At 74.0% G+C, this 112243-nt stretch carries 116 protein-coding genes and 1 tRNA gene (1 of these 117 cut by a window edge); 62 read left to right on the top strand and 55 right to left on the bottom strand.

Annotated features, from left to right (window positions below; genetic code table 11):
- From hutH to EV189_RS00545, 6 genes are all read left to right on the top strand, one after another.
- Positions 1-83, top strand: partial view of a histidine ammonia-lyase gene (gene hutH, locus EV189_RS00570; RefSeq protein ID WP_130491018.1) — the end only. It extends 1474 nt beyond the left edge of the window; only the last 83 of its 1557 coding nucleotides appear in the window; its start codon lies off the left edge, out of view; the stop codon is at positions 81-83.
- Between the two features lie 11 nt (positions 84-94).
- A complete protein-coding gene (gene hutU / locus EV189_RS00565; RefSeq protein ID WP_130491017.1) occupies positions 95-1759 on the top strand; it encodes a urocanate hydratase in 1665 nt (554 codons plus the stop codon).
- A complete protein-coding gene (locus EV189_RS00560) occupies positions 1756-3066 on the top strand; it encodes a formimidoylglutamate deiminase (protein WP_130491016.1) in 1311 nt (436 codons plus the stop codon). Before hutU ends, EV189_RS00560 begins: the two co-directional genes overlap by 4 nt.
- On the top strand, positions 3063-4220 hold the full coding sequence (gene hutI / locus EV189_RS00555; protein ID WP_130491015.1) for an imidazolonepropionase: 1158 nt from the start codon (positions 3063-3065) through the stop codon (positions 4218-4220). Before EV189_RS00560 ends, hutI begins: the two co-directional genes overlap by 4 nt.
- 14 nt (positions 4221-4234) lie before the next feature.
- Positions 4235-5440, top strand: coding sequence for an MFS transporter (locus EV189_RS00550; protein WP_231115941.1), 1206 nt, complete (start codon positions 4235-4237; stop codon positions 5438-5440).
- A 133-nt stretch (positions 5441-5573) separates the two neighbouring features.
- Positions 5574-6563, top strand: coding sequence for an aldo/keto reductase (locus EV189_RS00545; protein WP_130491014.1), 990 nt, complete (start codon positions 5574-5576; stop codon positions 6561-6563).
- On the opposite strand, the gene EV189_RS00540 is transcribed toward EV189_RS00545, so the two are convergent.
- Positions 6560-7393, bottom strand: a complete 834-nt coding sequence (locus EV189_RS00540; RefSeq protein ID WP_231115940.1) for a formate/nitrite transporter family protein — start codon at positions 7391-7393, stop codon at positions 6560-6562. The two genes, EV189_RS00545 and EV189_RS00540, sit on opposite strands and share 4 nt — an antisense overlap.
- 56 nt (positions 7394-7449) lie before the next feature.
- On the opposite strand from EV189_RS00540, the gene EV189_RS00535 reads away from it, so the two are divergent.
- Positions 7450-8001: a type 1 glutamine amidotransferase domain-containing protein gene (locus tag EV189_RS00535; protein ID WP_130491013.1), complete on the top strand. Its 552-nt coding sequence runs from the start codon at positions 7450-7452 to the stop codon at positions 7999-8001.
- Positions 8002-8118: 117 nt separating this feature from the next.
- A complete protein-coding gene (locus EV189_RS00530; RefSeq protein WP_130491012.1) occupies positions 8119-8994 on the top strand; it encodes an NAD-dependent epimerase/dehydratase family protein in 876 nt (291 codons plus the stop codon).
- Positions 8995-9041: 47 nt separating this feature from the next.
- On the opposite strand, the gene EV189_RS00525 is transcribed toward EV189_RS00530, so the two are convergent.
- Positions 9042-10526 (bottom strand): MFS transporter, encoded by a 1485-nt coding sequence (locus EV189_RS00525; RefSeq protein WP_165400055.1) that lies wholly within the window; start codon positions 10524-10526, stop codon positions 9042-9044.
- 114 nt (positions 10527-10640) lie between these two features.
- Here EV189_RS00525 and EV189_RS00520 point away from each other — a divergent pair, with 114 nt between their 5' ends.
- From EV189_RS00520 to EV189_RS00510, 3 genes are all read left to right on the top strand, one after another.
- A complete protein-coding gene (locus EV189_RS00520; protein ID WP_165400054.1) occupies positions 10641-11207 on the top strand; it encodes a TetR/AcrR family transcriptional regulator in 567 nt (188 codons plus the stop codon).
- 20 nt (positions 11208-11227) lie between these two features.
- The gene (locus EV189_RS00515; protein WP_130491009.1) at positions 11228-11485 is read left to right on the top strand and encodes a DUF2630 family protein; all 258 of its coding nucleotides are present in this window, start codon (positions 11228-11230) and stop codon (positions 11483-11485) included.
- A 164-nt stretch (positions 11486-11649) separates the two neighbouring features.
- On the top strand, positions 11650-12714 hold the full coding sequence (locus EV189_RS00510; RefSeq protein WP_165400053.1) for a right-handed parallel beta-helix repeat-containing protein: 1065 nt from the start codon (positions 11650-11652) through the stop codon (positions 12712-12714).
- Positions 12715-12856: 142 nt separating this feature from the next.
- On the opposite strand, the gene EV189_RS00505 is transcribed toward EV189_RS00510, so the two are convergent.
- A complete protein-coding gene (locus EV189_RS00505) occupies positions 12857-13729 on the bottom strand; it encodes an alpha/beta fold hydrolase (RefSeq protein WP_130491007.1) in 873 nt (290 codons plus the stop codon).
- A 254-nt stretch (positions 13730-13983) separates the two neighbouring features.
- Between EV189_RS00505 and EV189_RS00500 the strand changes: the two genes are divergently transcribed.
- Positions 13984-14769, top strand: coding sequence for a hypothetical protein (locus tag EV189_RS00500; protein WP_165400052.1), 786 nt, complete (start codon positions 13984-13986; stop codon positions 14767-14769).
- Positions 14770-14773: 4 nt separating this feature from the next.
- Entirely contained in the window at positions 14774-15232 is a 459-nt protein-coding gene (locus EV189_RS00495) for an SRPBCC family protein (protein WP_130491005.1), read from the top strand.
- Here the strand turns inward: EV189_RS00495 and EV189_RS00490 are convergent.
- From EV189_RS00490 to EV189_RS00480, 3 genes are read right to left on the bottom strand one after another with little or no spacing between them, the layout of a single operon-like run.
- Positions 15229-15936, bottom strand: coding sequence for a hypothetical protein (locus EV189_RS00490; RefSeq protein ID WP_130491004.1), 708 nt, complete (start codon positions 15934-15936; stop codon positions 15229-15231). The genes EV189_RS00495 and EV189_RS00490 overlap by 4 nt on opposite strands.
- A gap of 17 nt (positions 15937-15953) precedes the next feature.
- On the bottom strand, positions 15954-16169 hold the full coding sequence (locus tag EV189_RS00485) for a hypothetical protein (protein WP_130491003.1): 216 nt from the start codon (positions 16167-16169) through the stop codon (positions 15954-15956).
- Positions 16170-16200: 31 nt separating this feature from the next.
- Positions 16201-17049, bottom strand: coding sequence for an alpha/beta fold hydrolase (locus tag EV189_RS00480; RefSeq protein WP_130491002.1), 849 nt, complete (start codon positions 17047-17049; stop codon positions 16201-16203).
- Between the two features lie 55 nt (positions 17050-17104).
- Between EV189_RS00480 and EV189_RS00475 the strand changes: the two genes are divergently transcribed.
- Positions 17105-17524: a MarR family winged helix-turn-helix transcriptional regulator gene (locus tag EV189_RS00475; protein WP_130491001.1), complete on the top strand. Its 420-nt coding sequence runs from the start codon at positions 17105-17107 to the stop codon at positions 17522-17524.
- A gap of 86 nt (positions 17525-17610) precedes the next feature.
- On the top strand, positions 17611-18999 hold the full coding sequence (gene glnT / locus EV189_RS00470; RefSeq protein ID WP_130491000.1) for a type III glutamate--ammonia ligase: 1389 nt from the start codon (positions 17611-17613) through the stop codon (positions 18997-18999).
- A gap of 4 nt (positions 19000-19003) precedes the next feature.
- On the opposite strand, the gene EV189_RS00465 is transcribed toward glnT, so the two are convergent.
- Positions 19004-19747 (bottom strand): TetR/AcrR family transcriptional regulator, encoded by a 744-nt coding sequence (locus EV189_RS00465; protein WP_130490999.1) that lies wholly within the window; start codon positions 19745-19747, stop codon positions 19004-19006.
- Positions 19748-19794: 47 nt separating this feature from the next.
- Between EV189_RS00465 and EV189_RS00460 the strand changes: the two genes are divergently transcribed.
- Both EV189_RS00460 and EV189_RS00455 read left to right on the top strand, forming a co-directional pair.
- Complete coding sequence (locus EV189_RS00460) at positions 19795-20778, top strand: alpha/beta fold hydrolase (protein WP_130490998.1); 984 nt, start codon at positions 19795-19797, stop codon at positions 20776-20778.
- Positions 20779-20867: 89 nt separating this feature from the next.
- The gene (locus EV189_RS00455) at positions 20868-22478 is read left to right on the top strand and encodes an amino acid permease (protein ID WP_130490997.1); all 1611 of its coding nucleotides are present in this window, start codon (positions 20868-20870) and stop codon (positions 22476-22478) included.
- A gap of 42 nt (positions 22479-22520) precedes the next feature.
- Here EV189_RS00455 and EV189_RS00450 read toward each other — a convergent pair whose 3' ends face one another.
- The 9 genes from EV189_RS00450 to EV189_RS00410 all read right to left on the bottom strand — a co-directional run bounded on the left by EV189_RS00450 (position 22521) and on the right by EV189_RS00410 (position 31640).
- Positions 22521-23549: a right-handed parallel beta-helix repeat-containing protein gene (locus EV189_RS00450; protein WP_130490996.1), complete on the bottom strand. Its 1029-nt coding sequence runs from the start codon at positions 23547-23549 to the stop codon at positions 22521-22523.
- A gap of 135 nt (positions 23550-23684) precedes the next feature.
- On the bottom strand, positions 23685-24428 hold the full coding sequence (locus EV189_RS00445) for an FAD:protein FMN transferase (protein ID WP_231115939.1): 744 nt from the start codon (positions 24426-24428) through the stop codon (positions 23685-23687).
- Between the two features lie 3 nt (positions 24429-24431).
- Positions 24432-24950, bottom strand: coding sequence for an FMN-binding protein (locus EV189_RS00440; protein WP_130490995.1), 519 nt, complete (start codon positions 24948-24950; stop codon positions 24432-24434).
- An 80-nt stretch (positions 24951-25030) separates the two neighbouring features.
- The gene (locus EV189_RS00435; protein ID WP_130490994.1) at positions 25031-26446 is read right to left on the bottom strand and encodes a ferredoxin reductase family protein; all 1416 of its coding nucleotides are present in this window, start codon (positions 26444-26446) and stop codon (positions 25031-25033) included.
- Between the two features lie 174 nt (positions 26447-26620).
- Entirely contained in the window at positions 26621-27496 is an 876-nt protein-coding gene (locus EV189_RS00430; RefSeq protein WP_130490993.1) for a hypothetical protein, read from the bottom strand.
- A 62-nt stretch (positions 27497-27558) separates the two neighbouring features.
- Complete coding sequence (locus EV189_RS00425) at positions 27559-28830, bottom strand: HNH endonuclease signature motif containing protein (protein ID WP_130490992.1); 1272 nt, start codon at positions 28828-28830, stop codon at positions 27559-27561.
- A gap of 259 nt (positions 28831-29089) precedes the next feature.
- Positions 29090-29968: a 2OG-Fe(II) oxygenase gene (locus tag EV189_RS00420; protein WP_130490991.1), complete on the bottom strand. Its 879-nt coding sequence runs from the start codon at positions 29966-29968 to the stop codon at positions 29090-29092.
- 253 nt (positions 29969-30221) lie between these two features.
- On the bottom strand, positions 30222-31058 hold the full coding sequence (locus tag EV189_RS00415) for a hypothetical protein (protein ID WP_130490990.1): 837 nt from the start codon (positions 31056-31058) through the stop codon (positions 30222-30224).
- A gap of 153 nt (positions 31059-31211) precedes the next feature.
- The gene (locus EV189_RS00410; RefSeq protein WP_130490989.1) at positions 31212-31640 is read right to left on the bottom strand and encodes a MarR family winged helix-turn-helix transcriptional regulator; all 429 of its coding nucleotides are present in this window, start codon (positions 31638-31640) and stop codon (positions 31212-31214) included.
- A gap of 100 nt (positions 31641-31740) precedes the next feature.
- Between EV189_RS00410 and EV189_RS00405 the strand changes: the two genes are divergently transcribed.
- From EV189_RS00405 to EV189_RS00375, 7 genes are all read left to right on the top strand, one after another.
- Positions 31741-32313: an isochorismatase family protein gene (locus tag EV189_RS00405; RefSeq protein WP_130490988.1), complete on the top strand. Its 573-nt coding sequence runs from the start codon at positions 31741-31743 to the stop codon at positions 32311-32313.
- On the top strand, positions 32310-33740 hold the full coding sequence (gene purB / locus EV189_RS00400; protein ID WP_130490987.1) for an adenylosuccinate lyase: 1431 nt from the start codon (positions 32310-32312) through the stop codon (positions 33738-33740). Before EV189_RS00405 ends, purB begins: the two co-directional genes overlap by 4 nt.
- Positions 33741-33835: 95 nt before the next feature.
- Positions 33836-34708 (top strand): RNA polymerase sigma factor SigJ, encoded by an 873-nt coding sequence (sigJ, locus tag EV189_RS00395; RefSeq protein ID WP_231115938.1) that lies wholly within the window; start codon positions 33836-33838, stop codon positions 34706-34708.
- A gap of 50 nt (positions 34709-34758) precedes the next feature.
- Positions 34759-35220, top strand: a complete 462-nt coding sequence (locus tag EV189_RS00390; protein ID WP_130490985.1) for a carboxymuconolactone decarboxylase family protein — start codon at positions 34759-34761, stop codon at positions 35218-35220.
- 139 nt (positions 35221-35359) lie between these two features.
- Positions 35360-36157: an SDR family NAD(P)-dependent oxidoreductase gene (locus tag EV189_RS00385; protein ID WP_130490984.1), complete on the top strand. Its 798-nt coding sequence runs from the start codon at positions 35360-35362 to the stop codon at positions 36155-36157.
- Positions 36158-36248: 91 nt separating this feature from the next.
- Positions 36249-37838, top strand: coding sequence for an FAD-dependent oxidoreductase (locus tag EV189_RS00380; RefSeq protein WP_231115937.1), 1590 nt, complete (start codon positions 36249-36251; stop codon positions 37836-37838).
- Positions 37835-38167, top strand: coding sequence for a 4Fe-4S dicluster domain-containing protein (locus tag EV189_RS00375; RefSeq protein ID WP_130490983.1), 333 nt, complete (start codon positions 37835-37837; stop codon positions 38165-38167). Before EV189_RS00380 ends, EV189_RS00375 begins: the two co-directional genes overlap by 4 nt.
- Here EV189_RS00375 and EV189_RS00370 read toward each other — a convergent pair.
- The 10 genes from EV189_RS00370 to EV189_RS00325 all read right to left on the bottom strand — a co-directional run bounded on the left by EV189_RS00370 (position 38145) and on the right by EV189_RS00325 (position 46784).
- Complete coding sequence (locus EV189_RS00370; RefSeq protein WP_130490982.1) at positions 38145-39227, bottom strand: MSMEG_0565 family glycosyltransferase; 1083 nt, start codon at positions 39225-39227, stop codon at positions 38145-38147. The two genes, EV189_RS00375 and EV189_RS00370, sit on opposite strands and share 23 nt — an antisense overlap.
- Positions 39224-40057: a carbon-nitrogen hydrolase family protein gene (locus tag EV189_RS00365; RefSeq protein ID WP_130490981.1), complete on the bottom strand. Its 834-nt coding sequence runs from the start codon at positions 40055-40057 to the stop codon at positions 39224-39226. The genes EV189_RS00370 and EV189_RS00365 overlap by 4 nt, the downstream gene beginning before the upstream one ends.
- Positions 40054-41328 (bottom strand): MSMEG_0569 family flavin-dependent oxidoreductase, encoded by a 1275-nt coding sequence (locus EV189_RS00360; RefSeq protein WP_231115936.1) that lies wholly within the window; start codon positions 41326-41328, stop codon positions 40054-40056. Before EV189_RS00360 ends, EV189_RS00365 begins: the two co-directional genes overlap by 4 nt.
- Complete coding sequence (locus EV189_RS00355) at positions 41325-41603, bottom strand: MSMEG_0570 family nitrogen starvation response protein (protein WP_130490980.1); 279 nt, start codon at positions 41601-41603, stop codon at positions 41325-41327. The genes EV189_RS00360 and EV189_RS00355 overlap by 4 nt, the downstream gene beginning before the upstream one ends.
- On the bottom strand, positions 41596-42432 hold the full coding sequence (locus EV189_RS00350) for a carbon-nitrogen hydrolase family protein (RefSeq protein ID WP_130490979.1): 837 nt from the start codon (positions 42430-42432) through the stop codon (positions 41596-41598). Before EV189_RS00350 ends, EV189_RS00355 begins: the two co-directional genes overlap by 8 nt.
- Positions 42429-43841 (bottom strand): MSMEG_0567/sll0787 family protein, encoded by a 1413-nt coding sequence (locus EV189_RS00345; protein WP_130490978.1) that lies wholly within the window; start codon positions 43839-43841, stop codon positions 42429-42431. The genes EV189_RS00350 and EV189_RS00345 overlap by 4 nt, the downstream gene beginning before the upstream one ends.
- Positions 43838-44893: an MSMEG_0568 family radical SAM protein gene (locus EV189_RS00340; protein ID WP_130490977.1), complete on the bottom strand. Its 1056-nt coding sequence runs from the start codon at positions 44891-44893 to the stop codon at positions 43838-43840. Before EV189_RS00340 ends, EV189_RS00345 begins: the two co-directional genes overlap by 4 nt.
- A 1-nt stretch (position 44894) precedes the next feature.
- Positions 44895-45431, bottom strand: coding sequence for an MSMEG_0572/Sll0783 family nitrogen starvation response protein (locus tag EV189_RS00335; RefSeq protein ID WP_130490976.1), 537 nt, complete (start codon positions 45429-45431; stop codon positions 44895-44897).
- A 26-nt stretch (positions 45432-45457) separates the two neighbouring features.
- Positions 45458-46285, bottom strand: a complete 828-nt coding sequence (locus tag EV189_RS00330) for an amidohydrolase family protein (RefSeq protein WP_130490975.1) — start codon at positions 46283-46285, stop codon at positions 45458-45460.
- Positions 46286-46403: 118 nt separating this feature from the next.
- Complete coding sequence (locus tag EV189_RS00325) at positions 46404-46784, bottom strand: VOC family protein (RefSeq protein WP_130490974.1); 381 nt, start codon at positions 46782-46784, stop codon at positions 46404-46406.
- Between the two features lie 57 nt (positions 46785-46841).
- Between EV189_RS00325 and EV189_RS00320 the strand changes: the two genes are divergently transcribed.
- Together EV189_RS00320 and EV189_RS00315 are read left to right on the top strand one after the other, a co-directional pair.
- Entirely contained in the window at positions 46842-47366 is a 525-nt protein-coding gene (locus EV189_RS00320) for a DinB family protein (protein ID WP_130490973.1), read from the top strand.
- Positions 47367-47825, top strand: coding sequence for a protein-tyrosine phosphatase family protein (locus EV189_RS00315; protein ID WP_231115935.1), 459 nt, complete (start codon positions 47367-47369; stop codon positions 47823-47825).
- Between the two features lie 143 nt (positions 47826-47968).
- Here EV189_RS00315 and EV189_RS00310 read toward each other — a convergent pair whose 3' ends face one another.
- Complete coding sequence (locus EV189_RS00310; RefSeq protein ID WP_165400051.1) at positions 47969-49222, bottom strand: HNH endonuclease signature motif containing protein; 1254 nt, start codon at positions 49220-49222, stop codon at positions 47969-47971.
- A gap of 395 nt (positions 49223-49617) precedes the next feature.
- On the opposite strand from EV189_RS00310, the gene EV189_RS00305 reads away from it, so the two are divergent.
- Entirely contained in the window at positions 49618-50256 is a 639-nt protein-coding gene (locus EV189_RS00305) for a fasciclin domain-containing protein (protein WP_130490971.1), read from the top strand.
- 85 nt (positions 50257-50341) lie between these two features.
- Here EV189_RS00305 and EV189_RS00300 read toward each other — a convergent pair whose 3' ends face one another.
- Positions 50342-51544 carry a sialidase family protein gene (locus EV189_RS00300; protein ID WP_231115934.1) on the bottom strand — a complete coding sequence of 401 codons (1203 nt, stop codon included), beginning with the start codon at positions 51542-51544 and terminating at the stop codon, positions 50342-50344.
- A 214-nt stretch (positions 51545-51758) separates the two neighbouring features.
- On the opposite strand from EV189_RS00300, the gene EV189_RS00295 reads away from it, so the two are divergent.
- Positions 51759-52544: a class I SAM-dependent methyltransferase gene (locus tag EV189_RS00295; RefSeq protein WP_130490970.1), complete on the top strand. Its 786-nt coding sequence runs from the start codon at positions 51759-51761 to the stop codon at positions 52542-52544.
- On the opposite strand, the gene EV189_RS00290 is transcribed toward EV189_RS00295, so the two are convergent.
- The 5 genes from EV189_RS00290 to EV189_RS00270 form a co-directional block, all read right to left on the bottom strand.
- Positions 52513-53340, bottom strand: a complete 828-nt coding sequence (locus EV189_RS00290; RefSeq protein WP_165400050.1) for a heme-dependent oxidative N-demethylase family protein — start codon at positions 53338-53340, stop codon at positions 52513-52515. The genes EV189_RS00295 and EV189_RS00290 overlap by 32 nt on opposite strands.
- Positions 53341-53361: 21 nt before the next feature.
- Positions 53362-54063, bottom strand: coding sequence for an NADPH-dependent F420 reductase (locus EV189_RS00285; protein ID WP_130490968.1), 702 nt, complete (start codon positions 54061-54063; stop codon positions 53362-53364).
- A 110-nt stretch (positions 54064-54173) separates the two neighbouring features.
- Positions 54174-54851, bottom strand: a complete 678-nt coding sequence (locus tag EV189_RS00280; protein WP_130490967.1) for a DUF3618 domain-containing protein — start codon at positions 54849-54851, stop codon at positions 54174-54176.
- Between the two features lie 25 nt (positions 54852-54876).
- Positions 54877-55326, bottom strand: coding sequence for a phage holin family protein (locus tag EV189_RS00275; protein ID WP_130490966.1), 450 nt, complete (start codon positions 55324-55326; stop codon positions 54877-54879).
- On the bottom strand, positions 55323-56099 hold the full coding sequence (locus EV189_RS00270) for a hypothetical protein (RefSeq protein ID WP_130490965.1): 777 nt from the start codon (positions 56097-56099) through the stop codon (positions 55323-55325). Before EV189_RS00270 ends, EV189_RS00275 begins: the two co-directional genes overlap by 4 nt.
- 138 nt (positions 56100-56237) lie before the next feature.
- On the opposite strand from EV189_RS00270, the gene EV189_RS00265 reads away from it, so the two are divergent.
- Positions 56238-57125, top strand: a complete 888-nt coding sequence (locus EV189_RS00265) for a phosphoribosylaminoimidazolesuccinocarboxamide synthase (protein ID WP_130490964.1) — start codon at positions 56238-56240, stop codon at positions 57123-57125.
- Positions 57126-57177: 52 nt separating this feature from the next.
- On the top strand, positions 57178-58137 hold the full coding sequence (gene galE, locus EV189_RS00260) for a UDP-glucose 4-epimerase GalE (protein ID WP_130490963.1): 960 nt from the start codon (positions 57178-57180) through the stop codon (positions 58135-58137).
- Between the two features lie 65 nt (positions 58138-58202).
- Here the strand turns inward: galE and EV189_RS00255 are convergent, their stop codons facing one another.
- Positions 58203-59627, bottom strand: a complete 1425-nt coding sequence (locus EV189_RS00255; protein WP_130490962.1) for a hypothetical protein — start codon at positions 59625-59627, stop codon at positions 58203-58205.
- An 88-nt stretch (positions 59628-59715) separates the two neighbouring features.
- Between EV189_RS00255 and purS the strand changes: the two genes are divergently transcribed.
- From purS to EV189_RS00235, 4 genes are all read left to right on the top strand, one after another.
- The gene (gene purS / locus EV189_RS00250; protein WP_130490961.1) at positions 59716-59979 is read left to right on the top strand and encodes a phosphoribosylformylglycinamidine synthase subunit PurS; all 264 of its coding nucleotides are present in this window, start codon (positions 59716-59718) and stop codon (positions 59977-59979) included.
- The gene (gene purQ / locus EV189_RS00245) at positions 59976-60647 is read left to right on the top strand and encodes a phosphoribosylformylglycinamidine synthase subunit PurQ (RefSeq protein WP_130490960.1); all 672 of its coding nucleotides are present in this window, start codon (positions 59976-59978) and stop codon (positions 60645-60647) included. The genes purS and purQ overlap by 4 nt, the downstream gene beginning before the upstream one ends.
- A complete protein-coding gene (purL, locus tag EV189_RS00240) occupies positions 60644-62947 on the top strand; it encodes a phosphoribosylformylglycinamidine synthase subunit PurL (RefSeq protein ID WP_196788506.1) in 2304 nt (767 codons plus the stop codon). Before purQ ends, purL begins: the two co-directional genes overlap by 4 nt.
- A 73-nt stretch (positions 62948-63020) precedes the next feature.
- A complete protein-coding gene (locus EV189_RS00235; RefSeq protein ID WP_231115933.1) occupies positions 63021-63977 on the top strand; it encodes a winged helix DNA-binding domain-containing protein in 957 nt (318 codons plus the stop codon).
- 13 nt (positions 63978-63990) lie between these two features.
- On the opposite strand, the gene EV189_RS00230 is transcribed toward EV189_RS00235, so the two are convergent.
- The 3 genes from EV189_RS00230 to EV189_RS00220 all read right to left on the bottom strand — a co-directional run bounded on the left by EV189_RS00230 (position 63991) and on the right by EV189_RS00220 (position 66826).
- Entirely contained in the window at positions 63991-65136 is a 1146-nt protein-coding gene (locus EV189_RS00230; RefSeq protein ID WP_165400049.1) for an alpha/beta hydrolase, read from the bottom strand.
- 86 nt (positions 65137-65222) lie between these two features.
- The gene (locus tag EV189_RS00225) at positions 65223-65561 is read right to left on the bottom strand and encodes a P-II family nitrogen regulator (protein WP_130490958.1); all 339 of its coding nucleotides are present in this window, start codon (positions 65559-65561) and stop codon (positions 65223-65225) included.
- Positions 65558-66826, bottom strand: a complete 1269-nt coding sequence (locus EV189_RS00220; RefSeq protein WP_231115932.1) for an ammonium transporter — start codon at positions 66824-66826, stop codon at positions 65558-65560. The genes EV189_RS00225 and EV189_RS00220 overlap by 4 nt, the downstream gene beginning before the upstream one ends.
- 316 nt (positions 66827-67142) lie before the next feature.
- Between EV189_RS00220 and speB the strand changes: the two genes are divergently transcribed.
- From speB to EV189_RS00205, 3 genes are read left to right on the top strand one after another with little or no spacing between them, the layout of a single operon-like run.
- Complete coding sequence (speB, locus tag EV189_RS00215) at positions 67143-68087, top strand: agmatinase (RefSeq protein WP_130490957.1); 945 nt, start codon at positions 67143-67145, stop codon at positions 68085-68087.
- Positions 68084-69115, top strand: a complete 1032-nt coding sequence (gene tdh / locus EV189_RS00210; RefSeq protein ID WP_130490956.1) for an L-threonine 3-dehydrogenase — start codon at positions 68084-68086, stop codon at positions 69113-69115. The genes speB and tdh overlap by 4 nt, the downstream gene beginning before the upstream one ends.
- The gene (locus EV189_RS00205; protein ID WP_130490955.1) at positions 69116-70300 is read left to right on the top strand and encodes a glycine C-acetyltransferase; all 1185 of its coding nucleotides are present in this window, start codon (positions 69116-69118) and stop codon (positions 70298-70300) included.
- Here EV189_RS00205 and EV189_RS00200 read toward each other — a convergent pair.
- The 3 genes from EV189_RS00200 to EV189_RS00190 all read right to left on the bottom strand — a co-directional run bounded on the left by EV189_RS00200 (position 70297) and on the right by EV189_RS00190 (position 74259).
- Positions 70297-71487: a sensor domain-containing phosphodiesterase gene (locus EV189_RS00200; protein ID WP_231115931.1), complete on the bottom strand. Its 1191-nt coding sequence runs from the start codon at positions 71485-71487 to the stop codon at positions 70297-70299. The genes EV189_RS00205 and EV189_RS00200 overlap by 4 nt on opposite strands.
- A 76-nt stretch (positions 71488-71563) precedes the next feature.
- Positions 71564-72661 (bottom strand): DNA glycosylase AlkZ-like family protein, encoded by a 1098-nt coding sequence (locus EV189_RS00195; RefSeq protein ID WP_165400048.1) that lies wholly within the window; start codon positions 72659-72661, stop codon positions 71564-71566.
- A gap of 2 nt (positions 72662-72663) precedes the next feature.
- A complete protein-coding gene (locus tag EV189_RS00190; RefSeq protein ID WP_130490953.1) occupies positions 72664-74259 on the bottom strand; it encodes a helicase HerA-like domain-containing protein in 1596 nt (531 codons plus the stop codon).
- Positions 74260-74610: 351 nt separating this feature from the next.
- On the opposite strand from EV189_RS00190, the gene EV189_RS00185 reads away from it, so the two are divergent.
- Complete coding sequence (locus EV189_RS00185) at positions 74611-75882, top strand: HNH endonuclease signature motif containing protein (RefSeq protein WP_130490952.1); 1272 nt, start codon at positions 74611-74613, stop codon at positions 75880-75882.
- A gap of 21 nt (positions 75883-75903) precedes the next feature.
- Here EV189_RS00185 and EV189_RS19930 read toward each other — a convergent pair whose 3' ends face one another.
- Genes EV189_RS19930 through EV189_RS00165 form a run of 4 tightly spaced genes read right to left on the bottom strand, consistent with a single transcriptional unit; the run spans position 75904 to position 78941 of the window.
- Positions 75904-76509: a hypothetical protein gene (locus EV189_RS19930; RefSeq protein WP_165400047.1), complete on the bottom strand. Its 606-nt coding sequence runs from the start codon at positions 76507-76509 to the stop codon at positions 75904-75906.
- A 34-nt stretch (positions 76510-76543) separates the two neighbouring features.
- Positions 76544-77353 (bottom strand): hypothetical protein, encoded by an 810-nt coding sequence (locus EV189_RS00175; protein ID WP_130490951.1) that lies wholly within the window; start codon positions 77351-77353, stop codon positions 76544-76546.
- Entirely contained in the window at positions 77353-78645 is a 1293-nt protein-coding gene (locus EV189_RS00170) for a WXG100 family type VII secretion target (protein WP_130490950.1), read from the bottom strand. The genes EV189_RS00175 and EV189_RS00170 overlap by 1 nt, the downstream gene beginning before the upstream one ends.
- Positions 78642-78941: a hypothetical protein gene (locus tag EV189_RS00165; RefSeq protein WP_130490949.1), complete on the bottom strand. Its 300-nt coding sequence runs from the start codon at positions 78939-78941 to the stop codon at positions 78642-78644. Before EV189_RS00165 ends, EV189_RS00170 begins: the two co-directional genes overlap by 4 nt.
- Positions 78942-79076: 135 nt before the next feature.
- Here EV189_RS00165 and EV189_RS00160 point away from each other — a divergent pair.
- The 3 genes from EV189_RS00160 to EV189_RS00155 all read left to right on the top strand — a co-directional run bounded on the left by EV189_RS00160 (position 79077) and on the right by EV189_RS00155 (position 80086).
- Positions 79077-79149: transfer RNA gene (locus tag EV189_RS00160), tRNA-Lys, on the top strand.
- Between the two features lie 17 nt (positions 79150-79166).
- The gene (locus EV189_RS19925; protein ID WP_165400046.1) at positions 79167-79376 is read left to right on the top strand and encodes a hypothetical protein; all 210 of its coding nucleotides are present in this window, start codon (positions 79167-79169) and stop codon (positions 79374-79376) included.
- On the top strand, positions 79343-80086 hold the full coding sequence (locus tag EV189_RS00155; protein ID WP_231116080.1) for a DUF429 domain-containing protein: 744 nt from the start codon (positions 79343-79345) through the stop codon (positions 80084-80086). The genes EV189_RS19925 and EV189_RS00155 overlap by 34 nt, the downstream gene beginning before the upstream one ends.
- Here the strand turns inward: EV189_RS00155 and EV189_RS00150 are convergent.
- Positions 80083-80316: a hypothetical protein gene (locus EV189_RS00150; protein ID WP_165400041.1), complete on the bottom strand. Its 234-nt coding sequence runs from the start codon at positions 80314-80316 to the stop codon at positions 80083-80085. The genes EV189_RS00155 and EV189_RS00150 overlap by 4 nt on opposite strands.
- Before the next feature lie 208 nt (positions 80317-80524).
- On the opposite strand from EV189_RS00150, the gene EV189_RS19920 reads away from it, so the two are divergent.
- On the top strand, positions 80525-80680 hold the full coding sequence (locus EV189_RS19920) for a hypothetical protein (RefSeq protein WP_165400045.1): 156 nt from the start codon (positions 80525-80527) through the stop codon (positions 80678-80680).
- Between the two features lie 50 nt (positions 80681-80730).
- Here the strand turns inward: EV189_RS19920 and EV189_RS00145 are convergent, their stop codons facing one another.
- Entirely contained in the window at positions 80731-81909 is a 1179-nt protein-coding gene (locus EV189_RS00145; protein ID WP_130490947.1) for an ROK family transcriptional regulator, read from the bottom strand.
- Positions 81910-82011: 102 nt separating this feature from the next.
- On the opposite strand from EV189_RS00145, the gene EV189_RS00140 reads away from it, so the two are divergent.
- Genes EV189_RS00140 through EV189_RS00130 form a run of 3 tightly spaced genes read left to right on the top strand, consistent with a single transcriptional unit; the run spans position 82012 to position 85558 of the window.
- Complete coding sequence (locus EV189_RS00140; RefSeq protein ID WP_130490946.1) at positions 82012-83538, top strand: APC family permease; 1527 nt, start codon at positions 82012-82014, stop codon at positions 83536-83538.
- Complete coding sequence (locus tag EV189_RS00135) at positions 83535-84521, top strand: ROK family protein (RefSeq protein ID WP_130490945.1); 987 nt, start codon at positions 83535-83537, stop codon at positions 84519-84521. The genes EV189_RS00140 and EV189_RS00135 overlap by 4 nt, the downstream gene beginning before the upstream one ends.
- Positions 84522-84535: 14 nt before the next feature.
- Positions 84536-85558, top strand: coding sequence for an SIS domain-containing protein (locus EV189_RS00130; protein ID WP_165400044.1), 1023 nt, complete (start codon positions 84536-84538; stop codon positions 85556-85558).
- 65 nt (positions 85559-85623) lie between these two features.
- Here EV189_RS00130 and pstB read toward each other — a convergent pair whose 3' ends face one another.
- The 7 genes from pstB to EV189_RS00095 form a co-directional block, all read right to left on the bottom strand.
- On the bottom strand, positions 85624-86400 hold the full coding sequence (gene pstB / locus EV189_RS00125; protein ID WP_130490943.1) for a phosphate ABC transporter ATP-binding protein PstB: 777 nt from the start codon (positions 86398-86400) through the stop codon (positions 85624-85626).
- 25 nt (positions 86401-86425) lie between these two features.
- Positions 86426-87493 carry a phosphate ABC transporter permease PstA gene (gene pstA, locus EV189_RS00120; RefSeq protein ID WP_130490942.1) on the bottom strand — a complete coding sequence of 356 codons (1068 nt, stop codon included), beginning with the start codon at positions 87491-87493 and terminating at the stop codon, positions 86426-86428.
- Entirely contained in the window at positions 87490-88395 is a 906-nt protein-coding gene (gene pstC / locus EV189_RS00115; protein WP_130491870.1) for a phosphate ABC transporter permease subunit PstC, read from the bottom strand. The genes pstA and pstC overlap by 4 nt, the downstream gene beginning before the upstream one ends.
- A 356-nt stretch (positions 88396-88751) precedes the next feature.
- Complete coding sequence (gene pstS / locus EV189_RS00110; protein ID WP_130490941.1) at positions 88752-89912, bottom strand: phosphate ABC transporter substrate-binding protein PstS; 1161 nt, start codon at positions 89910-89912, stop codon at positions 88752-88754.
- 183 nt (positions 89913-90095) lie between these two features.
- Entirely contained in the window at positions 90096-90983 is an 888-nt protein-coding gene (locus tag EV189_RS00105) for an NUDIX hydrolase (protein WP_130490940.1), read from the bottom strand.
- The gene (locus tag EV189_RS00100; RefSeq protein ID WP_130490939.1) at positions 90983-92578 is read right to left on the bottom strand and encodes a CYTH and CHAD domain-containing protein; all 1596 of its coding nucleotides are present in this window, start codon (positions 92576-92578) and stop codon (positions 90983-90985) included. The genes EV189_RS00105 and EV189_RS00100 overlap by 1 nt, the downstream gene beginning before the upstream one ends.
- Before the next feature lie 122 nt (positions 92579-92700).
- Positions 92701-94971: an RNA degradosome polyphosphate kinase gene (locus EV189_RS00095; RefSeq protein ID WP_407938100.1), complete on the bottom strand. Its 2271-nt coding sequence runs from the start codon at positions 94969-94971 to the stop codon at positions 92701-92703.
- Positions 94972-95021: 50 nt separating this feature from the next.
- On the opposite strand from EV189_RS00095, the gene EV189_RS00090 reads away from it, so the two are divergent.
- Genes EV189_RS00090 through EV189_RS00050 form a run of 9 tightly spaced genes read left to right on the top strand, consistent with a single transcriptional unit; the run spans position 95022 to position 104538 of the window.
- The gene (locus tag EV189_RS00090) at positions 95022-96302 is read left to right on the top strand and encodes an inositol-3-phosphate synthase (RefSeq protein ID WP_130490937.1); all 1281 of its coding nucleotides are present in this window, start codon (positions 95022-95024) and stop codon (positions 96300-96302) included.
- On the top strand, positions 96299-97198 hold the full coding sequence (locus EV189_RS00085) for an HD domain-containing protein (RefSeq protein WP_130491869.1): 900 nt from the start codon (positions 96299-96301) through the stop codon (positions 97196-97198). Before EV189_RS00090 ends, EV189_RS00085 begins: the two co-directional genes overlap by 4 nt.
- Positions 97195-98259 carry a class I SAM-dependent methyltransferase gene (locus EV189_RS00080; protein ID WP_130490936.1) on the top strand — a complete coding sequence of 355 codons (1065 nt, stop codon included), beginning with the start codon at positions 97195-97197 and terminating at the stop codon, positions 98257-98259. Before EV189_RS00085 ends, EV189_RS00080 begins: the two co-directional genes overlap by 4 nt.
- Entirely contained in the window at positions 98253-99305 is a 1053-nt protein-coding gene (locus tag EV189_RS00075) for a Gfo/Idh/MocA family protein (protein WP_407938098.1), read from the top strand. The genes EV189_RS00080 and EV189_RS00075 overlap by 7 nt, the downstream gene beginning before the upstream one ends.
- Positions 99302-100180 carry an MBL fold metallo-hydrolase gene (locus EV189_RS00070; protein ID WP_130490934.1) on the top strand — a complete coding sequence of 293 codons (879 nt, stop codon included), beginning with the start codon at positions 99302-99304 and terminating at the stop codon, positions 100178-100180. Before EV189_RS00075 ends, EV189_RS00070 begins: the two co-directional genes overlap by 4 nt.
- Positions 100177-101016, top strand: coding sequence for a sugar phosphate isomerase/epimerase family protein (locus EV189_RS00065; RefSeq protein ID WP_130490933.1), 840 nt, complete (start codon positions 100177-100179; stop codon positions 101014-101016). The genes EV189_RS00070 and EV189_RS00065 overlap by 4 nt, the downstream gene beginning before the upstream one ends.
- Positions 101013-102503 (top strand): YcaO-like family protein, encoded by a 1491-nt coding sequence (locus EV189_RS00060; RefSeq protein WP_130490932.1) that lies wholly within the window; start codon positions 101013-101015, stop codon positions 102501-102503. Before EV189_RS00065 ends, EV189_RS00060 begins: the two co-directional genes overlap by 4 nt.
- Entirely contained in the window at positions 102500-103747 is a 1248-nt protein-coding gene (locus EV189_RS00055; protein ID WP_130490931.1) for a glycosyltransferase family 4 protein, read from the top strand. Before EV189_RS00060 ends, EV189_RS00055 begins: the two co-directional genes overlap by 4 nt.
- A complete protein-coding gene (locus EV189_RS00050) occupies positions 103744-104538 on the top strand; it encodes a PIG-L deacetylase family protein (RefSeq protein ID WP_130490930.1) in 795 nt (264 codons plus the stop codon). Before EV189_RS00055 ends, EV189_RS00050 begins: the two co-directional genes overlap by 4 nt.
- On the opposite strand, the gene mshD is transcribed toward EV189_RS00050, so the two are convergent.
- Entirely contained in the window at positions 104472-105389 is a 918-nt protein-coding gene (mshD, locus tag EV189_RS00045; protein ID WP_130490929.1) for a mycothiol synthase, read from the bottom strand. The genes EV189_RS00050 and mshD overlap by 67 nt on opposite strands.
- 60 nt (positions 105390-105449) lie before the next feature.
- Between mshD and EV189_RS00040 the strand changes: the two genes are divergently transcribed.
- On the top strand, positions 105450-107198 hold the full coding sequence (locus tag EV189_RS00040) for a bifunctional metallophosphatase/5'-nucleotidase (RefSeq protein WP_130490928.1): 1749 nt from the start codon (positions 105450-105452) through the stop codon (positions 107196-107198).
- Between the two features lie 76 nt (positions 107199-107274).
- Here the strand turns inward: EV189_RS00040 and EV189_RS21055 are convergent, their stop codons facing one another.
- Positions 107275-107985 carry a winged helix-turn-helix transcriptional regulator gene (locus EV189_RS21055; protein ID WP_130490927.1) on the bottom strand — a complete coding sequence of 237 codons (711 nt, stop codon included), beginning with the start codon at positions 107983-107985 and terminating at the stop codon, positions 107275-107277.
- A gap of 268 nt (positions 107986-108253) precedes the next feature.
- Here EV189_RS21055 and EV189_RS00030 point away from each other — a divergent pair, with 268 nt between their 5' ends.
- The 7 genes from EV189_RS00030 to EV189_RS00005 all read left to right on the top strand — a co-directional run bounded on the left by EV189_RS00030 (position 108254) and on the right by EV189_RS00005 (position 112093).
- Positions 108254-108886: an alpha/beta hydrolase gene (locus tag EV189_RS00030; RefSeq protein ID WP_231115929.1), complete on the top strand. Its 633-nt coding sequence runs from the start codon at positions 108254-108256 to the stop codon at positions 108884-108886.
- Between the two features lie 10 nt (positions 108887-108896).
- On the top strand, positions 108897-109145 hold the full coding sequence (locus tag EV189_RS00025) for a MoaD/ThiS family protein (RefSeq protein WP_130490925.1): 249 nt from the start codon (positions 108897-108899) through the stop codon (positions 109143-109145).
- 10 nt (positions 109146-109155) lie between these two features.
- Positions 109156-109851: an LmeA family phospholipid-binding protein gene (locus tag EV189_RS00020; protein WP_165400043.1), complete on the top strand. Its 696-nt coding sequence runs from the start codon at positions 109156-109158 to the stop codon at positions 109849-109851.
- Positions 109852-110265: 414 nt separating this feature from the next.
- Complete coding sequence (locus EV189_RS21075) at positions 110266-110340, top strand: putative leader peptide (protein WP_407938099.1); 75 nt, start codon at positions 110266-110268, stop codon at positions 110338-110340.
- A 55-nt stretch (positions 110341-110395) separates the two neighbouring features.
- The gene (locus EV189_RS00015) at positions 110396-110908 is read left to right on the top strand and encodes a beta-class carbonic anhydrase (RefSeq protein ID WP_231115928.1); all 513 of its coding nucleotides are present in this window, start codon (positions 110396-110398) and stop codon (positions 110906-110908) included.
- A 36-nt stretch (positions 110909-110944) separates the two neighbouring features.
- Positions 110945-111787 (top strand): sulfurtransferase, encoded by an 843-nt coding sequence (locus EV189_RS00010; protein ID WP_130490923.1) that lies wholly within the window; start codon positions 110945-110947, stop codon positions 111785-111787.
- Between the two features lie 3 nt (positions 111788-111790).
- Positions 111791-112093 carry a DUF1416 domain-containing protein gene (locus tag EV189_RS00005; RefSeq protein WP_130490922.1) on the top strand — a complete coding sequence of 101 codons (303 nt, stop codon included), beginning with the start codon at positions 111791-111793 and terminating at the stop codon, positions 112091-112093.
- Positions 112094-112243: the final 150 nt, after the last annotated feature.

Genomic DNA, 112243 nt, shown 5'->3' with positions numbered 1-112243 from the left:
CGGAGATCGAGGCGGTCGTCGACCTCGTCGTCTCCGGTGAGCTCGTCCGCGCCGCGGCCGGCGTGACCGGCCCGCTCCAGTAGGAGGAACCACGATGACGACCGAGGACACCCCCCGCGCCGTCCGCGCCCCGCGCGGCACGACCCTGCGCGCGAAGAGCTGGCAGACCGAGGCTCCGCTGCGGATGCTGATGAACAACCTCGACCCCGAGGTCGCCGAGCGGCCGCAGGACCTCGTCGTCTACGGCGGTACGGGCCGCGCGGCGCGCAGCTGGGCGGCGTACGACGCGATCGTGCGCACGCTCGAGACGCTCGACGCCGACGAGACCCTGCTGGTGCAGTCCGGCAAGCCGGTCGGGGTCTTCCGCACGCACGAGTGGGCGCCACGCGTGCTCATCGCGAACTCCAACCTCGTGGGCGACTGGGCGACCTGGCCCGAGTTCCGCCGGCTGGAGCACCTCGGGCTGACGATGTACGGCCAGATGACCGCGGGCTCGTGGATCTACATCGGCACGCAGGGCATCCTCCAGGGGACGTACGAGACCTTCGCCGCCGTGGCGGACAAGCGCTTCGGCGGCTCGCTCGCCGGCACCCTCACCCTGACCGGGGGAGCGGGCGGCATGGGCGGCGCGCAGCCCCTCGCGGTCACGATGAACGGCGGCGCCGTCATCGTCGTGGACGTCGACGCGACCCGGCTGCAGCGGCGCTGCGAGCACGGCTACCTCGACGAGGTGGCGGACGACCTCGACGACGCGATCTCCCGTGCCACCAGGGCCAAGGAGGAGCGCCGCGCGCTCTCCGTCGGCCTCGTCGGCAACGCGGCGACCGTCTTCCCGGAGATCCTCACCCGCGGGGTCGCGGTCGACATCGTCACCGACCAGACCAGCGCGCACGACCCGCTGAGCTACCTGCCCGAGGGCGTGGGCGTCGAGGAGTGGCACGACCTCGCGGCGAAGGACCCGGAGGAGTTCACGCTGCGGGCGCGCGCTTCCATGGCCAAGCACGTCGAGGCGATGGTCGGCTTCCAGGACGCCGGCGCGGAGGTCTTCGACTACGGCAACTCCATCCGCGAGGAGGCGCGGCTCGGCGGCTTCGAGCGGGCCTTCGCTTTCCCCGGCTTCGTGCCGGCGTACATCCGCCCGCTCTTCTGCGAGGGCAAGGGCCCCTTCCGCTGGGCGGCGCTGTCCGGCGACCCCGCCGACATCGCGGCCACCGACGGCGCGATCCTCGAGCTCTTCCCGGAGGACGAGCACCTGCGCCGCTGGATCACGGCGGCGGGCGAGAAGGTCCACTTCGAGGGGCTGCCGGCGCGCATCTGCTGGCTCGGCTACCAGGAGCGGCACCGCGCAGGTCTGCGCTTCAACGAGATGGTGGCCTCGGGCGAGCTCTCCGCCCCCGTCGTCATCGGCCGCGACCACCTCGACTCCGGCTCCGTGGCCTCGCCGTACCGCGAGACCGAGGCGATGGCCGACGGTTCCGACGCGATCGCCGACTGGCCGCTGCTCAACGCCCTGCTCAACACGGCGTCGGGTGCCACCTGGGTCTCGATCCACCACGGCGGCGGCGTGGGCATCGGGCGCTCCATCCACGCCGGGCAGGTGATCGTCGCGGACGGGACTCCGCTGGCCGCGGAGAAGATCGCCCGGGTCCTGGTCAACGACCCCGGCACGGGCGTGATGCGCCACGTCGACGCGGGCTACGAGCGCGCCGAGGAGGTCGCCCGCGAGCGGGGGCTGCGCGTGCCGATGCAGGAGTCGTGACCAGCGTCTGGTGCCGGACGGCGGCACTGCCGGGCGGTGTCGCCGAGTCGGTGCGGCTGACGACCGAGGGCGGCAGGATCACCGGCGTACGAGCTGGTTCGCCGCCAGAGCCTGGCGACGTGCAGCTCGACCACGTCCTGCCCGGAGCGGCGAACGCCCACTCGCACTGCTTCCACCGCGCGCTGCGGGGACGTACGCACGCCGACGGCGGCACGTTCTGGACCTGGCGCGAGCAGATGTACGCCGTCGCCGAGCGCCTCACGCCCGACTCGTACGAAGCCCTGGCGGCAGCGGTCTTCGCCGAGATGCTCGTGAGCGGCTGGACGGCGGTGGGGGAGTTCCACTACGTGCACCACCGCGCGGACGGCACGCCGTACGCCCACCACGACATGGAGCTGGCCCTCGCTCGCGCCGCCTCGAGCACCGGGATCCGGCTCACCCTGCTGGACACCTGCTACCTGCGAGGCGGCCCCGGCGTGCCGCTCGGCCACGAGCAGCGGAGGTTCTCCGACGCCACCGTGGACGCGTGGCTCGCCCGCTGGCACGCGCTGCGCGACGAGCTCGCGGGCTCGGGAGTCGTACTGGGCGCGGCGGTCCACAGCGTACGAGCCGTCGAGGAGCGCGACATCGCCCGCGTCGTCGCCGGACTGCCTGCGGACGTGCCGCTCCACGCGCACGTCAGCGAGCAGCCGCGGGAGGACGAGGAGTGCCGCGCCGAGCACGGGTGCTCGCCGACGCAGCTGCTCGACCGGAGCGGCGCGCTCTCCGACCGCTTCACCGCGGTGCACGCGACGCACGTCACCCCTGAGGACATCGACCTCCTGGCGTGCGCGGGAGCGGCCGTCGCGCTGTGCCCGAGCACCGAGGCCGATCTCGGTGACGGCATCGGGCCCTTCCGCGCCCTTGCTGACGCCGGCGTACGGGTCGCCCTCGGCTCCGACCAGAACGCCGTCATCGACCCGTACGCGGAGGCGCGGATGCTCGAGCACCACGCACGGCTGGAGTCTCTGCGGCGCGGACAGTTCTCGCCCGCGCAGCTCGAGGGTGCGCTGACCGCGGGGCACCGCGCGCTCGGCCGGCCGGCCGTGGCCCTGGAGCCCGGCGCGCCGGCAGACCTCGTCGAGCTCCGCAGCCGCAGCGTACGGACCGCCGGGAGCGACCCCGGGCAGCTCGTCCTCAGCGCCACGGCAGCCGATGTCGGCACCGTCGTCGTCGGCGGAGAGGTCGTCGCCCGGGACGGTCGGCTGTCCGACGGCACCGATCCCGCGGGGCTCCTCCTCGCTGCCCTGCAGGGGGTCCAGCCGTGAGCGCCGAGCTCGTCACCGGCATCGCCGAGCTGACCACGATCACCGAGCAGGGGGTCCTCCACGACGCCGCGCTCGTCATCGCCGACGGGCGGATCGCGTGGATCGGCCCTGCGGCGCACGCCCCCGCGGCCGACAGCCGTACGGACCTCGCCGGCCGCGCCGTCCTCCCCGGCTGGGTCGACGCGCACACCCACCTCGTGTTCGGGGGGGACCGCAGCGCGGAGTTCGCCGCGCGCATGGCGGGAGGGGCGTACGCCGCGGGCGGGATCGCCTCCACCGTCAGCGCCACCCGCGAGGCCACGACAGAGGACCTCTTGCGGCGCGCGCAGGAGCTGCGCGCGGAGGCGGAGGCCCAGGGCACGACGTGGGTCGAGGCGAAGACCGGCTACGGGCTCGACGTCGAGCACGAGCGGCGGACCGCTGAGGTGGCTGCGGTCGTGGCCGACGAGGTGACCTTCCTCGGCGCGCACCTCGTGCCGCCGGGGACGAGCATGCGCGACTACGTCGACCTCGTCACCGGGCCCATGCTCGCCGCGGTGGCCCCCCTCTGCACGGCGGTGGACGTGTTCTGCGAGCGCGGGGCCTTCGACGAGGAGGCGGCGCGCGAGGTCCTCGCCGCCGGAGCCCGTGCGGGGCTCCGCGCGAAGGTGCACGCGAACCAGCTCGGGCCCGGCCCGGGCGTACGGCTGGGCGTCGAGCTCGGCGCCCTCAGCGTGGACCACTGCAACCACCTCGACGACGCCGATGTGGACGCCATCGCCGGCTCGACGACGGTCGCGACCCTGCTGCCCGCCGCGGACCTCTGCACGCGGCAGCCACTGGCGCCCGCACGCCGGCTGCTCGACGCCGGCGTCACCGTCGCGCTGGCCACGAACTGCAACCCGGGCAGCTCGTTCACCACCTCGATGCCGTTCGCGGTCGCCACCGCCGTGCTGCAGATGGGCATGTCCGTGGAGGAGGCCGTCCGCGCCGCGACCCTCGGCGGCGCGACGGCGCTCGGCCGGCACGAGGGCCACGACGGACTGGGCACGGTCGCCGTCGGCCGGCGCGCGGACCTGCACGCGCTCGACGCACCCAGCGCTGCCCACCTCGCGTACCGGCCTGGTGTCCCGCTGACCCACGCCGTGTGGCGCCGGGGCGTCCGCGTCCGCTGAGCACGTAGCCTCGGTTGGCCGACCGAGACCCCGAGGAGCCCCTGCTGTCCGTCGCCGCTCCCGCCGCCCGCCAGCGGGGTCTGCTCCTGCCGGCCGCCGCACTGCTGTGGGGGCTGCAGGCGGCGTTCCTCAACCCGGCGCTGGCGCTGCTCCTCGTCGCGCTGTACGGCGCGTCCGGCGGCCAGGTCGGCCTCGTCCTGGCCGTCTACAACGCGAGCGGCTTCCTCGCCTCGCTGGTCGTCCCGTCGTGGGCGGACCGCCGGCGCGACTACCTGCGCCCGCTGCTCGGGTGCGGCGTCCTCACGCTGGCGCTCACCGTCGTGCTCGGCGCGGTCACCGCCCTGCCGCTCGCGGTGGCCGGGCTGGTGGTCCTCGGCGGCCCGGCGAGCGTGGGCATGTCGATGCTCTTCGCGCAGCTCAAGCACTCCGGCGCCCAGCTCTCGGACGTGGTCCGCACCCGCGCGGTCTTCTCCTTCGCCTGGGTCGCCGGACCCCCGCTCGCCACGCTCGTCATCGGGGCCTTCGGCAGCCGCTCGGTCCTGCTCGTCATCGGCGCGGTCGCGGTGCTCAACGTGGCGACGACGCTCGCGATGCAGCGGCGGGCGCGCGCCCTGGGCGAGGTCGAGCGCCCGCGCGACGACGCCGCTGCGCCCGTGTCGAAGGTCGGTGTGGGCCTGGTGATGCTGGCGTTCCTCGCCCTCATGGCGACGAACAGCTGCTCGGTCTCCGTCATGGGGCTGTTCGTCACGCGGTCGCTGCACCTCGACGTCGAGTGGGCCGGCGTGGCGCTCGGGGTCGCCGCGGCGCTGGAGATCCCCGCGCTGCTGCTGCTCGGCCGCCTCGGAGCGCGGTTCGGCAGCCTGCCGCTGGTGGCGACCGGCTGCGTCGCGGGCATCGCCTACTACGCCGCCATGGCGTACGCCTCCGGCCCGCTCACGCTCGTCGCGCTGCAGGTGCTCAACGCGTGGTTCGTCGCGGTGGTCGCCGGCGTCGGGCTCGCGCTGTTCCAGGAGGTCGTGCCGCGCCCGGGGCTCGCTTCCGGGCTCTACAGCAACACCCGCCGCCTCGGCGCCATCGCGTCCGGCCCGATCCTCGCGCTCGGCTCGACGAGCGGCGGGTACGCACGGGTGTTCGCCGTCTGCGCCGTCCTCACCGCGCTCGCGCTGGCGGTCGTCGGCGTCGCGGCGCGCGTGGCGCGGCTGGCGCCGCGCCGACCCTGACTCCGGTCCCCGACGTCGTGGCCCTGGTGCGGTGCCAGAGCGCGAACCAGGGCCACGACGTTGGGGGACCGCGCGGGCCGGGAAGGAGGCGACAGGCCGGGTCGAAGGACGACCCGGGGTTGGGAGGCACCCGGTGGACACGCGCACGCTCGGCGACGGGCTCGAGGTGTCGGCGATCGGGTTCGGCTGCATGGGGATGAGCCAGAGCTTCGGGCCGAACCCCGGGAACCGCGACGACATGATCGCGGTGCTGCGAGGCGCGGTCGAGCGCGGCGTGACGCTGTTCGACACCGCGGAGGTCTACGGCCCGTACGTCAACGAGGAGCTCGTCGGCGAGGCGCTGCGCCCGCTGCGCGACCAGGTCGTCATCGCCACGAAGTTCGGGTTCGCCTTCGAAGAGGACGGCAAGCAGACCGGCCTGTCGAGCAAGCCCGACTCCATCCGCCGCGCGGCCGACGGATCGCTGCGCCGGCTCGGCGTCGACGCGATCGACCTCTACTACCAGCACCGCGTCGACCCCGACGTCCCGATCGAGGACGTCGCCGGCACCGTCAAGGAGCTCATCGAGGCGGGCAAGGTCAAGCACTTCGGCCTGTCCGAGGCGGGAGTGGACACCATCCGCCGAGCCCACGCGGTGCAGCCCGTGGCGGCGCTGCAGTCGGAGTACTCGCTGTTCTGGCGTGAGCTCGAGGGCGAGATCATCCCCGCCCTCGGCGAGCTCGGGATCGGGCTGGTGCCCTTCAGCCCGCTGGGCCGCGGCTGGCTGACCGGGACCGTCGACGCGCAGACCGAGTTCTCGGCTGGCGACATCCGCGCCGGTCTCCCGCGGTTCACCGTCGAGGCGCGGCAGGCGAACCAGGCCGTCGTCGACCTCGTCCGCCGGGTCGCCGACGCGAAGGGCGTCACGCCGTCGCAGGTCGCGCTCGCCTGGCTGCTCGCGAAGCAGCCGTGGGTCGTCCCCATCCCCGGGACGCGCCGCATCGAGCGGGTCGAGGAGAACATCGGCGGCGCGGCCGTGGACCTCACCGCCGACGACGTCGCCGAGCTCGACGAGGCGTCCGCGCAGATCCAGGTCGTCGGCGACCGCTACCCCGAGGCCATGCAGCGGATGATCGACCGCTAGTCGCCGTTGCCGGGAGCCTCGGCCCGGGAGCGCTCCGCCTGGACCTTCTCCTTGCTGCGGACCAGGCGGAGCAGGGTGACGAGACCGAGGCCACCGGCCATGTTCGTCACCACGGTGAGGACGAACCAGTGCGCCCAGTCTCCGTAGCCGAACGGCGCACGGCCGCCGGTCAGCGCGACGAAGCACAGCAGCGAGTCGAGGATCGAGTGGAAGAGCGAGGCGCCGGCGAGGACGAAGGCGCCCGCCACCGCGGCCACGAGCTTGGCGGGGTCGGACTCCGTGCCGTGCTGCATGCGCGTCATCAGCGTGATGGCCGCGCCCGCGAGCAGTCCCAGGCAGATGCTCCTCGCGCCGTACGCGGAGGTCGCGTAGACCCGCGCCGCTTCGACCGCCGTCGCGTGCAGCGAGGGGAAGGCGTGCGCCACGAGCCACGCCATGCACCAGCCACCGGCGATGTTGGCCGCGAGCGTCACGGCCCAGAGCCGGACGAGCTGGCGGGCACGCGCCCGCTTCGCCGCCAGAGCGGTGACCGGCACCAGGAACCCCTCGGTGAACAGCTCGCTGTCGGCGAGGAGCAGGGCGACGAACCCGACCCCGAACGCCAGCCCGGCGAGCAGGTGGTTCCCGGTCTCGTGCAGCACGAGGAGCAGGGCGAGGACGCCGAAGACCACATCGACACCGCCCATGAGCCCGGTGCTGACCAGCGCCGCCCAGGACCGGTCCAGCCGCTCCTCGCCCTCGTCCGCCAGCCGGTCGAACGCCGACTCCACCCGCGACTCGAGCCCGGTCTCCACCATGACCGCTGTGCTTCCCCCGCCTGCGGCGCTCATGTGTCGATCACGGGTACGGCGTTTCCGCTCCCGCGACCACCGGGCACCCTCCTTGCATGGCAAACGACACGCTGCAGGGCAAGACGATCGCGTTCCTCGTCGCGAACGAGGGCATCGAGCAGGTCGAGCTGACCGAGCCGTGGAAGGCGGTCCAGTCGGCCGGCGGGACGCCCAAGCTCATCGCCCCCGAGGCCGGTGAGGCCCAGGCCTTCAACCACCTGGACAAGGGTGACGCGTTCCCGGTCGACGTCGTGGTCGGTGACGCGGACCCCTCGTCGTTCGACGGGCTCGTGCTGCCGGGCGGCGTGGCGAACCCCGACAACCTGCGGACCCACCCCGAGGCCGTCGCCTTCGCCAAGGCGTTCGTCGAGGCGGGCAAGCCGGTCGCGGTGATCTGCCACGGTCCCTGGACGCTGGTCGAGGCCGGCGTGCTGCGCGGCCGGACGATCACCTCGTGGCCCAGCCTGCAGACCGACATCCGCAACGCGGGCGCGACCTGGGTCGACGAGGAGGTCCACGTCGACGAGAGCGGCGCCGGGCCGCTGGTCTCAAGCCGCAAGCCCGACGACCTCAAGGCGTTCTGCGCCGAGATCGTCGACCGCTTCTGAGCTGCTCCCTCGTGGCGCCGGTCCTGTGACCGGCGCCACACGGCTGTCCGGGCAGGGATCCAGTCGATCGGCGGTTGCCGCGGTCGGAAGATCCACTGGAGCGGCAGGAGGAACATCATGAAGGTGCTGCTGACCGGAGCGACCGGTCTCGTGGGGTCCGGTGTGCTCAAGGCGCTCCTCGCGCACGGTCACGAGGTGACCGCGCTCGTGCGCAGCGAGCAGTCCGCGTCGACGGTCCGTGCGGCCGGCGCGACGCCGCTGCTCGGTGACATCACCGACGTCGAGTGGCTGACCGAGCGGCTGCGCGAGGTGGACGGCGCGATCCACGCGGCCACCACCAATGACGGCGACGCCGTCGCGTTCGACCGCGGCGTCGCGACCGCGGCGGCGCAGGCGTTCGACGGCAGCGGGAAGTCCTACGTCCACACCGGCGGTGCATGGGTCTGGGGCAGCGGCGCCGACGTCCGCGAGGACGCCCCGTTCGACGCCCCGGAGCTCACCAGCTGGCGCGCCGACGTCGAGAAGATCGCGATCTCGCTCGAGGGCGCTCGCGGCACCGTCGTGGCTCCCGGCATCGTCTACGGCGGCGGGCGCGGCATCGCCGGCCTGCAGACCTACGGCCCCACGACTGACGACGGCCGCCTGCGGCTCATCGGCGACGGCTCGCAGCACTGGACGACCGTGCACGCCGACGACCTCGGCGAGCTGTACGTCCGGGCGCTGACCGACGGTGAGGCCGGCACGTACTACATCGGCGCCAGCGGCTCGAACCCGACGGTGCGCGAGATCGCGGAGGCGGCCGCCGCTGCCCGCGGCCTGGCCGGCGTCGCGGAGGAGTCCGTCGAGCAGACGCGCGAGCGGTTCGGCGCGGCCTTCGCCGACGCCCTCCTGCTCGACCAGCAGACGAAGGCCGAGCGCTCGAAGGCGCTCGGCTGGGCGCCGAGCCGGCCGACGCTCGTCGAGGAGATCCGTACCGGGGTCTACACCAGCTGACGCACGAGGAGGGGGCCGCCCACCGGGCGGCCCCCTCTGCGCGTCGGTCAGGCCGTGCGCCGTACCCGGCTCGTCAGCGCGACCATCACGAGCGAGGACAGGGCCAGCAGCGCCGCGCCCGCGAAGACGTGGTCCACCCCGTGGGTGAACCGCGCGGCACCTGCGAGGGTGCTGGCGCCCAGCGAGCCCGCGTCCCCGAAGACGGTCACCAGCAGGGCGACGCCCAGTGCAGCGCCCAGCTGCTGCGAGACGTTGACGAGCCCGGAGGCCGCGCCCGCGTCCTCGGGGGCCACGTCGGCGATCGCCGCACCGGTGAGCGTGACGAACGAGATCCCGTTGCCGGCGCCGAAGAGCACGAGGCTGAGCAGCACCATCGCGTACGGCGTGGTCGGCGAGAGCCGGGTGTCCAGGGCGAGGCCCACCGTGGAGATCCCCAGCCCCGTCAGCATGAGGGTGCGGGCGGAGAAGCGCCCCACCAGCACGCGGGTCGTGAGCTGCGAGAGCGTGAAGACGCTGAGCGGCAGGGGGAGGAACGACAGCCCGGCCTCGACGGGGCTGAAGCCGCGCACGCCCTGGAGGTACTGCGTGAGGTAGAAGAACATGCCGTACGCCCCGGCGTAGAGCAGGCCGCGAGCGGCGTTCGCCCCGCTGCGCGACGGGCTGGCCAGCAGGCGGAGCGGCAGGATCGGCTGCGCTGCAGCACGTTCGGCGAGCACGAAGACCACGATCAGGGCCGTGCCCGCGGCGAGCGGAGCCAGGGTGCGCACCGACGACCAGCCCGCGGACGTGCTCTCCACCAGGCCGTAGACCAGCGCACCCACACCCAGGGTCGAGCTGAGCGCACCGGTGAGGTCGAAGGGCAGCCGCGTGCGCGGGGTCTCGCGCAGCAGGGCAGCACCACCGACCAGGGCGGCGATCCCGAACGGCAGGTTGACGAGGAAGACCCAGCGCCAGGACGCGTACTCGGTCAGAACGCCGCCGGCGAGCAGCCCGGTCGCGGCCCCGCCGACGGACACCGCGGCGTACAGGCCGATGGCGCGCAGGCGCTCCCGCGGGTCCGGGTACGTCGTGGCGAGCAGCGTGAGCGCTGCGGGTGCGGCGAGGGCACCGCCCACGCCCTGCAGCGCCCGGGCGGCCAGGAGCAGGACGTCGGAGGTGGCGAGCCCCCCGAGCAGCGAGGCGATGGTGAACACGCTGATGCCGAGCAGGAACGTGCGCCGCCGGCCCAGCACGTCGCCGCAGCGGGCGCCGAACAGGAGCAGCCCGCCGAAGGTGAGGGCGTACGCGTTGAGCACCCACGACAGCCGCGCGGGAGTGAAGTCGAGCGCGCGCTGCAGCTCGGGGAGCGCGACGTTCACGATCGTCCCGTCGAGCACGACCATGAGCTGGGTCAGCAGGATCACGGCGAGCACGAGGCCGCGGCGCGCGGGTGGCGCGCTGCGCGGGCTGGGGACCGGCCGGCTGAGCGGCTGGCGGGGGGAGCGGACGGGGTCGAGCCCGCGAGCTGCGGGCCGGATCTCGAGGTCGGACATGCCGGTGCCCTTCGAGGAGAAGCGGAGGTTGCCTCCACTAAAGATACGGAAGTCACCTCCGGTTGTCCAGTGCAGATGGAGGACACCTCCGTTTCGGCGTGGCACCATGGAGGGGTGACCACGCCCGCCACCGCACCCCGACCCATGCGGGCCGACGCGCGGCGCAACTACGAGCGCCTCATCACCGCAGCGCGCGAGGAGTTCGGCGAGCGCGCGCACGAGGCCGCCATCGAGGACATCGCGAAGCGGGCGGGTGTCGGCGTGGGCACGCTCTACCGCCACTTCCCGCGCCGCATCGACCTCGTCGAGGCCGTCTACGCCGAGGAGATCGACACCCTCATCGCGGCGGTGGACGACGCCCTCGCGACTCCCGACCCGTACGCCGGGCTGACGTCGTGGCTGCAGGCCTACGCCCGCTACGCGATGAACAAGCGCAACCTGCTCAAGGAGCTGCAGGAGGCCTTCGAGCGCGACCCCGGGCTCCGCCTCCAGCTGCGCGAGCGGCTGCAGGCGGCCGCGACGCGCGTGCTCGAGCGGGCGCAGGCCGCGGGCGCCGTGCGCCAGGACGTGAGCGGCGACGACCTGCTCCACCTCGTCGGCGGGATCTGCATGTCCTCGACCGCGACCCGCGAGCAGAACGAGCGGCTGCTCGAGGTCGTGCTGCAGGGCCTGCGCGCCTAGCCGGCCCGTACGCTGCGGCCATGACCGCCGACAGCAGCGACAGCAGCCTCCTCGCCCACGTCCACGACCTCGTCGCCCAGGAGCACGAGCTGCGTGAGCGGACCTCGTCCGGCGAGCTCGACAGCGACGAGGAGCGCCGCCGCCTCCAGGCGCTCGAGGTCGAGCTCGACCGCTGCTGGGACCTCCTGCGCCAGCGGCAGGCCCGCCGCAGCGCCGGCCTCGACCCGGCCCAGGCGCACGAGCGCCCGGCGGGCGAGGTCGAGGGCTACCTGCAGTAGCCGCCCGCTCTGCCCGGCGCGCCCCGCTCGCTCTGCCCGATCGGTCCTGGAAGTCGCGCCCGCTGCGGGTGGACACTCCGGCGAGCGCGCCGACCGGCGCGCGACAGGCAGGACGAAGGGCAGGACCGACGATGCTCCGCTCCAGGTCGAGGACGACCTCCACCGTGGTTCTCTCGGCGCTACCGGTCGTGGCGGCCCTGGGCCTGGTCACCCCGGGGACGGCCCAGGCCGCGACGGCCTGCACCCCGGACGTGGGCGGCACAGGGCTGAGCGCTGCGGTCGTGGCCCACGCGGGCCAGACCATCTCCGGCCGCGACGTCGACGCGACCGGCTGCGACATCGGGATCTACGTGGGCGCCGGCGCCGACCACGTCATCATCCGCTCCACCACGGTGCACGACTCCGGCTTCCAGGGCATCTTCGCCGAGAAGACGTCCTGGCTGAAGATCTCGGACTCGACCGTGACCGGCAACGGCTACGGCACTATCGACCCCTCCGCACCCCCGCTGCCAGGCAGCGGCGTGCACTCCTACGTCGGGCAGGCCTTCGCCATCAGCGTCTTCGGCGTCTCCCACGCGACGATCTCGGGCAACCAGGTCTACGACAACGGGCGCGGCGGCATCGGGGTCATGGACAACGGCCCCTTCGACCCGGGTGCGCTCATGTCGCACCAGAACCCCGCGGCGCCCCTCGTGCCGTCGTCCTGGGTGAAGGTGTCGGACAACACCACCTGGAACAACGCCAACGGCTGCGGCGTCGTCGCGGCGACCCAGAACGTCGGCGGCTCCCTCTCGGACATCACGATCCGCGGCAACAGCATCCACGGCATCGGCTTCCAGCCAGCAGGCCCCGACATCGGCGGCATCGTGGTCGCGGCCGACCTGCCCGGGTCCACCGTCAACGGTGCCGATGTCAGCAAGAACACCGTGCGCGACTCCTTCGAGGGCGGGCTCATCGTCAACGCCGAGGCCCCCGGGTCGAAGACCATCGGGGTCCGGCTGTACGACAACGTGCTCTCCGGCAACAACGTCGGCTTCCTCGAGGCGCCGAACACGGTCGGCATCATCACGAACGCCGCGCCCGGCGCCATGAACGAGGGGACGCAGATCTACCACAACCACATCTCGGGCCAGTTCTGGGGCGTCTGGTCGCGCGGTGATCTCCCGCCGTCGCTGTCGCGCAACGACATCACGGTGACGACCGGGGGGATGCCGGTCTCGCTGAGCTGAGCGGAGGGCCGGGTGCGGTACGCGCCGCACCCGGCCGCGTCCTACGAGGACGAGGTCACACGAGGATGAGGTCTCCGACCTCGGTCACACGAGAATGAGGTCTCCGACCTCGGTCACACGAGAATGAGGTCTCCGACCTCGGTCACACGAGAATGAGGTCTCCGACCTCTTCGGGGAGCCCGGGTGACGTCAGCACGTGCCCCATCCCCGGCACCACGTGCAGCACCGCGCCGGGGATCGCGGCGGCGAGAGCCTCCCCGTGCCGCAGGGGGTAGACCGGGTCCTCGTCCCCGTGCACGACCGCGGTGGGCGCGGTGATGGACGACAGCGGCGCGAGCAGCCCGGGGGCGTCCAGCCACACCGCCTGGTGGTGGTTCGCCGCCGCGGCAGGGTCTCCTGCCCGGGCGAGCGACCGCTCGAGCATGTCCCTCGCAGCGGCCTCGTCGTACGGCCGCACCGGCCCGGTGAAGACGCGGAACAGCTCGACGTCGGACTCGACGCCCGGAGGCAGCCCCTTCGCCAGGTGCGCGAGGAACTCCGGCGCCGGCGGGGGGAGGTCGTCGGGGTCGGGCGGCAGGCCGGCCCGCGCCCGTGCACGCGACGCCCGCGGGTCGTGCCCCATCGGTGACGTCGACACCAGGGTCAGCGAGCGGACCCGCTCCGGGGCGTGCACGCCCATCCACTGCGCGAGCATGCCGCCGAGCGAGGCCCCTGCCACGGCCGCGGAGTCCAGGTCCCAGCCGTCGAGCACCGCGAGGCAGTCTCGCGCCATGTCCTCGATGGTGTACGGGTCGGCCGCGAAGTCGACCGTGCTCGACCGCCCCGTGTCCCGCTGGTCGAAGCGCAGCACCTGCACGCCGCGCTCGACGAGCCGCGCCACCAGCAGCTCCGGCCAGCTGATGCCCTGGGCCGCGGAGCCGGCGACGAGCAGGACCGCGGGCAGGTCGGGCTCCCCCGTGCGCTCGGTCCACAGCCGCAGCGGCCCCGCCGCGACGTACCGCTCCTCCGCCCGCATGCCGTCACGCTAGCGGGCGCAGTGCGGCGGGCGCCCGCGAGGATCGTGCGGCACGAGCGGACGACGCAGAGCAACCCACCGCCGCGCAGTCCAGGCCTCGTCCCGGTCGCGGCGGGTTGCTCCCCGCGGTTCGTCACGGCGCCCCACCCCTCAGCCGGGCCCCTCCGCCGACCTGGTCGACTACCCTCACCGCAGGGGGTGGGGCTCGTGGCTGCACAGCCGGTGGGGGAGCACCTCCTGGTCAGCAGCCCGGCGTGATGCGGACCTGGACCGCGGCGCTGCTGCTCGCGCTCGCGACGGCGGGGTGTGCGCGGTCCTCGACAGGACTGCCTGCTGTGTCGAGGGACCTGGCACCGACGTCCATCAGCGTGGCCGACGTCTGCGACGGAGCCTGCGCGTACGTCCTGCCGGCAGGGCTTCCCGACGTCACCGCGCTCGCGGACGGCCGCGTGGTCGGCCTGCGCCGCGACGCACGCGGCGTGCCGGTCTTCCCCCTCCAGCTCGTCCAGGGGCAGATCTCCCTGCAGCAGTGGCAGGATCTCCTCGCGCTGGCCGATCGCGCGGGCGTGCCGGACCACGTCGTGGTGCCGACGCTGCCGCCGGGGAGAGCCGTCGCCGACGGCGGGATGACGGTCCTCACCGTGAGGTACGCCGCGGGCCCCGCCCGCCGCGTCTCCGTCCCGCTGCTCAGCCTGCGCGACCTCCCGCTGCGGCCGGCGGCGTCGCGCGACCGGCTCCTCGCCCTCGTCGACGCGCTGGCCGCGGTGCGTCCGGGGGCGGACGCGGCCGCGCTGCCTGCCACTGCGTACGCGCTGCTGGCCGAGCAAAGCGGTGCGGACGGCGCGACGCCCGGACCCGCCCTCGAGGTGCCCGCCTCGGGCTGCCGCCTGCTCTCGCCGCAGGAGGCCGCGGCGCTCCCGGAGGAGGTGCGGGCGGCACGTGCCCCCGTGCCGGTGACTGAAGGCGGTCGCGCCCGGCTCGTCAGCCTGCGCCCGCTGCTCCCGACCGAGCGCAGCTGCGCCGACCTCGGGCAGGGGTGAGGCGGTGGCCGTCCTCGTCGAGGTCGTGACCCTCGTCTCCGCGCCGCCCGACGTGGTCTTCGACCTCGAGCTCGACGTCGACGTGCACTCCGCGTCGCTGTCGGGCAGCGGCGAGACGGCGACCACGAGCACGGGCCGGCGCACGCTCGGCCTGGGCGACGAGGTCACGCTGACCTCCCGGCACGGCGGGCTCTCATGGCGGCTCACCAGCCGGGTCACGGCGTACGACCGACCGGTGCGCTTCGTCGACGAGCAGGTGCGCGGGCCCTTCCGCGCCATGCACCACGAGCACCTCTTCGCCGCACTGCCCGGCGGGCGTACGCGCATGACCGACCGGTTCACGGTGACCGCCCCGGCCGGAGTGCTCGGGGACCTGGTGGCCCGGGTCGTGCTCGCGCCGTACGTCCGGCGGCTGCTGCGGCAGCGGGCCGCGCACATCAGGCGCGTCGCGGAGGGGCGTTAGGGGCGGGGGAGCAGGACGTCCGCGGTCAGCTGGCCGATGCGAGCCAGGACGTGCTGGCCCTTGCTGCACCACCACACCGGCTCACCGCCGCACTCGTGGGCGTCAGCCGGGGGACGGTCGTGCTGCCGGCAGACCGGCCACTGCTCGCGCCACACTTCCAGAACGGTCTCGGAGAGGCAGTCCGCCACCTGGACGAGGAGCTGGGTCTCCGTCGTGTGGAAGGACACCGCCCTCCCGCCCGACCAGGATGCTCCGTCCCCCAGTCCGACGAAGAACAGCAGCTCCCCGGTGTTGTCGACCGGGACGGGCTGCAGCCGCCCGTCCGGCCGCAGGGTCTTCCGCAGGTCACGCTCGACCCGGGCGAAGGCACGTTCGAGGGGGAGGAGCGCCTCCGCGCCGAGCAGCGCTCGCACCGCCGGGTACGCCGCGGCCTGGTCGCGGGTCGACCACTCGCGGTCGTGGGCCAGCTCGATCCGGCGCCGGCCCTGCGTACCCGCAGAGGGGACCGGCAGCCCCAGCTCCTCGGCTGCGACCAGGAACAGGCTCCTCGTGCCGTCGTCGTCACGGAGGGGGAGGCCGGCGACCTCGCGCAGTGCGGGCGAGTCGAGGCCCTCCGCGAGGGCCTCCGCGGCCGTCAGCGCCAGGTCGTGCTGCCCTGTCGGGTGCAGCACGAGCGCCAGCAGCGTCGAGCGGATCCGGTCCACGGGCCCGACGCTAGCGCTCAGGCCGCGTGCAGCAGCCGGGCGCGGAGCCGCTGGAGCGGCGGCATGAGGCCGAAGACGACGACCGGCACGCTCACCATGGTGAGGACCAGCGTCCGCAGGACGGGAGGGAGGCCGGTCAGCACGTCGTGCAGCGCGAGCTGCAGGGCGACGAGGGTGGGGAAGACGGCGACCCAGATCATCAGGGCCATCTGGTACTTGGGGGCGGGTGACATGGCGTGCTCCTCGTGGGGTTGTCGAGTCTGATCAGTGGTGGTCGGTGGACTCCGTCCAGGGCTGCTCGGTGGACTCCGTCCACTGCTGCTGCGCGAACTCCCACATCGCCGCGAGCGTCGCGGCCGGGCTCTCGACCTGCGGGAGGTGGCCGGTCCGCTCGAGCGGCTGGTAGCGGGCGGTGGGGATGGCGGCGGCGTAGGCCCGGCCGTACTCCGGCCCGGCGATGCCGTCGCTCTGCCCCCACAGCACGAGGGTGGGGACGCTGACCCCTGCGAGCCGCGCCGCGAGCGTCGGGTCCGTCATCGTCGCGCCGCCGTACACCGCGATCGCCTGCCGGTTCGCGCCCATCAGCGCCTTCTGCCGCTCGCCCAGCGTCGCGGGGTCGAGCCGGAAGCGGTCCGGGTCGTCGTACGAGAGGTCGGTCAGCTGGTCGAGGCTCAGCGCGAAGAAGTCCGCGACCGGGTGCGCGGGGTCGTCGAAGCCCACGCCGTTGACGATGACCACGCCGCTCACGCGCGGGCTGCCGAGCGCGGCGATCTCCGCCGCGACCCACCCGCCGATGGAGTTGCCGACGACGGTGACGCCCTCGAGGTCGAGCTCGTCGAGCAGGGCGAGGTAGAGCGCCGCGAGGGCGCGGACGTCGGCGACCTGCGCGGGGCGGGGCGTCCCGCCGAACCCGGGGTGCGTCGGCACGAGCACCCGGGCCGGCTGCTCCGCGGCGAGCAGCTGGGCGAACGGCAGCACCGAGGCGGGGCCCGCGCCGCCGTGGAGCAGGAGGAAGGGCCGGCCGCTGCCGGTCTGCTCGACCGTCAGCTCGGCCGTCTGCCCGGTCGTCTGCCCGGTGTCGGGGAGGGGGAGGGAGTGCGTCGTCGTCGTCATGTCAGGAACCTTAGATCAGGTTCCTGAGATAAGCAAGCGTAGGTACGCTGCCGGCATGAGCCGTTCCGTCGAGGAGGTCGCGCTGTCGGTCAAGCGCCTCCAGCACCGCCACCACCGCGCGCTGACCGCCGCCCTCGCCGACCTCGGCGTCTCGCTCGTGCAGTGGGACGTCCTGCGCCACCTGCACGCGCACCCCGACGCCTCCCTCCACGACCTCGCGCTGCTGACGTTCCAGACCGACCAGTCCTTCGGCACGCTGGCGGGGCGGATGGTCGACCGCGGGCTCATCGAGCGCGTACCCGGCCCCGGGCGGGCCGTCCGCCACCGGATCACCGAGGCGGGCGAGGCCGTCCGGGCGCAGGGGGCGGAGCGGGTCGCCTCGGTCGCCGGCAGGTCCTTCGCCGGCCTGGACGCACGCGAGCTCGACCAGCTCGGAGCCCTGCTCGACCGCGCTCTCGAGAGCCCGGCGCTGTAACACCGATTTCACACCGGAGGACGCTCCCCGACACGAGACGGCGGCACGGTTTCAATACCGTATTGAAACCGCGACGAGGAGCACCGATGACGACCAGCGCCGTCCCCGAGAGCCGCACGACCGACCCTGCCTCCTCCGACGTCGCGGCCGTCGTCGCCGAGCTCTACAGCCGCAAGATCCGGTACGCGATGGTGAGCTTCGTCGACGTGCACGGGAAGTCGAAGTCCAAGGTCGTCCCCGTCGGCCACCTCGCCGACGCGGTCGGCGGCAGCGAGCTGTTCACCGGCGCGGCCCTCGACGGCGTGCCGCAGGAGGTCAGCGACGAGGAGGTCGCGGCGGTGCCGGACCTCAGCCGCTGGTTCGTGCTGCCGAGCCGCCCTGACGTGGCGTGGTTCCCGAGCACCCTGCACTACAAGGGCGGCGTCTTCGACGCGTGCAGCCGCGGCATCCTGCAGCGCGCGACGGCCGCCGCGGCTGAGCTGGGCTACACGTTCAACCTGGGCGTCGAGACCGAGTTCTACCTGCTGCGCCGCAAGGACGACGGCACGCTGGCTCCGCTCGCCGACGCCGACGACCTGGCGAAGCCGTGCTACGACAGCCGCAGCCTGCTCCGCACCTTCGGCATCGTCGACGAGCTCGTGACGGCCATGGACGAGGCGGGCTTCGGTGTCTACTCGTTCGACCACGAGGACGGCAACGGCCAGTTCGAGACCGACTTCGGCTACGCCGACGCGGTCACGACCGCCGACCGGCTGACCTACTTCCGCCTCATGCTCAGCGAGATGGCGCACCAGCACGGGGCGATCGCGACCTTCATGCCGAAGCCCTTCGCGGACCAGACCGGCAGCGCCGGGCACATGAACATGTCGCTGGCCGATGCCGCTGGCAGCAACCTGTTCGCCACCGACGACGACCCGCGCGGGCTCGGGCTCAGCGAGCTGGGCTACCAGTTCATCGCCGGTGTCCTCAAGCACGCCCCGGCGATCTGCGCCGTCGTGGCACCGACGGTCAACAGCTACAAGCGGCTGATCCGCCGGTCCAACAACTCCGGCTTCACCTGGGCGCCGATCTTCGGCTGCTACGGCGGCAACAACCGGACCAACATGCTGCGCATCCCGCTCGCCGGTGGCCGCGTGGAGTGCCGTGCCGCCGACTCCGCCAACAACCCGTACCTCGCGGCAGCGCTCATGCTCGCCGCCGGGCTCGAGGGGATCCGCGCCGCCGCCGACCCCGGTGCGCCGAACGTGGAGAACATGTACCTCCTCGGCGAGGACGAGCTGGCAGCACGCGGGATCTCGCACCTGCCGACGAGCTTGGGCGACGCGCTCGACGCGTTCGAGGCGGACCCGCTGACGCGCGAGGTCTTCGGCGCCGACATGCACGCGGCGTTCCTCGAGGTGAAGCGCGCGGAGGTCGACGCGTACAACGCCCACGTCTCGCAGTGGGAGACCGAGCGCTACCTCGAGTTCTTCTGACGGGCTAGGGGGTCGGCTCCTCGCCGGCCCCCTCCAGCTCGATCTCCATCGCCTCGTCGCGCACACCGCCGAGCCGAGACGGGTCCGCCAGCAGGGCGGACAGCGTCGTGCCGGCGCTGGAGTGCGCTACCGCCACGGGGTCGGCGAGCTCCGGCACCGGCGCGGGCAGTCCCAACGGACCGCCTGCACCGCTCCTGTAGCGGTGCAGCTTCTGCAGCCCCTCGTTCATGCCCAGGGCCACCACCCCCGCCATCGAAGGGTCCCCCTGATGGAACTCCTCCGTGCGCATCCCCGCGGTCACCAGCTCGACGATGCCGTCGTAGAGCGCGCGGTAGTCCGACCAGAACTCCGCGAACTCGTCCGGCCGCGCGTACGCGACGCGCTCGACCTCGGCGTAGTCCAGCGGCGCCAGCTCGCAGATGTGCTTGGTGTCCTCGAACAGCAACCGGTAGAGCCGCGCGGGCACGCTCGCCGGCGACTTCCCCAGCCCGACCACCACCTGCGCCGAGAAGCGGTTCACCGAGGCCGTCGCGTGGAGAAGGGCCTCCTTGTCCCGGAACCAGTAGTAGACCGACGGCTGGCGCAGCCCCGCGGCCTCGGCGATGCCCTTCATCGTCGTGGCGGCGTAGCCCTGCTCCGCGAACAGCCGGGCCGCGACGCGGATGATCTCGTCGCGGGGGCTCTCCGAGCGGGAGCCGTCCGCGCGCCGGCGGCCGCCCGTGCCACCGGCCGCTCCGCGTCCCGCCACTCGGCCTCCCCCTCACGGTCCCGCCCGACCCGCTCCGGCTCACCAGCATGACATCCGCCCGGCTGCGTCTGGACTGGCGCCCCGAGGGCACGGACGTCGTCGCCGACGTCGAGCTCTCCTACACCACACACGGCACGCTCGCGGCGGACGGCGCGAACTGCATCGTGCTGCCGACCTACTACACCGGCACCGCCGACAGCTACCTGCCGTGGATCGGGCCCGGCCTGCCGTTCGACCCCGAGCACTGGTACGTCGTGGTGCCCGACATGGTGGGCAACGGCCGGTCCTCCGTGCGCCACGCCGACGGGCGGTCGTGGGACCCGCGGACGGACCCGGTGGTCCGCGTCAGCGACGACGTCGCCCTGCAGCGCCGGCTGCTCGAGCACCTCGGCGTCACCCGCGTCGCCCTCGTCGCCGGCTGGTCGATGGGGGGCCTGCAGGCGTGGGGCTGGGCGACGGCGTACCCCGAGCTCGTCGACGCGATCCTGCCCGTGTGCGCGAGCGCGCGGTGCTGGCCGCTCAACGAGATGTTCCTCGAGGGCCTCGCCCCGCTGCTCGAGCGGGCGCTCGAGGTGCCGGCGGAGGAGGAGCACTGGCTGCGGGTGTTCGGCCGGGCGTACGCCGGGTGGGCGTACTCGCTGGCGTACTTCCGCGACGGGCTGTGGCGCGCTGACGGGTACGCCTCGCTGGAGGACCTGCGCCGCGACTGGGCCGACGACCACGCGACGTGGAGCGCGGCGGACCTGCTCACCATGCTGCGCACCTGGCGCAGCGCGGACCTCGTCGGCCCGGAGAAGTCGTGGCAGCAGGCCTTGACGGCAGTACGCGCGAGGGCCGTCGTCATGCCGTCGACCACCGACGCGTACTTCACCGTCGCCGAGAACGCGCTCGAGACGGCCTGCCTCGCCCGGGGTGAGCTGCGCCCGATCGACTCGCCGTACGGCCACATCGCCGGCCGTCCGGGCCACCTGCCCGAGGTGACGGCGGCGGTCGCGGCGGCCGCCCGCGAGCTGCTGGCGCCGCATCGGTAACCCCGAGTTCACATCCGGCGCGGTCGCTCGAAACGCCGTACCGGCAGAGTTTCTAACCAGGATAGATATCCTCCCAGAAGGAACAGACCATGACGGCTGTAGACGCCACACCACAGGGCGGGCAGGGAACGCACCACTCCCACGCCCCGCACGTCCCGGGGCTGCACCTCGGGAGCTACCGGCAGGAGCTGCACCGCGGCGTCGGCACGTTCGCGTCCTTCGCCGCCGGCTTCTCGTTCGTCTCGATCCTCACGACCGTCGACCAGTTCTTCTTCATCGGCTTCGGGTTCGGCGGCGCGGCGTTCTTCTGGACGTGGCCGGTGGTGTTCATCGGCCAGCTGCTCGTGGCGTACAACTTCGCCACGCTGGCCGCGCGCTACCCGATCTCCGGCGCGATCTACCAGTGGTCGAGCCGGCTCGCCGGACCGACCTTCGGGTGGTTCACCGGCTGGGTGATGATCGTGGCGCAGATCCTCACGACCGCCGCAGCAGCCATCGCGCTGCAGGCGATCCTCCCGCAGATCTGGACGGGGTTCCAGATCGTCGGGGGCTCGGGCGCCGACAGCTCGCCGACGTCCTCGTCCGGTGCGGGCAACGCCGTCCTGCTCGGCATCGTCCTGCTCGCGATCACCACGACCGTGAACGCGCTCAGCGTGCAGCTGATGTCGCGCATCAACACTGCCGGCGTGGTCCTCGAGCTCGTCGGTGTCGCCGTCGTGCTCGTCATGCTCTTCACCCACCTCAAGCGCGGGCTCGGCACCGTCGTCCACACCACGGGCACCACGACGCCGGCGCACGCGAACCACGTCTGGGCGTGGGCGGCCTCCGGGCTCATGGCGGCGTACGTCATGGTGGGCTTCGACTCCGCCGGCGAGCTCTCCGAGGAGACGCACGCGCCGCGGCGCACGACCCCGCGCACCATCGTCCGCTCGCTCACCGTGTCCGGCGTGCTCGGCATGCTCCTGCTGCTCGGCGGCATCCTCGCCGCGCCCAGCCTCACCGACGGCACGCTGTCGAGCATCGGCCTCCCCGCGGTGCTAGACGCGGTCTTCGGCTCGGTGGGCGGCAAGATCATCCTCGCCGACGTCGCGGTGGCGGTCTTCGCCTGCACGCTGGCGATCCAGACGGCCGGCAGCCGCATGGTCTACTCCATGGCCCGCGAGCGGTCCCTGCCGTTCTCCGGCGCGCTGTCGACGGTCTCGTCGAAGAACGGCGCGCCCGTCGTGTCGACCCTCGTGGTCGGCGTCGGTGCGGCGATCGTCCTGCTCGTCAACGTCAAGCAGAGCGCCATCTTCACGGCCCTCGCGAGCCTCTGCATCGGGATGCTCTACCTGGCGTACCTCGGCGTCACGGTCCCGCTGCTGCTCGAGCGCATCCGGCACCGCCGCGACGGCGTCGTGCTCGACGGCGTCGACGAGCACGGTGCGCCGCTGTTCGGCCTGGGCCGCTGGGGGATCCCGCTCAACGTGCTCGCGGTCGTCTTCCAGGTCGCCATGGCGGTCAACCTGCTGTGGCCGCGGGCCGCGGTCTACGACCTCACCGGGCACACCTGGTGGCTGCGCTGGAGCGCGCTGCTCTTCGTCGGGCTGACGCTCGTCGCGGGCGTCGCGATCCACAAGCGCAACGAGCAGCGCGAGGGCGCGAAGCGCGAGATGCCCTTCCTGCCGCAGAGCGCCTCCGAGGTCCTCGACCTGGCCTAGGACCCCTGCACCTATGACCCCCGCGCGGCCGCGGAGCGGCGCTCAGCCCGAGCAGGCGATGTTGCTCGGGCCGAGCGCCGCTCCCGTGTCGTTGCAGGCGACCGTGGTCGGCGTGTCCGTGGGGTAGACCCCCACGACGTAGCCCGGCACGCCGGAGACCGTGTTGGCGCGGAAGGTGTTGCCGGTCCCCCAGCCCGCGTAGACGACGTGCACCTGGAACGCGTCGGTGCACGAGTCACCCGAGGCGCACGCGCCCTTGCCGGTGTTGCCGGTGACCGTCCACCCGTTGCCCTTGACGTCCACCCACGAGTCGGCGGAGTTCTGCCCGCTGTAGCCCGCGTGGACGAAGGTGTTGCCGGAGATGACGCCGGCGGTCGTGCCCTCCTTGACGTCGATGCCCTCGGCAGCGGTGTCGCTGATCGTGTTGCCGATGATGCGGACGCGGTCCGTGCGGTCGGGGCCCTTGCCGCCGTTCTCGCCGAAGGTGGTGGCGCCGTCCTTCTTCTTCCAGTTCTTGTTGGCGGACCCGACGTAGATGCCCTCGCCGAACTGCGGCTTGGCGCGCCCCGTGCGGGACACCGTCGAGCGCTGCACCAGCCCGTCGGACGAGCTGCTGCGGAAGTGGATGCCCTCGTCGCCGATGTCGTGGACGTCGACCGAGTCGATCACCGAGCCGACCGAGCCGTCCAGCACGATGCCCTTCGCCCAGTGCTGCACCGTGAGCCCGACGACCTTCCAGTGGTCGCCGGTGATGTGCAGGCCGTACTTCCCGCCGTAGCTCGTGCCCGCGAGCACGGCCGTGCGGGAGCCCTGCAGGGTGATGGGCCTCGCGCCGGTGCCGTTCGCCGCAGCGGTGAACCCGCGCCCGTCGGTGTAGGTGCCCGGCGCCAGCACGATCCGGTCCCCGGCGCGGGCGCCCGCGAGGGCGGCGGTCAGCTGCGCGGAAGTGCGGACGCTGACGGTCCGCCCCGCACTGGCGGCGTCCGCGGACGGCGCAGCGGCGGCGAGCAGGGACGCGAGCGTCGTCGCGGTGAGCGTGGGCAGGGCGAGCGAGGGCAGCAGGCGGGGCATGCGCGGTCCGTCCGGGTTCTGTCGAGCACTGGTGGTCGAGCGCTCGTCGTCGAGCACGGGGAGGCGTCGTCGCCCTCGGCATGCTAACCGCCGCTCGCGGTCTCCGCGGGCGGCGAGCGGGTGAACGCCGGTCGCTCAGACCGAGAACAGCGCCCCGTCGGCGTCGACGAGCAGGGCGGAGTAGCCGGTCAGGCGGGCGATCCAGCCGAGCGCGTCCCGGCCGAGCACGTACGCCGCGGTGGCGTAGACGTCGGCCCACAGCAGCGACGGACCGCAGACCGTCGCGGAGCGCAGCAGCGGCGCGGCGGCCGACCCGGTCCGCGGGTCGACGATGTGCGCCCCGCGGGCCGCGGCGCCGGACGTGGCGAGCGCGCCGCCGGTCCGCGGCAGGACGCGGAGGACGCGGCGGCGGTCGGCGGGGTCCTCGATGCCGACGTTCCAGGGCTGCCCGGACGGCGCGGCGAGCACGACGTCCCCACCGGCGTTGAGCAGCCAGTCCGCGCCGTCGAGGGCGCGCAGCTCGTCGGCGGCGCGCTCGGCGGCCCAGCCCTTGACCAGGCCGGAGGGGTCGAAGCCGGTCGGCAGGTGCGGGTCGAAGCTCCCGCCCGTCCGCGCCTGCGCCTCCGCGCAGAGCGCGAGGACCTCGGCGAGCTCGGCGGACGGCGCGGCCACCTCACCGCGCGCGTACCGGGAGACCTCGCTGCCGGGCTTCCAGGTGCTGAAGCGCTCGTCGACGGCACGCAGCACGGCGTACGCGGCGCTGACGGCCCGCTCGACCCGGGTGCTCGACGGGTCCTCCGCGCGGATGCTGATGCTGATCGGCATGCCCATGACCTGCTCGACCCAGGAGCGCTGCCGCGGCTGGAGGAGGGTGTCCACCGCTCAGCCCAGGTGCGCGGCGTCGATGGCGGACTGCAGCGTCGAGATGTAGCCGTCGCTGGTGACGGTGGCGCCGCCGACCGCGTCGATCTTCGCGCTCTGCGCCTTCAGCGCCTCCTGCTGGAGGACCGGTAGCGCGTAGGAGTTGATCTCCTGGTCGCGCGGGTTCTCGCTCGGGTAGACGACGGCCTCGACGGCGGTGATCCTCCCGGCCTTGACGGTGATCCTCACCTGGACCGGGCCCCAGCGGGTGTCGACGGAGGAGCCGGTGTAGCTGGTGGTCGTCGTGGTGGTGGACGCGCTGGCGGAGCTGCTGCTCGTGCTCGTGCTCGTGCTGGGCTGCGGGGCGACGGTGCCGGTGTCGCTGCCCGTCTGCGAGCTGCTCGTCGTGTCCGTGCCGGGCGAGGCCGCGGCGACCGCGCTGCTGCCGCCGCCGATGACGCCGGCGGTGCTGGTGCGGTAGGAGAAGAGCAGCACCAGCGCGGCGACCGTGCTGACCGCCCATGCGGTGATCCGTCGCATCGCCTAGTGCTCCTTCTCTGCGTGGCTGTCGGTGCGGCTGTGGTGGGTGTCGTGGGTGTGCTCGTCGTCGGCGCGCTCGTTCACCACGAGAAGCGCTCCTGGTGGACGCGGCTCACGGGGGTGCCGGCGCGCTCGGCCGCAGCCGCGGCGGCGTCGGCCCACGCGGTGGGCCCGCAGACGAAGACGTCGGCGGCGGCGACGTGCGGGGCGAGGCGGCGCAGCGCGGACGGGTCCCAGCCGCGGGGGAGCCACGACCCGTCGCCGGCGCGCGGGCCGAGCAGGTAGTGCACCGTGGCCTTGCGCTGCATCGCGAGCGTCTCGAGCTCGCGGCGGAAGAGCACCTCGTCCTCGTCGCGGGCGCGGACCAGCAGGGTGGCGGGCACCTCGGGGGGCAGCTCCTCGAGCAGGGCGCGCAGCGGGGTGATCCCCACCCCGGCGCCGAGCAGGACGACCGGGCGCCGGTGGTCGTCGCGGACGCCGAGGGTCAGCCGGCCGTACGGGCCCTCGAACAGCACCCTGGTGCCGGGCCGGAGGTGCCGTGCCCGCGCGCTGCCGTCGCCGGCGTCGGCGATGGTGACGCGGAGCAGCGAGGGGTGCGGCGACGCCGAGAGGCTGTACGGGTTGGCCCGGGTCCAGCCCTCCCCGTCGAGGAAGCGCAGCACGAGGAACTGCCCCGCCTCCACGGCCAGCTTGTCGAGCCGGCGGCCCTTGAGGTGGACAGAGACCACGCGCGGGCCCTCGGGGACGACGCGCACGACCTCGAGCCGGTGGCGCCAGGAGAGTCCGAGCGGCAGGGCCACGCGGAAGACGAGGGTGGCTACGGCAGCAGCGCCCCACAGCGTCCACCAGTAGCTGCGGGCCAGCGGGGAGCTGATGAAGTCCGTGCCCGTCCAGACCTGGTGGGGGAGGGCGAGGCCGACGCCGAGGTAGGCGTAGAGGTGCAGCAGGTGCCACGACTCGTAGCGCAGCCGGCGGCGCGCTGCCCGGACCGAGGTGACGACGACCATGACCAGGCAGGCCGTCGCGGCGACCGCGAGCAGCATGCCGGGGTAGTCCCAGACGAGGTCCCACGTCTCGGCGACGAGGCCCTTGGGGCTGGTCGCGTCGTAGCCGAGGGTGATGACGACGACGTGCGCGGCCATCGTCCAGAACGAGGTGAACCCCAGGACCCGGTGCCAGCGCGCCAGCGTGTCCTGGCCCCAGCGCCGCTCCGCCCAGGGGATGCGCGCCATGAGCAGGCACTGGACGAGCAGCAGGTCGGACGCGAGCAGCCCGAGCAGCCGGCCGCTGGAGGTGAGCAGCGTGCCCGTGCTGCCGGTGAGGTCCTGCACGCCGCGGTCGTGCAGCCACAGGGCGACGACGACCACGAGGCTGGCGACCGTCATCGTGCCGACCGCGTCGCCGTGCCAGGCGCGGCGCGTCGGCCGGGGCGGCCGCGGCGCCCGGCGCGCTCGCGCCGGCGGCGGCGCCGGGGGAGTGGTGGCGGTCAACGTCATGCTCCGAGGATCGGGAGTGGTGCTGGCGCGAGCCTGTGCCGGGGCTGTGGCGTTCCTGTGAGGGTGGCCGCGGCTCGCTCGCTGTGGTCAACGCCGCTGGTGGCGCAGGTCGTCGCCGTCACGGGAGGGGTGGTCAGGTGCTGGTCAGGTACGCGGCTGGGCCCGCGCCGCCGGTCACGACCCCCGGCGCCACCACCGTCGTCGCGCGGGCGCGACGAGCACGCCGTCGCGGAGGAGTCCCACGACCTGCCGGACGGACATCGAGGCGTACGCCGCGGCCGCGAGCGCGTCGTCCCGGCCGCGCATCCTCAGCGTGCCGTGGGCGACCGGCACGACCCACTGGCCGGACCGGTGGACGGGCTCGACCGCTGGCGGGAGGTCCCGGACGGTGCCGGTGGCAGCGAGCCAGGCCGCGCCCACGGCGGCCACGAGCCAGGTCTCCGCGGCGAGGCGGCTGTCCGCGGAACCGGTGTACCCGTGCGGCGAGACGAGCGAGAGCCAGCTGCCCACGACGCTGACCCGCCACTCCTCCTCACCGAGCACGGCACGGCAGTACCCCTCGCCGTGCGGGTCGAGCGCGGCGCCGAAGCCCTCGAGCGCGGCTACCGCCTCGGGGGTGAGCAGGCGGTCGGACGAGGTACGGGCCCGCTCGCGCCACTCGGCCTCCTCCCTCGCGCGCAGCACGTCGTCCCACTGCTGGCGCAGGGCCCAGCGGTCCGCGAGTGCGCCGCGCTCGACGGCGGCGAGCAGCCAGTCGGGGTCGGCGGTCGACCAGTAGTCGAAGAACAGCCGCGGTCCTCCGCCGAGGTCCGCCACCGTGCGCACCTCGGGCCGCCACGTACGGACCCGGCGGTCGCGCGAGCACCAGACCGCGAAGGGCTCGCCGCCCCAGCAGCAGATCCAGGTCGACCCGCCCTGCACGTCCACGTCGGGCTGCACGGACGCGAGCAGTTCCTCCACCGTCCACGCCGGGTCGACCTCGGTCCAGTGCTCGTGCGAGCGCACGTCGTCGCCCGCGTGCACGCTGCTCCGGTCGACCTCCACCAGCACGGACGCCCTCCTCCTCGTCAGCGGTGAGCATGCCCGGGCGCAGGGCGACGTCACCTCGGTGCTCACCACAGGCCCGTGGTGGTGCCGGGGTTCCGGTCGCTCGCGTGGGTGGCGGGTACGGGTGGTCCGCCGTCGGGTGGTCGCCAGCGGAACCGTCCTGGTCGGTCGGGGTCGGGTTCGAGTTGCCAGCCGCCTTGGTGGAGCAAGTGGTGGTGGCGGCTGCAGAGCAGGCACATGTTGCTGAGGTCGGTGGCGCCTCCTTGTGACCAGTGCTGCACGTGGTGGGCTTGGACTCTGCGGTTGCGGCAGCCGGGGGCGATGCAGCCGCCGTCGCGTACCCAGAGGGCTTTCAGTTGGGCTCGGGTGGCGAGGCGGGTCTCCCGGCCGAGGGCGAGCGGCACGCCGGGCGCGGAGCGGACCTCGGGGTCCTGCTCAGGCTTGGTGGCGTGCGGGCTGAGCGTGGCGGTGAGCAGGACGCTCACGTCAGCGGTGCAGGTGAGGTAGCGGAGCTCGGCGGCGGTGAACGCCGTCCCGAGGATGGCGCTGATCCCCGTGTGCCCGTCGCCGGGGTCGAGCTCGTCGCGCAGGGTGGGGAGGTCGACGACGAGGGTGGTGTCGAGGCGCAGGCTGGTGACGCCGGGCTGGGAGCCGAGGTGGGTCTGGACGATCTCGACGAGCGCATCCGCTTGGCGCTGGGCGGCGGTGCGGGGGTCGACGGTCTGCCCGGGCTCGGGGTTGGGTCGGGATCCGGCGCGGATCGCCTTCTGGACCAGCATGCCGTGCGCGCGGTCGAGCCGTCCGGTGATGAGGACGGTGCCGTCCATGCCGGTGGAGAGCAGCAGGTAGCGGCTGTCGTGGATCCGCTGCGCCTTCTCCTCCCGCGACTCGTCCGCGCCGACGGCCTCCTCGATGCGGGCGACCCCGGTACGCACGTCCGCGGGTGCGGCGGCCTTCGCGAGCGGCAGCAGGGTGTCTTCGGCTTCGAGCATGACGTGCGGGCCGAGCAACGTGTGCCCGGCGGCGAGCTCGTCGACGTGCCGGACGCTCACCTCACCAGCCGCCAGCGCGGCAGCGGTCCGCGGTAGGTCGCGCAGCGCCCGGGCGGCGGTGACCGCGCGCCGGGCGTCGAGGGCGTCCATCCGCGCGTGGTGCCGCAGCCAGGCCTGCGCGGTCACCTGGTTGTCGGCCACGAACTCGCCGCCGGCGTCGAACTCGGCCAGCTCGGCCAGGAACTCCGCCTGCAGGCGGGCGATCGCCGCGTGCTTCTCGAGCAGCGCGAGGCCGCGCGACGACCCCGACCGGGGGTCGCGCGACGGGCTGCTGCTCGAGCTCATGCGAACACCGTACGACCCACCACTGACAGAGTCGGGTCAGCAGAAACCGCTGCCGCACAGCCACTCCTCGGCCACGCGCCGTCACCCCAGTTGATCGGGTAACCCGATCAACTAGCACCGGCCAAGCCCAAGATCTGCATGATCACGGGGAGGTGAGGGTGGGCCGGCTGCACGAACTGACCGCCGCCAGCACGAGATACCACCCCCTCGGCCGCCACCTGGTGCTGGCGGCTACCACTCCGTGCTGCTCCGACCCACCTCAGTTCCCGCCGCGCCCCGCACGCCGGACCAGGCCGCGCGCCGCGTCGTACAGGACCGGCGGGACGACCGCGCGCGCCACCTCCCCGGCCCGCTCGCGCCCGGTGAGCGCCGGCTTCGGTGCGAAGTAGGTCGTGAAGCGCTCCGCCGCGGCCTCGTCGTCGCGCCCGTTGGTGTAGTAGTAGGCCGTCAGCGAGCGCCGGCCACGCCCGTCGGGCGGCGTGATGCCGACCGGGTGCCCGTGCAGGCTCCTCGGCGTGTGGGCGAACAGCAGCGTCCTGCCGAACACCGGCACCACGTCCGCGGCGCAACGCCCGGTGTCGGCGTCCCACAGCTCGAGGACGCCGCCCCACTCGCGCTGCCAGCCGTGGTTCAGGTACGTGATCAGCGTCAGCCGGTTGTCGAGCTGGGTGACCGGGTGCTTCGCGAAGTCCAGGTGCACGTCGAACTTGCCGCCGGGGCGGCTCTCGTGCATCCCCCCGCCCCTGAGCAGCGGGTCCGCCACGAGCCCCGTGATGCCGGTCAGCTCGCTGAGGAAGGCGATGAAGCGGGGGGACGACACGAGGTCGAAGTAGAGCTGCGTCGCCGGGCCGAACTGGGCCTGAGGGCGTGAGCGTCGAGTCGTCTCGCGCTCGTTGCGGAACTCCATCCAGCCCCCGTCCTGCAGCGCGTCGAACTCGGGGAGGGTCTGGTCGAGGAAGACCGGCGAGAACAGGTCGTCCAGCACGATGTGCGGGTAGGGCGCGGCCGTCGCGAACTGCTCCCGCTGGCTGGCCGCGCGAGCGACGAGGTCGGGGTTGAGCAGGTCGGCGAGCGGGATGTCGGTGCCGTTCAGGACGACGGCAGCCTCCGTGCTGGACTGGGCGGCCGCGACGTCCATCCCCTACCTCTCCACTCCTCGGCGCGCATGCTCAGCGCCGGATCCGTTGCTCCTGCGACGATACGGCAATGGTCCAGTGCCGCATCCCCATGCGGCCGATCGCGTGAGGCGTACCGTCTCGTACGGCGCCAAACCCTTCCGCATCAGTGCGAACGGCGTCTTCCCGCTCATTCACGCCGCTGCGCGGCCCCCACCAACATGATCGGGCAGCCTGATCAACTGCACGGCCGCGCGCACGGCCAAGAGCGCCCGCTCAGCGCACCCGACCACTGCCGGGGCTCCGCATCAGCGACGACTCGTCGACGGCCTCGAAAGCACTTGCTGGCAGAGCCTTCAGCTCGTCGAGCATGCCCGACGGCCAACGAGCGTCAGCAATTCCCCCGACGTACCAAGGTGATCCGTTGTCCGCGAGGATGAGCCCATACGTCTTCATCGCCTGCAGCACCGCCCGCGTGTCCGGTCGCAGACCCGTCAAGGGATAGCCCACCTTCAAGCGGAACCGCGCCCCCATCGGCGGGAACCGCGGGTCGGACACGCTGCCGGCGTCGTGGCGCGCCGGCCAGACGTGCGCGCGGTCGGTGACGTCCGTGGTGAAGCGGACGGCGTGGTCGACGTGGCCGGCACGTACCTCGTCGTAGCGCAAGAGTCCCGGCAGGATCGGCAGTCCTGCCGCATCGGCCGAGGTCCAGCCGTCCGGACGCAGCGCGTCGCTGCGCAGGTCCCACATGGCGCCCGACCCCGCGCTCCAGCGTCCGTGCACGAGCCGCGTGTCCCACGTCTCGTAGAGCCGGCAGGTCGCTGCGTCCACCACGACGGCGTGCCGGTCACCTGGCGCCGCCGCACCGCCCTCGATCTGCGTGTCGCGCCCCAGCGGGTACGCGACGCGGTCGCTCTCCGCGGCGTACCGGAACGACACCGTCACCTTCGCGTGCCGGCCGGAGACGACGCTGACGGGGATGCCGTACGGGACGGGCTGCGCGCCGTACGACGGCCCGAAGTCGGGGTGCAGGTGCCGCTGCGGCGACATCCGCGCCAGCCACTGCGCACTGCGGGCGGCGACGGGGAGGTGGCTGACGTCGGCGTGCCACACGTCGTCGCGCGGCAGGACGGGGCAGGTCGTGCCGGGCAGCGGACGGGGCCCGCCCCGGCGTACGGCGTCAGCGCCGCGAGCAGGGCGGGCAGGGCGAGGAGGCGGTGCGCCGGCACAGCCCAGTGTCGGCCGGCGATGCCGCGGACTGGAGGGTCAGCGCTCCCAGGTCGTGAGCCGGGCGAGCAGTGGCAACGACCTGGCGAGGAGTTCCTGCTCCTCGGTCGACAGCTCGTCGCGGACGGCCTGCGCGAGCCAGTCGCGGCGGCGCTCCCGCTCGTCGTCGAGGGCCGCGCGACCCGCGTCGCTGAGGTGCAGCGGGGACTTGCGCGCGTCGCCGGGGTCCGTACGCCGCTCGACGAGCCCCTCGTCGACGAGGGTGCCGACGGTGCGGGCCATCGACTGCGGGCGTACGCGCTGGCGGGCGGCGAGCTCGCTCGTCGTCAGCGGGCCCTCCCGGTCGAGCAGGCCGAGGACCTGGGTGAGGGCGCTCGGCCGCGGGTCGTCGCTCCGGACGCGGCGCACCAGGCGGCCGACCTGGAGGCGGAGCTCGGCGGCGACGTCAGCGGCCCGGTCCTGGGACACGGACGAAGACTAGCAGCAGGACTGCGCAGCAAGGCTTGACATCTCGGCCCGGAGAAGGACAGCCTTGCTGTGCATCCCAGTCGAACCCCGAGGAGCACCCGTGCCCGTCACCGACATCACCGCACCCGTCGCGCTCGTCCTCGTCGACCTCCAGTGCGGCATCACCGCGCTGCCGACCGTCCACCCCGCCGACGAGGTCGTCGAGCGCAGCGCTCGGCTGGCCTCGCTCGCCCACGACGCCGGATGGACCGTCGTGCGCACCCGCGTCGAGCCCGACCCGGCAGCCCCGCCGGCGCGCACGGACGCCGCCCCGCCCGCGATCCGGCCGGCGGCGGACTTCGCCGAGCTCGACCCGCGCGTCCCGCTCCTCGACTCCGACCTCGTCGTGACGAAGCGGGCCTGGGACGCGTTCGTGGGGACGGGACTCGACCTCGCGCTGCGCCGCCGCAGCGTGAAGACCCTGCTGCTGGCGGGGATCTCGACCAGCATCGGCGTCGAGTCCACCGCGCGTAGCGCGCGCGAGCTGGGCTACGAGATCGTCGTCGCCAGCGACGCGGTCACCGACCTCGTGGCCAGCGCGCACGACGACGCGGTCGCGACGATCCTGCCGCGGCTGGCCCGCCTGGCGACGACGGAGGAGCTGCTCCGGACCTGCGAGACAATGCTGGTGTGACGAAGCCCGCCATCCCGAACGTCCTCGCCACCCGCTACGCCTCCGAGCAGCTGGCCTCCCTCTGGGCGCCGAGCGCCAAGGTCGTGCTCGAGCGGCGCCTCTGGATCGCCGTGCTGCGCGCGCAGCGCGAGCTCGGGGTGGCGGTGCCGGACGGCGTCATCGAGGACTACGAGCGGGTCGTCGACGACGTCGACCTGCACTCGATCGCCGCGCGCGAGCGGGTGACGCGTCACGACGTCAAGGCCCGCATCGAGGAGTTCAACGCGCTCGCCGGCCACGAGCACGTGCACAAGGGCATGACCTCGCGCGACCTCACCGAGAACGTCGAGCAGATGCAGGTGCGCGAGTCCCTGCTGGTGGTCCGCACGCGGCTCGTCGCCGCGCTGGTGCGGATCTCCCGCATCGCTGCCGAGCACAGCGGCCTCGTCATGACCGGGCGCAGCCACAACGTCCCCGCGCAGGCGACCACCCTGGGCAAGCGCTTCGCGAGCGCCGCGGACGAGATCCTCGTGGCGTACGAGCGGGTCCAGGACCTGCTCGACCGCTACCCCCTGCGCGGCGTCAAGGGACCGGTCGGCACGGGCCAGGACATGCTCGACCTGTTCGAGGGCGACGCGGGCAAGCTCGCGGAGCTCGAGGAGAAGGTGGCTGCCCACCTGGGCTTCTCGCGCGTGCTCACCAGCGTCGGCCAGGTCTACCCGCGCTCGCTCGACCAGGACGTCATCTCCACCCTCGTGCACGTCGCGGCTGGCCCGTCGAGCCTCGCGACGACGATCCGGCTGATGGCCGGGCAGGAGCTGGTGACCGAGGGGTTCCAGGCCGGGCAGGTGGGCTCGTCGGCCATGCCGCACAAGATGAACACCCGCTCGTGCGAGCGCGTCAACGGGCTCGCGGTCGTCATCCGCGGCTACCAGGCGATGGCCTCCGAGCTCGCCGGCGGGCAGTGGAACGAGGGCGACGTGAGCGACTCGGTCGTGCGCCGGATCGCCCTGCCGGACGCGTTCTTCGCCACCGACGGGCTGTTCGAGACGTTCCTGACGGTGCTCGACGAGTTCGGCGCCTACCCCGCGGTCGTGGCCCGCGAGCTCGACCGCTACCTGCCGTTCCTCGCCACCACCAAGGTGCTCGTCGCCGCGGTCAAGGCGGGCGTCGGCCGGGAGACGGCGCACGAAGCGGTCAAGGAGCACGCGGTGGCGGTGGCGCTCGAGATGCGCCAGCAGGGGATCGAGCGCAACGACCTGCTCGACCGGCTGGCCGCCGACCCGCGGCTCCCGCTGTCGCGTACGGACCTCGACGTGCTCGTCGCCGAGCCGCTGTCGTTCACCGGCGCGGCCGAGCGCCAGGTCGCCGACGTCGTCGCGCGCGTCGAGAAGGTGGCGGCGGAGCACCCGGAGGCTGCGGCGTACGCGCCGGCGGCGATCCTCTAGCCCCCATCCCCCTCGATCATGCACATCCTGGGCGCCCAGGACGTGCATGATCGAGGGGGATGTCACATCCCGCCGGGCTGCCCCGTCCTAGGGTCATGAGCACCTCCCGCACCCCGCTGCAGGTCTACGCGGCCGAGCGACCGCGCCTCGTCGCCGTCGCGTACGCCGTGCTGGGCGACGTCGCGGAGGCCGAGGACGTCGTGCAGGACGCCTGGCTGCGGCTGGAGCGGACCGAGGACATCGACGACGTCGCCGGCTGGCTCGTCGTCGCGGTCGCGCGCCTCGCGCTCGATGTGGCCCGCTCGGCGCGCCGGCGCCGCGAGGAGTACGTCGGCCCCTGGCTCCCCGAGCCGCTGACCGTCGAGCCGCTCGAGGACGGGCCCGAGGAGTCCCTGCTGCTGCGCGAGGACCTCTCGCTCGCGCTGCTCGCCGTGCTCGAGACCCTCAGCCCCGCGCAGCGCACGGTCTTCGTCCTCCATGACGTCTTCGCCGTGCCCTTCGACGAGGTCGCCCGCGTCGTGGGGCGCAGCCCGGCCGCCTGCCGGCAGCTCGCCGCACGCGCCCGGGCCGACGTGGCGGCGCAGCGGCCGCGTACGCAGGTCGACAGCGCCGAGCAGCAGCGGGTCCTCGCGGCGTTCGCCGCCGCTTGCGAGGACGGCGACCTCGACGAGCTGCTCCGGCTGCTCGACCCCGCGGTCGTCCTCGTCAGCGACGGCGGCGGGAAGGTGAGCGCGGCGCGCAAGCCGGTGGAGGGCGCCGACCACGTCGCGCGCTTCCTCGTCGGCGTGCTGCACCGCAACGGCTCTACCCTGCGCCCCGTCCTCGTCAACGGCGTCCCCGGCTATCTCACGCTCACCGGCGGCGAGCTCAGCAGCGTCGTCTCGCTCACCTTGCAGGGCGGACGCGTCCGCGGCATCGACATCGTCCGCAACCCCGACAAGCTCACCCGCGTCCGGCCCTCAGCCTGACCCTCCCGCCCGCCACCCCTGTCGACCGAACCCGCACCAGGAGGACAGCCATGCCCGCCACCCTCACCCACCAGCGCCTCGAGGTCTCGCAGATCGCGCCTGAGGCCTACCGCGGATTCCTCGCGGTGGAGGCGTACCTCGCCGCCAGCCCGCTGCCGAAGCCGGTGCGCGAGCTCGTGAAGCTGCGCGCCAGCCAGCTCAACGGCTGCACGTACTGCGTCGTCCTGCACGCCCGTGACGCGCGCAAGGACGGCGAGACCGAGGACCGGCTCGCCTCGGTCGCCGCCTGGCGCGAGGCGCCGTGGTTCTCGGAGCAGGAGCGCGCGGCGCTCGCCTACACCGAGGCCGCGACCGTGCTGGCCCCCGGAGGCGTCAGCGACGAGGTCTGGGACGCCGCGGCCGCGGTGTTCGACCAGGACCAGCTCACGGCGCTCGTCGTCGCCGCCGCGATGATCAACCTGTGGAACCGGATCGCGGTGCCCACGCGCAAGGAGCCGGTCCTCTCCCGCTGACCCCCTCCTCGTGATCATGCACGTCCTGGGCGCCCAAGATGTGCATGATCACGGGCGAGGGGGTGCGCCCTGGGAGGAGTGCCCGAGTCCCCAGGATCTGCATGATCACGGGGGAGGGTGGAGTGCGACGATGCGCGCCATGGATCTCGGACTGCGCGGGAAGCGCGCCCTCGTCACCGGCGGCTCGAAGGGCATCGGGCTCGCCGTCGCCCGCGGGCTCGCGGCGGAGGGCGCGGACGTCGCCCTGCTCGCCCGCGACGCGGACGCGCTCGAGACCGCGGCGGAGTCCGTACGCGCCGCCGGGGTCCGCGTCGTCGCCGTGCCCGCCGACACCCGCGACGACGCCTCGGTCCGCGCCGCGGTCGAGCGGGTCGTCGCCGAGCTCGGTGGCATCGACATCCTCGTCAACGCCGCGGCGAACCCCGCCTCCGGCGGCCGGGCCCCCGGCATCGTCGACATCGAGGACGACCTCGTGCGCACGGAGCTCGAGACCAAGCTGCTGGGCTATTTGCGCACCGCGCGGGCGGTCGCGCCGTACCTCGTCGCCCAGGGCTGGGGCCGGATCGTCAACATCAGCGGGCTCAACGCGCGCACCGCGGGCAACATCGCGGGTTCGGTGCGCAACGTGGCCGTGGCCGCGCTGACGAAGAACCTCGCCGACGAGCTGGGTCCGCACGGCGTCAACGTCACCGTCGTCCACCCCGGCATGACGGAGACCGAGCGCACGCCGGGGCTCATGGCCCGGTTGGCCGAGGAGCGCGGCTCGACCCCGGAGGAGGTACGCGCCGGCTTCGACCGCGCCACCGCCATCGGCCGGATGCCCACCGGGGACGAGGTCGCGGACGTCGTCGTCTTCCTCTGCTCGCCGCGCAGCGTCGCGGTGAGCGGTGACGCGGTCGCGGCGGGCGGCGGTATCCGCGGTCCCATCCACTACTAGTCCAGCATCTGGGACACGCGTCTGCCGCGGGCTGCGCGGCCTCCCGCTCCACCCGCAGGATCCGGGCGAACCCGACCGGAGGAGCACGCCCGTGGCCCTGTCCCCAGCGACACGTACGCAGACCGACGTCCTCGTCGTCGGCGGTGGCCCGGCCGGCACCTGGGCGGCGATCCGCGCCGCTCGCGCCGGCGCCTCGGTCGTGCTGGCGGACAAGGCCTTCTGCGGCACGAGCGGGTCCACAGCCGCTGCGGGCACGGGGATCTGGTACGTCGAGCCCACCCCGGACGCGCGCGAGGCGGCGATGGCCAGCCGCGAGGGACTCGGTGGATACCTCGCGGACCGCCGCTGGATGCAGCGCGTGCTCGACGAGACCTACGCCCGGGTCGACGAGCTCACGCAGACGCCGAGCTACCCGTTCCCCGTCGACGAGTCCGGCGCGCAGTACCGCCGCGGCCTCCAGGGCCCGGACTACATGCGCCGGCAGCGGATCCGGCTCAAGCGGCTCGGCGTGGAGATCCGGGACCACTCGCCCGTGACCGACCTGCTCGTCGATGCGGACGGTGCCGTCGCCGGCGCGCGAGGCGTGCACCGGCGTACCGGTGAGGAGTGGGAGGTACGCGCGGGAGCCGTCGTCCTCGCGACGGGGGCCTGCGCGTTCAAGCAGAAGGCGCTGGGCACCGACGTCGCGACCGGGGACGGCGCACTGCTCGCGGCCGAGGTCGGGGCGGCCATGTCGGGCATGGAGTTCTCCAACTCCTACGGCATCGCGCCCGAGGGCACCACGGTGACCAAGACGGCGTACTACTCGTTCGCGACGTTCTACCGGGAGGACGGCTCGGTCCTCGAGGGTGCCAAGAGCCAGGGCGGGCGCAAGCCCATCGCGCGCGAACTGCAGAGCGGCAGGAAGGTGCTGGCCCGCCTGGACAAGGCCGATGCCTTCGTGCAGACCGCGATCCGGCTCGACCAGCCGAACTTCCTGCTGCCGTTCGACCGGCTGGGCATCGACCCCTTCCGGGACATGTTCCCGGTGACGCTGATCCTCGAGGGCACCGTACGCGGCACCGGCGGCGTCGCGATCGTCGACGACGGCTGCTCCGCAGGGGTTCCCGGCCTCTACGTCGCCGGCGACACGGCGACCCGCGAGCTCATCTGCGGCGGGTTCACCGGTGGTGGTAGCCACAACGCGGCCTGGGCGATCTCGTCGGGCAGCTTCGCGGGCACCACCGCCGCCGCGTACGCGCTGGCCCTGAAAGGTTCCTCGGCCTCCCGCCCGGTGCAGGGCGCGGGTGGCGCAGGGCTGCGGCCGGGCCGCCGCAGGGGTGCGGTCACCACCGGCGAGGTCGTGGCCGCGGTGCAGGCGCAGGTCGCGCCGTACGACATCAACTACTTCCGCACGGCGGAGCGGCTGGAGCCGGCGCTGCAGGCGCTGCACGGGATCTGGGCCGCCGCCCGGGACGGCCTGGCTGACGCCGAGCCCTGGCGCGCACGGGAGGCTGCGGCGATGGCGGCGCACGGCCGGTGGATGTACACCGCCGCGCTGGCCCGGACCGAGAGCCGCGGGATGCACTGGCGCGCGGACTTCCCGACGCAGGACCCGGCGCAGCACGGCCGGCTGCTCACCGGCGGGTTGGACGACGTGTGGACCCGCCCGGAGCGCGCGCTCGCGGGGGTGGCGTCGTGATCGAGGTCGTCGACGAGGAGCGCTGCATCACCTGCGACACGTGCATCGACGTGTGCCCGACCCAGGTCTTCGACCGGCGCGAGGACGGCCTGCCGGTGATCGCGCGGCAGTCGGACTGCCAGACCTGCTTCCTGTGCGAGGCGTACTGCCCGGCGGACGCGCTCTTCGTCGCACCCCTGCGCGCGCCCGTGCCGGACGGGTCGCCGCTGGCGGACCGGGACGCGCTGGACGAGCGGGGCCTGCTCGGCAGCTACCGGGAGGCGATCGGCTGGGGCAAGGGCCGCGTGCCGACCGCGCGCTACGCCGTCATGCCGCCGCTGCCGCACTAGCGGCGTAGACGCGCAGGTGCGCTGCCGCCGCGGCGTCCCAGGAGTGCCCTGCTGCCAGAGCTGTACCCGCAGCCCGGCGCTCCGCTGACGGTTCCAGCGCGGCGGTGATCTGGTGCGCGAAGGACTCCGGGTCCGAGCCGAAGGCCGCCGCGCCGCCGAAGACCTCGCGCAGCACGGGCAGGTCCCGCGTCACGACAGGGACTCCTGCCGCGAGCGCCTCCATCGCCGCGAGCCCGAACCCCTCCTTCGTGGAGGGGAAGCCGAACACCGCAGCGCCGGCCACGAGCCCGGGCAGCGCGGCGTGGGCCACGGGACCGAGGACCTGCAGGTCGACGCCGAGCTCGGCGGCACGCGCCTCGACCTGCAGCCGGTAGGCGCGGTAGTCGAACAGCGTCTCGCCGCCGGCGACGACCAGCGCGAGGTCGGGCGCGCGGCGCCGGGCCAGCGCGTACGCCTCCACCAGGTCGAGCGTCCCCTTGCGCGGCTCGATGCCACCGACCGCGAGCAGGTAGCGGCCGAAGCGGCCGCGCCAGAGTCCCTTCTCAGCCTCGCTGACGGCGGCGAAGCGCTCGGCGTCCACGCCGTTCGGGATGACCGTCGCTCGGATCCCCCAGCCCTGCTCGAGCTCGCGCGCGACTGCGACGCTGACGCAGACATGCCCGACGGGCTCGACGATCGCCCGCTCGTGGCAGGCGGCGAGCTCGGGGGTGGTGAAGGTGTCGAGGTGGTGCACCGTGCGCAGGCAGCCCGGGACGGCGTTGGCGCTGATGCAGTCCTGCGCGTGCACGACGTCGTAGCCCGAGGCGTCGAAGGCCCGTGCCAGCACCGAGATCGAGCGGAGGATCCGCTCGCCGACGCTCTCGCCGGCCACCTCGGCGAACGGCACGAGACGCAGCCGCACCCGCGGGTCGACGGCGCGGAAGAACCCCTCGTCGCCCCCGCGGGCCAGCGACCAGACGGTGACGTCGGCCCCGGCCCGCGCGAGCGCCTCGGCGAGGGAGAGCGTGTGCACCACGCCGCCACGCGGCTTGGTGGAGTACGTCAGCAGGGCCACCCTCATGACAGCCCCTTGTACGCCAGCGGTCGGCGCTCGCGGAGGTGGTGGAGGACCAGCCGGGCGCGCGCGACGTCGGCCTCCGGGTCGCACTCGGCGACGGCGAGCCCGGCCTTGGCCCACGTCCGCGCGAGCACCTCGCCGCCCGCGCCGACGACCTTGGCCTGACCCAGGAAGCGCAGCCCCCCGGTCGTCCCGGTCTGGTTGGCCGAGACGACGACGACCTGGTTCTCCGCGGCACGGGCGCAGTCGTAGAGGTCGAAGAGGCGGGCCTGCCGGTCCTGGCCGAGGCGCGGCGCGCGGTTCGTCAGGCTCGCCGGCCAGGCATTGAGGATCGCCAGCGTGCTCGCCCCGTCGCAGGCCAGCGCCCGAGCCGACTCCGGGAAGGTCTTGTCGTAGTCGATGAGCATGCCGAGCCGCCCGACGGGGGTGTCGAAGGCGGTGAAGCTGTCGCCAGCGGCGTACGCGAGCGCCTCCCCGGCCGGCTGGTGCACCTTGCGGTGGTGCCCGAGGACGCCGTCGCCGGTGACGCAGACGGCGGCGTTGTAGCGCAGCGGCCCGCACTGCTCGGTGTAGCCGAGGCACACGGTCATCCCGCCGGCCAGGTCCCTCACGCGGGCGATCTCCGGACCGTCGGGGTCGAGCGCCGGAGGGAGCGTGTCCGGGTCGGGGTGGCGCAGGTCGGCGAGGTAGCCCCCGAGCGCGCCGTCGGGCAGCACGAGGAGGCGCACCTCCTCGCGGCGCGCGGCCTCCACCACCATCGCGATGCGGGACAGGCAGGCGGCGACGTCGCGACCGAAGTGCGCCGCCGCTGCTGCCACCCGCACCGCCGTCACCGCGTGGCTGCCGCGAGCGCTCGGCCCGAGACCCGGGCCGCGATGTGGGCCCCCAGGTGCTCGGCGTCGCGGGCCACGCCGCTGAAGCGGCCCGAGCCCCAGGTGTGCAGCCACGGAAGGCCGAGCACGTGCACGCCCTCGACCGGCGTCACGCCCCGGTGGTGCACCAGCCGGCCGGCACCGTCGAAGACCGGGACGCGCAGCCACCCGTCGTCCCGGCGGAACCCGGTGGCCCACACGACGCCACCGAGCTCCCCGAGCGGGACGCTCGACGGGCCGGGCTGCGGCTGCCAGACCGGCACGTACCGCGCCTCGGTGGGGGCGGCGATGCCCTGCTCGGCGATCCAGCGGTCGACGGCGTCCTTGATCCCCTCGCTCACGGCGTCGGCGGCGTCGAGGTTCGCCGCGAGGGTGTCGTCGAAGCGGAGGACGTCGCCGTCGAGCTCGACGAGCCTGCCGTGCAGCGCCATCCCCTGCAGGGCGAACGCCCGCAGGTCGATGTCCCGGCCTCCGTCGCGTCCAGTCACGTAGTGGTTGGTACGCCGCCGGACCTCCTCGCCGAGCGGGTGTTCGCTCACGGGGATGTCGTAGTGGCCCATGTCGTGCAGCCAGGCGACGACATCGCGTCCGCGATAGGTCCGCGCCACGCGGGGGGCGCTTCCCACGGCGAGGTGGACGCGGCGTCCCGCGAGGTGCAGGTCCTCGGCGATCTGCGCGCCCGACTGGCCCGTCCCCACCACGAGGACGTCACCCTCGGGCAGGTCGCTCGGGCGCTTGTAGACGGAGGAGTGCAGCTGCCGCAGGCGTTCCGGCAGCGACGCGGACAGCCGGGGCAGCGCCGGGCGGTGGTAGCCGCCGGTCGCGACCACGACCTGCTCGCAGGTGAGGCTGCCGCGGCTCGTCGTCACGCTGAACCCGCCGTCCGGCAGGGGTTCCAGCGACTCGACGGTCGTGTGCTCCACGACCGGCGGGTCGAACGACGCGGCGTACGCCTTGATGTAGTCCAGGATCTCGCTGCGCACCATGAAGCCGTCCGGGTCCGGCCCGGCGTAGGGGAAGCCCGGCAGCTGGCACTGCCAGTTGGGCGTGACGAGGCAGAACGAGTCCCACCGGCCGTCCTGCCACTCATGGCCGATGGTGTCGCGCTCGAGGACGAGGTGCTCGATCCCCTCGTGCTCGAGCACCCAGCTCATCGAGAGGCCCGCCTGTCCGGCGCCCACGACCAGGACCGGCACGGACGCGGGGAGCCCGTTCAGCGGCTCGTGACTCACGGCGCCATCTCCTCGACGACGACCTCACCGGCACCGAAGCGCGAACCGGCCGCTTCGATCGCTGCGAGGCTGGACTGCGCGCGGCTGCAGGGGAACCCGTACGCCGCCCGGACCCGCTCCGACGCCGCGTGGAGCGCCGTCCGCGACCGGTCGAGGAACTCCGCCACCGCGTACGCCGTGCCGGGGGAGAGGTGGTCGTGGACGACGAGGGACGGCGAGTAGCACTGCTGGCGCGAGCCGTCCGGCCAGCGGACGGTGAAGGTCATCTCAGGCACGGGCGAGCACCTCGTACGCGTCGGGCCGGCGGTCCTGCAGGTGGAACATGCCACGCCGGGCGGCGCTCACCGCGGCCTGGACGTCGAGCGAGGCGATGGCGAGCCCCTCGCGGACGCCGGTGGTGGCGAGCACGTCTCCGCCCGGTCCGACGACCTTGGCGCTCGCGACGAAGCGCATGGTGCCGAACGTGCCGGACTGGTTGGCGGAGACCCAGACCACCTGGTTCTCCAGTGCGCGCGCCTGGTCGAAGAGGTCGAACCGCCTGGTCCAGCGGTCTTCCGCGAGGTCGGGGGAGGCGGCGGTCCGCGCCGCCGGCCACGCCGACATGCAGGCCACGACCTCGGCGCCGTCGAGGGCGAGGGTGCGCGCGGCCTCGGGAAAGGCCTTGTCGTAGCAGATCATCATGCCCATGCGCCCGACCGGGGTGTCGAAGGCGGCGAACGAGCCGCCGGCGGAGTACGCGACTCCCTCGCGCAGCGGCTGGTGCACCTTGCGGTGGACGCCGAGGATCCCGTCGCCGTGCAGGGCGACGGCGGAGTTGTAGCGCAGCGGCCCGTCGCCCTCGCAGATCCCGAAGGTGACGACGAGATCCCCCGCGATCGCGCGGACGCGGGCGACCTCCGGCCCGTCGAGGTCGAGGATGGGCGGCATGCCGGGGCGCTCGCCCGGGGCGTGCAGGTCGGCGAGGTAGCCGCCGAGTGCGGCCTCCGGCAGCACGAGCAGCTCGGCCCCGGCGCTGCGGGCGGTCGCGGCGATCCGCTCGATGCGCGCGTAGCACTCCTCGAGGTCACGCCCGAAGGGCGCGGCCGCGGCGACGAGCGTGGTCATGCCGCCCCCAGCCCGGTGACGCCGCCGGCGAGCGCCTCGGTCAGCTCCCCGTCCGGCCAGTGCAGCCGGACTCCGGCACCGCCCACCAGCTCGCCGCAGGCCGCGGTCACGGCCGGACCCGCTGCAGCCACCGGATTCCCGGGCTCGTCAGTCGTGAGCATCGCGAAGCCGGGGAAGCAGGTGAGCCAGTCACCGGTGCTGGCCTCGGCCGGGCGCGGCACGTCGGCCACGTCGAGGACCGCGCCGCAGCCGCTCGCCTCGGCGAGCATGCCGAGCGTGCCGACGAGTCCGGCCATGCTGACGTCCTTCGCCGACGCGGGCCTGGCGCGGCGTACCCAGCTGGTCATGGCCTGCAGCTCCTCGGACGTGCGACTGGAGGTGGAGTCCCACTGGCGCCCGGTGTAGCCGCGGCGCCAGCCACCGTGCAGGTCCGCGGTCACGCGGACCGCGTGCCCGGGGCGGCCACCCCCTGCCGGGACGGGGGAGGACGTGCGCCCGAGGGCGGTGATGCTGAGGGAGGCCGGCGCGCCGAGGGTCGTGTGCCCGCCGATCACGGGGATCGCGTACGCGGCGCTGGCCGCCCGCACTCCCCGCAGGACGCGGGCGGCGAAGGAGGCGTCGCGCGCCGCGACCGCGTCGAGCAGGCCGAGCGGTTCGGCCCCCATCGCGGCGAGGTCGTTGGCGTTGACGAGCACGCCGCACCAGCCGGCCCACTCGGGGTCGCGCTCGACCATGGCCGGGAGGATCGCGTCGCAGGCGGCGAGCACGTCGCTGCCCGGGACCGGTGCGCCGTCGTCCCCGACGAACCCGCTGCCACCGAGGTGGAAGCCCTGGAGCAGCCCGGCGAGGGGGGCCTTGGTCGCGGCGGCGAGCCGGGCGATCCGGTCGACGGGCCAGCGCATGAGCACGTGGGGCGTGCCGGCGACGGTGGTGTCGCGTACGCGGTGCCAGCCGAGGCGCCGGAACAGCGGCTCGTTGGCCCGCTGGACCGTCGCGTCGAAGCGCAGCACGCCCGCCTGCTCGGCCCGCGCGCAGGCGGCGCGGACCAGCGCCGGGCCGATGCCGCCGAGCGTCCGGGCGCGGCGGCCCACGACGAGTCGCGAGCCGGCCCACCAGCCGATGTCCCGGCCGGCGACGCACGGGCCGAGGCGGACGCCGCCGAGGACGGTCCCGTCCGCCGGGTCGCGGGCCACGAGCACGACGAGCCGCGGGTCGTCGTCGGCGTCGTCGAGGTCGGAGCCGGTGAAGAGCCCCTGCTCCTCGCAGAACACCTCCTGGCGCAGCGAGCGGTACGCCTCGACGTCCGCGCGCGTCACGGCCTCCTCGACGAGGAACGCCTGTGCGGTCGAGGTTCGCGACGCCCCGAGCAGGACGATGTCGTCGACGCTGCTCCGGATGGCGACGGTCATGCCCCGGCCGCCGACAGTGCGCTGCACGCGCCGCAGGCCGCGCAGCCCGCCCGCTGGTCCGCCGCGCGCATGCCCTCGGCGCGGAGCGCCTCGGCGACGCGGGCGGTGACATCGGCGACGAGCGCGGGGTCGGGGGCGGCCTCGCCCGCGGCGAGCGTGCCCGCCAGCGGGCGGAACGGGACGACGAAGGGGTAGACGCCCATGGCCGCGAGCCGTGCCGCTCCTGCGACGAGCTCGTCCGGGTCCTCCCCGAGGCCGACGAGCAGGTAGGTGGAGACGCGGTTCCACCCGAAGACCCGTACGGCCTCGCGCCACGCGGCGTCGTACTCCGTCAGGGGCACGGTGGACTTGCCCGGCATCCACCGGGCGCGTACGGCGTCGTCGAGGGACTCGACGTGGATGCCGATGGCGTCCGCCCCGGCGTCCTTGAGCTCCTGCAGCACGTCCAGGTCCGCGGGCGGCTCGCACTGCACCTGCACGGGGAGGTGGGGGACCGCCTGCTTGACGGCGCGGACGCAGCGGGCGAGGTGCCGCGCGCCGCGGTCCCGGGCGGCAGACGTGCCGGTGGTCATGACCATCTGGCGCACCCCGTCCAGGCGCACGGCGGCCTCGGCCACCTCGGCCAGCTGGGCCGGCGACTTCACCCGCGTCGTCGCCCCGGTGGCGATGGGCGCCTCGATGGCGCAGAAGCGGCAGCGCTGCGACTCGGCGTAGCGGACGCAGGTCTGCACCACGGTCGTGGCGAGCACGTCCTTGCCGTGCAGGCGGGCGAGCTTCTCGTAGGGCACGCCGTCGCTCGTGAGGAGGTCGTAGAACAGCGGGCGCGACACGGGGGCCACGTCGACGCCGGTGTCCACCCCGTCGAGGAGCAGACGGCCGTCGGCGACCTCGTACGGGCTGGTCGGGTCGAGCGGGACGGCGGAGCCGGCTCCCCCGAGGAGCAGGTGGCCGTCGTCGCTCGGCCCCGCCCCGCCGCGCCGGGCGACCGGCGCGGCGGAGCGGATGCCGCGGATGGCGACGTCCACGCGCGTGTGCAGCGGGACGGCGGTCATGTCAGACCATGTAGGTGGAGTTGATGATGGCGCCCTTGCGGGCGTAGTGGATCAGCGCGTCCTGCACGTCGAGCGGGTGGCAGGGGATGACGCCCTCGATGAGGTCCTCCTCGCGCAGGCCGTGCAGCGAGAGGCCGAAGCGGCACACGTAGACCGTGCCGCCCTCCTTGACGAAGGTCGCGACCGAGCCGTTGATGTTCTGCTCGCCGGGGAACGCGCTGTCGCCAGTGGTCGGGAAACCACGTGTGGCCATGCAGTTCATGGCGCCCGGGCCGTAGAAGTAGAGGACCGACTCGAAGCCCTTGCGCAGGGCGCGGGTCGCCTGGAGGATCGCGACGAAGCTCACGCTGGACTCGTGGGCGATGCCGTGGACGAGGGTGAAGTACGACTCGCCCTTCTCCGCCTGGTAGTCGGGGAAGATCTTGGTGCTGCCGTAGATGCTGCTGCCCGGCGGCAGGCTGGGGTGGGGGATCTCGGCCTTGCTCGCGGCGGCGCGCTCGGCGATCTCGGCGTCGACGGACGTGGCGGTGACGGTCATGCTGACTCCTCGGGTCGGTGGGACGGTCAGTCGTAGAGGGCGGAGAAGTTCCTGCGGAAGAAGTGGTCGGCGAGCTCCCCGTCACCGGCGGCTGCAGCGAGCCGGGCCTGCTCGCCTGCCGCGTCGCCCCAGGGCTCGTCGCTCGCGTAGAGCACGCGGTCGTGGCCCACGCCGCGCCGCTCGATCTCGGCGCAGAGCCAGCGCGGCGCGAAGCCGATGGCCCAGCTGGTGTCCGTGTACACGCGCTTGCCGGCGGCGACCCAGTCGAAGAACCTGCCGCCGATCAGCTTCATGTGCCCGCTCATGCCACCGCCGAGGTGCACGAGGTGGAGCGCGACGTCATCGGCGTACGCGTCGACGAGCGCGCCGATCTCGTCGACGTCACTGGCACCGCCGGGACTCGTGTGCACGTGCACGACGAGGCCGTGCTCGCGCGCGGTGGAGAAGATGGTGTCCAGCAAGGGCTTGCACTCGGGGTCCGTCGCGCTACCGCCCAGCAGGAAGCTCATCTTCAGCGCCCGCACGCCCTGCTCGCCCGCGAGCGCCAGGGCCTGTGCCGTGCGCTCGGCGTCACGCGGGAGCGGGGAGACCCAGAGCCCGACGCGTACTCGGTCGTCCTGCTGGGCCGCGTCGAGCACGAGCTCGTTGCCGCGGAACGCGACCTCAGGGTCGGGAACGCCGTAGTTCGGCAGCACCAGCGCCCGCTCGACCCCCTCGACGTCGAGGTCGGCGAGCAGCTCGGCCGGGGTGGCCCGGGCTGCGAGGTCGGCCGAGATGGGCGGGCCGCCGTAGAACGGGTACGCCGGCAGCAGCCCGAGATGCCGATGGGCATCGGCGAGGGGCTTGGTCGGCATGGAGCAATCGGACCTCCGCCGTGTTCCCGACGGATGACATCCGGAACACGTTCTGCGTCCTCCGGAGGGCGCTGTGTTTCAGCGCAGCGGCAAGGCGCTCACTCGCGGAGACGCCTGCTCACGACCACGTACGGGCCGCCGCGTCGAACTCGTCGTCGCTGCTGTGGCGGGGGATGACGCAGAGCAGCAGGCCGCCCGGCGCGCGCAGCGTGACGCACTCGAGCCACCGCCCGACCTCGACCGCGCCGAGGCCGAGCAGCCGGTCCGTCTCCGCGGCGACGTCGTCGGTCTCGATGTCGAGGTGGTAGCGCGGCGCGTCGTCGACGGCCTGCACTGCCGTCACCAGACCCGGCACCGCCCCGGGCAGCGAGGTGAACTGCTCCTCGCCGGGCACGGGCTCGGCGGGCACCCCGAGCGCCGCGGACCAGAAGGCCGAGGCGGCAGGCGCTTCGGCCGTAGGGACGTCGAGGAGGAGCGTCGAGACTCGGCTGCGGTGCACCCGGGCAGGCTAGCCCGGCAGACTGGCGCGAGGAACCCGTCGACGAGGAGGTCGCTCATGGCCGCACCGCAGGACACCCGTACGGAGCCGCCGCTCACCGGCGACGAGCTCACGCTGCTGACGAGCTTCCTGGACTTCCAGCGCCAGACGCTGGAGTGGAAGTGCGCCGGCCTCACGCCCGAGCAGCTCGGGACGCGCGCGGTCCCGACCTCCGAGATCACCCTGCTCGGTCTCGTCCGCCACCTCGCGGCGGTGGAGACCGGCTGGCTGGTCGGCTTCGGCGGCCTGCCCTTCGACCTGTGGCCGGAGGTCGTGCGTGACCGGCAGGAGCAGTTCCGGGTGGACCCGGAGTCCGTGACGGCGGAGGACGTGGAGGCCGCCTGGTCGGCATGGCGGTCGGCGGCGGAGGCGGCCCGGGAAGTGGTGCGCCGGGTGCCGCTGGACATGGAGGACACGCCGTACGGCCGGAGCGAGGCGTTCTCGCTGCGCTGGATCCTCGTCCACCTCGTCGAGGAGTACGCCCGGCACAACGGCCACGCCGACCTCCTCCGCGAGGCCCTCGACGGGGTGACGGGGGAGTAGGTGCCGGCCGTGCTGTGGGACCTCGGCGCGCCGGGCGTGCTCGAGCTGCCCAGCGGGCGGCGGGTACGCGGTCGCGGGCTGCGCCACGGCGTGCCGGCAGGGCCCGATCCGGAGCACGGGCTCTACCTCCTCGGGGTGCGGCCCCCGGACGTGCCCTGGCCGGCGGAGTGGGTGCCCTGGCGCGACTTCCGCCTCCCCACGGACCGGGCAGCCGCTGGAGCGGCGCTGCGGCGCGCCTGGCGGGCGACGGAGGACCGGCGCGTGGAGGTGGCGTGCCGTGGCGGCGTGGGGCGGACCGGCACCGCTCTGGCGTGCCTCGCGGTGCTCGACGGGGTGCCTCCGGAGGAGGCGGTGGCCTTCGTGCGGCGCGGCTACCACCCGCGCGCGGTCGAGACGCCGTGGCAGCGGCGCTTCGCCGAGCGGTTCGGCGAGCGCGCGTGGCCCTCCGACCTGAAGTGACGGGTGGGAGCACGAGGACGTCAGCGGGAGCGCCGGAGGTCACGGTGCGCGCCGGCCGTCGTGGTGCGCGAGGCAGTCTCCCAGGGCCGCGACAGGAGTGGCACGGGCGCCCCGATCAGGGCATGGGTGCGCCCTGCCTGCCTTCACCAGATGGGCGTGGTGCTGCCGGGGTCGCGGTCGATGGTGTGCCGGGCTCTGATGGGTGGCCGGTCGTCGGGCGGTCTCAGCTGGAAGAGGCCGGGCCGGTCGGGGTCGGGTTCGACAGTCCAGCCGTCCTCATGGGCCAGATGGTGGTGCCGCTTGCAGAACAACGCATAGCTGCCGACGTCGGAGAGCCCGCCCTCCGACCAGGGGATCACGTGGTGGGCTTCGAGGCGGATCCGGTCGCAGCCGGGGACGATGCACCCACCGTCCCTCGCCTTGAGCGCTCTCAGCTGCGCGTTCGTCGCGAAGCGCTTGGCGCGGCCCTCGGCGAGGGGGACTCCCAGCTCGCTGGTGAGCAGCGGGGTGATGACCGCGTCGCAGGTGAGCAGCTCCAGCGCTCGTGGGCCGAGTGAGCGCGTGAGGACCGAGGCGAGCGGCGAGCGGGCGGCCCATGCGGGGTCGTCGCCGCGGAGGGTCGCGATGTCGGCGACGAGGGTGAGCCGCGGGCGGGAGCCGTTGACCTCGGGGACGGTGTCGAGGTCGGCGACCATGCCGATCGCGTCAGCCAACGCGTCGTGCCGGCGCTGCGCCGCTGTCCTGTCGTCGGGGGCGCCGTCGATCCCCGGCACCGGCGTGGCGAGGCCGGTGAGGACCTGCTCCAGCAGGTCCCCGAGCTCGGGGGCGAGCAGGCCCGTGACGTGCCGCCACCCGTCCAGCGTCCTCGTCGTAGTGAAGGAGCGCTGGGCGAGGCGGCGCTGCTCCCGCTCCGCCGCAGACTCCCCGACCCCGGCGGCCTCGGCCGCTGCTTGGACGAGGCGGGTGAGGTCGTCGGGGGTGTTGTCCCGGGCGAAGTCCACCAGCGTCTTCTCCAAGCGCGGCAGCTCGTCCGGGGTGTCGGCGAGGTAGCCGACCACGGGCGCGATGCGGCGGACGTGCTGCCACGACACCTCGCCTCCGGCCAGTGCGTCCGCGGCGAGCGGCAGGGAGCGCAACGCCCGGGCGACGCGTACCCGAGACCTCGCGTCCGCCTCGCCTACGCGGGTGTGGTGCCGCAGCCAGGACGCCGACGTCACCGCGAAGTCCGCCCGGTACGCCTGCCGGGAGTCGAACGCCTCCAGCACCTTCGCGTCCGCCGCGTCGAGCACAGCGCGGGTCGCGTGCAGCTCCTTGAGCAGCGAGCCCAGCTCCGCCGCAGGCACCACCGAGAGTTCGAGCGCAGCGAGCTCGGCGAGGCAGGCACGGGCCTGCTCCACCAGTCTCGCAGCTCGGACATCCATACGTCCATACTATTCGAACACATGTTCGATAGCAAGGGAGAAAGGGCTGTTCACGAGGCAATTCTTGGGGACTCGTGGCTGCGCGCGTCCGACCAGGAAGTCGCGGTGTCGCCGCGCCGCGGCTCGTACCCCGAAACGGATGGAGTGCCGGGATCCACCAGTCGCGGTGGCTCTCGTCGCCGGGCTCGAAGCACTTGAGTGGGAACGCGTGAGCGGGACGATGGTCCAGAAACCCTCGGCCCTCCGACCTGCAGCAACAGGCGGACTCAGTGTTCTCCCAGCATCTCGACGTGCGGAACCGTTGTCCTGGCAATAGGTTCTACGTCGCCGGCCGGCACTCCTGCTCCTCATCGTCGAGCGAAGGATCAGCCATGCACCGTGGAACCCGTACGTCCTCGCGCACCGTCTCCGCCGTGGTGGGAGTCGCCGCAGCCCTGACCGGGGCGGGTCTGCTCGCCGCGCCGACGGCCTCGGCGGCCGAGCCAGGGACCGCGTCCCTCGCGTCGGTCCTGCTCGCCAGCGGTGGGCCGAGCTACGACCGCAACGACCACGACTACGACATCCTCACGGGTGCGGTCCTCGCCGTGCTCGCCGCCAAGCCGGACAGCCCGGTCTCGGTGCTGACCGACGGGACCAAACCGCTGACGGCGTTCCTGCCTGATGACAGGGCTTTCGAGGACCTGGTCAGCACGCTGACCGGCAAGGGCGTCAAGACCGAGCAGGGCAACCTCGCCGCCATCGAGTCCCTGGGCATCGACACCGTCGAGCGCGTGCTGCTCTACCACGTCGTGCCGGGCGCGACGATCGACGCGAAGACGGCGGCGGCCTCCGACGGGGCGGTCCTCACCACGGCGGCTGGGGCGACGCTCACCGTCCACGTGGGCGGCCCGATCCGGATCATCGACACGAGCCCGGTCACCCGCGACGCCAAGGTGGCGGTGCCGGACATCAACGCCGGCAACCTGCAGATCGCGCACGGGATCAGCCGGGTGCTGCTGCCGGCGTCCTAGTGCCTGCTGCTGAGCAGGTTCTTCCGGCAGAGACGCCCGTGGGGGCGTGCGGGATCCCCTCCCCGCACACCCCTACGGGCCCGGCCTACGGCAGCTGGATGACGCCGGCCTGGATGGGTGCACTGGCGCCGTACGGCGCACCACTGATCACCAGCACCGAACCGGTCCGCCGGAGAGAACCGGGGCTCTCGATCGGAGCCGAGAACCTGCTGTAGCTGCGCGGCATCGGCGTGCTCAGCCGAGTCCACGCGCCCGGGTCGCCGCCGGCCTTGTTGAGGAAGAAGTCCGCGTCGCTGTTGGCGCTGACGATGATCGTGCCGTCGGGACCGCCGAAGTCAGCCCAGGAGACGTACGGCGCGGACGACGGCGCGTAGCCGTCCTGGTCGACCAGGGCGATCGAGGGCGCGTCGCCGAACTCCTCGGGATCGCTCGCGATCTTGTAGCGCACGGGGTAGTACGTGTCGCTCACGCCGTACTCGTAGGTCATGATCCACTTGTGGTGCGCGATCCGCGCGATCGTGGTCATGCCAGGGCGGTTCGCGTACGCGTCGCCCACTGCGTCGTTGACGACCGGGCCCCAGGTCACGAGGTCGGTGCTGGTCTGGTGGGCGAGCTTCTGCCCGTACAGCGGGTCGCGCTGGTCCGAGTAGTAGCAGACGAGCCGGTCGTGGTTGAGCAGCAGGAACGGCTCCCACACCGGGGTGAACCCGTTGGTGGGGTTGGGGGCGCCGCCCACCGCGACCGTGCTCAGGTAGGTGAACGTCTTGCCGTGGTCCGTGCTCGCGTAGAGCACGATCTTCGTGCTGGAGAAGTCCAGGGAGTTCCCCGCGGCGAGGATGGCGCCCTGCGGCAGGCCGGCGAAGGGCCGGGGCAGCTCGTAGAGGAACGGCTGCAGCCACACGCGTCCAGCGCCGGCACCCACGGTGCCCCAGGGCGCCCAGGTACGACCGTCGTCGTCGCTGCGGTAGATCTGGAAGCCGCCGGGCTTGCCGAACGCGAACTGCTGGTACGTCGCCAGCGTGGTCCGCGTGGTGCCGCTCTGCCCGGGGAGGGCCTCGCTGAGCCGCAGGCCGCGCGCGTAGGACGCGCCCTGGCTGTCGGTGATGGTCACCGGTCCGAAGGGCTGGATGCCCGGGCGGGTCGTGGTGCGGGCGTAGGCCGGGGAGGCGACGCCGAGACCGAGCCCGACTCCCGCTGCTGCGGCGGCGCCGGTCTTGAGGAAGGCCCGGCGCAAGACGCCCGAGGGCGGCGCGGCGAGCGGGGAGTGGGCGGACTGATGCTCCTGCATGGTCACCTCGTCTGTGAGATCTCCAGCGGTGCCCGTCGCCGCGGTCGACGGGAAATCGTTTTCGAGCGGGACCGTAGTCCGCTTCGGTTGCCCGTGTCAACGGTCACACTGCCGTACGACGCGGTGACGTCGTCGAGGAGATGCTGCGCGGCAGCAAGGGAGACGAGCCCCGAGGGGTGCCGGCGGGGCGCGAGGAAAGGTGCAGGATGGGGGCGTGCGCCTGAGCGGCCTCGCGGCCACCTTCGACACCATGGCGGAGGGCTACGACGCGGCCCGCCCCGGCTACCCCGACGCCCTCTTCGCCGATCTCGCGGGGATCGCCGGTCTGGGGCCTGGCTCCCGCGTCCTCGAGATCGGCGCGGGGACGGGCCAGGCCACGCGCGGCCTGCTGGCCCGGGGGTGGCGGGTGCGCGCCCTGGAGCCGGGCCCGGCGCTCGCCGCGGTGCTGCGCCGCAACCTCGGCGACCACCCGGCCCTCGAGGTCGTCGAGGCCACCTTCGAGGAGGACGAGCCCGACGAGCCGGTCGACCTCGTGGTCGCGGCGACGGCCTGGCACTGGCTCGACCCTGCCACGGCGTACGGGCGGGCGGCGACGCTGCTCCGGCCCGGCGGCAGCCTCGCTGTCATCGCGACGGAGCACGTCCTCCCCGCCGACGGCGACCTGTTCTTCCGGGACGTCGAGGAGCTCTACGACGAGGTCGGGCTCGGCGACGGCAAGGGCGGCCCCCAGCCCCCGGACTCGATCGAGCCGCCGCAGCAGGAAGCCCTGCGCAGCAGCACGTCCTTCGACGAACCGGTGGTCCGGCGCTACGTCCAGGGCGTGGACTACACGGCCGACGCGTACGTCGCGGTGCTGGAGACGTACTCCGGGCACATCGCCGCCAGCCCTGAGCAGCGGGAGCGCCTCTTCGCGGGGATCCGCCAGCGCATCGCCGCCAGACCCGAAGGTCTGGTGCGCAAGCACTACCTCAACCTGCTGCAGGTGGCCCGGAGGCGGTGAGGGCCTGCTCGTCGAGCCATGCGAGCAGCGGCTCGCGCATGCCCTCGAGCGACTTGTACGCCGTCATCTCCGGCGTCAGGCCGCGAACCCAGGCTGCCGCGTCGGCACAGGCCGCGGGCGAGGACGTCAAGCAGGACAGCGGGTCCACGAAGGTGCGGATGGTGAACACGACGGCGCCCGACTCCGGCAGCCGGCGCAGCGTCTGCCGCTCGACGCGCAGCCACACGTCGTCCGGCACGCGTGCTGGTGAGAGCGTCGCGCGCCGTGGCTGGAAGAGGGCGGGGTCGTCGAGGATGCTGCCGCCGAGCCGCCACAGCAGGCGGTCGTGGGGCAGCCTCTCCATCAGCTGGTCGACGGGCCGGCCGATCGCGTCGGCATAGCCGGGGACGGGGTCGTGGATCCCCGCGACCGGCTGGCCCATCTTCTCCGCGAGCACCCAGCGCGACGGGAAGCAGACGCAGGCGGCGGCGAGCCGCAGTCGGCCGTCGGGGCCGGGCAGGTGGACGCAGAGGTCCTCCGCGACCAGCAGCGCGGCCGCCTCGAGCGGGGACGAGGCGGCCGGAGCCTCGGCTCCGACCGCGCCCTCGACGACCCGCAGCAGCTCGGCGCAGGCCCCCTCCGAGCCCGGGAGCTCCTGCAGGACCGCCTCGCGGGACTCCCTCAGCAGCCGCGCCTTCTCCCGCAACTGGGCGGCCACGTCGGCGCCGCCCTCCAGCCAGTCCCCCTCGGCCAGGGTGCGAGTCCCGACGCGCAGCCGCTGCGGCCCGTCGGTGAAGGGCAGGTGGCGCGGGAGCACCACCCCACCGTACGGCGTGGCTCAGCCGCCGAACGCGCGCCTGATCTGCTCCTGGACCTCCGCCACGTCCTCCGGCGTCTGGTCCCGGTAGCGCTTGGCGCGCGCCAGCAGGTCGCGCAGCTCCGCCTCGGGTGCCGGCACGACGTACGCCAGGGTGTCGCGCTGCCAGCGCCACCCCTCGGTGAGGGGGCCCGCGTCGACGGCGTCGAACCCGATGCTGTCGAGCAGCGCGATGACGGTCGCCTTCGCGGCGGCGTCGTCACCTGCGACGGGGAGGGCGCGGCGCCCTGGAGTGCCGTGCGGCTGGCCCTGGGTGCGCAGGTGCTCGAAGTAGATGTTGTTGAACGCCTTGACGACCTTGGCGTCCGGCAGCTGGCGCTGGACGAGCTCCGACGTCGTCGTGCTCTCGTCGTCGAGCTCGGCGATCTGCCCGTCGCGCTGCGGGTAGTAGTTGCAGGTGTCGATGACGACCTTGCCGGCGAGCGGGGCTGCGGGCACCTGGTCGACCGCCTTGAGCGGGATGGTGACGACGGCGATCTCCGCTGCTGCAGCGGCTTCCTCCACGGTCGCCGCACGGGCGCCGGCGCCGAGGGAGGCGACCAGGTCGCTCAGCGTCTCCGGGCCGCGGGAGTTGCTCAGCACCACCTCGTGGCCCGCGTCGAGGAGGAGCCGCGCGAGCGTGCCGCCGATGTTGCCGCTGCCGATGAGTCCGTAGGTCGTCATGCCGGCGGCAACCCGCGCCTGCCACGGGCCATTCCCGGACGTACGACGGCCGCGACCCCCCGGAGGGAGTCGCGGCCGTCGTGGTCCTACGCGTCACAGACGCTGTCGCGTCAGGAGCTGAGCGTCGCCTTCTGGTCCTGCGCCGTGGAGGTGATGTTCTCCTTGGCCTGCGCGGCGGAGTCGGTGAGGTCGACCTTCGCCGACTGCGCCTCGCCCTTGACGGTCTCCACCGCGTCCTGCGCGGTCGACTTCAGCGAGTCGAGCGCATCCTGCGCCGGGCCCTGGAGGGCGCCCTGGACCTCGTGCACCTTGTCCTGCAGCGCCGACTTCACCTCGGGGCTGGTGGCCTTCTCCTTGGCCGCAGCGGCGAGCTGCGTCTCCTTCTCGGAGGCCGGCAGCAGCGAGGAGGCCAGCCATCCCAGGCCGAACGCGATGAGGCCGGCGGCGAGGGGGTTGCCCTCGGCCTGCTGGCGCACGGCGCCCGGCGCGGAGTGCAGCGCGTCCCCTGCGGAGGAGAGCTGGTCGCCCGCACTGGACTTCAGGTCGCCGGCGTGGCCGGTCACGGCCCCGGTGCCGGAGGCGACCGACGAGCGGGCCGAGGAGGCCTTGCCCATCACGGCCTCCTTGTAGGTCGTGAGCCGCGAGCGCGCGCTGTCCACCTGGCGGTGGGCGATCGACGAGGGGCTCACCTTGTCGGCGAGCAGGTCGACGTCGCTGCTGAGCTCGGCGCGCGTCCGCTCGATGTCCCGGCGGATGGCGTCCGGGTCGTTGCTGGTGGGGGTGGTCATCGTCTTCTCCTCGGACGGAAGCGGGTCAGCTGTTCGGCTTGAGCGCCGGGGGGATCTCCTTGGCCGTCGCCACGGTCTGCTGCGGGCCCTTGAGCTGCGCGAGCTGGGACTTGCCCACGACCGCCAGCACGGCGCCGACGACGCCCCAGATGACGGCGACGATGAGCGCCGCCCAGCCGGTGTCCATGGCGTTGTTCAGCCAGTACATGAGCGCGAGGGAGAGGAACAGCAGCACGAAGTACCCGGCGAAGCCGGCGCCCCCGAGCATGCCCGCGCCCTTGCCGGCGCGGCTCGCGTCCTGCTTGATCTCCGCCTTGGCGAGGGCGACCTCCTGGCGCACGAGCGTCGAGAGGTCGTTGGTCACCTGCCCGAACAGCGCGCCGAGGGACGTCGGCCCCTCCGTGGTCTCGACGCGGGGGCGGTCGTCCCCAAGGCTCGTCGCGCCGGAGCCGAACTCGCTGGAGTACGACGTCATCGCGTACCCCCGTAGCCGATGCCCGTCGCCTCGGTCCGCACGTCGAGCGACTCGAGGGTCGGGTCGGCGAGGCCGTTGGTCGGGTAGCCGGTGCCGGTGCCCGCCGCGGCGTACGTGTCGGGGGCGTAGTCGGCCGACGTCGTCGGGAGCACGCCGGTGGCGGGGACGACGTCGGTCGTGCCCACCGGCACGACCTCGGCGGAGTGCCGGCCCGGGGTCGTGGTGCTGCTCTCCTGGTGCGCGGCCGCGACGGTGCCGCGGGTGAGGCGGCCGGCGAGCACGCCGGCGATCGCGGCGCCGATGAGGAAGGTGCCGGGCTTGCGCCGGGCGTAGTCCTTGGCCTCCTCGAGCAGCTCGCCGGGCTCGCGGCTCTCGATCCAGCCGGCGATGTCGTGCGCGCGGCTCGACGCCTGGCGGGCGAGCTCGCCGGCGACGCCGCCCTGGGCGCCACCGCCGTCGACCATCGACTGGAGCTCGTCGGCGAGGGTGCGCAGGGAGCCGACGGCGCGGTCCTTCTGCGCCACCGCCTGCGTGGAGCCCTGCGCCTTGGCCTCGCCGAGCAGGTCGCGGGCCGAGCTGGCGGCCTCGCCGAGGACCTGCGAGGCCTGGTCCTTCGCGGTCGAGGCGACCTGGCCACCCGCGGCCGCAGCCTGCTGGGCGACGCCGCTCGCCTCGTCCTTCGCGGTCGCTGCGGTGGTGGCGGCGGCGTCCTTGGCGGCGCCGGCCTTCTCGCTCGCAGCGTCGGGCAGCTTGTCGCTGAGGGGTGCTGTCACGGGTCCGTCCTCCTGGCTCGTGGGCAGTCCGTGTGGTAGAAACGTGGACCAAGAGATCCATACCCCCGTCATCTCGGCGAGCAACCGCCCGATCGAGGGTTTATCGTGCGCATCCCCCTTCTGCGAGGATGGCGCCCCGTGAGCACCACGACCCCCGCGCCCGCCGGCCTGCGCCACCTGCACTCGGGCAAGGTGCGCGACCTGTACGAGACCCCCGACGGGCGCCTGGTCATGGTCGCGAGCGACCGGATCTCGGCGTACGACTTCGTGCTCGAGACCCCCGTCCCGGACAAGGGCCGCGTGCTCACCCAGCTCTCGCTGTGGTGGTTCGAGCGGCTCGCCGACCTCGTGCCCGACCACGTGCTCTCCACCGAGCTGCCGCCGGGAGCGCCCGCGGAGTGGGAGGGGCGGGCGCTCGTCTGCGAGAAGCTCGCGATGGTGCCGGTCGAGTGCGTCGCCCGCGGCTACCTCACGGGGTCGGGGCTCGCCGACTACCGCCGCACCGGCGAGGTCTGCGGCGTCGCGCTGCCGCCCGGCCTCGTCGACGGCTCCCGGCTGCCGGAGCCCGTCTTCACCCCCGCGACCAAGGCCGCGCTCGGCGAGCACGACGAGAACGTCGCGTACGCCGTGGTGGCCGAGCAGCTCGGTGCGGAGCTCGCGGGACGGCTCCGCGAGCTCACCCTCGCGGTCTACCGGCGCGGGGAGGAGGTCGCCCGCGAGCGCGGCATCGTGCTCGCCGACACCAAGCTCGAGTTCGGCCTGCGGGAGGACGGCACGGTCGTGCTCGGCGACGAGGTGCTGACGCCCGACTCCTCGCGCTTCTGGCCGGCCGACTCGTGGGAGCCGGGCCGCGCGCAGCCGTCGTTCGACAAGCAGTACGTCCGCGACTGGCTCACCTCGCCGGCGTCCGGCTGGGACCGCGCGTCGGACGCGCCGCCGCCCCCGCTGCCGGCGGAGGTCGTGGAGCGGACGCGCGCCCGCTACGTCGAGGCGTACGAACGGTTGACAGGCCGATCCTTCACCTGATCGTAAATGATCGTTGACGAGCACTTCTGATCAACCCGCTAGAGTGATCACCATGACGACCTGGATGCTCACCGGCGGCGCCGGCTACATCGGGGCCCACGTGCTCCGCGCCCTCCAGCAGGCCGGCCACGACGTGGTCGTCCTCGACGACCTCTCGACCGGCGTCGAGGCCCGCATCCCCGACGGCGTGCCGCTCGTGCGCGCCAACGTCCTCGACACCGCCGCCGTGACCCAGGGGCTGCAGGACCACGGCGTCAGCGGGGTCATCCACCTCGCGGCCAAGAAGGCGGCCGGCGAGTCGGTCGAGAAGCCGCTGCTCTACTGGCGCGAGAACGCCGAGGGCACCCGTGCCCTGCTCGAGGCCATGGTCGCCGCCGGCACCCGCTCCATCGTCTTCTCCTCGAGCTCGTCGGTCTACGGCGAGCCCGAGACCGAGGACGTCGCCGAGGACGCGCCCACCCGTCCGGTCAGCCCGTACGGCGAGAGCAAGCTCGTCTCCGAGTGGATGATCCGCGACGCGGGCGTCGCCCACGGCATCGGCTGGGCCGCCCTGCGCTACTTCAACGTCGCCGGCGCGGGCGAGCCCGTGCTCGGCGACACCGGGATCTTCAACCTCGTGCCGCTGGTCTTCCAGGCGATCACCACCGGTGGGCGCCCCAAGGTCTTCGGCGACGACTACGACACGCGCGACGGCTCCTGCATCCGCGACTACATCCACGTCGTCGACCTCGCCGAGGCGCACGTCGCGGCGGCGACGAAGCTCGAGCAGGGCACGGTCGACGCGGCGTTCAACATCGGCCGCGGCGAGGGCTCCACGGTCAAGGAGGTCCTCGGCGTCGTCCGCGAGGTCACCGGCATCGAGTTCGAGTACGACGTGGTGGCCCGCCGCGGTGGCGACCCCTCGCGCGTCGTCGCGCGGCCGGAGAAGGCCAACGCCGAGCTCGGGTGGACGGCGCAGCGCGACCTGCGCGACATGGTGGCGAGCGCGTGGGAGGCGTGGCAGGCGCGGTAGCGCCGCTGTGGTGGCGCGGTAGCGCCGCTGTGGTGGCGCGGTAGCGCCGCTGTGGTGGCGCGCGGCTAGCGGGTGCGCCCGTCGCCCGCGCTCGCCATCCGGTGCGCGGCCGTGCGCGCGAGCCGGGCCGCGGACGCCGCGTCCAGCTCACCGGCGAGCGCACCCTGCGCGCGGACGACCGCGACGAGGTCGCCGACGCCGACGACCAGGCTCCACCGCTCCTGCGGGGGCAGCTGGCTGAGGACGGGGCCGCGCAGGACGGGGATCTCGTGGAGCGCGACGGCGGTCACTCCGCGCCCGCTGGGCAGCGCGAGGACGCGGAGGGTGCGCGGCTGCGTCGGGCAGGCGAGCAGCGCGGTCAGCTGGCGGACCGCTGCCGGGGCGCTGCCGGGGCGGTAGCGCAGCAGCGACTCGTCGAGGTGCGCCCCTCCGTCGGCGCGGCTGACGAGCGAGGCGATGGCGCCGGCCTCCTGGCTCGCCGGGAGGACGGGGGGCTGGCCGTCCACCGCCGCCAGCGGCAGCGGGTCGACGACCTGCACGCCGCCGCTGCGCAGGGCCACGGCGACCGCCGCCGGGTGCCAGGAGGGGCCGAGGTCGGCGGGGGCGAGCAGCGCCTGCGCCGGCACCGGCGGACCGGGGAACCGCGCGGGCGCGCCGTCGGAGAGGAAGACGGGGCAGTCCGCAGGCCGGGCGGCCGCGGCGACGGCGCCCTGGGGGGCCGGAGCCCGGCGCTCGGGGGGCGCCGCGACCGGCGCGCCCGTCCGCGAGGCCACGACCGCCGCCGCCAGTCCGAGCACCCCCAGCGCCAGCACGCCCGAGACCGCGCCGACGGCGACCCGCCCCCGGCGCACGGCGGCGGACGCGAGCGTGTCGTCGGCCTCGAGGTCCCCGACCAGCCGCTCCAGCGCGCCCTCGAGCGTCGCGTCGCAGCCTGCTGCCGTCAGCAGCTCCCGGGCGCGGGAGCGGCCACGGGAGGCCCGGGCGACGCCGTGCAGCCAGGGCACCCCGAGCGCGCGGGCGAGCCCCTGCTCGTCGAGCCCGAGCAGCACGTCGGCGCTGCCCGCCAGCCGGTCCTCGGCGACGAGGTGGTCCAGCACCGCGCGGGCCGGGTCGGCGGCGACCGCGTGCACGGGGAGCGCGGCCCGGGCGGCGAGCACGGCCGCGAGCCGCCGGCAGAGCAGCCGCGCGACCTCGGCGTGCGTCCCCTCCGGCACCTCGCCCACCTCGGCCCAGCGGCGGTGGGCGGTGGCGAGCGCGGCCACGACCTCCGCGCGCGCGGCCCGGCGGGAGGGGACGACGCTGGCGGCCAGGCGGAGCAGCTGCGTGCCGTGCTCGGCGACGTACGCGCGCAGGTCGACCCGCTCCTCGCTCCAGCCCAGGACGTCCTCGCCCGGGGGCAGCCGGAGCAGGCCGCCCGGGTCCCCGTCGAGCGGGTGCCGCGCGGGCGGCGGAGGGAGGAGCACGTCGCCGCTGACGTCCTCGAGCTGCACGCCCCCACTGTGCGTCGGCGCGCGGCGTCGGCGCCACCTCCGGCCCGCTAGACTTCCCCCTGCCGACCCCCTGACCGCTGGAGCGCCCGTGGCCCGCGTCGTCGTCGACGTCATGTTGAAGCCGGAGATCCTCGACCCGCAGGGCAAGGCCATCGCCGGTGCCCTGCCCCGACTGGGCTTCGAGGGGGTGACGTCCGTCCGGCAGGGCAAGCGGTTCGAGCTCGAGGTCGAGGGCGAGCTCACGCCCGAGCGGCTCGCCGCCGTGGAGGAGGCGGCCCGTACCCTCCTGTCCAACCCGGTCATCGAGGACTACGTCGTGCACGCCGACTCCCCGCTGGAGGCCGGCGCGTGAGGATCGGCGTCGTCACCTTCCCGGGTTCGCTGGACGACGGCGACGCCCGTCGCGCGGTCCGCCTCGCCGGCGGCGAGCCGGTCGCCCTGTGGCACGCCGACGCCGACCTCCACGGGGTCGACGCCGTGGTGCTGCCCGGCGGCTTCTCGTACGGCGACTACCTCCGCTGCGGCGCGATCGCCCGCTTCGCCCCGGTGATGGGCTCGGTCGTCGAGGCGGCCGGGAAGGGCCTGCCGGTGCTCGGGATCTGCAACGGCTTCCAGATCCTCTGCGAGGCGCACCTGCTGCCCGGCGCGCTGATCCGCAACGACGTCCGCCGCTTCGTCTGCAAGGACCAGCGGTTGCGCGTCGAGAGCACGAGCACGGTCTGGACGGCGGACTACGCCGAGGGCCAGGAGATCACCATCCCGCTGAAGAACGGCGAGGGCGGCTTCGTGGCCTCCGAGCGGGTGCTCGACGAGCTCGAGGGCGAGGGCCGCGTCGTCGCCCGCTACCTCGAGGGCAACCCCAACGGCTCCTACCGCGACATCGCGGGGATCGCCTCGGCCGACGGCCGCATCGTCGGGCTCATGCCCCACCCCGAGCACGCGGTGGAGGAGCTGACCGGGCCGGGGACGGACGGCGCGCCGTTCTTCACCTCGGTGCTGAAGGCGCTGGTGTCGGCGTGAGCGGGGTGGACACGGTCCAGCAGGCCGAGGCCACGCCCGAGCACGAGCTGCCCTACACCGCGCTCGGCGTCAAGGACGACGAGTACGCCCGCATCAAGGAGATCCTCGGCCGACGGCCGACCTCCAGCGAGCTCGCGATGTACTCCGTCATGTGGAGCGAGCACTGCTCCTACAAGTCGAGCAAGGTGCACCTGCGCCAGTTCGGCGAGAAGGCCCCGCAGACCGACGCCCTGCTCGTGGGCGTCGGCGAGAACGCCGGCGTGGTCGACATCGGCGAGGGCTGGGCCGCGGTCTTCAAGGTCGAGTCGCACAACCACCCGTCCTACGTCGAGCCCTACCAGGGCGCGGCGACGGGTGTGGGCGGCATCGTCCGCGACATCCTCACGATGGGCGCGCGCCCGATCGGCGTGATGGACCCGCTGCGCTTCGGGCCTGCCGATGCCGCTGACACCAAGCGCGTCCTGCCCGGTGTCGTCGCCGGCGTCGGCGGCTACGGCAACTGCCTGGGGCTGCCCAACATCGGTGGCGAGGTCGTCTTCGACGAGTCCTACCTCGGCAACCCGCTCGTCAACGCGCTCTGCGTCGGCGTCCTGCGCCCGGGCGAGGACGGCAGCGGCATCAAGCTCGCTCACGCCTCTGGGGAGGGCAACCTCGTCGTGCTCTTCGGCGCCCTCACCGGTGGCGACGGCATCGGCGGGGCCTCGATCCTCGCCTCGGAGACCTTCGAGTCGACCGGCCCGGCGAAGCGGCCGGCCGTCCAGGTCGGCGACCCCTTCATGGAGAAGCTGCTCATCGAGTGCTGCCTGGAGCTCTACGCCCAGGACCTCGTGGTCGGCATCCAGGACCTCGGCGCCGCCGGCATCTCCTGCGCCACGTCGGAGCTCGCCTCCGCCGGTGACGGCGGCATGCACGTCGACCTCGAGCTGGTCCCGCTGCGCGACCCCTCGCTCGCTCCCGAGGAGATCCTCATGAGCGAGTCGCAGGAGCGCATGATGGCCTGCGTCGAACCCTCGAAGCTCGAGGCGTTCCTCGCCGTCTGCGCGAAGTGGGACATCCCCGCGGTCGCCATCGGCGAGGTCACGGGCACCGGCCGGCTGCAGATCGACTGGCACGGCGAGCGGATCGTCGACGTGCCCCCGCGCACCGTCGCCCACGAGGGCCCGGTGCTCGAGCGCCCGTACGCCCGGCCCGACGAGCAGGACGAGCTGCAGGCCAGGGCGCTCGACGCTGCAGGCATCTCCCGGCCCTCGACCGGCGACGAGCTGCGGGCCGACGCGCTGCGCCTGCTCGCGAGCCCCAACGTGGCCAGCAAGTCCTGGATCACCGACCAGTACGACCGCTACGTCCTCGGCGGCACGGTCCTCGCCCAGCCCGAGGACTCCGGCATGCTCCGCGTCGACGAGGAGTCCGGGCTCGGCATCGCGCTCGCGACCGACGGCAACGGGCGCTTCGCGCGCCTCGACCCGTACGCCGGGGCGCAGCTCGCGCTCTCGGAGGCCTACCGCAACGTCGCGACGACGGGCGCCAAGCCGCTGGCCGTGACCAACTGCCTGAACTTCGGCTCGCCCGAGGATCCGGCCGTCATGTGGCAGTTCTCCGAGGCCGCCCGCGGCCTCGCCGACGCCTGCCTCGAGCTCGGCACCCCGGTCACCGGCGGCAACGTCAGCTTCTACAACCAGACCGGGGCGACGGCCATCCTGCCGACGCCCGTCGTGGGCGTGCTCGGCGTCATCGACGACGTCGCCCGCCGTGTGCCGGTCGGGCTCGGGCCGGACCAGGCGGGCAACGTGCTCTACCTGCTCGGCGAGACCCGCGACGAGCTCGGCGGGTCCGAGTGGGCGTCCTCGCTGCACGGCCACCTCGGCGGCCTCCCGCCGCAGGTCGACCTGGCGGCGGAGCGCAAGCTCGCGGAGGTGCTCGTCAACGCGTCCCGCGACGGGCTGCTCGACGCGGCGCACGACCTCTCCGACGGCGGCCTGCTCGTCGCCCTGGCCGAGATGGTGCTGCGCCACGGGACCGGCGCACGGATCTACCTCCCCGAGGGGATCGACCCGTTCGTCGCGCTGTTCAGCGAGTCGGTGGCGCGCGCGGTGGTCTCCGTGCCGCGCACCGAGGAGGTGCGCCTGCAGGACATGTGCGTCGCGCGCCGCCAGCCGCACGTCCGCATCGGTGTCGTCGACGGCGACGCGCTCGACGTGCAGGGGCTGTTCACGATCCCGGTCGCCGAGCTGCGCGACGCGCACCGCGGCACGCTCCCGGCGATCTTCGAGCCCGCCCTCGTGGAGGCCCCCGACGCCTGAGGTCCTCGACCGCCGCAGCCTGGGACGGGCGCTGCTGGCGCGCCAGTTCCTGCTGGAGCGCCAGCAGACCTCCGTGCTCGGCGCGGTCGAGCACCTCGTCGGGCTGCAGGCGCAGGACGTCAAGGCGCCCTACGTCGCGCTGTGGTCGCGGGTGGCGGGCTTCGACCCGTACGAGCTGGGGCGGATGCTCGAGAGCCGCGAGGTCGTGCGGCTGCCGCTGATGCGCGACACCGTGCACCTCGTCAGCGCCGACGACGCGCTCGCGCTGCGCCCGCTCGTGCAGCCGCCCATCGAGGCGCACGGCCGCGGGTCGCTGGGGCCGCCGCCCGAGGTCGACCGCGCGGAGCTGGCGGCCCTGGCGCGCACGGCGTTCGAGGAGGCGCCGCGCACGGCGGGCGAGCTGCGCGCGCTGTTCGCCGAGCGGTGGCCGGGCGCCGACCCCGAGCGGCTGGCCCGCGGCGTCCGGGCGGACCTTCCGCTCATGCAGCTGCCGCCGCGCGCGGTCTGGCGGCGCCCGGGGAGCGTGCGGCACGGGCTCCTGGAGCGCGAGCTGGGGCGGCCGATGCGGCCGACGACCCTGGCGGACATGGTCCGGCGCTACCTCGGCGCCTTCGGCCCGGCGAGCGTCGCGGACGTGCAGACGTGGAGCGGGCTGACGCGGCTGGCCGAGGTCGCCGACGGCATGGACGACCTGGTGCGGCTGCGTGACGAGGACGGGCGCGAGCTGCTCGACCTGCCGGATGCTCCTCGGCCGGGGTCCGATGTGCCTGCCCCAGTGCGGTTCCTGGCCCCGTGGGACCAGGTGCTGCTGTCGCACGCGGACCGCAGCCGCATCATCTCGGCGGAGCAGCAGCGCGTCATGTCCGTGGCGCCGAACGGCCGCATGCCGTGCGCGGTGCTCGTCGACGGGCGGGTCGGCGGCCTCTGGCGGGTCGAATCCGGAGCCGTGGTGGTGGAGGGGTTCGGGCCGCTGCCCGACGACGAGGTGGGCCGCGAAGCCGCTGCGCTGGAGGAGTTCCTGCGGCGCTGATGTCCTTGCTGGGTCAGGTCGAGCGGGGCGCGAAGCCCGGGACCGTCGAGCCGAGCCACCGCAACGCGGCCGGCAGCTGCGCCTGCCAGACCTGGATCCGGTGGCCGGCGTGGCGCAGCTCGACGAGGCGGACGGACAGCGGGGAGCGCGCGGCCGCGCTGACCGCCGTCGACGTCGGCAGGGAGAGCGGGTCCGCGAGCGAGGTCTGCACCCAGAGCGCGACCGGCGGCGGGTCGTCGTGCGCGCGGCGCACCAGGTCGAGCGCGGCGTACGCGGCGGAGCCCGGCGCGTAGGGCACCCAGCTGCTGAAGTCCGGCCGGAAGTAGCCGCCGAGCACGACGGCGGCGGCGAAGCGGTCGGGGTGCGTCATCGTCGCCAGCGCGGCGCACCACCCGCCCTCGGAGATGCCGATCGTGGCCCACGACGTACGCGCCGGGTCGGCCCGCAGGTGCCCGACCACCCAGTCCGGGACGTCCTCGTCGAGCCAGTCGGCGACGCGCGGGTCGCGAAGCCCGCCGTCGACGCACTCGGTGTCCCGGGCCGCGGGCACTTCCGTCGTCGGTGAGACGACGATCGGCTGGTCCAGGACGCCTTGCGCTGCAGCCCTCCTCGTCGCACCCGGCAGCCGCAGCGTGTGCAGCCACTGCTCGTCGGTGCTCGGGAAGCCCGGGAAGGCCTCGAGCACAGGGAAGCGCTCGCGCGCTCCAGCCGCAGTGAAGTACGCCGCGGGCAGCGACACCGCGACCTGGGCCGTGACACCGCTGCGCCCGGGGACGTCGACCAGGAAGTCGGGGTGCGCCGCGTCCACACCGGCCGGGAGCGGCTGGAGCTGCGCAGGAACCGGTCGCGCCCGGTGGTCCGGCGGCGTGACGGCGAACGCCGTACCCGGTGCGGCGCCGTGCTCCCTGCTCGTCGCGACGCTCTGCGCGGCCCCGTCGGCGAGGTCGGTCCAGCTGGCGTAGAAGAGGAAGTGGTCGTTCAGGGCCAGCGCGGTCGCCAGCAGCACCAGGACGTTGAGCAGGAGCAGGCTCCCGCCGCGCAGCGCGACCGGGAGCGGCCCGCTCGGGGCGAGCCGCGACCAGCCTGCGACGAGCAGGCCGAAGAGCGCTGCTGCGGCCAGCACGACGAGGACGAGCAGTGCCGTACCGGTGAGTGCCACGTCGTCGTCGCTCCCGTCGCCTGTGCGCGGGCGCTGGCCCGCAGCGCGCACAACGCGCCGGGCGGCGGCGGCGTCCCCGTCCGGGGCTAGAGGGCCTCCTCGCCCGTCTCGCCCGTGCGGATCCGCACCACGGTGTCGACGGGGATGACCCACACCTTGCCGTCGCCGATCTTGCCGGTCTGCGCCGCCGCGACGATGGTGCGGACGACGTCGTCGGCCTCGTGGTCGCCCGTCAGCACCTCGATGCGGACCTTGGGGAGGAAATCCACGGTGTACTCCGCACCGCGGTAGACCTCGGTGTGACCCTTCTGCCGCCCGTGCCCCGAGACCTCGCTGACCGTGAGGCCGCGGATCCCGGCGGCGTCGAGCGCCTCTTTGACGGCGTCGAGCATGTGCGGCTTCACGACCGCGGTGACGAGCTTCATGCGCCCATCCTGCCTGCAACGCGACGGGAGCCGATGTCGTACGCCGACTCGGCGTGGATGTACGTGTCGAGCCCCTCGAGCTCCGCGTCGTGCGGCACGCGCAGGCGGGCCGTGCGCTGGACGAGCGCGGCGATCGCGTACGTCAGTGGGAAGGCCCACGCGACCGTGACGACGACCGCGAGCGCCTGCAGCCCGAGCAGGTGCATCCCGCCGCCGTCGAGCAGGCCGGTGTGCGGCACGCCGGCGTTGACCGTACGCGTCGCGAAGACCCCGACGAGCAGCGTGCCCACGACCCCGGCGACGCCGTGGACGCCGACGACGTCGAGCGAGTCGTCGTAGCCGCGGTGCACCTTCTGCTCGACGGCGAAGACGGAGACGACACCGCCGAGGAAGCCGATGACGATGGCACCCAGGGCGTTGACGTAGCCCGCGGCGGGAGTGATGGCGACGAGCCCCGCGACGGCACCGGAGGCGGCGCCGAGCGTCGTGGAGTGCCGCGTCTGCAGCTTCTCCACGAGCAGCCACCCGAGCAGGCCCGCGCAGCCGGCGAGGTGCGTCGAGAGCGCGGCCTGCGCGGCCAGACCGCCGACCGCGAGGGCGGAGCCGGCGTTGAAGCCGATCCACCCGAACCACAGGATGCCGGCGCCGACGAGCGTGAGTGGCAGGGAGTGCGGGGCCATCTGCTCGCGCGGCCAGCCGCGGCGCGCCCCGAGCACGAGGCAGAGGGCGAGCGCCGAGGCGCCCGAGTTCGTCTCGACGACGGTGCCGCCCGCGAAGTCGAGCACACCGAGGTGGGCGAGCCACCCGTTGGGCGAGAAGACCCAGTGCGCCAGCGGCGCGTAGACCAGCAGCACCCAGGCGCCGACGAAGAGCAGGAAGCTGCCGAAGTGCATGCGGTCCGCGCCTGCACCGGCGAGCAGCGCGGCGGTGATGACGGCGAACATCATCTGGAACACCGTGAACGCCTGTGGCGCGGCCGCGAGGTGCGGGAAGCCGGGGATCGCGTCGCCGGCGTGGCCGAGCCCGGCGAGGTGGAGGTCGCCGAGCAGGCGTCCGTGGTCCGGGCCGAAGGCCAGCGAGTGGCCCACCAGGGCCCAGAGCAGGCTGACGACCGCGGCCGCGCCGAACACCTGCGCCATGATCGCCAGGACGTGCTTGCTGCGGACCATCCCGCCGTAGAACAGCGCGAGCCCCGGCGCCATGAACAGCACGAGCGCGGCGCAGACCAGCACCCACGCGGTATCAGCGGCGCTCACGGCGGCCACGGGCTCTCCTCGGCGTCGGGGACGGCGGCGACCGAGTGTCCGGTCGCCGTGTTACGCCGAGGTTTCGAAGTGGTTACCCCACATGTCGCCGGCGCGCTGGTGATCATGCACATCCCGGGGCGGCGCCCAGGATCTGCATGATCACGGGGGGAGGGTGGGTGCCCCCGCCACCCACGCTGACTCCTCCACCGTGATCATGCAGATCCTGGCGAACGGCGGCCCCCACCCCTTTCCCGTGATCATGCACATCGTGGGCCGAGGCCGCGTTGACACCGGGCGAGCAGCGGGCAGAGGCTCGGACCATGAGGCTCCTGTCATGAGCGAAGCGCCGATCGGTCCTGTCGATGCCACCCGCGTGCCGCGGTACGCCGGCCCGGCGACCTTCGCCCGGCTGCCCCGGCTCGACGAGGTGTCCCGCGCCGACGTCGCGATCCTCGGGATGCCGTTCGACTCGGGCGTGAGCTACCGGCCCGGGGCGCGGTTCGGGCCCGGCCACATCCGCGCGGCGTCGAAGCTGCTGCGGCCGTACAACCCCGCTCAGGACTCCTTCCCGTTCGGCACCCAGCAGGTCGCCGACGCCGGCGACATCGGGATCAACCCGTTCGACCTGCAGGAGGCCATCGCCACCATCGAGCAGGCGGTGACCGCGACGCGGGCCGACGGGGCGAAGGTGCTGACGCTCGGCGGCGACCACACGATCGCGCTGCCGGTCCTGCGCTCCGTCGCCCGCGACCACGGCCCGGTCGCCGTGCTCCACCTCGATGCGCACCTCGACACGTGGGACACGTACTTCGGCGCGCCCTACACCCACGGCACGCCCTTCCGCCGCGCGAGCGAGGAGGGGCTCATCGACCTCGAACGCTCGATGCACGTGGGCATCCGCGGGCCGCTGTACAGCAAGCAGGACCTCGAGGACGACCGCGTCCTCGGCTTCCAGGTCGTCCGCTCCGACGACTACCAGGTCGACGGCCTGGCCTCGGTCCTCGGCCGCATCCGCAGCCGGCTCGCCGACGGGCCGGTCTACGTCTCGCTCGACATCGACGTGCTCGACCCGGCGCACGCCCCGGGAACCGGTACGCCGGAGGCCGGCGGCCTCACCAGCCGCGAGCTGCTCCACACGCTGCGCGGGCTGGCCGGGCTCGACGTGGTCGGGGCCGACGTCGTCGAGGTCGCGCCGGCGTACGACTGGGCGGAGATCACGGGGATCGCGGCGGCGCATGCGGCGTACGAGATGCTGTCGGTGCTCGCCGCGCGACGATGAGGGCGCTCTACAAGCCTGCGGCTGCGCCGGGTCTCGACCTCGTCGAGCGGCCGGACCCCGAGCCGGGGGAGGGCGAGGTCCTGATCCGCGTGCTGCGGACGGGGATCTGCGGCACCGACCTCCACATCGAGGCCTGGGACCCCTGGGCTGCGGGCGCGGTCTCGGCGCCGATCGTGCCCGGGCACGAGTTCTGCGGGGAGGTCGTCGGCCTCGGCCCCGGCGTGCGCGACGTGCGCGTCGGGGACCTCGTCAGCGGTGAGGGCCACGTCGTCTGCGGGACCTGCCGCAACTGCCGCGCGGGCCGCCGTCACCTCTGCATCCGCACCTCGAGCCTGGGCGTCGACCGGGACGGGGCGTTCGCCGAGCTCGTCGTGCTTCCGGAGGGCAACGTCTGGGTGCACCGCAGCCCCCTCGACCTCGACGTGGCCGCGATCCTCGACCCCTTCGGCAATGCGGTCCACACGGCGCTGTCCTTCCCGGTCGTCGGCGAGGACGTGCTCATCACCGGCGCCGGCCCGATCGGCGTCATGGCGGCAGCGGTCTGCCGGTACGTCGGCGCCCGGCACGTCGTCGTCACCGACGTCTCGCAGCCGCGGCTCGAGCTGGCCCGCCGGATGGGCGCCGACCTCGTGCTCGACGTCTCGCGCGAGCGCATCGCCGACGCGCAGGAGTCGCTGGGGATGCTCGAGGGCTTCGAAGTCGCGCTCGAGATGAGCGGGGCGCCCGACGCCCTCCCCGAGATCCTCGCGAACCTCAACTCGGGCGGCCGCATCGCCGTGCTCGGCCTGCCCAGCAGGCCGGTGACGCTCGACTGGGCGAAGGTGGTCACGCACATGGTGACCATCAAGGGGATCTACGGCCGCGAGATGTTCGAGACGTGGTACGCGATGTCCGCGCTGCTGCAGCGCGGGCTGGACATCTCCCCGGTCATCACGGACCGGGTCCCCGCCCGGGACTGGGAGACCGCCTTCTCGGTCGCCCGCGGGGGGACGCACGGCAAGGTCGTGCTCGACTGGACGGAGCTCTAGATGTACGCCGACGCCCTCCGCGCCGACCTGTCCGCGACGCTCGAGGAGATCCGGACGAGCGGGCTGTGGAAGTCCGAGCGCCCGCTCACGACCGCGCAGTCGGCGCAGGTGACGACCTCGGGCGCCGACGTCCTCAACTTCTGCTCCAACAACTACCTCGGCCTCGCCGACCACCCGGACGTCGTCGCGGCCGCCGAGGAGGCGCTGCAGCGCTGGGGGTTCGGCATGGCCAGCGTGCGCTTCATCTGCGGCACCCAGGAGCAGCACGGGGAGCTGGAGGCGCGGATCTCCGCGCTGCTCGGCACCGAGGCGACGATCCTCTACTCGTCGTGCTTCGACGCGAACACCGGGCTGTTCGAGGTCCTGCTGGGCGCGGAGGACGCGGTCATCTCCGACGAGCTCAACCACGCGTCGATCATCGACGGGGTGCGGCTCTGCAAGGCCCAGCGGCTGCGCTACCGCAACCGCGACATGGCCGACCTCGAGCGCTGCCTGCAGGAGGCGTCAGGCGCCCGTCGCCGGCTCGTCGTGACCGACGGCGTCTTCTCCATGGACGGCTACCTCGCGCCGCTGCCGGAGATCTGCGACCTCGCCGACGCGTACGACGCGCTGGTGCTGGTCGACGACTCGCACGCGGTGGGCTTCCTGGGCGAGTCCGGTGCGGGTACGCCCGACCACTGGGGTGTCCGCGACCGGGTCGACCTGCTGACGGGCACGCTCGGCAAGGCGCTCGGCGGCGCCTCGGGCGGTTACGTCAGCGGTCCGGCCGAAGTGGTGGCCCTGCTGCGGCAGCGCTCCCGGCCGTACCTCTTCAGCAACGCGGTCGCCCCGCCCGTCGTCGCGGGTTCGCTCGCCGCGCTGGACCTCGTCGCCGGCTCGGCGGACGCGCGGCGCCGGCTGCTCGACAACGCCCGGCTCTTCCGCGAGCTGCTCGCCGACGGTGGGCTCGAGGTGCTGCCGGGCGAGCACCCGATCTGCCCGGTGATGTACGGCGACGCGACCGTGGCGGGCAGGGTCGCGGAGCGCCTGCTGGCCAAGGGGATCTACGTCGTGGCGTTCTCGTACCCCGTGGTGCCGAAGGGGAAGGCCCGGATCCGCGTGCAGATCTCCGCCGCCCACAGCGAGGACGACGTACGCCGCTGCGCCGCCGCGTTCGTCGAGGCGACGCGCGAGGTGCTGGGCTAGGCCGCGACGACGGTGCGGACCGCGGCCAGCTCGGCCGGCTCGACGGGACGCCCGAAGTACCAGCCCTGACCCGAGTCCACGCCGAGCTCGCGCAGGACGACGGCGTCCTCGGCCCGCTCGATGCCCTCGGCGACCAGGGTGGCCGAGCACGCGTGGGCGAAGGTGACGAGCGAGGCGACCAGGGTGCGCAGCACAGTGTCGCCGGCGATGCCGTCGATGATGCTGCGGTCGAGCTTGAGCACGTCGGGCGAGGTCAGCACGATGTGGCGCAGCGAGGAGAACCCGGCGCCCACGTCGTCGATGGCGAGCCGGAGCCCCTTGCGGCGCAGCGGTTCCAGCACGCTGCGGACGGTGTCGTAGTCCTGCACGGCGTCGTGCTCGGTGAGCTCGAGCAGCACCCGCTCGACCGGCAGCCCGTGGAGCAGCGCGCGGCACTCGGGGGTGATGAGCGTGCTGGGGGAGACGTTGAGGGAGACGTAGCCGTCGACGCTGTCGAGCAGCCCGGCCGCGCGGCGCAGCGCGAGGAGCTCCAGCCGGTCACCGACCCCGACGGAGTGCGCCTGCTCGAACGCCACGTCCGGAGGAGTGCCCCACTCCACGGGAAAGCGGCTGAGCGCCTCCGCGCCCGTACGCCGCCCGTCCGCGAGCGCGACGATCGGCTGCAGCAGGATGCGGGGGCCGCCGTCGGCCATGAGCGGGTCGAAGCGCGAGAGCAGCCCGTCGCGGCGCTCCTGCTCGCGCAGCTCCGGCTCCAGCACCATGGCGGCCGCGCGGGCGAGCACGTCCATGAGTGCCTTGTCGCGGCTGCTGAGCCCGCGGTCGGCGGTGAGGCCGGCGCCGCAGAAGGTGCCGTAGAGCGAGCCGTCGCTCAGCACCACCGGGACCGAGATGTAGCTGCGGAGCCGCGGGAACTTGGCCGCCGGCAGCGTCATGGCGAGCGGGTGCTTGCGCAGGTCCGGCATCACGGCCGGCAGGTCGCCGTCGAGGACCGCTTGGCACAGCGTGCGGTCCTGCCGCTGGGTGTAGCCCTCCTGGAAGAGCAGGGGGACGGAGGAGTCGACCTGCTCCAGGCGCTGCGTCTGCCCGTCCATCCTGGAGAGGAAGGTCGCGGTGACGCCGAGCGCCTGGCGCGCGGTCGCGAGCAGGGTCTCGACCTGCGCGCGTGCCTCGACGCTGGTGACGGTCACGCGGCCTCCTCAGCACACCTCAGGGTCGGGTGCGCTCCTCCCTCTCGGCCGCGACCGGGGGGTGGCTGAGCCCCTGTCAGCCGTCCGGGTGCGCGTCGTCCGGGTGGCGCTGCGCCAGCCGGGCCCGCTCGTGTGCCAGAGCCGCCGCCGGGACGTCCTCCCCGGGGAACAGCGTGACCTCCGGCTCGGCCGCCCGCTGCCCGACGGCCCAGGTGCCCACGACCCTGCCGCCGGAGGTGACGACGGGGGAGATCCAGCCGCCGGCGCGGCTGACCGCGGCCCGGTGCTCGGCGGGCACGACGCGGGTGTCGCTGGTGCCCGGGCCGAGGACCCACTGGTCGAACGACGGCAGCAGGCGGACCGTCCCGCTCGGCCGCGCGGCGAGCAGGTCGTCCAGCTCCTCCGCCGGCACGTACGCGGTGGTGCCGTCGACCTCGACCGCCGCCACGGCGTCGCCCAGGTCGGCGAGCCACCCGCGGAGCACGCGGACCCCGAACATCCCGCGCACCAGCCACTGCCCGAAGGCGTCGAGCGTCGCCGGCCCGTACGCCGCGAGGTAGGTGCGCAGCACTCGTGGCCCGGCCTCCTCGACCGGCGGTAGCCCGGGCCAGCCGGGCACGACGTCCTGCGGGGTCCCGAACAGCACGCCGGGCCCAGGGGCACCGCAGAGCAGTCCCTGCCAGGCGAGCGGCTTGAGCAGGCTGCCCCAGCCCGAGCGGAGCTTCGCCGCGAGGTCGGAGCCGGCGTGCTGCTCCAGCTCGGTCGCGAGCTCGTCCCGGCTCAGCCGGCGTCCGGGGAGCAGCTCGGCGCAGAGCTCGGCCAGCCGGTCCATCTCCGCCGTCGTCGCGAACTCGCGCTGCCACCCGGGCCGCTGCCAGCTGCGCCCCTCGGCGAGCAGAGCGAGGACGGCCGCGCCGGTGGCGGGGTCGTGCACGTGCAGCGTGCCGCGTACGGACCAGGTCCGGAAGACCCGGCCGTCGGCGAGCAGGGGCGGGAGGACGGGCTCGGGAGCGTCGGCCAGCCGGACGCGTACGGCGAGGTCGGCGGCGGACGGCACCTGCGCCTGGACGCCGAGCAGCCGGCGGACGACCTCGAGGGGGTCGTCCGCCGGCCGCAGCAGGAACTGCTTGCCCAGCCGCCACTCCAGCGCCTGCGCTATGGTGACGGCGGGCACGGTCAGCGCCGGCGCGAGCTGCGCCGCCGGGGCGCGGTCCCGAACAGCGAGCGGGTGATCTCGCGCCCGGCGGCGCTGGCGGCGGAGCGGGCGAAGGACTTGAAGACCGCAGAGCCGAAGATGCCGGCGACGGCAGCCGCGGCGCCGCTCTCGTGCTGCTCCTCGTGCCGCTCCGGGCGGGGCGCGCTCCTGGGCTCGGGCGCGGGCTCGGGTGCGGGCTCGGGTGCGGGCTGTGCGGCGGGGGTGGGCGCGGGGTGCAGCTTCGCCTGGAGCCGCTCGTAGGCCGAGTCGCGGTCGACGGCCTGGGCGTACTCCTGCGCGGTGGGCGAGGCCGCGACGGCGGCGCTGAGCGCTGCGGGGTCGAGCGGGCCCATGAGCGAGCTCGGGGGCCGCAGCCGCGTCCAGGCGACGGGCGTCGGGGCGCCGCTCTCGGACAGGACGGTGACGACGGCCTCGCCGATGCCGAGCGCCGGCAGCACCTCCTCGAGGTCGTAGCCGGACTTCGGGAACGTCGTCACCGTGGCCTTGAGCGCCTTCGCGTCGGCCGGGGTGAAGGCGCGCAGCGCGTGCTGCACGCGGTTGCCGAGCTGCGCCAGCACCTCGTCGGGGACGTCGCTGGGCGTCTGCGTGACGAAGAAGATGCCGACGCCCTTGGAGCGGATGAGCCGCACGGTCTGGGCGATGGCGGCGAGGAAGTCCTTGGACGCGTCGCGGAACAGCAGGTGCGCCTCGTCGAAGAAGAAGACCAGCTTGGGCTTCTCGACGTCACCGACCTCGGGCAGGTCGTGGAACAGGTCGGCGAGCAGCCACATGAGGAACGTCGAGAACAGCGCCGGACGGTCTTGCACCCCGGGCAGCTCGAGGCAGCTGATGACGCCGCGGCCGTCGGGCGCGACGCGCAGCAGGTCGGCGGTGTCGAACTCCGGCTCGCCGAAGAACGCGTCGGCGCCCTGGTCCTCGAAGCCCACGAGCTCGCGCAGGATGACGCCGGCCGTCGCCTTGGACAGGCCGCCGAGGCCCGAGAGGTCCCCGGCGCCCTCGTCGCTCACGAGGTACGTGATGACCGCGCGCAGGTCCTTGAGGTCGAGCAGCGGCAGCCCGGCCTTGTCGGCGTAGTGGAAGACCAGGCCGAGGGAGGACTCCTGGACCTCGTTGAGGCCGAGCACCTTGGCGAGGAGCACGGGCCCGAAGCTCGTCATGGTCGCGCGCACGGGCGCGCCGGTCCCGATGCCGCCGAGCGCGTAGAACTCGGCGGGGAAGCCGGTGGCGGCCCACTCGATGCCGACCTCGGCCGCGCGCTTGGTGACCCGGTCGCTGGCCGTCCCGGGCGCGGCGATGCCGGAGACGTCGCCCTTCACGTCGGCGAGGAAGACGGGGACGCCTGCCGCCGAGAGCTGCTCGGCGACGAGCTGCAGCGTCTTGGTCTTGCCGGTGCCGGTCGCGCCGGCGACGAGCCCGTGCCGGTTCATCATGGCCAGCGGCAGCCGGACGGGGACGTCGGGGTGCGCGGTACCGTCCGTGACGAGGGCGCCCAGCTCGACCGCCGACCCGTCGAACGCGTAGCCCTTGCGCACCGTCTCGAGGATGTCGTCGCTCACAGGGGTCACGGTAGGGCCGCCTGCCCACCTGTGTCGCGGTCAAGCGTGCGACGCGGGGGTGGAAGTCGATCAGGCTGCCCGATCGAGGTGGGGGGGCGAGCGGGACGGAGTGGTGGGCCGACCGTACGAGGTGGTGGCCGAGGGGGTGGAATCCCGTGCTGGTGGCGGTCAGTTCGTATGGCTGGCCCACCCCCACCTCGCCGTGATCATGCAGTTCTTGGGGCCGCGGAGCACCCCCATCTGATCGGGGTCCCCGATCAAATGGGATCACTGCGCGTGGCCGAGGAGTGGCTGCATGGCAGCAGGTTCTGCTGACCCGACTCTGTCGGTGGTGGCTTGCACGTTGTCGGCATGAGCTCGAGCAGCAGCCCCTCGCGCGACCCCCGGTCCGGGTCGCCGCGCGGGGTCGCACTGCTCGAGAAGCAGGCGGCGATCGCCCGGCTGCAGGCCGAGTTCCTGGCCGACCTCGCGGAGTTCGACGCGGCCTCGGAGTTCGTCGTCGACAACCAGGTCACCGCCCAGGCGTGGCTCCGGCACCACGCGCGCATGGACGCGCTCGACGCCCGCCGCGCCGTCACCGCGGCGCGAGCGCTGCGCGACCTTCCCCGAACCGCGGACGCCCTGCGGTCGGGGAGCATCTCCGTCCGCCACGTCGACGAGCTGGCGGTCGGGCACAAGCGGCTCGGCGCGCACGTCATGCTCGAAGCCGAAGACACGCTCGTCCCGCTCGCGAAGGCCGCGGCACCGGCAGACGTCCGGACGGCCGTGAGCCGGCTCGAAGCGGCGGTGGAAGCAGACGAGTCCCGCGAGGAGCGCGCGCAGCGGATCCACGACAGTCGCTACCTGCTGCTGAGTGACGGGTTCGACGGCTGCGTCGACATCACCGGACGCTTGCCGCGTGCTGAGGGGCTGCTGCTGCAGCGCGCGATCCGCGCCGGCGCGCAGCCCAACCCCGTACCCGGTGAGACGGTCGACCCGCGGACCGCCGCCCAGCGCCAAGCCGACGCCCTCGTCGAGATCGTCGAGGCGCACCTCGGCTCCACGCCCGGGGTCACCAGCCTGCGCGTCGACACGACCCTGGTCGTCGACCTGCCCACGCTGCGCGACGAGCTGCAGCCTGGTGACGGGCACACCGGGATCAGCGGCATCCTCGGCACAGCGTTCACCGCCGAGGAGCTGAAGTACCTCACCTGCACCGCCGACGTCAGCGTCCTGCTCACCGCGACGCTCAGCCCGCACGCGAACATGCCCGAGCAGGACCTCGAGATCCGCGTCGCGCCCGGTGTGCCCCTCGCGCTGGGTCGCGAGACCCGCCTCGCCACCCGCGCCCAACTGCGAGCGCTGTGGGTACGCGACGGCGGCTGCATCGCCCCCGGCTGCCGCAACAGACGCGTCCAGGCCCACCACGTCATCCACTGGTCCGACGGAGGCGCCACCGACATCACCACCATGTGCCTGCTCTGCAGCAGACACCACCACCTCCTCCACGCAGGAGGCTGGCAGCTCGAACCGGACCCCGACCGACCTGGACTCTTCCGCTGGCGACCACCCGACGGGCGCCCACCCGTACCAGCGGCCCACGCCGCGGACCGGAACCCCGGCACCACCACGCCCCTCGCTTGACGAGGTGCGCAGCGGCTCGCCTCACGGCAGCAGGTCGGTGGCGCCTCCGGCTGCGCCCGCCGCGCCGACGGCGCCGGTGATGTTCTTGCGGGCGAGGGGCGCCAGGGGAGAGGTCGTGGCCGAGCCGCCTGCGGCGACGTGGTCGGCCTGGCGGCGCATGAGGTCGACGGCGGTGCGCCCGCGTTCGCCGCTCCACCTCTCGACCAGGTCGGCGAGGGTGCGCAGGGGCGCGGCCTCCTGGGAGCGCTCGACGTACTGGGTGAGGGCGAGCAGCGGGAGGCGCACCGTCCGCCCCCGGCCCGCCGAGACGTCCAGGGTGGCGAGGCCCCCGCCGTTCGCCCGGACCTCCACGGCCGCCTCCGCCAGCGGCATCCGCTGCCGACCGCGGAGCAGCGTGCGCTTGACGACCGTGCCCGTGCTCACCTCGACCCAGGCGGCCCGCCGGGCGACCGCGAGGACGAGGACCGCGCCGAGGACGGCGACAGCCGCCACCGCCCACCTGTCCTGCGGCTGCGTCGCCCAGACGTACGCGGCCACCGCGACGACGGCGACGAGGGTGGCGGTGATCCAGCGCCACCAGCTGCGGCTGGTCAGCGGCGGCAGGACGAAGCGGTCCTCGTCGGTCATGCCGACCTCCCCGTGCGAGTAGCGCCCCGGTGGCTCATGGAGCGGTCACGCGGTCGTGGTCCCCCGAGACCATCCCCGCCAGCCGACGTCGCGCCTCGGCCCCCGAGCACTGCCGCGCGACCAGCGGGCCACCGGTGCCGTACTCCGCCTCGAGCGTCCAGCACCCGGCAGGTGCGGAGAAGACGCCGAAGAGCACGGGCTCCTCGTCGCCGACGACCCGCACCACCACGTCGCAGCGCAGCACCGCGGCGCCCAGCTCCTCCAGCACCTCGTCCGGCGGCGTGGGATCCGCCTCGTCGACGGGCGCGACGGGGAGCACGACCTCGCGCCCCTCCTGGTCGGTGTCGAGGTCGGGCAGCTCGGGGTGCACCGCCGCCGCCACCAGGAGCTCGGGCAGCGCCGCCGTCGAGGACAACGCGAAGCGGTGCATCCCCGCGCTGTCGACCTCCTCGACCAGGGTGACGTCGTCGACGACGTGCGCGTACCAGAAGTCCTGGCTCGCCGCGGTCGTCCGCGCCACCGCGACGACGGTCCGCGCGGCTTGGCGCAGGCTGACGAGCGCGCGGACGTCGTCGCGCACCATCACCGCCACGGTGCCGATGTCGTCATCGGCGAGGCGCTGCTCGAGCGCCTCGACCGCTGCCTCCGACGTCGGCGGCTCGAGGATGCCGCGGGCCACCAGGCTCCGGTACGCCGTGCGCGCCACCGCCGCCCGGACCGCCCGCGGCACGCCGGCGTCCTGCTCGTCGAGGAACGGGTCCACCACGATCGAGTGCGCGGGCGCCAGGACGGCGAGCTCCTCGTCGGTGAGGGTCTCCAGCGGGACCAGGTCGGCGACGGCCATCAGAAGATCCCGAAGCTCGCGACGTGGAGGATCCCCTTGCCGGTGTTCTCGACCGCGTGCTCCACGCCGGACGCCGCGTGCGAGACGAGGTCCTTGCCGACCTGGATCCCCTTGTCGATCGTCTGACTGATCTCCTTGCCCCGGTCGCCGACCCAGTCGGCGGCCTTGGAGACGAAGTGGCCGATCTGCTTGCGGTGGTCCCAGATGTAGTTGCCGGCGCTCCAGGCGCCGTAGGCGAGCACCGCGCCGCCGGCGACCGCGAGACCCACGGGACCCAGGGCGACGGCGATCGGCGCGGCGTCGAGCAGGAGCGCACCGGCTCCGACGGCTCCCGCGGCACCGAGTCCCCGCGTCGCCCAGCCGCGTGCGCCGTCGTAGCCGCCGCCGGTGAAGGCGTCGTGCGCGCCGGTGAGCACGGTGAGCGGGAGGAACACCTTGCCGAGGCCGCGCGCCGCGTCCGCGCCCACGAGGAACCGGCTGACTCCGCCGTTGGCCGCCCCCAGCCGGAGCTCGTTCATCGCCGCGTCCGCGGCGTCCATGTTCTTGACGAAAGTCGCGTAGTCGGAGATCGGCTGGGTCGAGTTGCGGAACCAGTTGACGTACGCTTTCGACTTGCCGAACAGCGCGAAGCCCTTCTTCAGGGCCATCCCGAGCGACGCGGCCCCCGCGCCGGCGGCCCCCAGGGACCCCATCCAGTCGTGGCTCTTCTCCAGCCGCTGGACGTACGCCCGCACCGCGGACTCGAGCGACTGCGGGATCTGCACGCTGGTGAGGGTGTCGGCCGTGCGCTGATCCGCGTCGGCGACGGACTGGAGCGCGCGCGTGATCGCCGCTGCCCGCCTCGCCGCCTCGGAGTTCAGCGCCCGCTGCTGCGAGTCGCGCGCGGCGGCCGCGCTCGCCGCGTCCTCGGGCGAGGTCATGACCGGCGGCAGGGTGGGCGGGGTGACCGTCCCGTCGGGGCCGACCGTGAAGCCGTCCTTGCCGGCGTCGGACAGCGCGGCCAGCAGCGCCGTGCGCGTGCTGCCGATGTCGCGCGCGCCGCCGTCGAGCGCCTTGCGCGCGGCGTCGAGCGCGTCGACGACGTCGTAGCCGGTCGCGATCTCGGTGCGGATCCGCCCGAACGCCGAGTCTGCCGTGGGCCCCTCCCAGGCACCCTCGAGCGCGCTCAGCGCGCTCTTCACCTGGCCGACCTGGCTCTCGACGGCGTCGCGCGCGGTGCCGAGGCCGGTGCTGGCCTCGCTCAGCGCCTCGGGCTTCCATCCCACCACCTGGGCGACGGAGAGCGACGTCATCGGGCCAGCCTCCCGAACCGACCTGCGCCCGCGCCGTCGCTGTTGCGGTAGTTCGCGACGGTGGCGTGGGTGCCGTCCGCGACGCCCTTCACCCGCTCGGCGAGGACCTGGACGGTCGCGCCCATGCGGGTCGAGGTCCACACCGTGGCGACCGAGGTCGCGGACCCGGGGAGCGCACCCTCGACCGGCGCGAACGGCCCCGCCACGTCGACCGCCCGCAGCGCGCTCGCTGCCTCGCCGAAGCGGTCCGCGGCCGCGTCAGCAGCCCCGGGGTCTATGCGGAAGGAGTTCCCCATCGCACCTCCACAGCGCTCGAGGGCCCCGGGCGCCCGGGGCCGTCGGACCCGTACCCCGGTCGATCGTCTCCGATGCCTGGCCGGAGCCCATGATCCCCCGACCGGGTGCGCGGGCGGGTGCGAGACTGTGCCCGAGGGCTGCTAGCTCAACTGGCAGAGCAGCGGACTTTTAATCCGCGGGTTGTGGGTTCGAGCCCCACGCGGCCCACCCGGTAGCGTCGGCGCATGGCCGACACGCACAAGATCACCCTCCACGGGCCCGGCGAGCCGCTCACGCTCCAGTTCGAGGCGGACCGCACGCTCGACGAGTGGCTCGACCAGCTCTCCACGCTCATGCGCGAGGGTCAGGTCACGACGCTGCCGCTGGCCAAGGGCTCCGCGCGGGTCAACATGGCGCACGTCTGGGGCGTCACCGCGAAGGTGGCGAAGGCCTGACGCCGACGAGCACCGCGACGGGCTCCGCCGTCCTCGGCGTCGACGCCTTCCGCGGCGGCTGGGTCGGCGTCCGGCTGGCGCCGGGGGAGCCGCTGCGCGCGTACGCCGCGGCGGGCATCGCCGGCCTCGTCTCCGCAGCGCTGGAGCAGGGCGGTCTCGCCGTCGTGGGCATCGACATCCCCGTCGGCCTCGCGGTCGCCGGGCCGCGCCGTGCCGACCTCGAGGCGGCGCGCCTGCTGGGGGCGCGCCGCTCGTCCCTCTTCCGCACCCCTGTCCGCGCCGCGCTGGAGCAGGAGACGCACGCGGCGGCCAACGCCACGCAGCGCGCGCTGACGGGGGAGGGCGTCTCCGCCCAGGCGTACGCGCTGCGGGCCAAGGTCCTCGAGGTCGACGCCTGGCGCCGGACACCGGGGTTGCCGCGCGTCGTCGAGGTCCACCCCGAGACGTCGTACGCCGTGCTGGCCGGCCGCCCGGCGTCCTTCCCGAAGCGCACGTGGGCGGGGCTGCAGGAGCGGGTGGCGCTGCTCGCCGGCGTCGGGATCGTGCTGCCGGCCGACCTGGGGCCCGCTGGCGCCGCGGCGCCGGACGACGTGCTGGACGCGGCGGTGGCCGCCTGGTCGGCGGAGCGGGTGCGCGACGGGAGGGCGCGCAGCCTGCCGGACCCGCCCGAGCTGCTGCCCGACGGGACCGCCTGCGCGGTCTGGGCCTAGCGGCCGGCGAGCAGCCCGCCGGACCCGAGCTCGACGCTGCCCAGCTCGACGCTGCGCACGGCCTGCGCCGGCACCGTCGGCAGCGACTCCAGCGCTGCGAGCGTCGCGTGGTCGCTGCCGTCGCGGCGCGCGCGGGCCAGGGCACGGCGGCCCGGTCCCGCCCAGCCGCAGGCGCAGACCGCGTGCGCGAAGCTGCCCCGGTGCTCCAGCTCGGACGAGTGACCGCTCACGTCGCCCACGGTACCGGCTGCGAGCTCGCCTGGGGAGTGCCACCGGTCACCAACCCGGTCGGCCGACAGGGGCTGTTCGAGGGGGTCGGTCGCCGGACTGCGACGAGTTGGCCACAACCCGTGCACGACCGGGGTCCGGACGGTTAGCCTTGACCGGTCCGGTGCGAGCCACCCGATCCCGCCGGACGGTCCAGGACGAGGAGGAGGCGTGTCGGTGCTCGAGCCGGACTCCCGGATCCAGGACCCGGCCGCTCTCGCCGAGATCGAGCTCTTCGGCGAGCTGGTCGTGGCCGCCGCCGACGCCGACAAGGCCATGAGCCACGCGGAGATCGACCGGGCGCTCGGCCTCGCCGACAGCGCCTAGCCGACAGCGCCCAGCCGACAGCTCCCGCCCGGCAGCGCCCAGCCGACAGCTCACGGGAGCCGCTCGAACGCCCGCTCCCAGGCCAGGTCGACCGCATGGCCGACCGCCCCTGCGAGCGTCGCCCCGGCGCCCGCGCGGGAGAGCTCGAGCCGCGGGACGGTGAACGGCAGCCGCGCGCGCAGCGCGGCCTCCACCCGCTCCAGCAGCAGGGCCCCGCCGGCGAGGCCGAGGTCGCCGCCGACCACGACGAGTCCGGGGTCCACGACGGAGACCACCCCGACGAGCGCGTGCGCCACCACCTCGGCCGTCCGCGCGAGCAGTTCCTCGGCCGCCGGGTCCCCGGCACCAGCCGCCCGCACGACCTCGCCCGGGTCCCGCGCCGGCAGACCCGCCGCCCGCGCGGCCGCGAGGAACGGCTCGACCCCCACGGTCGCCTCGAGCTCACCCCGGTGCCGGGTGGCCTCGTCCAGCGGCGTGCCCGCGCCGGACACCGGCACGAAGGCGGCCTCGCCCGCGCGGCCGTGCGCACCGCGGCGCAGCGCGCCGCCCAGCACCAGCCCCATGCCGACCCCGTCGCCCAGCGACAGCAGCACGAAGTCCGCGTCCTGCCCGCCCCGCGCCTGGAGCTCACCGAGCGCCGCGAGGTCGACGTCGTTCTCCAGCGCGAGGTCGTCGCCGAAGTGCTGCTGCAGCAGGTCGACGGCACGGCCGTACTCCCACCCCGGGAGGTTGGGTGCCAGCATCATCCGCCGGGCCTGGGCGTCGAAGACCCCGGGGCTGCTGACGAGCGTGGCCAGCACGTCGCCCCGGTCCGCGCCCGCCTCCGCGAGGGCGGCGCCGACCATCTCCGAGGCCTGCTCGACCACTGAGCGCGCGGAGCGGCGGCGGGTCCGGCCCGTACGCTCCGCCAGCCGGCCGCCGCGCAGGTCCGTCACCGCGACGCGCGTCGTGCTGCGACCGAGGTCGACGCAGGCCGTCACCCCGGCGCGCTCGTCCACGGTCCACAGCGTCGCCGCGCGCCCCACGACCCCGCCGCGCGCTCCGTCCCGCCGGACGAGCCGCGCCTCCTCGAGCCGGCTCAGCGCGGCGCTCACCGTCGGGCGGGAGAGCCCGGTCCCCGCGGCCAGCGCCGGGACGTCGGTGGCGGTGCCGCTCCGCAGCAGGTCGAAGACCGCGCGCTCGTTCGCGCGGCGCATGTGCTGCGGGCTCAGCCCCGCGACGCTCGACACGGCGCCATCCTCCCAGCCGCGCTCACGGAAGTCTGGTCGAGGTCTTGAAAAAGAAGGTTTGTTAATCCACGATGGGCACACCTTCAGCCACCAGGAGACCCCATGGCAACCACCGCCGTGCCCCCGCCGGCAGACACCTCTGGTGCGCCCCGCCTGCGCCGTCGCATCGGGCTGCTGCAGGCGACGGCCATGAACATGGCGCAGATGTGTGGCGTCGGCCCGTTCATCACGATCCCCGCGATGGTCATCGCCTTCGGCGGCCCGCAGGCGATCCTGGGCTGGGTCTTCGGTGCGCTGCTCGCCCTCGCCGACGGGCTCGTCTGGGCCGAGCTCGGTGCGGCGATGCCCGGCTCCGGCGGGACCTACGTCTACCTGCGCGAGGCCTTCCAGTACCGCACGGGCCGGCTGATGCCGTTCCTCTTCGTGTGGACGGCGATGCTCTTCATCCCGCTCATCATGTCGACGGGCATCGTCGGCTTCGTCTCCTACCTCGGCTACCTCTGGCCCGGGATGACCAAGCCCGAGGCGTACGTCGTCGGCATCGCCGCGATCCTGCTCATCGTCGCGATCCTGTGGCGGCGCATCGACTCCATCGGCGTCCTCGCGACCGTGCTCTGCGGGATCATGGTGGCGACGGTGCTCACCGTCATCGTCGCGGCGTACACGCACTTCCACGCCCACCAGGTCTTCACGTTCCCCCACGGGGCCTTCGACATCACGCGCGGCGGCTTCTGGGTGGGCTTCGCGGGCGGTCTCACCGTCGGCGTCTACGACTACCTCGGCTACAACACCAGCGCGTACCTCGGTGCGGAGATCCGCCGTCCCGGACGGACGATCCCGCGCTCGATCGTCCTCGCGGTCATCTCCATCATGGTCATCTACCTCGCCATGCAGATCGGCGTGCTCGGCGTCGTGGACTGGCACACGATGCTCGACACCAGCTCACCCGAGTACTCCTCGGTCGCCTCGGTCCTGCTCGAGACGACGTGGGGCGAGGGCGCGGCGAAGGTCGTCACCGTCTTCATCCTCCTCACGGCCTTCACCTCCGTCCTCGCGGGGCTGCTCGCCGGGTCGCGCGTGCCGTACGACGCGGCGCGTGACGGCGTCTTCTTCCGGTCGTTCGCCCGGCTGCACAAGAAGCACGAGTTCCCCACCATGGGGCTGCTCGCCATGGGCGCCGTGACGATCCTCGGCTTCGTGCTCGGCGAGCTCACCTCGATCACCCGCGTCATCCAGCTGCTCACCGCGGTCATGGTGCTCGTCCAGGCGCTGGCGCAGATCCTCGCGCTCACCGTGCTCCGGCAGCGGCAGCCGACGCTGTCGCGGCCGTACCGGATGTGGCTCTACCCGCTGCCGAGCATCCTCGCGGCGGTCGGCTGGGTCACGGTCTACCTGTACGCCGACAAGAACGCCCCCGGTCTGCACCCCATCGAGCTCTCCCTGCTGTGGGTCGTCGGGGGTGTGATCGCCTTCGGCCTGTGGGCCCGCTCGCGCGGGGAATGGCCGTTCGGTCCGAAGCCGATCGAGGAGAAGTACCTGCAGGCACAGGCTTCCGGCATCAGCGCCGACGACGAGGTGCTCGAGGTCTCCCTCGACCTGCCGGCGAGCCGCGCCGGAGCCGCCCGATGACCGACGCGGTGCTCGCCGTCGACATCGGCGGCACGAAGGTCGCCCTTGCGGTCGCCGACGCGGACGGGAACGTGCTCGCCAGCAGGGTGTTCGCGACCGAGGAGGAGCGGGGAGCGCACGACGTCGTGTCCCGCATCTGCGACGGGGGGCGGGACCTCCTGCAGCGCAGCGGCATCGATGTCAGCGGGGTCGGCGTCGTCTCGCCGGGGGTCGTCGAGCCGCACGGGGTCCGGCTCGCGCCCAACAACCGGGGGTGGGAGGAGCTGGCGCTCGAGGACGAGGTACGCCGCGGCCTCGGCGCGCCGGTCCGCGCCGACAACGACGTGAAGTCGGCGACGCGCGCGGAGGCCCGGTGGGGGGCCCTGCGCGGCGCGAGCGACGGCCTGCTCGTCAACCTCGGTACGGGCCTGTCCGCCGGCGCGCTCGTCGGCGGCCAGGTCCTGCGGGGGGCGCACGGCGCGGCGCTGGAGATCGCGTACCAGGTGCCGTCGGGCGCTCCCGTCCGCGGGTACGCCGACGGCGCGGCGCCCCTCGAGGAGCTCGTGTCCGGCGCGGCCCTGGCGCGGGAGGCGACACGGGTGCTGGGCCGGCCCGCCCACGCGGGCCACGTGCTCTCGGCGGCCCACCGCGCTCCGGCCACCCCCGAGGAGGGCGAGCTCGCCGCACTGGCGGGCGCCGCGCTGGAGGAGCTCTCCCGGGCGGTGGCCAACCTCGCCGTGGCCTTCGACCCCGAGGTCGTCGCGCTCTACGGCGGGATGCTGCGCACGCCGGAACCGCTGCTGCGCAGCCTGTCCTCCGCGCTCGCAGCCACCGTGCCGTACCCGCCGCGGCTCGTGCGCGCCGACTTCCGCGAGCGCGCGACGCTCGCGGGGGCGTGCCTGCTCGCGTACGAGGCCGCCGGGCTCCCGGTGCCGGACGAGCTCCACCTCGACGACGTCGACGCGCGACACGATGCCGCGCCCGCACCAGCACGCACCGTATGAGAGCGAGGACCACCATGAGCCTGCTCGAGCAGGAGATCCAGGAGCAGCCGGCCGCCGTCCGCCGCTTCCTCGACGCCGCAGCGCAGACGGAGCTGCCGCAGCTCGTGCCCCCGGTCTGGGTCGCGGCGCGCGGGACGTCGGACAACGCGGGGCGCTACCTGCAGTACCTCGCCGGCCTGCGGCGGGGGACCGCCGTGGGGCTGGCCACCTCGTCGACGATCGCGCGGGCGGGCCGCAGCCTCGGCTACGACGGCACGGTCCTCGGCATCAGCCAGTCCGGGCAGAGCCCCGACATCGTCGCGGTCCTCGCCGACGCGCGGCGGCGCGGCGTCCTGACCGTCGCCGTGACGAACGACCCCGCCTCCCCGCTGGCCGCGAGCGCCGACGCGACGCTGGAGCTGCACGCCGGCCCGGAGCGCTCGGTAGCGGCGACCAAGACCTACACGACCTCGCTCGCCGCCGCCGCGGTGCTGGTCGCCGCGGCGGGCGACGACGCGACCGGTGACAGGGACGAGGAGCTGCTCGCGGCGCTCGGTGCGGTCCCGGCGCTGATGGAGCAGGTGCTCGGGAGCGACGAGGGGCTCGCGGCGGCCGCCGACCTGCTGGCGGCGGCTCCGACCTGCGTCGTCACCGGCCGGGGCGTGGGGTTCGCGACGGCGCACGAGGTGGCGCTCAAGCTCACGGAGCTCACGGGGTCGACCGCGCTGCCGCTGTCCGCCGCCGACCTGCTGCACGGCCCCATCGCCGCGGTCGGGCCGCGTACGCCGCTGGTCGTCGTGCAGCCCGCGGGGGAGGACCTCGGCACCGGCGAGGTGCTCGAGAGCGCGCTGCGCAGGGGCGCCCCCGTCATCGCGCTCGGCGCCGGCGACGTCCCGGACGGCGTGGTCCGCGTCCCGGTCCCCCAGCCGCCGCTGCCCGAGCTGGCGCCCTTCCTCGACGTGCTCCCGGGGCAGCGGCTCGCCCTCGTCGTCGCCCAGCGCCGCGGCGTGGACGTGGACCAGCCGTTCGCGCTCTCCAAGGTCACGCTGACGAGCTGAGCTGGACAGCACGACGGGCGGCCCCCGAGCGGGGACCGCCCGTCGACGTGCGGGGTGGACGGACCTCAGCCGAAGCGGCCCGAGATGTAGTCCTCCGTGGCGCGCTCGGACGGGTTCGAGAACATCTTCCCGGTCTCCCCGACCTCGATGAGCTTGCCGGGCTTGCCCGAGCCCGCGATGTTGAAGAAGGCGGTCGTGTCGCTCACGCGCGCGGCCTGCTGCATGTTGTGCGTGACGATGACGATCGTGAACTGGTCCTTGAGCGTCGAGATGAGGTCCTCGATCGCCAGCGTCGAGATCGGGTCCAGCGCCGAGCAGGGCTCGTCCATGAGGAGCACCTGCGGCTCGACCGCGATGGCGCGCGCGATGCAGAGGCGCTGCTGCTGGCCGCCCGAGAGACCGGCACCGGGGCGACCCAGACGGTCCTTCACCTCGTTCCAGAGGTTCGCGCCCTGCAGCGAGCGCTCCACGACCTCGTCGAGCTGGGACTTCCGCTTGACGCCGTTGAGCTTGAGGCCCGCGGCGACGTTGTCGTAGATCGACATCGTCGGGAACGGGTTGGGGCGCTGGAAGACCATGCCGACGCTGCGGCGCACGGCGACCGGGTCGATGCCGTCGCCGTAGAGGTCCTCGTCGTCGATGAGCACCTTGCCCTCGACGCGCGCGCCGGGGATGAGCTCGTGCATGCGGTTCAGCGTCCGCAGGAACGTCGACTTGCCGCAGCCCGAGGGGCCGATGAAGGCCGTCACGGAGCGGGGCTCGATGGTCATGTTGACGTCCTCGACGGCCCGGAAGGAGCCGTAGTAGACGTTCAGCCCGCTGACGTCGATGCGCTTGGCCATGGGATCAGTCTCTCCTACGGGGTCGTCAGCGGGCCTTGGGCGCACGCCACCAGGCGATGGTGCGAGCGACCAGGTTGAGGAGCAGCACGATGAGCACGAGCGTCAGGGCGGCGGCCCACGCGCGCGGGTTGTAGAACTTCCCGGGCTGCGTGGCGAGCGTGTAGATGTAGAGCGGCAGCGACATCTGCGCGCCGTTGAACGGGTTCGTGTTGATCGAGTTCGTGAAGAACGTCGTCAGCACCAGCGGCGCCGTCTCACCGATGACGCGGGCGATGGCGAGCATGACGCCGGTCACCAGGCCCGCGACCGCGGTCGGCAGGACGATCGAGAGGATCGTCTTCCAGCGGGGGACACCGAGCGCGAGCGAGGCTTCGCGCAGCTCGTTGGGGACGAGCTTGAGCATCTCCTCGCTGCTGCGCACGACCGTCGGGACCATGAGGATCGAGAGGGCCAGGCTGCCGAGGAAGCCGCTGTAGCCGAAGCCCAGGATGACGATGAACAGCGTGAAGATGAACAGGCCGGCGACGATCGAGGGGATGCCGGTCATGACGTCGACGAAGAACGTCACGCCGCGTGCGAGGGCGCCGCGGCCGTACTCCACCAGGTAGATCGCGACCAGCAGGCCCAGCGGGATCGCGATGAGGCCGGCCAGGCCGACCTGCTCGACCGTGCCGATGATCGCGTGGTTCGCGCCACCCAGGTCGTCGCGCGGCCCGACGCCGCGCATCGAGTGGGTGAGGAAGTCGAGGGTGAGCTTCGCCGCGCCCCGGTGGATCGTCGAGGCGAGCAGCGAGACCAGCGGCAGGACCGCCAGCGCGAAGCAGCTGTAGACGACGGCCGTGACCACGCGGTCCTTCGCCCGGCGGCTGCCCTCGCGCGGCGCGGAGACCGCGAAGACCGCGACGCAGAAGATGACGTCGGCGAGGACCGCGGCGAGCAGGACCCGCCCGCCGCCCCCGCTGCTGCCCACCGCGGTGAGCAGGGCGTACGCGACGAGGAGCGCGGCGACGAAGATCGCGGCCGGCAGCCAGGTCGGGAGCGGGCGGACCTTCTTGGTGAAGGCGGCCCGGGTCGGCTCGACGAGGGTGCTCACGAGACGAACTCCTTGCGGCGCGCGATGATGATCCGGGCGGCCATGTTGACCGCGAGCGTGATGACGAAGAGCACCAGGCCGGAGGCGATGAGCGCGCTGCGCCCGTTGCCCTGCGCCTCGGCGAAGTTCAGCGGGATGTTGGCGGCGATCGTGTTGCCGCCGGGCTCGAGCACGTGCCAGTTGAGCGTGAAGCTCGTCGAGAGCACGAGGGCGATGGCGATGGTCTCGCCCAGGGCGCGGCCGAGGCCGAGCATGACCGCCGAGATGATGCCGGGGCGCCCGAACGGCAGGACCGAGGTGCGGATGACCTCCCAGCGCGTCGCGCCGAGGGCCAGGGCGGCCTCCTCGAGCGAGCGCGGCACCTGGAGGAAGACCTCGCGGCTGACGGCGGCGATGATCGGCAGGATCATGATGGCGAGGACGACGCCCGCGGTGAACATCGTCTGGGCACCGCTGACCGTGCCGCTGAACAGCGGGATCCAGCCGAACCTGTCGTTGAGCCAGTGGGCGAACGGCAGGATGTGCGGCGAGAACCAGTTCAGCCCCCACAGGCCGTAGACCACGCTCGGCACGGCCGCGAGCAGGTCGACGAGCACGCCGAGCAGCACGGCCAGCCGGCGCGGCGCGTAGTGCGAGATGAACAGCGCGATACCGAGCGCGACCGGCACGGCGATGACGAGCGCGATGAGGCTGGAGACGACGGTCCCGAAGGCCAGCGCGGAGATGCCCCACACCGAGGGGGTCGAGTCCGGGAACCAGGTCTTCTCGACGAGCCAGTTCTTGCTGTCCGCGCGGATGCCCGGGACCGCTTCGACGAGCAGGAAGACGGCGATCGCGGCCATGACCGCGAGGAGCAGGACGCCCGCCCCCACCGCGAGGCCGCTGAAGACCCGGTCGCCCATCCGGACCCCGCTGCGGGAGCGCGACCGCCCCAGCGCCGCGGGTTCGGTGGTGCTGGCTGTCACGACGACCTCCTGCTGCAGGCTCGCCGCAGCGCGGCTCGCGGGGGACACGGCTCCGGCGTCCGTACGGGGTGGACGCCGGGGAGGGGGAGCGCCACGTCGCGCGCGGCCGCGGGCCGTGCCCGCGCACCGTCCTGCCCCCAGTCTGACGGCCAGCGAGCCGCCCGTCGACCCTCTCAGGTCGACGGACGGCTCGTGTCCGTCGTCCGGCCCGTCCTCGCTACCTGCCGGTAGCGGTCGGTGGCGCTGGGCTACCGCGCCGGGCCGGGTGCCGACCGGAGTCGGCGCAGACGGGACTAGCTGATCGCGGCCACCGCGGCGGCGACCTTCGTCTGCAGGCTGGCCGGCAGCGGGGCGTAGCCGAGGTCCGGGGTCAGCAGCTGCTGGCCCGCACCCGAGGTGTAGCCGAGGAAGGACTTGACGAACGACGCCTCGTCGGCCTTGAGGCCCTTCTCGCAGGTGATCTCGTAGGTCACGAGGACGATCGGGTACGCCGACGGGTCGGTCGTCGCGTAGTCCAGGCTCAGCGCCAGGTCGTTGCCCGTGGCGCCGTCGGCCGGCTTCGCACCCTCGACGGCCTTCGAGGCGTTGGCCGCGGAGAGCTCGACGAAGTTCTTGCCGTCGTTGGCGATCTTCGCCGCCTTCAGGCTGGCCGACTGCACGAAGGAGTACTCGACGTAGCCGATCGTGCCGTCACCCGCGGCGATCGCGCTGGCGACGCCGGAGGACTTGGCCGCGCCCTGGCCGCCCGGGGCCTTCCAGACCTTGTCGTGGTCGAACGTCCAGTCGGACTTCGCCGCAGCGGTCAGCCACTTGGTGAAGTTGTCCGTGGTGCCCGAGGAGTCCGAGCGGTGGATCGGCTGGATCGGGGTCGACGGCAGCTGCGCGCTGGGGTTGTCGGCCTTGATGGCCGCGTCGTCCCACTTCGTGATCTTGCCGCTGAAGATCTTCGCGACGGTCGCGGCGGAGAGCTGCAGGCCGTCGACGCCCTTGACGTTGTACGCCACGGCGATCGGGCCCACGACCATCGGCAGGTCGATGGCGGGGCCGCCGGAGCAGCGCTTGTCGGCCGCGGTCTTCTCCTCGGGCTTGAGCGCCGAGTCGGAGCCGACGAAGGGCTCGCGGCCCGCGTTGAACGCGGTGACGCCCGCGCCCGAGCCGGTCGGGTTGTAGTTGATGGTCACGCCGGAGCACTGGCCCTGGTAGGCCTTGATCCAGGCGCTCATCGCGTTGGCCTGGGCGCTGGAGCCCTCGGCGTTCACGGTGCCCTTGGCGCAGGCGGCAGCGGCACCGCCGGCGGCGGAGGAGGCGCCACCGGAGGCGGCGGCCCCGCTGCTGGAGCCGCCGGTCCCGGCGCTGCTGCTGCTGGAGGAGTTGTTGTCGGAACCGCACGCGGCGAGGGCCAGCATGCCGACCACGGCGACCGCGCTGGCGCGGCCGTAGCGGAGGAACGTCACGTCGAGGGTCTCTCTCTCGGGAGCCTGGGGCTTGGTGCTCCCGCAACATAGGCAGCGCAGGTGACGGCTCCCGGGGGAGCGGGTGAACGCAGGGTGAACGACCTGTGTCCATCGCCCTGCGGCGACCTGCACATCTCCTGACAGACAGGTGAACACCGCCGCGCCTCCCCCACCCGGAGGAGGTCAGCAGCCTCCGGGCGCGTGCTCCTCGACGGCCACCGGGCGCCCCTCGTGCAGGTGCAGGGCGACGACCCCGCCGACGGGCGGGACGGCCTGCGGCGGCCGCACCGGCGACGCGGCGCAGAGGGCCTCCAGCAGCCGGGGCAGCACCTGCTGGTGCGAGCACGCGACCGTTCGCCGGTCGCCCACGAGCGCCGCGGGCAGCAGCTCCGCGCCCGGGCCGGCGCTCCACCCCTCCTCGCTCAGCAGCGGGTCCACCTCGACGACGAGCCCCGCGTCCTCGGCCAGGGGAGCGACGGTCTCCAGGGCGCGTACGGCGTCGGAGGAGACGACCCGCGTCGGCGCGTACGCGTCGAGCAGCTCCACCAGCGCCGCGGCCTGCGCGCGGCCCGCCGGCGTGAGCGGCCGCATCGCGTCGTCGCCGTCCCAGGCGTCCCGCGGCACGGCCTCGGCGTGCCGGACGAGCAGCAGCGCCGTGGTCTCCCCGGGCAGCGCGGCGAGGTCGTCGAGCAGCGCCGCGTCGCGCTGCCAGCTCAGTCGGTCGCGGGCGGCGGCCAGCGGCAGCCAGGCGACCTCGTCGACCTCGGAGTTGGGCCGGAACCGGCCGTCGAGCTGCGTCGCCAGCCAGTAGCGCACGACCTTCGGTCGCCCCGAGACCGTGTAGCCCTGCTCGGGCAGCGGCCGCTCGAGGCGGACCGCGAGCCCGGTCTCCTCCGCGGTCTCGCGCAGCGCGGTGGTGAGCGCGTGCTCGCCCGGCTCCGCCTTGCCCTTGGGGAAGGACCAGTCGTCGTACTTCGGGCGGTGGACGAGCAGGACCTCGGGCCCCTCGTCGCCGGTGCGCCGCACGACGGTCCCCGCCGCCAGCACCGGGCCCTCGCCCGTGGAGCTCATCAGCGCAGCCAGTCGCGGTGCCGCCGGTGCGACACCTCCGGCCACAGCTCGAGGAACCGCACGCGCGCGACCAGCACGGCGTTGCGCTGGTCGGCGAAGAGCAGCCCGAGCGTGAAGCCCTGCCGGCCGCTGACGTGCTCGCCGGCCGCGATGCCGTGCAGCGTCTCGGCGGCGATCGCGGCGTCCTGGTGGTCGCCGAGCAGCTCGGTCACGCGGGTGACCTGCTTGGCGAGCCGCTTCGCGGGCTTGCCGAGCGCCGGGGCGATCGCCTCGGCGGTGTAGCGGACGAGCTTCGCGGCCTTGCGCGTCTCGTGCCACTCGTCGTCCTCGCCGTCGAGCCGCAGCTGCTTCGCGTCGCGGGCGAGCCGCTTCCAGGCCGCCTCCATGAGCGGGGGCAGCGCGGAGCGGCACGGCTCCTCGGCGAGCGGGGTCAGGCGGGGAGCGCGGACGGCCTCGACGAGCGCGTCGAGCAGCGCGGCGTAGCGGTCGGAGCGCAGCGCCTCGAGCGCCTCGGCCCGGGCGGCGTCGTGCGCGCCGCCGATCTCCTGGCTGAGCAGCGTGCGGGTGCCGAGCGCATCGGCCTCGGGGGGCAGCTCGTGCAGCGCGCCCTCCAGCCGCTCGAGGAGGACCTCGCGGTCGCGCACGCCGCCGAGCTCGCCCGCGACCCACTGCAGCTCGTCGCGCAGCCCGTCGGCCCACTCCCGCTCGACCAGCGGGCGGAAGGCGCGCAGCCCGCTGCGCATGCGCCGGGCGGCGACGCGCATCTGGTGCACGGCGTCGTCCTCGCCGCGGCGCACCCCCAGGTCGGCGCGGCGCAGCGCGCGCACGTGGGTGGCGAGGTACGCCGTGACCAGCGTCCCCGCCGGGTCGTCCTGGTCCACCGGCGCCGGCTCGGGCAGGTCGCCGGGGGCCGTGGCGCGCGGGCCGAGGGCGCGCACGGCCTTGGACACGAACTCCCCCGGGAGCGCCCCGGCCTCCTGCAGGGCCGCGACCACCGCGTCGAGCTCGCCCGGACCGGCCTGCGCCTCCTCCAGCTCGAGCTCGCGGAAGCGGACGAGCACGCGGTCGCCGTCGAGCACCGAGACGGTGTCGTCGGTGAGCTCGGCGAGCTCGCGGCCGTCCTCGGTGAGCAGCGCGAACGGCAGCCGCTCGGTCTGCAGCACCGCGACCGGCTCGAGCGCCGCGCTGCGGAGGTAGGGGAACACCAGGTCGCTGAGCTCGCGCGGCACGGCACCGGCCTCGCCCGCCTCGAGCGGGAGGCGGACCTCGTCGCGCGCGGTGCCGCCGGCCGGGAGCTTGAGGTGCCAGCCCGCGTCCTCGCCGCCCTCGCGGCGGCGCAGGGTGATGCCCTCCCGGGCGAGGCGCAGGTCGGCGGTGTCGTGGTAGACCGCGACCAGCTCGCGGGCCTCGCGCGGCTCGACGCGGGCGACCGCGCCCGGCCCCGCGAGGTCGGGCAGCCGGAACAGCCCGTGGACGCGGAACTTGGTCTCGACCTCGCGGTGCACGGTCGGGGTCGCTCCGGTCGGGGTCGCGTCGGGGGCCGGCGCCCCGCCGCTCGCGTCGTGCCCGCTGCCGCCCTGCTCAGCCTCGCCCACGGTCCTGCCGTCCTTCCTCGCGCGTGCTGGGGTACGCCCCCGCCCCTACCCCGTCGGCCGCGCCGTGATCACGCGCACGGCCGTCCGTGCAGGACCACGTACGGCGTCAGCGGCGTGCCGTGTCAGGGGCGGGTGGCGAGCGCCCGGCGGTGCTTGAGCGCGATGAGGTGGTCCTGCAGGTCGCGCAGCGGCTGGCCGGCCTCGTCCAGGGCGTGGCGCGACCACTCGCCCTCGGCGCCGAGGTGCCAGGAGGCGGTGCCCTCGTCGAAGCCCAGGTCGAGCAGCTGCGCCAGCTCGTCGACGTGCTCGGGGGCGGTGATGCGGAGCAGCGCCTCGACGCGGCGGTCGAGGTTGCGGTGCATCATGTCGGCGCTGCCGATCCAGACCTCGCTGCCGGGCTCCCCGCGGTGGCCGAACTCGAAGATCCGCGAGTGCTCGAGGAAGCGGCCGAGGATGCTGCGGACGCGCACCCGCTCGGAGAGGCCGGGGACGCCGGGGCGGACGGCGCAGATGCCGCGCACCCAGAGGTCGACGTCGACCCCCGCCTGGCTAGCGAGGTAGAGCGCGTCGATGATCTGCTCGTCGACCATCGAGTTGACCTTGATCCGGACCCGGGCCTGCCGGCCGGCCCGCGCGGCGGCGACCTGCTGCTCGATGCGCTCGAGGATGCCGTCGCGGACGTCCTCGGGGGCGACGAGCAGCCGCTTGTAGCCGACGCCGAAGGAGAAGCCCGAGAGCGTGTTGAACAGGTTGGTGAGGTCCTCGCCGACCTCGTCGCTCGCGGTGAGCAGGCCGTAGTCCTCGTAGAGGCGCGCCGTCTTCGGGTTGTAGTTGCCGGTGCCGACGTGGGCGTAGCGGCGCAGCCGGTCGCCCTCCTGGCGCACGACGAGCGAGGCCTTGCAGTGGGTCTTGAGCCCGACCAGGCCGTAGACGACGTGGCACCCGGCCTGCTCGAGCTTGCGCGCCCACTTGATGTTGGCCTGCTCGTCGAAGCGGGCCTTGATCTCCACGAGGACGAGGACCTGCTTGCCCGCCTCGGCGGCGTCGATGAGCGCGTCGACGATGGGGGAGTCGCCGCTCGTGCGGTAGAGCGTCTGCTTGATGGCGAGCACGCCGCGGTCCGCCGCCGCCTGCTCGATGAAGGCCTGGACGCTCGTCGCGAACGAGTCGTACGGGTGCTGCACGAGGATGTCGCCACGGCGCAGCGTCGCGAAGATGCTCGCCTCGCGCGCCTCCACGTCGACGAGGTCGCGGTGGGTGCCCGGGACGAACGGCGCGAACTTCAGCTCGGGCCGGTCGATGTCGGCGATCGCGTGCAGCCCGGTGAGGTCGAGCGGGAACGGCAGTGCGAAGACGTCGTCGTCCTCGACGCCGAGCTCGCCCTTGAGCAGGTCGAGCAGGTGCGGGTCGATGGACTCCTCGACCTCGAGCCGGACGGGCGGCCCGAAGCGGCGGCGGATGAGCTCGCGCTCGAGCGCCTTGAGCAGGTTCTCGGCCTCGTCCTCGTCGACCTCGAGGTCCTCGTTGCGCGTGACGCGGAAGGTGTGGTGCTGGAGCACCTGCATGCCCGGGAAGAGCAGGTGCAGGTGCGCGGCGATGACGTCCTCGAGCGGGACGAAGCGCGACTCGCCGGCCTTGGTGAACCGGGGCAGCAGCGGAGGGACCTTGATGCGGGCGAAGTGCTCCTGCCCGGTCGTGGGGTTGCGCACGATGACGGCGAGGTTGAGGCTCAGCCCGCTGATGTAGGGGAACGGGTGCGCCGGGTCGACGGCCAGCGGCGTCAGCACCGGGAAGATGCGCTCGCGGAAGAGCACGTGGAGCTTGTCCTGCTCCTCGCGGGTCAGCTCGTCCCAGCGGCGGATCGCGACGCCCGCCTCCTCGAGCGCCGGCTTGACCGAGTCCCCGAACACGTCGGCGTGCCGACGGACCAGCTCACCGGTCTTCTCCGAGATCGCGCGGAGCACCTCGCGCGGCTGCAGGCCGCTCGCCGCGCGCACCGCGAGGCCCGTCGCGATGCGCCGCTTGAGGCCCGCGACGCGGACCATGAAGAACTCGTCGAGGTTGCTCGCGAAGATCGCGAGGAAGCGCGCACGCTCGAGCAGCGGGACGGTCTCGTCCTCGGCCAGCTCGAGCACGCGCTGGTTGAAGCGCAGCCACGACAGCTCGCGGTCGAGGAAGCGGTCCTCGGGCAGCTCGGGCTGCCCGGACGACCCGTCGGGTGCGGCCTGCGCGGTCGCAGCGGCGTCGTCCAGCACCACGGGCGTGTCGGTCATGGCGCCATGCTCCCACCTCGCGCTCCCCGAACGTCGGGGTGCTGGTGCGCGTCCTGGCCCCCGCTGAGCCCCACGACATCGAGGGCTGTTTCGAGATGCACAACCCGCGAACCACCACAAAGGTGAGGTCGAGCACAGATCACCCACCTCATCGATCGGAGCCCCGCGCCATGGCTGCAGGCTCGTCCACCGCTTCCACCTCCGCTCCCGCGAGCGCGGCTGCGACCAGCTCGACGCTGGGGGTCGCCGTCGTCGGCCTCGGCGGCGCCGTCGCGACCACCGCCGTCGCGGGGGTCGAGCTGCTCCGCCTCGGTGCCGCGACGACCGACGGGCTCCCGTTCTCCGGCGTCGACGTGCCCGGGCTGCACGCGTACACCGACCTCGTCTTCGGCGGCTGGGACCTCAGCGCCGACGACCTCGGCAAGGCCGCCGACGTCCACGCCGTGCTCGAGCCCGCGCAGCTGCGCGCCGTGCAGAGCACCCTCGCCGAGCAGACGCCCTGGCCGGCGGTGGGCTCCGTGGAGTTCTGCCGCAACGTGAGCGGCGCCAACGTCATCGCCCCGGCCCGCGCCGAGGGCGAGAGCGAGCTGCGCGCCCAGGCCCGCCACCTCGTCGCCGACCTGGAGCGGTTCAGGTCCTCGGGCGGTCCGGGTGGTACGCCGCTCGGCGGGCTCGTCGTCGTGAACCTCGCCTCCACCGAGCGCACGCCGGACCTCGCCGCGCCCGCGCTGCAGACGGCCGAGGCGTTCGAGGCCGGCCTCGACGCGGACGACCCGGAGATCTCGCCCGCGATGCTCTACGCGTACGCCGCGGTGCGCTCCGGCTGCGGCTACGTGAACTTCACCCCCAGCCTCGCCGGGGACGTGCCCGCCATCGTCCAGCTCGCCGAGCAGGCCGGCGTGCCCCTCGCGGGCAAGGACGGCAAGACCGGCCAGACGATGATGAAGACGGTGCTGGCACCGGCCTTCCGCTCGCGCGCACTGCGCGTCGAGGGGTGGTACAGCACCAACATCCTCGGCAACCGCGACGGCCAGGCGCTCGAGGACCCCGCGAGCCTGCAGAGCAAGCTCGGCACGAAGAAGTCCGTGCTGGACAGCATCCTCGGCTACCCCGTCGAGGACCATCTCGTGCGCATCGACTACTACCGCCCGCGCGGTGACGAGAAGGAGGCCTGGGACAACATCGACCTGGTCGGCTTCCTCGGCCGCCGGATGCAGATCAAGGTCGACTTCCTCTGCCGCGACAGCGTCCTCGCCGCGCCGCTGGTCATCGAGCTCGCCAGGCTGACCGCGCTCGCCCAGCACCGCGGCCAGGGCGGGGTCGTCGAGGAGCTCGGCTACTTCTTCAAGTCGCCGGTCACCCGCCAGCGCGGCGCCGTGCCCGAGCACGCCCTGCACGTCCAGGAGCGCGTCCTCCTCGAGTGGCTCGAGCCCCGCGCGACGGCGGCGTGAGCCTCGTCCTCGCCGACTGGGCGCAGGCCCTGCGGGACCTCGGCGACCTCAAGCGGGTCCGCCACGCCGCGATCGAGGGTTCCGTCGCGGACGACGCGTTCCTCCGCTCGTGGGCACGCCTGGTCGAGGGCGAGCCGGTCGCCGACGTCGCCGAGTCCGAGGTGGCCGCCGCGCTCGCGGCGGCCCGCCTCGGCGGCATCGACGTCCCGGTGCTCGTCCGCGGCGGCCTCGCGCCGCAGGAGGCCTTCGCGGTGGTGGGCGCTGCCGCTGCCGACGTGTCCGCGGGTCTCCCCGGTGCCTGGGCCCCGGTCCCCGGCCCGCTCCCGGCCGAGGGAGCGCCGCCGGCCTTCGCCCGTGCCCTCGTCCGACAGCCGCGGGCGGGCGCGACCTACCCCGGGCGGCCGCGCGTGCTCGTCGAGCCCCCGGAGTCGCACGGGGACCACTGCTTCACCACCGGCGTCTACGCCGCCCTGCTCGCTCCGCTGGTCGGGGCGCCGCCCGCCGACGCGTACCTCCTCGGGCTGGCGCACCACCTGCACAACGCGGTGCTCCCGGACTCGGGCTACTCCGGCGAGGTCTTCCTGGGCGACGCGCTGGACCACGTGCTGGCGACGCTGACCGGCGCGGCGCTGCAGGAGCTGCCCGAGCCGCTGCGCGGGCAGGTCGCCGCCCTGCTGCCCGCGCGCGACGACGCCGAGACGCCGCTCGGGAGGGCGTTCCACGCCGCCGACGTGCTCGACCGCGTCCTGCAGGTGCACCACCACGCGCGCGCCGCGGCCTTCACGGCCGACCAGGCGCTGGTCGACCTCGATATCGTCCATCCCGGGCCGGTGCAGGACTACCAGCTCGACGTGCTGGCGGGCGCCGGCCTGCTGCCCCAGCGGGTACGCGCGTGACCGCCACCGGCGAGCGGGCGCCGCTCGTCCTCGACGGCATCCCGTACGCGCGGGGGAGCCGCGCCGACCTGGCGGCGGAGGCGCTGGCAGCGGCGGACGACGCCGAGGCGCTCGCCGTGCTGCTCCGCGACTGCGACGACTGGTGGGACGAGCGCCCGCCGGACCTCGCCGAGGCCCGGTCGGCCCTGGCGGCGCCGACGATGCGCGAGGCGATGTCCGCGCTGCGGCTCGGGCGCGTGGGTGACTACTTCGCGCACCGCTGGTCCGACCCGGTCTTCCTCGCGGGGCTCGCGCTGCTGCGCAGGGTGTGGCCGGAGCGCGGGCAGCCGGTGCGCGAGATCGCCTGCGGCACCGGCGTCCTCCTGCGGCAGCTCGCGCTGCACGGGGTCACCGACCTCGCTGGCGGCGACGTCGTGATGGCGAAGCTGTGGCTGGCACGGCAGTTCGTGCTGCCCGCCGAGTCCTCCGTCGAGCTCGCCTGCTTCGACGCGGTCGCCGACCCCTGGCCGTGGTCGGAGTCCGACGGCGGCGTCCTCGTCTGCCACGACGCGTTCTACTTCCTGCCCGACCCGGCGGGCACCGCGCGGCGGCTCGCGCGCGCGGCGGGTCGTCTCGTCGTCGGGGGTGTGCCGAACCGATTGGTGCAGCGCGGAGGCGGCGGTCACCACTTCTCGCCCACCGAGCTCCTCGACCTCTTCCCCGGGGCGGAGGCGTACGACGACGACGAGCTCGTCGCGGAGGCTGTCTGGGGCCAGCCGGCTCGCCCGCGCAGCGCCCGGGAGCTCGAGCAGGCCTCGTCGGTGAGCCTCGTGCTGCGCCCGCGCGACGACATCGACGCCGTCCCCGACCCTGCGGCCCCGCTGCCGTGGCGGGAGCTCCGCGTCAACCCGCTCTACGGTGCGGACGGCCGGCAGAGCTGGCCCTCCGAGCGCTACGCGCGCGACTACGCCGCGCGCTCCGACTACCTCCCGCGGGTGCTGCCCGACGAGGAAGACCTGCTGCTGCGGCGAGAGTCCTGGGCTCGGCGCCGGGTGCTGCTCGACCTGCCGGACCGTTGGTGAGCCGCCTGCGCTGGGCGGTCGTCGGCGCGGGCTGGGTCGCCCGCGACCACATGGTCCCCGCGCTGCGGGCCAGCGAGCGCAGCGAGGTCACGCTCGTCGTCGACCGCGACCTGGCGGCAGCCGGGCGGCTCGCGGCGATGCTCCCCGGCGCCGCGGCGGCGGGGGACGTGTCCGCCCTGGCCGGAGCCGGGCTCGACGCCGTCTACGTCGCCACGCCCAACGATGCGCACCTGCCCGTCGTCGCTGCCGCCGCGGCGGCGGGGCTCCCCGTGCTGTGCGAGAAGCCCTTGGCAGCGGAGCTGTCCGACGCCGAGCGCATGGTCGAGCTGGTGGAGGCCGCGGGCGTGCTCGCGGCCACGGCGTACGACCAGCGGTGGCACCCGGCGCACCGCGAGGTCACCCGGCTCGTCGCTGACGGCGCGCTCGGCACGGTGACCGCGGTCCGCATCGTCTACGGCTGCTGGCTGCCGCCGGAGTGGCTGCCGCCGGGGGACACCTCGGGGGACAACTGGCGTGCCGATCCGGTACGCGCCGGTGGCGGCGCCTACCTCGACCTCGCTCCGCACGGGCTCGACCTCGTGGGTGCGCTGCTCGGCGAGGACGTGTCGACAGCGCGCACGTTCCTGCAGCGGCGGGTGCACGACTACTCCGTGGACGACGGTGCGGTGCTCGTGGGCTCGACGGCGTCCGGCGTGCTCGTCTCGCTCCACGTCTCCTACAACACCCGCGACGTCCTGCCCCGGCGCCGGCTGGAGGTCGTGGGGACGGCCGGGCAGCTGACGGCGGTCGACACGATGGGCCAGACCGCGGGTGGCGCGCTCACCTTCGCCGACGGCGGCGACGGGGAGCAGCGCGAGATCGCGTTCGACGTCACGCTCGACCCGTTCACCGCACAAGCAGCGGCCTTCGAGGATGCGCTGCTGGGCAGTGCTTCCTGGCCCTTCCCGATCTCCCGCGACCTCGCGCTGCTGCGGCTGCTGCACGACGCCGTCGACGTGCCGAGCACGAGCTCCGTCCCGTCCGCCCGCCCGGAGGTCCACGCATGACCCTGCCCACCCGCGCGTCGGCGGCCCACCGCGCCTGGTCCTGCACGAACTGCGGCCACTGGCAGCGGTGGTTCGCGGCCGCCCCGCCGCCCACGTGCCCGGTCTGCGCGGACGTGCGCAACGCCCTGCCGGACCACGGGTTCTCGTTCGTGACGCCGGACGACCTGGGCGAGGTCCGTACGCTGTGGCGCGAGGCGGTGCCCGGCGTCCTGGACTACTGGACCGAGCCCGTCCTCGGGCTCGGCAGCCACGGCTGGGTCATCTCGACCCCCGACGGGCAGGTCGGCTTCGAGTGCGCCCCCTGGTACTCCGCGGACGCCCTCGCGGACCTGCGGTCGCGCGGGGGGCTGGCCGTCCTCGCCTCGAGCCACGTCCACGGCTACGGCGCCCTGTGGCAGCTGCAGGACGAGCTCGACCCGCGGGTCGTCAGCGTCGGCGTCGAGGACCTGGTGTGGACCAAGGCGTTCCGCGTCACCTGGCCGGCCGACGAGCGGCTGGACCTCGCGCCCGGCCTGACCCTGCACCGCACAGGAGGCCACTTCGCCGGCCACAGCGTCCTCCACGACAGCGGCCGCGGCCTGCTCTTCTGCGGGGACTCGCTCAAGGTCGACCTCGACGAGCGCGGCACTCCGGTCGCGCTCAGCGCGCACAAGGCGTTCCACGCGCAGATCCCGCTGTCCCACGGCGAGCTGCGCACCTACCGCGACGTCATCGGCGCGCTCGACTTCGAGACCGTGTTCACGCCCTTCGAGCACGCCGTCGGCATCACCACGGAGGTGGTGCTCGCCCTCGTCGACCGGCTCCTGTCGGCGCCGCCGGACTCCTCGCCGGTGCCCCTGGAGGACCTGCGGGTGCGGACGGTCGTGCTCGCATGAGCCTGCGCTTCGCGTACAACACCAACGGCCTGGCGCACCACCGGCTCGACGACGCGCTGGAGCTGCTGGCGGACAACGGGTACGACGGGGTCGCCCTCACCGTCGACCACCACCACCTCGACCCGCTCGCGCCCGACGCGCTCGACGCGGCGGAGCGGCTGCGGGACCGGCTCGACGAGCTCGGGCTCGACGTCATGCTCGAGACCGGCGCGCGCTTCCTGCTCGACCCGCGCGACAAGCACGAGCCGACGTTCGTCACCGCGAGCGCGGACGGGCGGCGCCGCCGTGCCGGGTTCCTCGAGCGGGTCGTCGACCTCGCGGTGGTGCTGCGGGCCGAGACCGTCTCCTTCTGGGCGGGGGTGCCGAAGCCCGACGTCCACCTCGACGAGGCCTGGGGCTGGCTCGTCAGCGGCGTGCAGCAGGTCGCGGAGCACGCGGCGCAGGCGGGCGTACCCCTCTCGTTCGAGCCCGAGCCCGGCATGCTCGTCGAGGACGCGGCGGGCTGGGAGCGGCTGCGCGCGGAGCTCTCCGGCGTACCCCCGCTGCGGCTGGCGCTCGACAGCGGGCACTGCCTCGTCGCCGGGGACCTGCTCCCCGACGAGGCTGTGCGCCGCTACGCGGCCGACCTCGGCACCGTCGCCGTCGAGGACATGCGCAAGGGCGTGCACGAGCACCTCGTCTGGGGCGAGGGCGACATGGACGTCCCCGCCGTGCTGCACGCGCTCCAGGACGTCGGCTACGACCGGCTGGTCACGGTCGAGCTGTCCCGCGACAGCCACCGCGCCCACCAGCTCGTGCCGCAGACCATCCGCTACCTCCGGGAGTCCGCCGCATGACCGTCCTCACGACCGGCTCGGACTTCTACGTCCGCCAGCTCCCACCCGGCGAGGTGGTGGAGTTCGCCACCACCCCGCTCGACGTCACCGGCGTGCCGGCCTGGTCGGCGGCCTGGCGCGGCCCGGACGGCTGGCACACCGGGCTCGGGTACGGCGTGGACGAGGAGGCCGCGCGCCTCAGCGCCTGGGGCGAGGCTGCGGAGAGCGCCCTGCTCACCCTCGCCCTGCAGGAGGCGACCCCCGTACGCGCCTCCTACCGCGCGCTGCTCCGCGACCGCGGGGACCGCGGCGTGGTCGACCCGATGAGCCTGTGCCTGGAGGCGGGGTCGGCGTACTCCGACGACCGGGTCCTCGACTGGGTGCCGATGGCGCGGTGGGAGACCGGCGAGGAGGTCCTCGTCCCCGTCGACGTCGCCGCGCCCTCGGGCGGAGCGCTCCCCGCGGCAGCCTGCGACGTCCCCGGGGGCCGGCTGCTCACGCTCATCACCAACGGCGACGGCGCGGGCGACAGCCCGGAGCGCGCGGTCGCCCACGCCCTCGGCGAGCTGCTGCAGCGCGACGGCAACGGGCTGCGCTTCCGCGCCCTCGACGCCGGCGTGGTGGTCGACCTCGGGCCGGGCGACGCGGACGTGCAGGACCCCGCGACCCGCGAGCTGCTCCACCGCCTGCGCGGGCTCGGCATCGCGGTGACGCCGAAGCTCGCCTCCACCGAGGACGGCGTCAGCAACCTCTACGTCGTCGGCGACGACCCCACACCCCCGCAACCGGTCATGGCCACCGCCGCCGGGGAGGCCGCCTCCCTCGACCGGGAGTCCGCGCTGCGCAAGGCGGTCCTCGAGTTCGCCGCGGCCCGCGCGCGCAAGGCCTTCATGCACGGCCCGCTCGCTGACGTAGCGCGCATCGCTCCCGAGGGCTACCTCGACCGCTTCCGTCCCGACCTGGCAGCACAGGAACCCCGTGCGCTGCGGGAGATGCTCCGGTGGCTGGCGCTGCCGACGGACGAGCTGCGCGAGGTGGTCGCACCCGCGGTCCGCACCCGGCGGGAGACGGTCCGCTTCGCCGACCTGCCGACCGACGACGCCCTGGCCGGGCCGCGGGAGACGCTGCAGGCGCTGCTGGAGCTGCTGCGCGGCAAGGGGCTCGACGTCCTCGTGCTGCTCGCGCGGCAGGGCGACGCGTACGCCGCCAAGGTCGTCGTGCCCGGGCTGGAGGTCGAGACGATGAGCTACGGCCGCATCGGGGAGCGCAACGTACGCCGCCTGCTCGACGCCGGGGACGGCACGACCGGCCTGCACGGGATCGCCGGGCTGGGTGCCCCTCCTGCGGGCGCAGTGCCGGTGCTGCTGCGCGACGACGCCGTCGAGCGGCTCGGCGGCCGCCCGTGGTTCGACCGCGCGGCGGTCGACGCCGTGGTCGGGCCGCTCTACCCGCTCTACCGCGAGCCGGGCCGGCACGCGGTCCAGGCGCTGCTGGAGGAGGGTCGATGAGGATCTGCTTCCTGTCGCGGCGCTACTGGCCCGCGGTGTCGGGGATGAGCGTCTACGCCGAGAACCTCCTGCGCGAGCTGGTGCGTCGCGGGCACGAGGTCGTGCTGATGAGCCAGTACCGCGGCGACCCTGCGGGTTCGGCCGTCTACGGAGGAGGTCCTCCGCCGGCGGACCGCGTACCCGACGGGGTCGAGGTGGTCGCGCTCGAGTCGGTGGGCGAGCAGGTCGTCCCCGCGGACTTCGAGGGCGACGTCGACCGCATGGTCGCGGCGGTGCGCGAGCTCCACGCCCGCAAGCCCTTCGACCTGCTGCACGCGCAGTACGCCTGGCCCAACGGCTTCGCCGCCCTGCGCGCCTCGGCCGAGCTGGGCGTGCCGAACCTCGTGAGCATCCAGGGCGGCGACGGGCACTGGGTCGGCTCCTGCTGCCGCACCCACGAGCGCGGGATGCGCGCCGTGCTCGACGGTGCTGGCGCGCTGCTCATCGGGTCTGCGTCCTTCGCGGATGAGGTACGCGGCCGCTTCGGCACGCCCCAGGAGCGCTTCACGCTGGTCGGCGGAGCGACGGACACGACGGCGTTCACGCCCGTCCGCCAGCCCGGCGAGCTGCAGGACCCGCCGGTGCTGCTGTTCCACGGGAGGATCGACCGCCGCAAGGGGATCCTCGACCTGCTCGATGCCGTACGCGCCCTGCACGACGACGGGCGCGAGCTGCGCGTCGTCGTCTCCGGCATCGGGCCCGACGTGGGCGCCTCGCAGGAGCGGACGCGGGAGCTCGGGCTCGAGGACCTGGTGCGGCACACGGGCTGCGTCGAGCACGAGGCCGCGCCGGCGGTCTACGCCGGCGCCGACGTCTTCGTCTCGCCGACGGAGTCGGAGGGCTTCTCCAACACCATCCTCGAGGCCATGGCGAGCGGGCTCCCGGTCGTCTCGACGGCGACCGTCGGGGTCGAGGACTGCGTGCGCGACGGGGAGAACGGCCTGCTGGTGCCCGTCCACGACGTCCCCGCGCTGACCGATGCCCTCGCCCGCGTGCTCGACGACAGCGCCCTGCGGGAGGCGCTCGCGAAGACCGCGCTGGACGAGGTCCGCACCCTGTGGTCCTGGCCCGCGCTGGTCGACCGCATCGAGGACGCGTACGCCGCCGTCCTCGCCCGCCCCGTCGACACGAGCTGGGCGGACGAGTGGCGCGACGAGCCGGTCGACCTCGACTGCCGCTTCCGCGCGGCCCCGCACCTGCTGTGACGACCGGGGTCGTGCTGGCGGTCTCGCCGCACCTCGACGACGCGGCGTTCTCCTTCGGCGCCAGCCTCTCCTCGCTCGCCCGGACTGACCGCCGGGTCGTCGTGGCGACGGTGTTCACCGCGAGCGTCCCGAGTCCCACCGGCTTCGCCCTCGCTTGCCAGCTCGACAAGGGGCTGGGGCCGGAAGTCGACTACATGGCCCTGCGACGCGCTGAAGACGCTGCTGCTCAGCGCATCCTCGGGGCCGAGCCGCGCCACCTCGGCCTCCGCGAGGCGCCCCACCGCGGGTACGAGTCGGCGCCGGCACTGTTCGGACCCGTGGCCGACGCGGACCGCGAGACGCCGGGCGAGATCGCGACAGCGCTCGAGGGGGCGACCGGCGACCTCGAGATCACGGCCGTGCTCGCGCCCCAGGCGCTCGGCGACCACGTCGACCACCGGCTCGTCCGCGAGGCGGTGGAGGAGTGGGCCGGTATCAGGCAGTTCCCGCTCGGCCTCTGGCGGGACACGCCGTACGTCATGCGGGACGGCATCCCCGGACGGCCGGGAGAGCGCGGCCTCGTGCTGGACGAGGAGTCCCTGCAGGCCAAGGAGGATGCCTGCACCTGCTACGCGTCCCAGCTCGGCTTCCAGTTCGGCGGCGAACCCGGGATGCGAGCAGCGGTGCGGACCCTCGCCCTCGACGAGGGCCGCCGGCTCGGGCTGCCCGCCACGGAGGCGTTCGCTCAGCCGGTCGCGACCGTCGAGAACATCGTGTCGCTGGCCCAGACGGTGAAGCCCAGCCCCGTGTAGACCCGCAGCGCAGGGGTGTTGTCGGCGTCGGCGTACAGCATCGCGGTCGGGACGCCGCGGGCGGCCACGTGCTGCAGCACGGCCGTCGTGAGCGTGCGGCCGAGACCCAGCCCGCGGGCCGCCGCGCTCACCCCGAGGACGTAGAGCTCGCCCAGCGCGGGGTGGCCCTCGCCGTGCACCTTGGCCCAGCCGTAGCCCAGCAGCTCCCCGGCGCGCTCGGCGAGGAAGAAGCCGCTGGGGTCGAACCAGGGCTCGGCCATGCGCTGGTGCAGGTCGGCCAGGGTGATGCGGCCCTGCTCGGGGTGCGTGGCGAAGACCTCGGCGTTGAGCGCGACCCAGGCCTCGTCATCGCGCCCGGGCACGAACGTGCGTAGCAGCAGCCCTTCCGGCACCACCACCTCGGGCAGCGGCGGTACGAGCGGGCGGCGCAGCTGCAGCAGCTCGCGGGAGCGGGTGAGCCCCGCGGACGCGGCGAGCGCGGCCGCACCGGGGCGGGAACCGTGCGCCCACAGCCGCAGCCGTCCAGCACTGAGCTCGAGCAGCCGGTGCAGCAGGGCGGCGCCGACCCCCTGCCGCCGCGCGTCGGGGGCGACGACCAGCTCCGCGGCGGGCCCGGCGACGGGGTCGGTCGGGTCGAGGTGCGCGTAGCCGACGAGCACCCCGGCCGGCGTACGGGCCAGCAGGTGCCGCTCGCGCGGGTCGCCACCGTGCCGCAGGTGCAGCTCCACGTGCTCGCCGAGCGGGGCCACGCGGTCGGCCCTCGAGGCGGCAGCGGCGAGGGCGAGGACCTCGGCGACCTCGGCCGCGGTCAGGGCGGGAGCGACGGTCAGCTCGGCAGCAGGGGAGACCACCGCGACAACCTAGCCGCCGCCCCCTTCCCGCCAGGCGCGTGCACGGCTACGGTGCCCGGCATGACACGCCGCGCGAGGTACCTCCCCCTTCGTCCCCTGGCGGTCGCGGCCGGCGCCGCGCTCTGCCTCGGCGGTGCGCTCGCCGCGCCCGCTTCCGCCGTCTCCATCAAGACCCAGCCGCTGCAGCACGTGCAGCTGCTCGCCATCAACGACCTGCACGGCAACCTCCAGCCGCCGAGCGGGGGCATCACGACCGGGACCGACGCGAACGGCAAGCCGGTCGTCACGCCCGCGGGCGGCTTCGCCTACCTCTCCACCCACCTGCAGCAGCTGCGCGCGGGCCACAAGGACACGTTGACCGTCGCGTCGGGCGACGACATCGGTGCCTCCCCGCTGCTGTCCGCCGCCTTCCACGACGAGCCCACGATCGAGGCCATGAACGCGGCCGGCGTCGCGGTGTCCGCGGTCGGCAACCACGAGTTCGACGAGGGCGTCAACGAGCTGCTGCGCATCCAGAAGGGCGGCTGCATCCGCGACGGCGCGGGCGCGGACAACCAGAACAGCTGCCCCGACTGGGACAACGGCGGCAAGAAGTTCCGCGGCGCGCAGTTCGACTACCTCGCCGCGAACGTCGTCTACACGAAGACCGGCCAGCCGATCCTCGCGGCCACGGCGGTCAAGCGCTTCTCGCAGCACCTGCGCGTCGGCTTCATCGGCGTCGTCACCAAGACGACGCCCTCGATCGTGACGGCGTCCGGCGTGCAGGGCCTCGACTTCCTCGACGAGGCGCAGGTCATCAACACGTACGCCGCCAAGCTGCAGGCGCAGGGCGTCCAGGCCATCGTGGCGCTCATCCACGAGGGCGGGGCGCAGACCGGCCCGTACAACGGCTGCCAGGGGCTCTCGGAGCCGATCGTGTCGATCAACGCGGCTGTCAGCCCGGCCGTCGACCTGCTGCTCACGGGGCACAGCCACGCGGCCTACAACTGCCGGCTGACCGACCCGGCCGGCAACCCGCGGCTCGTCACGCAGGCGGCGAACTACGGCAAGCTCATCACCGACGTCGACCTCGTCATCGACCGCAAGACCGGTGACGTCGACCGGCAGGCGACGACCGCCAACAACGTCATCGTCACCCGGGACGTCGCGCCCGACCCGAAGATCACCTCGATCATCGACAAGTACACGACCTACCTCGGGCCGCTGGCGGGCCGCGTGCTCGGCACCATCGGCTCGGACCTCACCCGTACCCAGGGCGCCAACGGGGAGAGTCAGCTCGGCGACATCCTCGCCGACGCCGCACGCGAGGACGCCTCGGTGGCCGGCAGGGGTCCGGTGCAGATCGGCTTCATCAACCCCGGCGGCATCCGCGACGACCTGCTGCTCGGCGACGGCCAGGTGACCTACGGCGAGGCGTTCAGCGTGCAGCCGTTCAGCAACTACGTCGTGTCCAAGACGCTCACGGGCGACCAGGTCAAGACCGTGCTCGAGCAGCAGTTCGACAACCCGCTCGGGGGCCAGACGAGGTTCCTCGGCGTCTCCGGGCTGACCTACTCGTGGAGCGCCTCGGCGCCGGCCGGTGCGCACGTCTCCGACATCCGCGTGGGCGGCGTGCCGATCGACCCGGCCGGCACGTACCGAGTGGCGGGCAACAACTTCCTGCTCGAGGGCGGCGACAACTTCAAGGCCTTCAAGCTCGGGACGGACCCGCTGTACGGCGGGATCGACATCGACGCCTTCGCGGCGTACCTCTCGGCGCACTCGCCGGTCGCCGCGCCGGCGCTCGACCGGGTGACCCGCCTGCCCTAGCCCCGCTCCCCGTGGTCATGCACGTCCTGGCGACCAGGACGTGCATGACCACGGGAGGGGGAGGGGGCGCCCAGGGTCAGGCGAGCTCCTCCTCGAGGACCGCTGCGCCGGCCTTCTCGGGGGTGACGAACCGGTAGCCGACGTTGCGGACCGTCCCGATGAGGGCCTCGTGGTCGGGGCCGAGCTTCGCGCGCAGCCGCCGCACGTGGACGTCGACCGTGCGGGTGCCGCCGAAGTAGTCGTAGCCCCAGACCTCCTGCAGCAGCTGGGCCCGCGTGAACACGCGCCCCGGGTGCTGCGCCAGGAACTTCAGCAGCTCGAACTCCTTGTAGGTCAGGTCGAGCACGCGCCCGCGGACCTTCGCGACGTAGGTCGCCTCGTCGATCGAGAGGTCGCCGCTGCGCACCTCGCTGCCGCGCTCGGCCTCGCTCGAGCTGGCCGCGCGGCCCAGCGCGAGGCGGATCCGCGCCTCGACCTCCGCCGGGCCGGCGCTGTCGAGGATGACGTCGTCGACGCCCCACTCCGCGGTGACGGCGGTGAGCCCGCCCTCGGTCACGACGAGGAGCAGCGGCGAGGCGAGCCCGGTCGTGCGGAGCAGGCGGCACGTGGCCTTCGCGTGCGGCAGGTCGCGTCGTCCGTCGAGCATGAGCACGTCGCAGGGCGGGGCGTCGAGCAGCGCGGACGCCTCCGCGGGAGCCACGCGCACGCTGTGGAGGAGCAGCCCGAGCGCCGGCAGCACCTCGGCCGAGGGCTGCAGGGCGTTGGTGAGCATCAGGACGTTCGCCATGGAGATCCTCCGTCCGCCGACCGGCTGCCGCGCGGGTGCGGGCAGGATAGTGCGTGTGAGCAGGACGAGCGGCGAGCGTGCACCGAGCGCCTCCTCCTCCGCCGGGGGCCCCGTGGGGACCGGCCCGGACCTCCGCACCACCCTGGTCACCTGCGACGGCGTCCCCCTCGCCGCCGCGCACAGAGTGGCTGGTCCCGGTTACGAGGATGTTGCGATCGTCGTCGTGCACGGTTTCACAGGCTCGATGGAGGCTCCAGCCGTCACACGCGTGGCTGACCAGCTGCGCCGGACCGCCGGCGTCGTCACGCTCAGCCTGCGCGGCCACGGCGCGTCCGGGGGCCGCTCCACGCTGGGCGACCTCGAGGCCCACGACGTCGAGGCCGCAGTCGCCTGGGCCCGCGAGCTCGGCTACGCCAAGGTCGCCACGGTCGGGTTCAGCCTCGGCAGCGCGTGCGTCGTGCGGCACGGCGGCGTCCACGGCACCGCGGACGCCGTCGTCGCCGTCAGCGGGCCGAGCCGCTGGTACTACCAGGGCACCCGGCCGATGCGGACCCTCCACCGCGCGGTCGCCTGGCCGCTCGGGCCGCTGCTGCTCTCCCGGGCGTACGGCACCCGGGTCGACACCCGCCACTGGGACCCGCGGCGGCCGGAGACCTGGCCGCCGGACCCCACCGCGTGCGCGGCGCGGATCGCCCCGCGCCCGCTGCTCGTCGTCCACGGCGACCGCGACCGGTACTTCCCGCTCGACCACGCCGAGGCGCTGTACGCCGCGGCGGGGGACCCGCGCGAGCTCTGGGTCGAGCACGGCTACGGCCACGCCGAGGGCGCCGCGTCCCCCGAGCTGGTGGAGCGCATCGGCAGATGGGTGCGCCGGGCCCTGCGCGCGCCCGGCGCCGGGTAGGGTCCGCGACGTGGCGGAGATCACCGTGCGGTACTGGGCCGCGGCGCGCGAGGCCGCGGGCGTCCCCGAGGAGCGGGTCGACGCGTCCGGCGTCGACGCGGCGCTCGCCGAGGCCGTGGCCCGCCACGGCGACCGGCTCGAGCGCGTGCTGCGCATCGCCTCGCTGCTCGTCGACGGCCGCCGCGTCCAGCGCACCGACCCGCTCGCCCTCACCGCGGGGTCCGTGGTCGAGGTCCTCCCGCCGTTCGCGGGCGGCTGAGGTGGGGGTCGTGCGCCGCAGCTGCCTCGGGGCGCTGCTCGTCCCGCTCGTGGTCCTGCTCGTCACCGTGCTGCTGCTCGCCCTCGGCGCGGACCGCGGCTCGGTGTGGCTGCTCGACCGTGCGGTCGCCCACGAGGTCGAGGGCTACGGCGGGCACGACGTCTCCGTCAAGACCGGCGGCTTCCCGTTCCTCACCCAGGCCCTGCGCCGCCGCTTCGACCACGTCGAGGTGCGCGCCGGCAGCCTGGAGCGCGACGGGCTGACGACGCGCGACGTCCACCTCGACCTCCGCGACGTCCACCCGACCTCTCCGCGGGCCGTCGACGTGGGGCGGCTCGACGGCTCGGTCCGGGTGCCGTACTCCGAGCTCGAGACGCTGGCCAAGCTCCCCTCCGGCGCGCTGTCGTCCTCCGGCGGCGCGCTCGTCGTGCACCGCACGGTGCCCGTCGCCGGCCGGCAGACCGACGTGCAGGGGACGGTCTCCCTGCGCGCGAGCGGCACGCACGTCGTGCTCGTGCCGCGCGGGGTCCGCGTCGTCGGCGGCGCCGCCCTCCCCGCCGCGACGCTGGGCAAGGTGCGCGGCCTGCTCGGCGGCTCGTACGCCGTCCCCGGCCTCCCCGCCGGCGTGCGCCTGACGAAGGTGACGCCGGGCGCGAACGGCGTCGTCCTCACCGTCTCCGGCACGGACCTGCACCTCTCCCGCTGACGCGCCTCTCCGTCAGCCGGACGACACGCGCCCGGGGGAGCAGGACGGGGGCGCGGGGACCGGGTGCGCTCCGCTCAGCGCGGCTCCGCTCCCCCCCCTCGGCGCGTGTCCCGACCGCGCGCGAGCGGGCCGGCCGCCCTGCGAGGGGGAGCAACCCGCGGCGAGGGGGAGCGGAGTTCCTCCCCGTCGCGGCGGGTCGCTCCGCGCGGCGGGGCGACACGCGCCCGGGGGAGCAGGACGGGGTCGGGGGGGCCGCGTGCGCCCCGCTCAGCGCGGTCCTGCTCCCCTCGGCGCGCGTCCCTGACCGCGCGCGTACGGGCCGGCGAGTGGCGCTGAGACGGGCGTCTCGGATGCTGGCGTCTCGCCTGGCGGTCCGCGGACGGGCCGGCCCGTCCGCTGCCCTACCATGGCGCTGTGACCGGAGGCCTGTTCTCGCGCCGCGCAGTCGACCTGTGCCGCGTCGCCGCCTCCCTCTGTCGCCCCTGCTAGACCGCCGGCCCCCGGCCGGTCCTCACCCGCTGCCGCCCGCCTGCCAGGAGCATCCGTGCCCGAGACCGCCACCACCCCGATCCCCGTCGAGGAGCTCCTCGCCGGCAACGCGCGCTACGCCGAGGGGTTCGACCTCGGCGCGCTCGCGACGCCGCCCCGACGCGGCGTGGCGGTCGTCTCCTGCATGGACTCCCGCTACCACCCGGGCACCGTGCTCGGGCTCGCCGAGGGCGACGCGCACATCCTGCGCAACGCCGGCGGCGTGGTGACGGACGACGTCCTGCGCTCGCTCGTCGTCAGCCAGCGCAAGCTCGGCACCCGCCAGGTCGTCGTCGTCCAGCACACCCAGTGCGGGCAGCTGACCTACCAGGGCCCCGAGCTCGCCGACGAGATCGAGCGCGAGACCGGGCAGCGCCCGCCGTTCGACTTCGCCAGCTTCACCGACCTCGAGGCGAGCGTGCGCGACTCCGTCGCCAAGGTCCGCTCCTCCGCCTTCCTGCCGGGCCGCGACGCGGTCTCCGGCTTCGTCTACGACGTCACCACCGGCCGGCTCTCCCCGGTCGCCTAGCACTCCCACCCGCCACCGAAGAGAAAGAGGAGCCCCATGAGCCGCGAGACCGCTCTCGTCGACGCCGACTGGGTCGAGGCTCACCTCGACGACCCCAAGGTCGTCCTGGTCGAGGTCGACGAGGACACCAGCGCCTACGAGAAGAACCACCTCAAGGGCGCGATCCGCATCGACTGGAAGGCCGAGCTCCAGGACCCGGTCCGTCGTGACTTCATCGACAAGGCGGGCTTCGAGTCGCTGCTGTCGAGCAAGGGCATCGCCAACGACGACACCGTCATCCTCTACGGCGGCAACAACAACTGGTTCGCGGCCTACGCCTACTGGTACTTCAAGCTCTACGGCCACTCCGACGTCCGCCTGCTCGACGGCGGCCGCAAGAAGTGGGAGCTCGACAGCCGCGAGCTGTCGACCGACGCGGTGACCCGCCCGGCGACGCAGTACGCCGCCTCCGAGCCCGACACCTCGATCCGTGCGTTCCGCGACGAGGTCGTCGCCGCGATCGGCACGCAGAACCTCGTCGACGTGCGCAGCCCTGACGAGTTCACCGGCAAGATCGCCGCGCCGGCGCACCTCCCGCAGGAGCAGGCGCAGGTCAAGGGCCACATCCCCACGGCGAAGAACATCCCGTGGTCCAAGGCGGCCAACGACGACGGCACCTTCCGCTCGGACGACGAGCTCCGCGAGATCTACGGCGGCGCCGGCGTCGACCTCGAGGGCAAGGACACCATCGCGTACTGCCGCATCGGCGAGCGCTCCTCGCACACGTGGTTCGTCCTGCACGAGCTGCTCGGCCAGGCCAACGTGAAGAACTACGACGGCTCGTGGACCGAGTACGGCTCGCTCGTCGGCGTGCCCGTCGAGACCGGGACCGGTGAGTGACGCGTGTGCGGAGCTCCTGACCAGGACCTCGACCTCTCCGGCGTCGACCTCGCGAAGGAGGCCGTGATCGCGGGCATCGTGTCCCGCGGTGACGCACCGGTCGCCGGGGCGTACGTCCGGCTGCTCGACGCCACCGGCGAGTTCACCGCGGAGGTGCCGACGTCGGCGACCGGGCAGTTCCGGTTCTTCGCCGCGCCGGGCACGTGGACCCTGCGCACGCTGGTCCCGCAGGCCGCGCCCGTCGACCGCCAGGTCGTCGTCGGCGAGGTCGGCTCGGTCGCGCGGGTCGACGTCTCGGTCGGCTAGCCCTCTTCCCCGACGTCGTGGGCCCGGGGCGGGGGGGGGGGCCCCCCCCCGGGCCCCCCCCCGGGGCCCCCGGCGGGCGGGACCCGCCCCTCACACACGCGGCGCGGGGGGGAACACCCCCGGAAACACCCGCCGGCAGGGTGCGCGCCC

Origin of the sequence: Motilibacter rhizosphaerae (assembly GCF_004216915.1) — a bacterium.
Classification (GTDB): Bacteria; Actinomycetota; Actinomycetes; order Motilibacterales; family Motilibacteraceae; genus Motilibacter; species Motilibacter rhizosphaerae.
This window is presented reverse-complemented; position numbering and strand designations above follow the sequence as displayed.

What these genes read in the sequence shown, in the direction of transcription:
- hutU (WP_130491017.1), top strand. Translation starts at nt 95, where the DNA reads ATGACGACCGAGGACACCCCCCGCGCCGTCCGCGCCCCGCGCGGCACG.
- EV189_RS00540 (WP_231115940.1), bottom strand. Translation starts at nt 7,393, where the DNA reads ATGAGCGCCGCAGGCGGGGGAAGCACAGCGGTCATGGTGGAGACCGGG.
- EV189_RS00535 (WP_130491013.1), top strand. Translation starts at nt 7,450, where the DNA reads ATGGCAAACGACACGCTGCAGGGCAAGACGATCGCGTTCCTCGTCGCG.
- EV189_RS00530 (WP_130491012.1), top strand. Translation starts at nt 8,119, where the DNA reads ATGAAGGTGCTGCTGACCGGAGCGACCGGTCTCGTGGGGTCCGGTGTG.
- EV189_RS00525 (WP_165400055.1), bottom strand. Translation starts at nt 10,526, where the DNA reads ATGTCCGACCTCGAGATCCGGCCCGCAGCTCGCGGGCTCGACCCCGTC.
- EV189_RS00515 (WP_130491009.1), top strand. Translation starts at nt 11,228, where the DNA reads ATGACCGCCGACAGCAGCGACAGCAGCCTCCTCGCCCACGTCCACGAC.
- EV189_RS00505 (WP_130491007.1), bottom strand. Translation starts at nt 13,729, where the DNA reads ATGCGGGCGGAGGAGCGGTACGTCGCGGCGGGGCCGCTGCGGCTGTGG.
- EV189_RS00485 (WP_130491003.1), bottom strand. Translation starts at nt 16,169, where the DNA reads ATGTCACCCGCCCCCAAGTACCAGATGGCCCTGATGATCTGGGTCGCC.
- EV189_RS00480 (WP_130491002.1), bottom strand. Translation starts at nt 17,049, where the DNA reads ATGACGACGACGACGCACTCCCTCCCCCTCCCCGACACCGGGCAGACG.
- EV189_RS00475 (WP_130491001.1), top strand. Translation starts at nt 17,105, where the DNA reads ATGAGCCGTTCCGTCGAGGAGGTCGCGCTGTCGGTCAAGCGCCTCCAG.
- glnT (WP_130491000.1), top strand. Translation starts at nt 17,611, where the DNA reads ATGACGACCAGCGCCGTCCCCGAGAGCCGCACGACCGACCCTGCCTCC.
- EV189_RS00460 (WP_130490998.1), top strand. Translation starts at nt 19,795, where the DNA reads ATGACATCCGCCCGGCTGCGTCTGGACTGGCGCCCCGAGGGCACGGAC.
- EV189_RS00455 (WP_130490997.1), top strand. Translation starts at nt 20,868, where the DNA reads ATGACGGCTGTAGACGCCACACCACAGGGCGGGCAGGGAACGCACCAC.
- EV189_RS00450 (WP_130490996.1), bottom strand. Translation starts at nt 23,549, where the DNA reads ATGCCCCGCCTGCTGCCCTCGCTCGCCCTGCCCACGCTCACCGCGACG.
- EV189_RS00440 (WP_130490995.1), bottom strand. Translation starts at nt 24,950, where the DNA reads ATGCGACGGATCACCGCATGGGCGGTCAGCACGGTCGCCGCGCTGGTG.
- EV189_RS00435 (WP_130490994.1), bottom strand. Translation starts at nt 26,446, where the DNA reads ATGACGTTGACCGCCACCACTCCCCCGGCGCCGCCGCCGGCGCGAGCG.
- EV189_RS00425 (WP_130490992.1), bottom strand. Translation starts at nt 28,830, where the DNA reads ATGAGCTCGAGCAGCAGCCCGTCGCGCGACCCCCGGTCGGGGTCGTCG.
- EV189_RS00420 (WP_130490991.1), bottom strand. Translation starts at nt 29,968, where the DNA reads ATGGACGTCGCGGCCGCCCAGTCCAGCACGGAGGCTGCCGTCGTCCTG.
- sigJ (WP_231115938.1), top strand. Translation starts at nt 33,836, where the DNA reads ATGAGCACCTCCCGCACCCCGCTGCAGGTCTACGCGGCCGAGCGACCG.
- EV189_RS00390 (WP_130490985.1), top strand. Translation starts at nt 34,759, where the DNA reads ATGCCCGCCACCCTCACCCACCAGCGCCTCGAGGTCTCGCAGATCGCG.
- EV189_RS00385 (WP_130490984.1), top strand. Translation starts at nt 35,360, where the DNA reads ATGGATCTCGGACTGCGCGGGAAGCGCGCCCTCGTCACCGGCGGCTCG.
- EV189_RS00370 (WP_130490982.1), bottom strand. Translation starts at nt 39,227, where the DNA reads ATGAGGGTGGCCCTGCTGACGTACTCCACCAAGCCGCGTGGCGGCGTG.
- EV189_RS00350 (WP_130490979.1), bottom strand. Translation starts at nt 42,432, where the DNA reads ATGACCACGCTCGTCGCCGCGGCCGCGCCCTTCGGGCGTGACCTCGAG.
- EV189_RS00345 (WP_130490978.1), bottom strand. Translation starts at nt 43,841, where the DNA reads ATGACCGTCGCCATCCGGAGCAGCGTCGACGACATCGTCCTGCTCGGG.
- EV189_RS00340 (WP_130490977.1), bottom strand. Translation starts at nt 44,893, where the DNA reads ATGACCGCCGTCCCGCTGCACACGCGCGTGGACGTCGCCATCCGCGGC.
- EV189_RS00335 (WP_130490976.1), bottom strand. Translation starts at nt 45,431, where the DNA reads ATGACCGTCACCGCCACGTCCGTCGACGCCGAGATCGCCGAGCGCGCC.
- EV189_RS00330 (WP_130490975.1), bottom strand. Translation starts at nt 46,285, where the DNA reads ATGCCGACCAAGCCCCTCGCCGATGCCCATCGGCATCTCGGGCTGCTG.
- EV189_RS00320 (WP_130490973.1), top strand. Translation starts at nt 46,842, where the DNA reads ATGGCCGCACCGCAGGACACCCGTACGGAGCCGCCGCTCACCGGCGAC.
- EV189_RS00305 (WP_130490971.1), top strand. Translation starts at nt 49,618, where the DNA reads ATGCACCGTGGAACCCGTACGTCCTCGCGCACCGTCTCCGCCGTGGTG.
- EV189_RS00300 (WP_231115934.1), bottom strand. Translation starts at nt 51,544, where the DNA reads ATGCAGGAGCATCAGTCCGCCCACTCCCCGCTCGCCGCGCCGCCCTCG.
- EV189_RS00285 (WP_130490968.1), bottom strand. Translation starts at nt 54,063, where the DNA reads ATGACGACCTACGGACTCATCGGCAGCGGCAACATCGGCGGCACGCTC.
- EV189_RS00280 (WP_130490967.1), bottom strand. Translation starts at nt 54,851, where the DNA reads ATGACCACCCCCACCAGCAACGACCCGGACGCCATCCGCCGGGACATC.
- EV189_RS00275 (WP_130490966.1), bottom strand. Translation starts at nt 55,326, where the DNA reads ATGACGTCGTACTCCAGCGAGTTCGGCTCCGGCGCGACGAGCCTTGGG.
- galE (WP_130490963.1), top strand. Translation starts at nt 57,178, where the DNA reads ATGACGACCTGGATGCTCACCGGCGGCGCCGGCTACATCGGGGCCCAC.
- EV189_RS00225 (WP_130490958.1), bottom strand. Translation starts at nt 65,561, where the DNA reads ATGAAGCTCGTCACCGCGGTCGTGAAGCCGCACATGCTCGACGCCGTC.
- speB (WP_130490957.1), top strand. Translation starts at nt 67,143, where the DNA reads ATGAGCGAAGCGCCGATCGGTCCTGTCGATGCCACCCGCGTGCCGCGG.
- tdh (WP_130490956.1), top strand. Translation starts at nt 68,084, where the DNA reads ATGAGGGCGCTCTACAAGCCTGCGGCTGCGCCGGGTCTCGACCTCGTC.
- EV189_RS00205 (WP_130490955.1), top strand. Translation starts at nt 69,116, where the DNA reads ATGTACGCCGACGCCCTCCGCGCCGACCTGTCCGCGACGCTCGAGGAG.
- EV189_RS00185 (WP_130490952.1), top strand. Translation starts at nt 74,611, where the DNA reads ATGAGCTCGAGCAGCAGCCCCTCGCGCGACCCCCGGTCCGGGTCGCCG.
- EV189_RS19930 (WP_165400047.1), bottom strand. Translation starts at nt 76,509, where the DNA reads ATGACCGACGAGGACCGCTTCGTCCTGCCGCCGCTGACCAGCCGCAGC.
- EV189_RS00175 (WP_130490951.1), bottom strand. Translation starts at nt 77,353, where the DNA reads ATGGCCGTCGCCGACCTGGTCCCGCTGGAGACCCTCACCGACGAGGAG.
- EV189_RS00170 (WP_130490950.1), bottom strand. Translation starts at nt 78,645, where the DNA reads ATGACGTCGCTCTCCGTCGCCCAGGTGGTGGGATGGAAGCCCGAGGCG.
- EV189_RS00165 (WP_130490949.1), bottom strand. Translation starts at nt 78,941, where the DNA reads ATGGGGAACTCCTTCCGCATAGACCCCGGGGCTGCTGACGCGGCCGCG.
- EV189_RS19925 (WP_165400046.1), top strand. Translation starts at nt 79,167, where the DNA reads ATGGCCGACACGCACAAGATCACCCTCCACGGGCCCGGCGAGCCGCTC.
- EV189_RS00140 (WP_130490946.1), top strand. Translation starts at nt 82,012, where the DNA reads ATGGCAACCACCGCCGTGCCCCCGCCGGCAGACACCTCTGGTGCGCCC.
- EV189_RS00135 (WP_130490945.1), top strand. Translation starts at nt 83,535, where the DNA reads ATGACCGACGCGGTGCTCGCCGTCGACATCGGCGGCACGAAGGTCGCC.
- EV189_RS00130 (WP_165400044.1), top strand. Translation starts at nt 84,536, where the DNA reads ATGAGCCTGCTCGAGCAGGAGATCCAGGAGCAGCCGGCCGCCGTCCGC.
- pstB (WP_130490943.1), bottom strand. Translation starts at nt 86,400, where the DNA reads ATGGCCAAGCGCATCGACGTCAGCGGGCTGAACGTCTACTACGGCTCC.
- pstC (WP_130491870.1), bottom strand. Translation starts at nt 88,395, where the DNA reads ATGGGCGACCGGGTCTTCAGCGGCCTCGCGGTGGGGGCGGGCGTCCTG.
- EV189_RS00105 (WP_130490940.1), bottom strand. Translation starts at nt 90,983, where the DNA reads ATGAGCTCCACGGGCGAGGGCCCGGTGCTGGCGGCGGGGACCGTCGTG.
- EV189_RS00090 (WP_130490937.1), top strand. Translation starts at nt 95,022, where the DNA reads ATGGCTGCAGGCTCGTCCACCGCTTCCACCTCCGCTCCCGCGAGCGCG.
- EV189_RS00070 (WP_130490934.1), top strand. Translation starts at nt 99,302, where the DNA reads ATGACCCTGCCCACCCGCGCGTCGGCGGCCCACCGCGCCTGGTCCTGC.
- EV189_RS00065 (WP_130490933.1), top strand. Translation starts at nt 100,177, where the DNA reads ATGAGCCTGCGCTTCGCGTACAACACCAACGGCCTGGCGCACCACCGG.
- EV189_RS00060 (WP_130490932.1), top strand. Translation starts at nt 101,013, where the DNA reads ATGACCGTCCTCACGACCGGCTCGGACTTCTACGTCCGCCAGCTCCCA.
- EV189_RS00055 (WP_130490931.1), top strand. Translation starts at nt 102,500, where the DNA reads ATGAGGATCTGCTTCCTGTCGCGGCGCTACTGGCCCGCGGTGTCGGGG.
- EV189_RS00040 (WP_130490928.1), top strand. Translation starts at nt 105,450, where the DNA reads ATGACACGCCGCGCGAGGTACCTCCCCCTTCGTCCCCTGGCGGTCGCG.
- EV189_RS21055 (WP_130490927.1), bottom strand. Translation starts at nt 107,985, where the DNA reads ATGGCGAACGTCCTGATGCTCACCAACGCCCTGCAGCCCTCGGCCGAG.
- EV189_RS00010 (WP_130490923.1), top strand. Translation starts at nt 110,945, where the DNA reads ATGAGCCGCGAGACCGCTCTCGTCGACGCCGACTGGGTCGAGGCTCAC.